This window comes from Acidisoma silvae, from assembly GCF_020618775.1.
GTDB classification, from domain to species: Bacteria; Pseudomonadota; Alphaproteobacteria; order Acetobacterales; family Acetobacteraceae; genus Acidisoma; species Acidisoma silvae.
Window position 1 is genome coordinate 111,989 of sequence record NZ_JAESVB010000006.1, and the last position, 115,343, is coordinate 227,331.

Sequence of the window (115,343 nt, forward strand, 5' to 3'; positions counted from 1 at the left end):
CCTGTCACGGTGATGGATTCGCCAAGCGCGATCAGCACGAAACCGGCGCAGCGCTCGGCCAGATGGGCGCCGTCGATATCCCAGTCCGACGTCACGGACCGGCCCAGGACCGGCACCCAGAAACCGGCCCAAGCGGAGCCGAGGTCCAGTACCAATGCCAGCAGCCAGAGGGCAAAGCGCGTTTCGCCGCCCGCGAGGCCGCCGGCGATCCACAGCACGGCGGTCGCCACCATCCAGATCGTGATGCGCAGGAAATTGCGGAAATTGCTGCGGCTGCGCCCATACAGCGCCCAGAGCATGAAGAGCGAGCGGCCTACCTGCATCACGGCATAGCTGGCCGCGAAGACCAGGCCGCGCGCGCCGAAAGCGTCCGGGATCGATGCCGCCAGAACCAGTCCGCCCAGCATCAGCGCCAGCAGCAGCAGGCGAACGGGCGGACGATCAGGGTCCAGCCAATTCGTCACCCAGCTGGTATCGATCCAGATCCACCACATGGCGCCGAAGAGCAGCAGCGTATGCAGCGCCTTGATGCCGGAAGGCTCGGGCAGAAGGCTATGCGACAGCTGGGTAACCGCGAAGACGAAGACGAGGTCGAAGAACAGTTCGATATTCGTCACCCGCTGCCCTGCCGGGTCATCCCGGTGGCGCGACAGATCCTCGCGCGAGGAAAGGAAGCGTTTGGTCAAAGCATGCAGCACAGTCCATTCTCCGGCGCGGCTGGGATCAGGCCGAGATTAGGCGCCGTCCGAGGAAAGCACACGTTTCTTGGGGGCGGCATCGGCAGCGGCCAGGCTGGCGCCTGCCACCTGGGCCACAAGCGACGCCTTCGCCTGGCGCGGGCGTGGCGTGGCGCGGACAGCAGCCGTTGCAATCACATCCAAGGCAGCGCGCCGCCGCGCCGCCTGCGCCCCCAGCGTGCCGTCGCGCAGCAATGCCGCCCGCCCTTGCAGGGCCATGGCCATGCGTAAATCCGGCCGGCGGATCAGCCCGGCCAGCGCATGATACCATTGCCCGGTATCGGCCGCGAGAAAGCCGCCGGATTCGACCCCCTCCAGGCTCAGTGGCTGCGCCAGCCGCCTGTCGGCAATGGGATGATAGGCCGCCATGTCGGACGCGACCGTGGGCAAGCCCAGCGCCGCATAATCCAGCATCTTGATGGAGGACTTGCAGCGGTTAAAGGCAGTGTCGACCAGCGGGGCGAGGCCGATGGCCCAGGGCTCGCGCCGGTGCAGATCCGTCAGCCAGCCGACGAAAGCCGGATAGGACAGCCCGGCGCGGCGCGGCACGTCCACACGCCGCACAAAGGACGGCAGGGTGCCCGGCCCGACCACGCCCACGATGTCGATCGAAATGCGGTCCCCGAATGTATCATTCAGGCGGCTGAGCGCCGGCAGGATCAGGTCTAGGTCTGACCCATGCGTCGCGGTGCCCATATAGAGGATACGCACCGGCCCGGTCTGCACGCCCGCCGCCGCTTGAGCCTGCAAGCCGGCAAGGTCCATGCCGGCGGCCTCCAGCGACCATAGGTTTTCATCCAGGCCGTTCGGCACGATGTCGATCGCCGCCGCGCCGCCCGGCACCAGGTTCTCCAGCCGCTCGCCCAGGCGCGGGGTCGAAACATGAACGCGGGCAGCGCCCGACAGCAGCACAGTGATGCCGGCGGCCAGAGGCCGCAGACGATCCGCCTCCGGATGATCGTCCGGCAGACCGACCAGATCATCGTCCAGATCATAAAGTAGCGGCGTGCCGGTAGCGCGCAGATGCGCCAGCAGCGCACGGGCCGCCTTCGGGTCCGGAACGGCGAAGCGCTGCGCCATCACGAGATCGGATTTGAGGCCGAGCGCATCCTGGGCTGAGGCGATGGTGACCTCCACCTCCCGGCCGGCAGCGGCATGGGACAAGGGCAGCAGGCCACGGATATAGGTGCAGGCGCTGAGAACGCCGATATCCAGCCGTTCCGGCACCAGGACGACGGACAGCTTGCCCGGCCGGCGCAGGTCGGTCGGTGCGCTGCTCGTCGTGGAGCGCAAGGCCGGGGCCGACAGAACGGACTGATAGCCGGTGTCGTAGAAACTTGGCGGCAGCTTGGCCGGTAGGGACTTGTCCACCCGCCGACCGCCCTGCGCCGGCGGATCGACCCGCGCCAGTGCCGACAGCGCGGCGATCACCTGCTCGGGCATCGCGTCGGGCGCGATCAGCCGCGCGCGGGGATGGTCGGCCAGGCGCGGACCGAAGGCGCCGAGATTGGAGGCAAGAATGGCGCGGCCCGACAGGATCGCCTGGGTCAGCGTATAGCTCCAGGTCTCGGGCCAGGTGGCCGGAAACCAGATCACATCCGGATCGACGCGGTCGATCAGCGCCGGCAAAGCCTCGGGCTTATAAATGCCGGTTTCGTGCAGGACGGCGCGTGCCGCATCGGGGATGCCGCGTTCAACCTTGCCGATCACGGTAATGGCCAGCCGCGCGGGTATGACGCTTTCAGCCAATGCGAGGACGTTTTGCGCGCCCTTGTGGTCCGCCAGAACCCCAATCACGGCGACGCGCAACGGACGTTCCGCGCCCGCGCGTCCCTTGGTGGAAACGGGTCTGGGGATCGGGCGCGGCGGCACCAAAGCCGGCATCGCTTCCAGGGGTGCCAATACGGCGCGGTCGGCCAGGCCATAGCGCGCGAGCCGGGCGATACTGTCCTCGGTCGCGCAGAAGACGCGGTCGGCAAGCCGGTACAGCCAGGCATGTTCCGCGCGCCAGCCGGTGATGTCATGAGCAGCGGTATCGTCCCGCGCCTGGATGCAGCGATCGCAGACGGCCGGCGCCGGCTCGCCGCAGGAGCGCGCATCCGCCACCGGCAGCAGATTGATGCGCGGGCAGATGCCGAACCAGTCATGCACCGTCACGTCGAAGGGCACGCCCAGCCCGCGCACCAGCCCGCGCAAATCCAGTTTGAGATTGACCCAGTGCTGCACATGAACGCGGGCGATGCGCAGCGGGGCCAGCAGCGAAAGCACATCCTTCAGCACCGCGTCCTGCGCCACCTTGGCGGCCAGATCCGGGTCGTCGATTTCGGTCTTGGGCAGGGGAATCAGGTAGTCCAGATGGCCTTCCCCCGCCGGCACGCCGAGCGCCACGCCGCGCCCGTCCATCGTGGCGCGGATGACGAGAACATTGGCCCGGCCGAGCGACCGCTGCGCGAGGTCGCGGATATACTGACCGATGCCACCGTCATAGGCGTGCTGCACCATCAGGATCGTCGGCAGGCCATTGGTCGCGAAAAGCTGCAACGTGGTCGCGAACCGGAAAGGCAGCGCCTCGTCCAGCCGCAGATGCAGCGCGACGCGCCGCTGATAGTCCGGCCAGCGGGCGTGCAGAAGCGCCGCATTGGTCGCCCGTTCCGGCACCAGCGTGCCGAAACTGACCTCGCCGCGATGATAGACGAAAAGATCGCAGGCCAGCAGATGGCGCCAGCCGGCGGCATTGGCGCGCATGCAATAGTCGCTCTCCTCGCCATAGCCACGGCCGAAGGTCTTGGCATCCAGCGGTCCCAGCTCGTCCAGCGCGTCCCGGCGCAGATACATGCAGAAGCCGACCGTGGTCGGCGTGAAAACGGCACGGCCGGCATTGGCGCCGGCACAGGCGGCGTCGATCGCTTCCAGGCTTTCGCCGAAGGGCAAGGGGCCGCCGGGTACCCCGGGATAGGAACAGAGCGTCGCGTTATTGGACAGCGGGGAGACGCTGGCGATTTTAGAATGGCTATAGGCTTGGCCGGCCAGGCGGCTCAGCCAGCCGGACGGCACCGCCGCATCGGCATTGAGCAGCACCACGTCGCGGCTGCCGGCTTCCTTGATGCCGCGATTGGCGGAGCCGACAAAGCCGCGATTGCGTGGATTGCGCAGCAGATGGATGAAGCCTCTGGCTGCCAGCCGATCAAGATACCGGGAGAGTTCCGGTTCGGGCGAGCAATCATCGATCACGATGATGCGGTGCAAAAGCCCCGGACGCCCAGGCCGCTTATCGCGCAGCACGCTGCGCAGGCAGTTCTGTGTTTCCGCGATGCCGCGATAGACCGGAATGACGATATCGACCGCGACATCGGCCGGCGGCTCATGGAAGGCCGCGCGGGACGGCATGGCGTCGGCCACGGAAAAAGGACGCTGGGTGGGAAGGCCCCGCGCCCGACCGAAGCGGAGATGATAGAGCAGCGGCTCGCTGCGCGCTTCCGGCACCTGATCGACATAGAAGCCGACGTCGAAATTGGGGTGTGGATCGCGCCCTTCCGCCACGCCGAAGGTCGCATAGTGATGCAGCGCCTGAATCCCGGCCTCCATCACATCCGGATTCTGCAGCAGGTACCAGGTATTGGAAAAGAAGGCGTTCGGATCGCGGCCTTCATAGACGCCCCAGCTGACGTAATGCTGAAGCGGATCGATCCCCGCCCTGGCGATATCCGGATAGCTCTCCCGATAGAAGTCGGCATCAAAGTAGCGGGCATCGATCTCCGCCAGCATCGCCTCAAACTTTTCGGTCGTCAGAGCCGCCTCCAGCCTCGAAATCGGGTCAATCTATCGCTTAGGTTGGCAACAACAACCTATGCCGGGCCAGGAATAGCCCCGAAAGGGCCGCCACTCTCACTGTCACCAAAGCTTAGCAAAGCCGATCAAGCCGGCAAACAAACGATGCGGAGTGGTTTCGCACCCGAAGTGTCCGCCTGCCCTTTAAACGTTCCCAAACATCTTGCCCCGCAAGGCTGCATTGCGCCGCAACATAGACTGCGTTTGCGCTCGATCAAAGTTTTTTGTCCGTTTCGCTGACTTCATGCCGTCACGGACAACGTGATGGAGGATCGCATGAAGCGGTTGAAGGTGGTGGGGCTTGGTGCGATCGCGGCGCTCGGCCTGTATCCGGCAGTGTCGCAGGCGCAGAGCTTGAACAATCAAACCCCGGTTTCTCTCAGCTCGCCCGGCTTCTTCGAACCCGCCGACGTGCCGCTTCATGCGGGCAGCTTTGAGGCCAGCCTCAGCGTGATCGGCGTTATCCCCGAAACATTTTCCAGCAACATCAAGCCGATCGGCGGCCAGGTGAATGCCGGCGGCGGCGTGTCCCCGGAGCTGACCGGCACCTATTTCCTGACCAATCACTGGGCGCTGCAACTGATCGCGGCCAGCACTGCGCACAGCATCTCGGCCGGCGACACGTCGCTCGGCCATGTCGATGTCGGCCGCGCCCATGTGCTGCCGCCGACCTTGACCGTGCAATATCACTTCCTGCCGAATGACCGCTTCAGCCCCTATGTCGGGCTGGGCGTCGCCGTCGCCTTCTTCTACGCGACCCAGCCGTCCGAACCGGTCATTAACAAGTTCAGCCTGGACACGACGGCAGGCCCGTCGCTCGACATCGGCTTCGACTACAATTTCTCCGGTCACTGGTTCGCGAATTTCGATGCGAAACAGATGTTCCTCAATACCACCGCGCATATCGACAGTGCCGTGGGTGAGGTTACGGCCAAGACAGCCCTCAACCCTACAGTGATCGGCGTCGGTATCGGCTACCGGTTCTGAGGGTTCGAGAGGCGGGCTGGAATAACAGGGGATTCCAGCCCGCCGCCTTTTATGCTGCCCCCCTCACCCCTTGACGGTCGCACGTGAATGGCGCCGACAAGGTTGCGGCTCTGCGCAGCGCCCTGAAAACCATGGTCGTGGGCGAAATGACGGCCGGCGCGCCGGAGGACTGAACCCCTAGCCGTCAGGCGTCGTCCTGCTCCAGCGCCGGCAGGCTGGCTTCCAGTTCCAGAAGCTCGTCCGCCTGGGCGGCGTCGATCGCTTCCAGCCCCTTCAGCTTGCGCCCGACGGCCCGCGCCCGCGTGCGCGCCGTCTCGATCGTATTCGTCATCACCGAGGCGTTCTTGGCAAGCTTGCCGAGCACCACATCCATTTTCAGCATTTCGGTCTTGGTGGCACCGAGCAGCGCGCGGATCTGATCCGCCTTCTCCTCCAGCGCCAGCGTGACATGGCCGAGCTGGACGGTGCGCAGCAGTGCCGGAAACAGGCTGGGGCCGAGGATCATGACCCGGCATTCCCGGCTCATCTCCTCCAGCAGTCCGGGCACGCGGGCGACTTCCGCATAGAGCCCGTCGGTCGCCAGATACAGCACGCCGAATTCCACCGTCACCGGCGGGTTGATGTATTTTTCGTAGATCTTGCGGCTTTCGTCGCGCAACCGCCGTTCCAGCCCGCGCCGCGCTAAGCGCTCGCCCTCGGCATCGCCAGCCTCGGCCGCCGCGATCAGACGCTCGTAATCTTCCACCGGAAATTTCGCGTCGACCGGCAGCCAGACCTTCGCGCCGCCACGCATGGGCATGGCGACCGCGAAATCCACCATGTCATCGGTATCGTCGCGCAGCTTGCGATTGGCCTCGAAACTGCCGGCGGGAAGCACGTCTTCCAGCATGGCGCGCAATTGCGCCTCGCCCCAGCCGCCGCGCGTTTTGACATTGGTGAATAGGCGCTTGATGTCGCCGATCTGCGCTGTGACCGCCTGCACATCGCCCAGCGCTTTCTGCACGGCGGTAAACTGATCAACGACGCGGGCGAAGCTCTGCTCCATCTGTTTTTCGACGGCGGCATGCAATTGCTCGTTCACCGTCGCCTGCATCTCAGCCAGCCGCTTTTCGTTGCTCTCGCGCAGTGTCGTCAATTGCAGGTCGAGCGTCGCGCCGATGCGGCGCTGCTCCTCGACCGCCGATTGGCGCATGGTGTCCATCGAGGCGCCGACCGCCGTTGTCGCCTGGGTGATCTGCTCGAAGGCCTTGGTCAGCGCGCCGGTGGTGCCGGTCTGGATGGCCGCCGTCAGGCCGCGTTCGGCGGCCGAAATCTGCCCGCGCGTGCTGTCCGCTTCGCTGCGAATGCCGGCCAGGATCTGCTCGGCTTGCAGACGCAGCTTTTCCGCCGCCTGCTCCCGCGCCGCACCGCCGCCTCGGGCCGTGACGAAAGCGATGAGGCCTAGGCCAAGGCCGATGAGGCCGAGAATGAGCGCGATGATGTCAGAGGTCATGCCAGCGTCTTAGCCGGCCAGCGCTCCTGCGTCACCACCGGAGTTCACACTATGTTCAGGCGACAACCTTCACATAAGAACCCGGCGCGTCCTCGATCACCGTGACGTTCGCCCCCGCCTCGCGCGCCGGCACGGTTTCCGGCGCCAGCTTCGCAATCCAGCGCTGCCAGTCCGGCCACCACGACCCAGCGATCTCGGTCGCGGCGTCTTCCCAGTCATCCGGGTTGTCAGGGGTCGAAGACGCCACCCAATGGCTGTATTTGCCTGATTCCGGGTGGTTGACGACGCCCGCGATATGGCCGGAGGCAGCCAGCACGAAGCGCTTCGTCCCCTTCATATAGTGCAGGCCCTGATAGGTCGATTTCCAGGGCGTGATATGGTCTTCTCTGGCCGCCAACATATAGGTTGGCACATTAACCCGCGAAAGATCGATCGGCACGCCGCAGAGGCTGACGCCGCCGGGTTCCTTCAGCTTGTTCTCCTGATACATGCGGCGGAGATAGAAACTGTGCATGGCCGCCGGCATGCGCGTGCTGTCGCCGTTCCAATACAGCAGATCGAAGGGGAACGGCTCATTGCCGAGCAGGTAATTGTTGACCACGAAAGACCAGATGAGGTCGTTGGCGCGCAGCATATTGAAGGTCTGCGACATTTCGCTGCCTTCCAGATAGCCGCGCTTGTTCATGCGCTCTTCCAGCGCCTGGATCTGCTGTTCGTCAATGAAGACGCCCAGTTCCCCGGCTTCCGAGAAATCCAGCAATGTCACCAGATAGGTGGCGGATTTGATGCGGCGATCCTTCTTCACCGCCATCCAGGCCAGGGTCGAGGCCAGCAGCGTGCCGCCCAGGCAATAGCCGATGGCGTTGATCTCGCGCTCACCCGTGATCCGCTCGATGGCGTCGAGCGCCGCGAGCACGCCCTCCGTCATGTAATTCTCAAAATCCTTGGCCGCGAGTTCTTCGTCGGGATTGACCCAGGACACCATGAAGACTGTGTGGCCCTGGGACACGGCCCAGCGCACGAAACTGTTCTTGGCGCGCAGGTCGAGAATATAGAATTTGTTGATCCAGGGCGGGATGATCAAAAGCGGCCGTTTCAGAACCGCTTCTGTTGCGGGCGCATATTGGATGAGCTGCATCAGCGGCGTCTGCCAGACGACCTTGCCCGGCGTGGTCGCGATATTCTCGCCGAGCCGAAAAGCCTCGGTATCGGTCATGCGGATGCGCAGCTTGCCGCGTCCAAGCTCCAGATCCGTCAGCAGATTGGTGAGGCCCTTGAGCAGATTCTCGCCCCCCGTCTCCACCGTGCGGCGCAGCACTTCAGGATTAGTGAGAACGAAATTGCTCGGGCTCAGCGCATCGACGAACTGGCGCGAATAGAAATCGACCTTCTGCGCGACCTTGGGCTCCAGCCCATCGACATCCTTTACGACGTCCTGCACGAAGCGCGCCGACAGCAGATAGCTCTGCTTGATGAAGTCGAAGATTTCATTGTCCTGCCAGGCACCGTCCTTGAAGCGGCGGTCGCGCGGATCGGCGGCAATGACGGGTTCGGTCTCGATGCCCATGATGCGGCGGGTCGTGTTCTGCCACAGCGCCATATAGTCGTTCCACAGGCCCATCTGCGCCTGCATCAGCCGGGCGGGATTGGCCATCAGCTTGGCCGTCATTTCCAGGAAGGCCGAGCCGATATTGAACGGGTCCGGCTGGCCCGACGGCACCTGCGGCTTTTCCGCCTCCTGGCGCTTCAGCCAGCCCAGCATGATGCGCTGGGACCGCTCGGCGATATCGGTCATGGTCCGTCGGACAAGCTCGGGATCGGGCAGGCGGATGTCCTGGCTGTCCGGTTTCTCGCTATCCGCCATGACACGATCCTTTCCGGCGTTCGCCGCTTGGGCTAGACCAGCCCTCGTCTACAGGGACCAGGGCTGTATGTTGCTAACCGATTATGAGGGTAAGGCTGGGACCAGCCGGGTTCAAGCCACAGTCTCGCTGGGGCTATCGCGCGGAAGCGCGACCCGTTCACGGCTTTACGCCTCCGTCGCCCGCTTGGGCCGCAGCGCGGCCCCCGCTGCCCTGTTGCTGCTGCTGGCGGGTTGCAGCGACGTGCCCAATTCCATCGACCCCATTTCCTGGTGGCATAATATGGAAGGCGGCGCGATCGCACAGGACCGGCCGCCGCCGCCCAATCCCCATGCGCCTTTCCCGCATCTGGCCAATGCGCCCAAGCGTCCGGCCGGCATGGGGGATGCGGAATGGGCCGACCTCAAGGCCGCGCTGGCGTCCCAGGGCGCCAATGCCCATCAATACGCGGCCGATAACCCGATCCCGACACTGCCGCAGACACCCGCAGCCGGCGCGCCGGCCAATGGTGCTGCTGGCGCTCCCAAGCCGGCCCCGGCCAAGGTTGTGGCGCCTGCGGCGCAGGCAGCCCAGGCGCCCGCAGAATCGGCGGCCGATGCCGCCGCCATCCAGCGGCTGGCCAATGCCCAAGGCCCTGCCGGCAGCACCAATACCGGCATGGCTTCGGCCAAGACCGTCGCCGCCGCCACCGCCGCGACCGAGGCTCCCGCTGCCAGCAACGCTGGCACGAGCGTGACCTTCGGTGGCCCGGATCAGCCGCAGAAGACAGCCCCCAGCCCCGGCCCGCAGGCGGTGCCGGTAAACGCCGCCGGACAGCCGGTGCAAGGCAAGGCCGTCGGCACGCATTACACCTTCTTCGATCCCGATAACGGGCTGAGCGTTCCGGGCGCCACCGCCCCCGTGGTGCAGCCGGACGAGGCCCATCCGCCCGCGCTGCCGGATAGCGTGCCGGCCCCGCCCGCCGTGGCCGGCTTCGCTATCTCGGCCGTGCCCTCCACCTATGCCGCGCCCAAGCATTTGCCACAGCCGGCCCCCTATATGGCGCCGGTCCCCTTGCCGCCCGTGCCGCCGGTGGCCGTTGCTTTCCCGCCCCGCTCCGCCATTCTTTCGGCGCCGATGAAGCGCGCGCTGCTGAAACTGGTCCAGCAGCACCAGACCGCGCGGATCGCAGTGACGGGCTATGGCGACGCCACCAGCGACACGCTGGCGGACCAATCCGCCGCCATGCCGCTGGCGCTGGAGCGCAGCCGGGCGATCACCGTGCAGCTGATCGCGGACGGCATGCCGGCACGCACGCTGGTGCCGACCGCCCAGGCGCTCGGCCAAGGCGGTCTGGCGCGATTGGTGGATTGACGATTGAACGGATTGAGCCACAGGGGGATTGGGCGTAACGCCTTTTCCCCTTCGTGCTTCACCCCCGTCCGGACCAGCTGCCATGACCGAAGAGTTCCACCGCATCCGCCGGCTTCCGCCTTACGTCTTCGCCGTCGTCAACAAGGCTAAGGCCGCCGCCCGCGCCGAAGGCGCCGATATCATCGATCTCGGCATGGGCAATCCGGACAGTCCGACGCCGCCGCATATCGTGGCCAAGCTGGTGGAAGCGGTGCAAGACCCGCGCACGCATCGCTATTCGGTCAGCCGTGGCATTACCGGCCTGCGCCGCGCGCTGGCCGGCTATTACGACCGCCGCTTCGGCGTGAAGCTGGACCCGGAGACCGAGGTCATCGCGACGCTCGGCTCGAAGGAAGGTCTGGCGAACCTCGCCGCCGCCATCACCTCGCCCGGCGACACCATCATGGTGCCGAACCCGTCCTACCCCATCCATCAGTTCGGCTTCATCATCGCGGGCGCGGGCGTGCGTTCCATTCCCGGAACGCCGGATGACGAGATGCTGCGCGCCATCGACCGCGCCGTGCGCCATTCCGTGCCGAAGCCGACGGCGCTGATTGTGAACTTTCCGTCCAACCCGACGGCAGAACTGGCCAGCCTCGATTTCTACAAGGAACTGGTGGCGCTGGCCCGCCGGCATGAGTTTTTCATCCTCTCCGACCTTGCCTATGCCGAACTCTATTTCGAGGGCGAGCCGCCGCCGTCCGTATTGCAGGTGGAAGGCGCGCGCGACGTGACGGTGGAATTCACCAGCATGTCCAAGACCTATTCCATGCCGGGCTGGCGCATGGGCTTCGCCGCCGGCAATCAGCGGCTGGTGACGGCGCTGGCGCGCATGAAATCCTATCTCGATTACGGTGCCTTCACGCCCATCCAGGTCGCGGCCACCGCCGCGCTGAACGGCCCGCAGGATTGCGTGGACGCCGCGCGGACCCTGTATCGCGAACGGCGCGACGTCGTGATCCCGGGCCTGGAGGCGGCGGGCTGGAAAGTGCCGAGCCCGCGCGGCTCCATGTTCGCCTGGGCGCCGATCCCCGAGCGCTATGCCCATATGGGCAGCCTGGATTTCTCGACCCTGCTGCTGGAAAAGGCGCGCGTCGCCGTCGCCCCCGGCATCGGCTTCGGTGAATATGGCGACGGCCATGTCCGCATCGCGCTGGTCGAGAATACGCAGCGCCTGCGGCAGGCGGTGCGCAATATCCGCACCTTCCTGGCCAGCGACGGCAACCATTCCTCAGCCTCCCCCGAGGCTCCTACTCCGCAGGTATCCGCATGAGCGACCCCCACAAACCTTTGCGCGTCGGCATAGCAGGGCTTGGCACCGTCGGTGCCGGCACGGTCACCGTCCTGCGGCAGAATGCGGCGATCATCGCCGCCCGCGCCGGCCGGCCGATTACCGTGACGGCGGTCTCGGCCCGCGACCGCACGCGCGACCGTGGCATCGCGACCGAGGGGCTGAACTGGCATGACGATCCGGTGGCGCTGGCCGCCGACCCGGATGTCGATGTCGTGGTGGAAGTCATCGGCGGCAGCGAAGGTCCGGCCGCCGAAACGGTGCGCGCCGCCATCCGCGCCGGCAAGCCGGTGGTGACCGCCAATAAGGCGCTGCTGGCCCTGCATGGCGCAGAACTCGCGGCCCTGGCCGAGACGCATGGCGTGCCGCTCGGCTTCGAAGCGGCGGTGGCCGGCGGCATTCCTGCCATCAAGGCGCTGCGCGAAGGGCTGGCGGCGAACGAGATCATCTCCGTCTCCGGCATTCTCAACGGCACCTGCAACTACATCCTGACGGTGATGCGCGAGCAGGGCCGCGACTTCGCGGAAGTCCTGGCCGACGCCCAGGCCTTCGGCTATGCCGAGGCCGACCCCGCTTTCGATATCAATGGCGTCGACGCCGCCCATAAGCTCGCCATCCTCGGCGCGCTGGCCTTCGGCCAACCGGTCGATTTTTCGGCGCTGCATGTCGAGGGTATTCGCCGCATCACCGCGCTGGATATCGCCTTCGCCCGCGAGCTCGGCTTCCGCATCAAGCTGCTGGGCATCGCCCGCCGCACCGCCGACGGCGTTTCCATGCGCGTGCATCCGGCCATGGTGCCGGAAGCCGAGGAAATCGCGCAGGTCGACGGGGTCTTCAACGCCGTGGTGGCCGAGGGCAATTTCGTCGGCCGCGTTATGCTGATGGGCCGCGGCGCCGGTGCCGGCCCCACCGCCTCGGCGGTAGTGGCCGACCTTATCGATCTGGCGCGTGGCCGCCTGACGCCTATCTGGGGCGCGGAAGGCGATGCGCTGGGCCAACTGCCGGCGCTGCCGATGTCGGCGCATCAGGGCGCCTATTACCTGCGCCTGATGGTTCGTGACCGGCCGGGCGTGATGGCGGACGTCACCGCCGTGCTGCGCGATGCCGGCGTGTCCCTGCAATCCATGCTGCAACATGGGCGCGCGCCCGGCGAATCGGTGCCGATCGTATTGGTAACGCATGAAACGACAGAGGGCGCGATGATGCAGGCGCTCGACGCCATCGCCGGTCTCGACAGTGTGTTAGAACCGCCGGCGCTGATCCGCATCGGCGCGGCCTAACGCGGCCCGGCCTAACGCGGCCCGGCCTAACGCGCGGCCGCGTTATTTCCCGAATCGGCGTGGGCCGGGCTAGGCTCGGTCCCGCGCGAGCGAGATCTTGAAGGAGCACGCCATGTCCCAACTTCCCCGGCAACATACGGATCGCAACCTGGCCTTGGAGCTGGTGCGGGTGACGGAGGCGGCGGGCATTGCCGCCGCCAAGTGGATCGGACGCGGCGATAAGAACGCGGCCGACGGCGCGGCCGTGGAAGCCATGCGCCACGCCTTCGACTCGGTCGCCATTTCCGGTACCGTCGTCATCGGCGAAGGCGAGATGGACGAAGCGCCGATGCTCTATATCGGCGAAAAGGTCGGCATGGGCGGCCCTGAGATGGACATCGCCGTCGATCCGCTGGAAGGCACGGAAATCGTCGCCAAGGGTGCCGCCAACGGCATGGCGGTGATCGCGCTGGCCGATAAGGGCCGCTTCCTGCACGCCCCCGACATCTACATGCAAAAGATCGCCGTAGGCCCCGGCCTGCCCCAGGGCGTGGTCGATCTGGACGCCCCGGCCGGCGCCAATCTGCGCAATCTGGCGCGCGCCAAGAAGGTTGATATTTCCGACCTCGTCGTCTGCATCCTGGATCGGCCGCGCCATGCCGAGATCATCGCGGAATGCCGTGAAGCCGGTGCGCGCATCATGCTGATCGAAGCCGGTGACGTCGCCGGCTGCATCGCGACCGCCTTGCCGCAGAGCGGCGTCGACATCTATCTCGGCTCCGGCGGCGCGCCCGAAGGCGTCATCGCGGCGGCCGCGCTCCGCTGCATGAACGGGCAGATGCAGTGCCGCCTGCTGTATGAGGATGACGCCCAGATCGAACGCGCCCGCACCATGGGCGTGGTCGACCCCAATCGGAAATACAGCCTGCATGAGATTGCCGGCGGCGACGTGATGTTCGCGGCCACCGGCGTCACCACCGGGCCGATGCTGCGCGGTATATTGCGCACCGAAAGCGGCGCCGTGACGCATTCCGTCGTCATGCGCAGCAAGTCCGGCACCGTCCGCTTCGTCGAAGCGCAGCACGACTTCGCCATCAAGCATTGGACCAACGCGTGATGCCGCAAGCGTCACGGGGGATGCGGCGCTGAGCGCGCTCGTCTCCGCCCCCGCCACGACCGAGGCTGAGGCCGTGCTGGGGGTGGAGGCAAGCCTGAGCGGCCGCCGCTGGCTGTGGCGCGCGGGGGCGGAAACCTTGCCCCCGCATCTCGGCCTCGGCATCGCGCAGAAACTGGACGTGCCGGAAATCGTCGGCCGCTTGCTGGCCATTCGCGGCATCGGCATCGAGGAAGCGGTTCATTACCTGACACCGACGCTCCGCGCCCTGCTGCCCAACCCATCGACTTTGATCGATATGGACCACGCGGCGGCGCGGATCGCGGAAGCAGTGACGCGCGGCGAGACGATCGGCATTTTCGGCGATTACGACGTCGACGGCGCCTGTTCCACCGCGCTGATGACCGAGTTGCTGCGCGGCATGGGCTGCATCGTCCATACCCATATTCCCGACCGCGCCAAGGAAGGCTACGGCCCGAACGTGACCGCACTGGGTGCGCTGGTCGATAAGGGTGCGACGCTTGTCATCTGCGTCGATTGCGGCACGGCGGCGCATGACGTGCTGACCTGCCTGACCGGCCGGGCGGATGCCATCGTGCTGGATCATCACAAGGCGGAAGGGCCGCCGCCCGCGATTTACGCCACCGTCAATCCGAACCGGCTGGATTGCGGGTCCGGCCAAGGCTCGCTCTGCGCCACCGGCATTGCTTTCCTGACGGCCGTCGCCCTGCTGCGCCATCTGCGCCAGAGCGCGTTTTTCGACGCCACGCATCCCGAGCCGGACCTGATGGCGCTGCTGGACCTGGTAGCGCTGGCGACCGTCTGCGACGTGATGCCGCTGACCGGGCTCAACCGCGCCTTTGTGTCTCAGGGCCTGCGCATCATGGCGCGCGGCAACCGGCCGGGCGTCGCGGCTTTGCTGGAGGTTGCCGGCACGCGCGGCGTGCCGACCACAACCTCCTGCGGTTTCGCCATCGGCCCGCGCATCAATGCCGGCGGGCGCGTCGCCGATTCCGGCCTCGGCCTGCGCCTGTTGCTGACCCAGGATCCGGAGGAAGGCCGCGAAATCGCGGAACTGCTCGACAGTATCAACCGCCAGCGCCAGCAGATTGAGCTTGGCGTCATGGAAGAGGCCTTTCGGCTGGCCGAGGCGCAGATCGCCGCCGGGCATTCCGCGCTGCTGGTGGGCGGCGAAGGCTGGCATGCCGGCGTCGTTGGCATCGTCGCCGGACGATTGAAGGAAAAATTCAACAGGCCGGCGGCCGTCATGGCCTATGCCGAGGGCCGGGCGACAGGCTCGGCCCGCTCGGTGCCCGGCATCGATATCGGTGCCGCTATCCTGGCGGCACGGCAGAACGGGCTGCTGGAACGCGGCGGCGGCCATGCCATGGCGGCCGGCTTCTCGCTGCCCATCGAGGGCGTGCCGGCCCTGCACGGCTTCCTGAACGAGCGTCTGGCGGCGGCAAGCGCGATGCCGGCGGCAGCGGCGCTCGCCATCGAAGGCGTCATGACGCCGCGCGGGGCCACGGTGCAGGTGGCGGAATATCTGACGCGGCTTGCCCCCTTCGGCCAAGGCAATGACGAGCCGCTGCTTATCATGACCCATGCGCGCGTTACCAAGGTGGACCGCATCGGCAAGGACGGCGGCACCATTCGCGCGATTCTGGAAGGCGAAGGCGGGGGCCGGCTGAAAGCGCTGCTGTTCCGCGCCAAAACCGGGCCGCTGGCCGAGGCGCTGACTGATACCGGCCGCCGGCCGCTGCATCTGGCAGGCTATCTGCGGGCGGAGGAATGGAACGGCGTGGTTTCGGCGAGCTTCATCGTGCAGGACGGTGCCTGGGCTTAATTTGCCTTCCTCTGCACGCAGAGCGGGAGAGCCTTGTCATACATCTGACCAAAAATACCTGCCACGGGGGTTGATTCCGGGACGTCCCCCGGCTACTCAGCGGCACGGCCTGATGAGGCGCCGCCAGGCACCGCATCATTGCAGAATGGTTCGTCCCGTTCGTCTAGAGGCCTAGGACACCGCCCTTTCACGGCGGTAACACGAGTTCGAATCTCGTACGGGACGCCAATTCACAATCGACAATTCAGCAGTTACGCGCCCGCCGTGAGGCCCCCATTGGGCCATTCTGGGGGGATGAAGACGCGCATCGCCGCTCAGACGGACAAGCACTCAACCCCGCGCGCAATCGAGAGGATGGCGTTTTTTGTCCGATCATCGCGCGGGTCTTTCCAGGCAGCGCGCAAGTTCGGTTTGACCGGCGCGGAAGCGACGAGATGCGCGGCTCAAACTGCCGCCACCCAAGTCTGCGCGTCATGATGGAGACAGGTCGTGCGCGCGCTTTCGCGCTTGCCAGGACGGTTTCAATCATAGCCCGACTGACGCTGCCGGACGCGGGATCGGTCAACACCGTTCTCAACTCACGTGTTTGTGTCACGATATAACCCTGTCACAGATCGGCCTATCCTTCAGCCTGCCCTAACGCTTTTAGCCGAATGCCGGATGCGCCTGACTGCCGCTATGGTTTATCGGACAATGCGAAGGTCTGTCCGATGCAGGTGACGACGACAAGAAAACATCAGTTCGCCGTTCTTGACGGTCTGCGCGGCTTCGGTGCGCTCACCGTCCTTGTCTTCCATCTTATCCAGCAGCATATCGTCGGCATCCTGCCTTTCGCCGGGCTGGCCGTTGATTTCTTCTATATGCTGAGCGGCTTCGTGATGGCTTTCGCCTACGAGCACAAGCTGCGCAGCGGCGCCATGGATTTCAAATCCTTTGCCGGGATCCGCATCCTTCGTCTGTATCCGTTGCTGTTTGTCGGGACAATGGCGGGCATTGTGCTGGGCCTGCTGGCGGCGCATGTAAAACATGACGTCACCTATACGCAGATCGCCATCAGCGGCGCGCTTGGGCTTGTTCTTCTGCCCTCCTACGTCTTTCCGCAATGGGGCACGGCTTTTCCCTTCAACATGGCGCAATGGTCCCTGACCTTCGAGATTTTCGCCAATGCCGTCTTCGCGGCCATCGCACCGAAACTGACGACGCGCGTATTGCTTGGCACCCTAGCCGTCACCGCGCTTCTGCTGATCGCCTCGGCGCTGGTGCATGGCGACATCTACGGCGGTTATGACAAGGACAATTTCATCTACGGCTTCACGCGCGTGCTGTTTCCCTTCTTCGCGGGCGTGCTGGTCTTCCGGTTTCGACGCAGTCCCCGCCACGCGCCCTGGCTGGCGGCAGGACTGATCATCGCGCTGATCGCTTTCCTCATGCTGCCGCCCTGGCATGCCGGCCTCTTCACGCTGCCTTATGTCATCCTGCTGTTCCCGGCTATCATCTTCCTGGGTGCCGCGGCGGAGGTGGGACCGCGCGTCTCGGCCTTCTTCCGTTTTCTGGGTGTGCTGTCCTATCCGCTCTATATCCTGCAAAGCCCGATTCTGCGCATCGGCGAGGAAGTGCTGAAGCGCAAGCATTTCGGCCTTGGCGGCTCGATTGCCTTCGGATTGGCGGAAGCCGCCGCCGCGCTGGTGATTTCGTATCTTGCGCTAACCTATTACGACGTGCCGCTGCGGCGCTTCATTCGTGCCCGCGCGGCGCGGCGCCGCCCGGCGCTGGCCAGCAGCAGCGTTTAAGAGGCGCTGTGCGCCTCAGGCGTGCCGCCGACCTTCCGCATAGGGCTGAGACGGCCCGCGCAGCCAGTCGAGCGCGGGCGCGTCCAGCGCCGGACGGCGGCCCGTGGCGGCACCATAGGCATCGAAAATAGGCCCGAAATCCTGCGGATGGATGGCCTGCAGGCGCCGCAGATAGGCGGCCATCACACGCGGTTCGTCATAGGGCACGTCGTGATAGAGGCATCGCGCCTCGAGACGCCCAAGGTCGCGCGGCGAGCGCTCGATCTCTTTCGGGAATAGCGCCACCAAAGGCGATGCCAATATCGGCGCCGGACGCCAGGGGACCGGGCGGAAGCCGCTATCCAGGCAAGATAGCAGGCGCGCGCACAGGTCATGCCCGAACAACCGACCGAGATGCGTGGTGCCGATGGGGCGCGCGTTCAGCTCGATCAGCGATGCCTGGCGCGTTGCCGGATCAAACATGAAGTCGAAGCTGATGAAACCCGAGCATCCCATGGCCGCGACCAATTGCCGCGACGTCTCAGCCATCTCGGCATTCTCGACGTGACGCACCATGGTGCTTGGTCCCGTCGGGGTAGGATGGTTCTTCTCGGCCAGAAAGCTGACGCCTTCCAGCACTTCGCCCTGCCAGGCGAAGACCGTGCGCATGGCCGGGACACCGGCGACATAGGATTGCAGCACCGGTGGAGCATCGATCGCGGTACTGAACCCGGCCACGTCCCACATCTTCCGCCGCAACGCGCCGCGCAGCCGCCGCCAGGACGTGGCGCCACGCACCGCCGCCATGGCGCGCCGCAATTCGTCCGGGTTGCGGGCGATCGTGACGCCATGCCCGCCACAGGTATGCTCTGCCTTCAGCACCACGGGATAGCCCCAGTCCTGCGCGCGTTGCAGCATGGCATCGGGCTCAGCCGAAATGCAGACGCGCGGCGTCCGCAGCCCGAGTTCCGACGCCAGCCGCATCAGGCCGGCCCGGGTGCAAGCGGTGGTGTAGCCGCGCGGTGAGCCCAGGGAAATTTCCAGCAAGGCGCGCAGCGGTGCCGTCACCGTCGCGGCGGTGGCGATGACGCGCAGCGACAGAGCCGCCATATCGTCCAGCGGAATGACGAGATCGGCATCCCAGTCGCGGGTCGCCGCTTCCAGCCGGTTGCGAATGAAGGGGAGCGCCAGCCACAGGCCGCGCTGAGCGGGCAGCGGAAAGCGCCGCCCCATGAAGCGCGTTTCCGCGCAATAGAAGCCCGGCGGGCAAAGCACCGCGCAATCGGCGCCCAGCGCGCCCAGCGCCGCCGGCAGCCGGTCGCTGCCGACATCATTGGTCAGAGCGACGAACAGGATGCGGGCGCGACCGGTGCGCCGCGTGGCGCTACCCATCTGCGGAAACGGAGTTTGACAGGCTCGGCCCATATTGGGCTGCCGGCTGCCGGCGGCGCTGCCCTAGAATGCCGATGGGCGCCAGATGCCGTGACAGGCGCCGGGCGGTGAATTCCGCCCCGGCGGCAAAGCGCATGACCGGGCCGAAGCTATTCGCGGCGGCAGGCCCGATGAAATACAGACCCGGCAAAGAGGTCTCGAAATTGCGCGACAATTTCGGTGCGCCGCCAACGTCACGAATGGCACCCGCCATAGCCTCATTCAAAAAGGCGTTGCGGTTGACGGCAACCTTGTAGCCGGTGGCGCAGATCACATGGTCCACCACCACGGTGGCGGAGGCGCCGGCGGCGTCGCGTGTCGTCAATTGCACGCGCCCAGCCTCTTCACGCGCGCCTGCCACCACCGTGCCGGTCATGATCGCGACATGGCCCTCGACCTCGTCGCGCACGAACCAGGCCGGTGCCGGCCCCAGATAGCGGCGCACGATTTCGCTGCGAAAGCGGTCGGGCATGTGGTGAAACACCATTGGCGCACGGGTGCAGAGCACCGATTTCCAGCCTGGGCCGAGCGAGGTCATGGGCGCGCGGATCTTGTCGCGCAGCGAGCGCTGGCCGAGCGGCGTCTGAAAGCGGACGGATGCGCGCCGCGCGATCACCGTCGCATGGGCGCCGCGTCGCCGCAACGCGGCGGCGACATCCATGGCCGAGGATCCGCCGCCAATGACGGCGACAGCGCGGCCCGCGAAGCGGCCGAAATCATGATGGGCCGAGCTGTGGCTACAGAGCCTGGCCGGCAATTGCGACGCGAAATCAGGCAATTGCGAATAGCTGCCGACACCTGCGGCAACAACGACCTGGCGCGAGGCGATATGGCCGCCATCGGCAAAGCTTGTCAGATAGCCGTCGCGCGTGCGGGTGACGGCTGTGGCCATGCGATTTTCCAGATGGGGCAGAAAGCGTTGTTGAAAGGCCGCGCCATAGCGGATGAAAACATCCTTGCTGACCGGAATTCCCGTATGGGCATAGGGAATGCCTTGCTCGGCACAATAGGCCCCGAGCGTGAAGGCTCCACTCGGCTCGAACAGCGAGGACGCGAAACCCTCGGATTTCAGATACATGCCTTCCGGCATATTGTCCGTCCAGGCGCCCATCACGGATCCGGCAATCCTGAAGCTCAGACCACGGGCTTTGAGATGGGCACCAAGGGAAAGACCGTAAGGGCCGGCACCAATGATAAGGCAATCCGTCAAATTCGATCTCCTGGATTGGCTTTTTCGATCGCGCTAGCCGTTGATCGATGCAGGACTAGTTCTACGAGCATGTGGGACAGGTTGTCTGCTCACACAAATTGCGCCCACCTCATCTTTTGTGGCTACTCCTTACATGCATTATGTAATTTTCAAAACTTCGTGATAAAATCTGAATTTGTGCGTTGCACACACAAAAGACTGGCGCCTAACGGCTGATTTCGGCGATGCCGCCGCATTGGCCTGACACAAGTTTGAGAATTGTCCCCGCGAAGCGGGGATCAAATGGCCAATGGCCATGCGGTCAGACGGCTAGCCGAAGGTGACGGATGGGGGACGAGCCTAGCCGGCGCCGATGGCATCCTTGCGCTACGCTGAGGCCGTTCTCAGATTTTCGATGACCAGGGGAACATCGCCGAAGCCGCCGTCGGTACGCGTCACGCCGCGCACCAGCAGCATCTCGTCGAAATGTGCGAGGAAGATGGTCATCAGTTCCGGGTCGAAATGCTGGCCGGACTCGCGGGCCAGCAAGGCTTTCACCTCCACCGCCGACCACGCCGTTTTATAGGCCCGTGGCGAAAGTAGCGCATCGAAGACGTCGGCGATGGCGACGATCCGGCCCGCCAGGGGTATTGCCTCCCCACGCAATCCACGCGGATAGCCGCTGCCGTCCCACTTCTCGTGATGGGTCAGCGCAATCTCGGCCGCGAAATCGAGCAGCGGCAGGCCGCTGCCGGTGAGCAGCGTATGGCCGATATCGGTATGGCTGCGCATCCTGACGCGCTCGCCCTCCGTCAGGTTATCGGCCTTCAGCAAAATGCTGTCGGGAATGCCGATCTTGCCGATGTCATGCAAAGGCGCCGCTTCCATGATCAGCTTGGAGAAAGCAGGATCAGTACCCGACAGTTCCGAGAGTCGGCTCGCAATGCGGGCCAGACGCAGGACGTGATGCCCGGTGTCATCGTCCCGGAATTCGCCGGCAGCGCACAAACGGCCAACAATTTCCCGTGTCGAGGCGGCCAGGATATCGGTCTCCCGCTGGGCTGCCACCGCCTTGCCGCGATCAGCCGCGTTGCAGACTAAAGCGAGGCCAAGAAGTGCGATTGTGACACCGGCAATGGCCAAAGTCAGCGGGCTGCGCTCAAGACTGGCGCTGCCGACCGTCTCCGCACCGTAGTGGATGACGGTCGCCGCCATGCCGGTATAGTGCATGCCGGCAATGGCGGCAGCCATGACAAGCGCCGCGACCGCCCTTTGCCAGTTGTGGCGGGTATTGCGCGACAGCCAGAAAGCAGCCGTCGCGGCACCGATGCCGATGACGACGGATAAGATGAAAAGGCCGGGCTGGTAAGACAGCGTGCCGGGCAGTTGCAGCGCCGCCATGCCGGTATAATGCATGGCGGCAACGCCAATGCCCACGGTCACGCCCGCACCCGCATATTGCAGCCGGTTCGGCAGTTTGGCCCCACGGACCAGTTCCAGGCCGACCGCACAGGCCAGCACGGCAATGGCGAAGGAAATCGTGGTCAGCACGGGATCATAATTGAGCGGAAAGGTCGCACGGACTGCCAGAATGCCGATGAAATGCATCGACCACATGCTGCCGCCGAGCGTGAGGGCGCTGCCGGCGAGCCAAAGATACACGGCGGGCGCGCTGGCCTTGTTCAGCCGCTCGGTCATGTCGAGCGCGGCATAGCTGCCGATCACGGCAACAAAGTAGGACAGCACGACGATTCCCGGATCATGGACGAAATGCGGGCCGGTCGCAGTGCTGATGCACAGTCCGAGAAACGTCAGGCTCATACGGCGATCACCAATGCCTGCAAAAATGTCGGTTGGCGACGGTGCTCAGAAGGAATGAAACAAGATCAAGCGCTGAGCGGCGATGCCAAAAACTAACATAACTTCGCCCCTGATCATCCACATTATTTGTAAATAACATATAATTACATGCAACCCGGCCGCCGATACTAGTTCTCCAGCGTCGAGCCTGACCTGATGACCTAGAGACTTGGGACCAAGCCTTCCGGCTTGAACTGCGGCCCGGGCTGCCAATCCCGGACCCGTCCGGGCCGGCTGGCGCGTCAGATGGCGACGCAACCCGCCCCTCCGTTTTTCGGTTGAGACCGCGACTGCGAATGACTTGCAATCTCGTCAACAGGCGGATATTCCAGCTTCGCATTCAACAAGCCTGAGCGGGCGGAGGCTGCGGACCACGCGATGACAGTCTGACCACATTCTCAACGACGCTTTCGGGCAACCGCCCGGCAGTGGTTATGCGGCCGGCAAGGCCAATGATCCCCTCATCCTGCGACAAGAGGCGGCGGACTTCCGCTGAACCCATGCGATGCTCGCGACTTTCGTCATCGGCCTGCGTGAAGGTCTGGAAGCAGCGCTGATCGTCGGCATCATCGCCGCCTTCCTGCGCAATAACCGCCGCAGCCTGACCGCCATGTGGGCCGGCGTCGGCCTGGCCGTAATCCTGTCGATCCTCGTCGGCGTCGGGCTGGACCTCGTCGAGCAGGCCCTGCCCCAGGCAGCGCAGGAAGGGATGGAGAGCGTCATTGGCGCCATCGCCATCTTCTTCGTCACCGGCATGATTGCCTGGATGAACAAGCATGCCCGCAGCATGAAGCGGGAGCTGGAAGCCCAGGCCGCCGAGGCTTTGAGCCAGACCAGTGCCTTCGCCCTCTCCGCCATGGCCTTCCTCGCGGTGCTGAAGGAAGGGTTCGAGACGGCTGTCTTCCTGCTCGCCACCTTCTCGGCCGCGCAATCGGCCGTCCTGGCCGCGACCGGCGCCATGCTGGGCGTGGCGCTGGCCGTCGTCATCGGCTGGGGGATTTATGTCGGTGGCGTGAAGATCAACCTGTCCCGTTTCTTCCGCATCACCGGCGCCTTCCTCATCCTGGTCGCGGCCGGGCTTGTCATCACCGCGCTCCGCACCAGCCACGAGGCCGGCTGGCTGAATGCCGGCCAGCAGATGACCGTCAACCTAGCCTGGCTGGTCGCCCCGGGGACCGTGCAATCGGCTTTGATCACCGGCGTGCTGGGCGTGCCGACCGATCCGCGACTGATCGAAGTCATCGGCTGGTTCGCCTATCTCATCCCCGTCTCACTCTACGTCTATTGGCCGCAATCCCGCCGCCCCTCGCCGCGCGGCGCCGTGCAGCTGCGCTTCACGATCGCGGTGGCCCTCCTCGTCGTCGCGACCGGCCTGGCACTGCTTTATCCGCAGGCGCGGCCCGGCCCGCTGCCGGCGGCAACGCTCGTCTCATCGGACAGCGACCAGAGCGCAATCGGCACCGCAAAGATTACGTCCGACGGACTGGCGCTGGCGCTGTCGATCAAGGGGCAGGACAGCCGCATCGCCCTGCCCGCCTCTCAGGCGCAGGCTACCAGCCATGAAGGCCTGCCGGCCCGGCGCTGGCATCTGGCGACGAACACCGCGCCCGCCCAGGCACCCAAGACCCTGACCATCGACCAGGTCTTTGCGCTGAATGGCGGCCGCGCGCCGGTCGGCCTCAATTTCCATATGCATCCCGGTCCCTATGACGCCGCGTGGAACGAGACCCGCACCACGGATGTCTGGACCACGACCGACGGTGTGCTGCTCGACGCGGCGCAGTCGGATGTCACCATCGTGCAGATTTCCGGCAGCGGACTTTTCGCCCCACGCCCACTGACCGTCAGCGGCGATGCCGCTGGCAACTGGCAGATTTCCAGCGGCTATGCGGCCGATGTCTCCGCGACCTTCGGCCGCTTGTCCGCCGATCAGCAGGAGCGCGGCTTCTGGGCGCTGATCCTGCCGGCGCTGCTCGCTTTGACCGCCCTTTTCCTTGCTTTGACCGCCAGCGCGAAAACCCGTGCGCTCAATCGCATGGCAGGCGCTGCGGGGCAGATCCCTACCGCTCATTCTTTGTCCAAAGGAAATACGCATGCCGCTGAATAGTTTCGGCCGTCCGCTGCTGCTCGCAGCCGGCTTCGGCACCGTCCTGTCCATGACGACGGCGCTCTCCGGCGTCGCACGGGCTGCGGAGGACGCGCCCGTCGTCAATGGCGTCAGCCAGGTTCATATCACGCTGGTCGGTGACAATGGCGGCGCCTGCCTGATCGACTATGATCACATCAAGGCCGGTCCGATCACCTTCACGGTGACGAACAAGACCGCGACCGCCATCACGGAAGTGGAAATCCAGAGCGACAACCGCATCCTGGGCGAGAAAGAGAATCTGGCCCCCGGCCTGCCCGCCGTCGCGCTGACGCTGACGCTGGGTGGCGGCAGCTATCAGGTCTATTGCCCCGGCGCCGGCCAGGAACTGCAGACCTTCACCGTCACCGGCAAGGCCGCCGCCGCAGCGACGGGCACGACCGCCCAGCTACTGCAGGACGGTACCATCGGCTATGCCAAATATGTCGCGGGCGTCGCCGCCTCGATGGTCGATGCCGTGACGATCCTGAAAGCCGATATCGATGCCGGCGATCTGGCCAAGGCGAAAGCCGAATACCCGCTCGCCCGCCCCTTCTATGAGCGCATCGAATCCGACGTCGACAGCTTCGTGCTGCCGGGCTTCAAGGCCACCGACAACGCCGGCAGCCTGGATTATCTGATCGACATGCGCGCCTCCGCGCTGGACCCCAAGGTCGGCTGGCACGGCTTCCACGCGATCGAGCGCGATCTGTTCCAGAACAACGCGATCACGGCCGAAACGAAGTCGCAGGCCGCTGAGCTTCTGACTCATGTCGAGATGCTGGCCAAGCTCACGCCCACGCTGACCTACAAGCCGGAAGACCTCGCCAATGGCGCGGCCGACCTGCTGGAAGAAGTGCAGACCACCAAGGTGACAGGCGAGGAAGAAGACTTCAGCCATATCGACCTGCTCGATTTCGCGGGCAATGTCGAAGGCGCCCAGCAGGCTTTCGCCTTTCTCGAACCCGGCATGATGAAGATCGACCCCGACCTGACCGCGCGCGTGCAGGCCGAGTTCGCCAAGGTGAATGCCATGCTCGATACCTATCGTGACAAGACCCAGCCGGGCGGTTACGAGCTGTATACGGCGCAGATCAAGGCCGCTGACGCAGCGAAGCTGAGCAAGGCGATCCAGGCCCTGCAGGAGCCGCTGTCGAAGATCGGTGAAAAAGTTGCAACCGCGGAAAAATAATGGCTGACACATCAACTAAAGCTTCGTCTCTGTCCCGCCGCGGTATGCTCTTTGGAGCGACCGCGGGTGCTGTGGGGGTGGCCGCGCATGCGGCTGCCTTCGCGGCCAGTCCGGCGCAGAGCGGCGACGATATGGTGGATCTGACCAAGAGCCACCCGTTCTACGGCGATGCGCAGCAGGCTGGCATCAGCACCGAGCCGCAGCGTCATTCGATGTTCATGACCTTCGACCTGACTACCGCCAAAGTCGGCGACATCCAGGTGCTTCTCGCGCTCTGGTCGGCGGCCATCGCGCAGATGATGCAGGGCGCGACGATCGGCCAGGTGGAGCCGCCGCAGGATAGCGCGGTCGGGCTCGATACCGGCGAAGCGCTGAACCTTGGCCCCGCGTCATTGACCGTGACCATCGGCCTCGGCCCCAAGATTTTCACGGATATCTACGGTCTCAGCCATCAGAGGCCGCCATTGCTGCGGGAACTGATCGCGCTGCCGAGCGATTCGCTTGTCCCGGGTCTCACGGGCGGCGATCTTTCGGTGCAGGCTTGCGCGGATGATCCGCAGGTCGCCTATCATGCCGTGCGCGATCTGGCCCGCATCGCCAAAAGCACCGGCAGCGCGCAGACGCGCTGGACCGTCATGGGTTTCGGCCGCGCCTCGGCCGGGCGTGGTCAGCAGACCCCCCGCAATCTGCTCGGTTTCAAGGACGGCACCCGCAATCTGAAAGAGGATGCCGAGTTCGAGAAATTCGTCTGGGTGAAGGACGGCCCGGCCTGGCAGCGCTACGGCTCCTATCAGGTGGTGCGCAAGATCCAGATGCATATCGAAAACTGGGACACCGATCGCGTCAGCGACCAGAACAACGTCTTCGGCCGCCACAAGGTTTCAGGCGCGCCGCTGACCGGCAAAACCGAGTTCGATACGCCCGATTTCGCGAAGACCGATGCCAGCGGCAATACGGTTATTCTGCCGACCGCCCATATCGCCTTGGCAGCGCATGAGAACAACAACGGCATCCGCATCCTGCGGCGGTCCTACAACTATACCGACGGGCTCAATCAGTTCGGGCAATTGGATGCGGGGCTTTTCTTCATGTCCTACCAGAACGACCCGGCGCATTTCGAAGCCTTGCAGACCCGTCTCGGGGCGTCGGACGCCCTGAACGAATATATCGCCCATATCGGATCGGGGATTTTCTTCGCGCCCCCCGCCCCGAAACAAGGCGAATATATCGGTCAGGCCATTTTTAGCTGATCGATCAACGATAGCTGGACTGAAAAAGGCGGCACCAGCCGCCTTTTTCATTGCTTGATCGCCATCAAGGGCCGCCGCCGGGTCCGCCACCTGGGCCGCCCGCATGACCGCCCCCCTCACCACGATTGACGCCCGCACCGCCGGACGGGCCTGGCCCATTGCCGTCGCCACTCGGCCCGGCCGCGCCGGCCGCTTTCCCCATTTCCGCCGGTGACACGCTGACCGATGTCGCGACCAGCCCCGTCGCCGCGCTCCGCACTAGCCCCAGCACGGCAGGTTCGTTCACAGACGGCAGGGCCACGCCCGGCGGCAAGGCCATATGCACGGCGAAGGGCATGGCGCCGCGCGGCGCCGCACCGACCAGCGCCTGAATGGCATAGTGATTGATGCCCGCGCCGAAAACGGAAGCCGGATTGGTCTGCAACAGATCAGGCGTCGCTTGCGTCACTTCCAGCCCGCCATCCACCAGCAGGCCAATCAGCCTAACGCGCTGACCGGAAAGCGCTGCCAGACCCGCACCCATGACCGGCAAGGTTCCGATGCGATAGCCCCGGCCCTGGCGCTGCAATTGCCCATGCAGCAGTGCTGTCCCTGTGGCTGCCGCATCGATGCGGCTTGCGAGCACGCCGCCATCCGGCTGCGGCAGGCCGCTGACGGCGACCCAGCGTCCTGGCGCTAATGCTACCGGCATCCAGGCGCCGGCCGCGATGCGGACGGTCTGGCCGGCGACGACGATTGATCCATCATCTGCCACGCTGTCAACAGGCCCGATGATTTCGTGGCGGATGGCGACCTTGGCCGTTTGCGGCCGCTGACCTGTCCAGGTCGCGATCAGCAGCGCGCGGTCACCGGCCGCAAGTGCGCTTGCCTCCGTTGCCACGCCGTCGGAGGTGACAGTCAGCGACGGCGCCAGATCAACCTCCAGCCCAGCGAGACAGACACTGCCGAAACCGGTGATGACGGCGGCAACACCGATCGGCGGCGGAACGCTGTCCGGGTCCGGTTTGTCCGGCGGCTTGGTGATCGGCCCTGTCCCGCCGATGCCGCGCTCGGCCAATTGCATCCGCCCGTCGCCACCCGGCACACGACAGGCGGTGCCGGGCATGGCGGGGCTGAGCCAATTCCTGCCCAGCTGGTCCACAGGGCCAGCCCTATCCAGCGACTGTCCGGTGCAGGCGGCCAGCAGCACGGCCATCGATGTCAAAGCCAGACCGCGCCTCATGACCCGCGCCCCTCGCCGGCATCATCCTCGGCATAAAGGTAGATGCCGAAATTAACACGCCGTGTCTGCCGCGTTTTTGGAGACTTGTCATCAAGCGAGGCAATGGCCGCAGCCTGCTGATTGATGTCCTGCAAGAGTTTCGTGGACGCCGCGCGCGCCGCCGCATCCAGGGCCGCGGCCGCCTCCGCACTCAGCCGGTCGTAATGCACGCTGAGGTCGGGAAAGGGCGCATGGCCGGCGGACAGAACATTGGCAGCCGCCGCCGCGATATGATCGTGCAGATTGCGACCAAAATAGAAGAGCTGCGCCTCCGCGCCCGGCATGGGCACGAAAGCCAGAGTGTTGAGCCGCACCTGATCGCCCAGTTCCTGCGTCACGATGCCCTGGGCCAGAAGTTCATCCAGGACCGCGCGTGGCCGCACATCCGTGGTGATGGATCGTACCAGAGCATCGAAGGACGGCCCTTCCGCCGCGCTGCGCGGCAGAAGCCAGACATCGGCCGCCTTGTCCGTGCCGGGCGGCGTGGAAAGCCAGCGGGCGATCAGCGCGCTGGTGAAGGTCACGGAACTCGGTTCCGGCAAAGGCGGCACCGGCGCACCGCCACCGGCTTCACGCAGCCGCCGGATTTCCTTGCGATGGATACCTGTGGCGAGGCTGAGCCGGCTGTCCGTGCGCGCCTTCTCCTGCTCCAGGCTCGCCGCCGCGACCTCCACGAAGAGCATGCGCAGGCGTTCGGCCAGGACCGGGAAGGTAATGCCGACGCGCAGCATCAGCCGCACCAGGGGGCGCAGCAAATGGGCGGAAGCGTTCAGGATCGCTTCAGTGGGAAGGGCATGCGGGTTCATGATCCGATACGAAGGGTAACATGCGCGGCTAATCGTGGGAACATCTCCCACACCCTTGCGTGGGAATTTTTCCCACATTATAGATTTTCTCATCTGCCCAGGCTCGGCGGCGGCCCATTCGGCCTGCCTTGCCCAAGATAGAAGATGGGATCTTGTTCATGCTGCTCGGAAGACGCGTCACTGTCGTATTGCCGGCCTATAACGCGGAGCGGACCCTGCTGCGCACCATCGCCGAGATTCCGCGCCATATCGTCGACGACATCATCCTGACCGATGACGCGAGCCAGGACCGCACCGTCGACGTGGCCAAGGCACTGTCACTGTTCACGCTCTGTCACGAGCAGAATTGCGGCTACGGCGCCAACCAGAAGACCTGCTACGCGGCGGCGCTGGCGCGCGGCGCGGATATCGTGGTCATGCTGCATCCTGACTATCAGTATTCGCCGAAACTGGTCAGCGCCATGGCATCCATGATCGCCTCCGACCATTACGATGTCGTGCTCGGCTCCCGCATGCTCGGCCGGGATGCGCTGAAAGGCGGCATGCCGCTGTACAAATACGTTGCCAACCGGGCGCTGACGCGGGCGCAGAATTTTCTCCTGGCGCAGAACCTGTCTGAATATCACACGGGCTATCGCGCCTGGAGCCGCCAGGTGCTGGAACGCCTGCCCCTGCTGCGCTGCTCGAATGATTTCGTCTTCGACAACCAGATGCTGGCCCTTTCCGTCGATGCCGGATACCGGATCGGTGAAATCTCCTGCCCGACGCGCTATTTCGGCGAAGCATCCAGCATCAATTTCCATCGCAGCGTCACCTATGGCCTGGGTGTTCTGGCAACCTCGATCGACTACCGGCTGTCGCGCATGGGCCTGCGTGGTTCCGGCCTGTTCGACAGCGATGACGATGACGGGCGTCTGGCGCCAGCACCGATCTACAACCGCGCCGTCGCAGGCCTCTCTCAAAAGGCCGCCATATGAGCAAGGCATTCGCTTTCCGCACCGTCAGTGAAGACCGGCCGCGCAGCCGCCAGCCTGCCGGCCAAGCGCCCAGCCTGCACCTGCCCGGTCAGATGTCGCAAATTTGCGTGGTCATCTTCCTCACGCTGGTAGTGCCGCTTGGCATCATCCTGGCCTTCGTGACGCCGCTCGGGGGTGTCGCTGATGAGACCGCCCATGCCTTGCGCGCGGAAAGCCTGTCGCATGGCGACATCCTGGGCTTTCGCGCCCTCATCCATCTGCCGGACGGCAGCCCGCGCATAGCGGCGGGCGTGCTTGCCGACCCCGGCATCGCGGCGGCGGCCACGGTGCGCGGCCCCGGTGACTGGGTGACGTCAGACAGGATGCGCGCGGCGCGGGCGGCGCAATGGCAGGGCCAGCGGAGCTTCGCGGAAATCACGCCCCTCGCCTTGTATATGCCGGTCTTCTACGTTCCGGCCGCCCTGACCATCGCAGGGATACGGCTGATCGACCTCAGACCGGCCGATGCCTTTCTGGCTGCCCGGCTGGTGAATTTTGCCATATTCGCCGTGATCGGCATGCTGGCCTTGACCGTGGCGCGGCGTGGCCATGCCATTCTGCTCTGCACGCTGGCCTTGCCGATGGAAGTGTCGCTCGCTGCCTCGCTCAACCAGGACGGGTTGCTGATCGCGGTGACGGTTTTGGCGGTGGCATTGCTGACGCGCCATGCCGATGAGCCGACCTCAAGCATGACCATCTCCCCGGCCTGGATTGCCGCTGCCGCCCTGCTCGGCCTCGTGGCGCTCGCCAAAATTCCCTATGCCGGGCTTCTGCTATTGCCGGTTTTTCCGCTTGCATGGAGCCGTGCCTGTAGGCTGCGGCTGATGCTGGCGGCGCTTTGCGCGGTCCCGGCGCTGGGCTGGGCGGCCTATGCCATGGCCCATATCGCGACACCCTGGCCGCCGCTGCCGCCCTATCACGCCGGTCCGCTCTGGCCCGGCGCGACCCACCCGATCTTCACCAGCCCTGATAGCGCCGCGCAAGTGAAGGTGCTGGCCGCCCGACCGTGGCGTATTGTGACGCTGACTCTGCAGTCGCTCTGGGCCAAGAAAGCCATCCTGCTGGAATTCATCGGCATCCTGGGCTTTGTCTCGGTGCGCCTGCCGAGCTCCGTCTATGCGCTGTGGGGGCTGGCGCTGCTGTCGGCGGCGATTGCTGACCGCAAAGGCAGCCAGCCGTCCGGCTTCGGGACAAGGGATCAATGCGCCCTTGCGGTCATGCTCGGGCTGATCGTCATCGCCATTTATATGTCCCAGTATCTGAGCTGGACGCCGGTCGGCTTTCCCATCGTTATCGGACCCACCGGACGGTATTTTCTGCCCCTTCTGCCGGCGACTGTCGTCCTGATCCCGCGCCTGCCGCTGCCGGCCGTGCTGGGGCGCGGCATCTTCCTGCTGCCCCTGGTGATTGCTGCCATCGTCAGTCTGATCGTCACGCCGCTTTGCGTGCTGGATGCATTTTACGCACCGTGAATACTTGACTTAGTCAAGTTGTTTATCGATAGTCGGGCCATGGAAAACGCCACCGCCCGCCTGCGCCGCTTCAATCGCTTCTTCACGCATTATGTCGGCGCGCTGGACCCCAAATTCCTCGGCACCGACATGTCTCTGGCCGAGGCGCGGCTTTTGTTCGAAATCGCGCAGCGTGACCGGCCGCTCGCGGCTGATTTGCAAACAGCTCTGAGCATGGATGGCGGTTTCGTCAGCCGGGTTCTCAGCCGGTTCGAAGCCCGGGGCTGGATCGAGCGGCTGCGCGGAGCGGAGGATGCGCGCCAGCGCCCTATCGCCCTGACTGAAGACGGGCGACAGGTCGCGGCCGAATTGGACCGCCGCCAGCAGGAGGTGGTGGAGGCCAGCCTGGACCGCCTGAATGACGGCCAGCGCGTACAACTGGTGCAGGCACTGACGACCCTGCAATCCCTGCTTGACCCCACCGCCGAACGCGGCTTCACGCTGCGCACCTTCCGCGCCGGTGATATGGGGCTGATCGCGTCCCGCCAGTCTGTCGTCTATCGCGAGGATTATGGCTGGGGGCCGGAGATCGAGGTCATCGAAGGCGAGGTCACCACCAATTTCCTGCGCAATTTCAAACCCGGCCGGGAACAATGCTGGGTGGCCGAGGTGGACGGCGTCATCGCGGGTTCCGTCTTCCTGACCGATGAGGGTGATGGGCTGTGCCGGCTGCGCCTGCTTTACGTCGAATCCTTCGCGCGGGGCTTAGGCGTCGGCCGAGCGTTGGTCTCCGCCTGCGTCAGTTTTGCCCGCGAGACCGGCTACCGGGAAATCTCGCTCTGGACCCATTCCATCCTGGAAACGGCCCGCCGCATCTATGCCGAACAGGGTTTCACGATCACCGAAACCGAAATGCATGAGCGATTCGGCATGCCCCTGATGGGCGAAACCTGGGTGCTGACCCTGCGCCCCTGAAGGATTTGATCACAAAATCCTTGCGTCCGGCAAAAAGGTGATCACAATCCGCCCCGTCGCGTCAGAGGCGGCCCATAGGACAATCGCTTAGGACGCGCTGACGATGACAGTCTCCCTCTCTGCCGATGCTCGCCTCTCCAATGCCGGGGCGCGCGATTTCGCCCTTCCGGAGGATGAGGCCAAGGCCGCCTGGGAGGCTGACCGCCAGCACCTGCTGCACCCCTGGACGAATTTCGCGAGCTTCAAGGAGCGTGGCTCCTTCCTCGTCAGCGGCGCGCGCGGCGTGCATGTCTATGACACGACGGGCCGCCAGTATCTGGACGGCATGGCCGGGCTGTGGTGCGTCAATCTGGGCTATGGGCGCGAGGATATCGTAGAAGCCATTGCCGATCAGGCGCGGCGGATGCCCTATTTCACGCCCTTCGTGGATGTCGGCTCCCTGCCCGCCGCCGATCTGGCAAAGGAAATCGCCCGCATCGCGCCCGGCGACCTCAACCACGTGTTCTTCACCTGTGGCGGCTCGACCGCCAATGACAGCGCTGTCCGCCTGATTCACTTTTATCATGCGCTGCGCGGCAAGAAGGACAAGCGCCGCCTGCTGGTGCAGATGGACAGCTACCACGGCAGCACCTACCTGACGCATTCCATGTCCGGCCGTCACACGGCGCGCAGCCCGCTGCTCAATTTCGAAACCGAGATGGTGCAGACCCTGCGGTCCCCCAATACCTATCGCCGCCCTGAGGGCATGGATGAGGCTGGCTTCCTCGACCTGCTGATCAGCGAAATGGAAGAGCGCATCCTGTCGCTCGGCGCCGATACCATCGCCGCTTTCTTCGCCGAACCGCTGATGGGCGCCGGTGGCGTCATTGTGCCGCCGCGCGGCTATCATGCCCGCGTGCAGGGCCTCTGCCGCAAATACGATATCCTGTATGTCTCCGACGAGGTCGTGACCGGCTTCGGCCGCCTTGGCCATTTCTTCGCTTCGGCCGAGCATTTCGGGCTGGAGCCCGACATCATCATCTCCGCCAAGGGCATCACCTCGGGCTATCAGCCGCTGGGCGCCGTCATCTATTCCGACCGCATGCAGGCGGTGCTGAATGCCGCGCCGGAAGAGGCCTGGTTCACCAACGGCTTCACCTATTCCGGCCATCCCGTGGTCTGCGCGGCGGCACTCGCCACCATCCGCGCCATGGAGGCCGAGGATATTTGCGGCCATGTGCGGGAGAACGGGCCGAAATTCGAGACGGCGCTGAAATCCCTGCTCGATATCGATATCGTGGGCGATGTGCGCGGCAGCCATTTCATGATGTGCGTGGAAGCGGTGGCCGACCAGAAGACCAAGGAGCTTTTCGCGCCCAAGGCCGATGTCGGCCATCGCATCGCCGATCACGCCCATGAACTGGGGCTGATCGCGCGCTCCATCGGCAATCTGATTGTTCTGTCCCCGCCGCTGATCTTTACCGAGGATCATATCGCCGAGACGGCCGCGACCTTGCGCGAGGCGATTACGCGCACGCGGGCGGATTTGAAGGCGGACGGCTTTCTGGCGTAAGGCGACAGGACCATGACGACACACATAGACAAAATCCTGTTCAACGCGCGGCTGCGGGATGCCACGGCGCCTGAGGGTATGCGCGAGGGCGACGCCATCGCCATCAGCGGCGGCGTGATCCTGGCCGTGGGCAGCGGCGAGGATATTCTCAAACTCCGCAGCAGCCGGACCGAGGTTTTCGATCTGGACGGCGCCTATCTCATGCCCGGCCTGGTGGACGGCCATGCGCACCCTGTCTCCGGCAGCGACCTGCAGGTCGGCGTCGATATGACGGGCGCGCGCACGGCGGAGGAAATGCTGGCGCGCCTGCGAGCGGAAGCGCAGCGTACCCCGCCTGGCCAATGGGTGATGGGCTATAGCCAAGACCCAATCGCCTATGCCGATATTCCCCATATCGCGGATGCGATCGAGGAGGCAGTCGGCGGCCGCCCGGCCTTGGTGCATGTCTTCGATTATCACGGTGTCGCCGTCAGCCGCACGGCTTTGGCCATGGCCGGCGTCACCGGGCCGCGCAGCTTCATCGGCGCTTCCGTCATCGTCTGCGATGCCGATGGCAAGCCGACGGGCGTGCTGCTGGAGCCGGAGGCGATTGCGCTGGTCAAATCCCTGATCCCGGTGCCGAGCTTCGCCGAACGTGCCGCATCACTGCGCGCCACGCTGAACCGCATGGCGGCCCATGGGCTGACGGGCATTCATGTCATGGACGCCAATACCCGCAGCCTGGAGCTTTATGCCGCGCTGGAAGCCGAAGCCGACCTGCCGCTGCGCCTGCATGTGGCCCCTTGGGTCAATCCCGGTGCGACGCAATCCGATATCGATGAGGTTCTGGCCCAGCAAAGCCTGCATGGCCGCCACTGGCGCGTCTGCGCGGCGAAATTCTTCATCGACGGCACGATCGACGGCGGCACCGGCTGGCTGCATGAGCCTGACCGCTTCGGCGAGGGCCTGTCCGCCCTCTGGACCGACCCCACGACCTATCACTATGCCGCCCGCTTCTTTGCCGAACGCGGCGTGCAGACCATCACCCATGCCATTGGCGACAAGGCTGTCCGCTACGTGCTGGATACGCTGAAAGAGGTGCCGGAGGATGTCCGCCGCGCCGCCCGGCATCGCGTCGAACATATCGAGACGCTGCCGGACGAGGATATCGGGCGCTTCGCGGCGGAAGGCATTGTCCCGTCCATGCAGCCGTCCCACGCCGTGCGCTATACGCGCGCGGACCATTCCGACAACTGGTCCAGCCGCCTTGGCACGGAGCGCGCCAATCGCGCCTGGCGCAGCCGGGACATCGCCGACACCGGCGCGCCGGTGGTGATGGGGTCTGACTGGCCGATCGCCCCTTTCGATCCGCGCGATATTCTGGTCTGCGCACGCTTCCGCCGTCTGGCCGAGCAGACGGAAGCCGCGGCCATCCAGCCGGCCCAGGCGCTGACGGGAGTGGAGGCGCTCGCCGGGCTGACCAGCGTCGCGGCCCATGCGGTGCATGAGGAAGCGATATCCGGCGCGCTGACGCCCGGCATGCGCGCCGATCTGACGGCAATGTCCGTCGACCCGATCACGGCGTCTGCCGATGCGCTGACATCCGCGCGCTTCATTTTCACGATGATGGATGGGCGCGTGACGCATAGCGCGCTTTAGGACGCGGCCTGCTGTCGTCAAAGCGATTCGGCTATTTACACTGCGTCATCCCCGGCACAAGGCCGGGGATGACGACTCTCTTTAGGCTTAACCAGATGATCAGGCGGGCGTCCCTATCCGCGTCAACGGGATGAGAACAAAGACTTACCGGCCAGCCGGTTCGTAGTACCAACTGACTAACCGGCTGGACAAGCCATCGCCTAAATGTCGGGATGTCCGCGCAACAAGCCCAGACCTATTAAATCCCGGCATTCAGGGATTTGGCGGGTAGCTGCTATGGACTTCACCAGGGCCTTTATTCTTCGGTCGAACGAGGACCAGCTTTACACGCATGCGGCCGAGCAGCAGCGCCTTGACCGGCGCGCCAGCCGTCTGCGGACCCTCCTGTTTCCGCTCCTCAATCTCACGCTGCTGGTGGCCGTCTATTACGGCTATCGCGTATTCGACTATCAGAGCTGGCTGAGGCTGACGGACAATGCCTGGACCCTCTGCCAGAGCCTTATCGGCAACTGATCGCGCAGGCGCGATTTAAAATCTGCCAGGCTTAGACTGAAACAACGCCATTCCCGCGAAAGCGGGAATCCTCTTACTATGGCACGGCCCGAGCCGTAGAAGATGCCCGCTTTCGCGGGCATGACGGCTTGGGAAGACGCTTTCGTACAAACCGGACAGACCCTAGCGCATGCGCGCGAGCGAGGCCTCGATCGCCATCACGACCAGGCTGATCGCGCCAACCAGCACGACATAGACGATGGCCGCGCCCGCCAAAGGCTCCAGCACCCGCAGGCTCTGGTAGCGAATGACGTCCGCCGTGCCCAGCACGTCGAAGATGGTGATGGTGGAGACCAGAACGGTCGATTTCAGCAGCAGGATAAGTTCGCTGCCGAAGGTCGGTAGCGTGATCATCAAGGCGCGCGGCAGCACGATGCGCCGGAAGGTGGTGAAGGGCGACAGGCCGAGTGCGGCCGCCGCCTCGCGCTCGCCGCGCGGCACGCCGTCCAAACCGCTGCGCAGGATGACGGCGACATAGGCGGTTTCGTTGATGATGAGCGCCACGACACCATACCAAAAGGCGTCGCGCAGATAGGGCGAGGCCCAGCTATGGCGCATCCAGCGGCCAGGGATCAGCGAGCCCAGGCCGTAATAGATGAAATAGATCTGCACCAGCATCGGCGTGCCGCGCATGAGCAGGCTATAGGCCTGGGCCGGCCAGCGGAACCAGGCGCGCCCCCCCAGGGCCAAGGCCAGCGGAATGCCGAAGACAGCGCTGCCGATAGCGGCGATGGCCGTCAGTTCCAGCGTGATGGGGATGGCCGCGATCAATTGCGGCATCACCTGCGTCAGAAAGAAATGGCCGTCGAAATTCATGCGATATGCAGTCCGCGCCGGCTGCGGATATGGAGCGCATTCAGTATCCACATGGAAACGACGCTGATCAGCAGGAAGCATAGCGCGGCCAGCGCATAGAACAGAATGTATTGCTTGGTGGCGGCGGCGGCCAGGCTGCTGACCTTCAGCACATCGGCGAAAGCGCCGACGATGCTGATGAGGGAGGAATCCTTCGTCGCATTCAGCCAGACATTGCCCAGCGCCGGCAGCGCATGGCGCAGCACCTGCGGCCCCAAAACCCGGCCCCAGCGCACCGGAAAGGACAGGCCCAGCGCCAGCGCCGCGTCACTCTGCCCACGCGGCAGCGCCAGCACGCCGGCGCGCAGAATCTCGGTCACATAGGCGCCCTGGATGAAACCGAGTGCGATGACCGCGACCAGGAAGGGACTGAAGGAAAAGTCCGACTTGACCAGTCCGACGGAAGCCGCGAGGCCCGAAAGCGCGCCCGCCAGCACATAGAAGGCAATCAGCAGCAGCAGCAGTTCCGGCAGCGCCCGCACGATGATGGTATAGAGATTGCCGAGCACCCGCAGCACCCGCCAGGGCGCAAGCTTGGCCGCCGCCCCCAGGACGCCGAAGATCAGCCCGATCAAATAGGAGCAGACGGAGATTTCCAGCGTCAGCAGAATGCCGGCCAGGAATTGACCGCCGTAACCGCCCATCATGCTGCCGAGCCCGCTCAATGACTGCGCAATATTTGGGCCAGGAAGCGCTGCAAGCGCTCGGTCTTGGGCGCCGCGAACAGCGTATCGGGCGCGCCCTGCTCCACGATCTCGCCGCCGTCCATGAAGATGACACGATCCGCCACCTGTCGCGCGAAACCCATTTCATGCGTCACGCAGAGCATGGTCATGCCTGAACCCGCGAGTTCGACCATGGTATCCAACACTTCGCGGACCATTTCCGGGTCCAGCGCCGAGGTCGGCTCATCGAACAGCATGACGCGCGGCTGCATGCAGAGCGCGCGCGCAATCGCCACACGCTGCTGCTGGCCGCCGGAAAGCTGATTCGGATATTTCCTGGCCTGTTCAGGAATCTTGACGCGGCCGAGATAATCCATGGCCAGCGCTTTCGCCTCTGCCCGCTTCATGCCGCGCACCGACATCGGCGCCAGCACGCAATTCTCCAGCACGGTCAGATGCGGAAAGAGGTTGAAGGACTGAAAGACCATGCCGACATCGCGGCGAATGCGCTTGAGCGACGTGGCATCGCGCGTCAGCGCAATGCCATCGACGGTGATATGGCCGGACTGGTAGCGCTCCAACCCGTTGATGCAGCGGATCATGGTCGATTTGCCCGAGCCCGACGGCCCGCAGATCACCACGCGCTCCCCTTGGGCCACGGTCAGCGAGATGTCGCGCAGGACGTGGTTGCTGCCGAAGCTTGTATTGACGCCTTGCAGGGTGACGGCAGCCTGCGCGCCTGCCGTCACAGTTCTGCGCCCAGGACGATGGGCGACCCATCGCGGAAGCGCGTCAGACGGAAATCCGTGGGATCCACGAAGGGCGTATCCCCCATCGCGATATCGGCAGCCAGTTTGCCCGCGCCGGGACCGATGCCGAAACCATGGCCGGAAAAGCCGGTCGCGACGACCAGTCCGGGCAGTTCATCCGCCGCGCCGATATAGGGAACGATATCGGGCGTCACATCGATATAGCCGCCCCATTCCTGCACCACCGGCACATCGCGGAAAGCGGGATAGAGCTTGCGCATCGCTTCCATCGCAATGCCGTTCAGGCGCTTGTTGGGGGCCGGGTCCAGCACGCGCACCTGCTCAAAGGGGCTTTCGCGGTCCAGCGACCACGTGCGTGGTGTTGTAAACTCAAACCGGGATAGCGCGTTGAAGCGCGGACGGATGCCGCCTATCCCCTCGCGCTTGATATTGGGCCAGAATTCTTTCAGGTAGCGGAAGGAATCCGGCACGATGGGCGTCACATGGCCGGTGCCATGGGCGATGGTATAGCCACCGTCGGCGCGCTTGCGATAGCCGATCTCCCCCATCCAGGTGCAAGGCCCGGGTCCGTTATCGACCGGCCCCGTCCGCAGGACCGAGGACAGAACCTTCAATTGCGGCAGCCGGATGCCAAGGCTGGCGCAGAACAGACCGGACCAGGCGCCGCCGGCCAGAATGACGGCGTCGCAGGCGATGCGACCGCGCTCCGTCACCACGGCGCTGACGCGCCCGCCCGTCCGTTCCAAGCCGCGCACGGCGCAATGGCCGTGAATGGTGGCGCCCTTCTCCTGCGCGGCGCGGGCAATGGCCGGGGCCGCCTTCTGGGGCTCGGCGCGGCCGTCGCTCGGCACATGCAAACCGCTGCGGAATTTCTGCGACGCACCCGGCATCAGCGCATCCATCTCGGCCCCCCGCACCAGACGCGCGCCGATCTGGAAGGGGGCGGCCATGTCCATCCAATCGGAGAAGCCGCGCTCGTCGCCCTCGTCCTCAGCGACATAGAGGACTCCGCATTCGCGGAAGCCGGTCTCGGCGCCGATCTGCCGGTCCAGCCCGCGCCACAGACGCAGGCTTTCCACGATCAGCGGCATTTCGCGCGGGTCGCGCCCCGCCTGGCGCACCCAGCCCCAGTTGCGGCTGGATTGCTCGCCCGCGATATGGCCCTTTTCGCAGAGGGCGACGGAGACGCCGCGACTGGCGAGGGTATAGGCGGCGGAAGTCCCGATGATGCCGCCGCCGATGACGACGACGCTGGCCCGGCCGGGGAGAACCTCATCATAGGTTATCGAATCAACATAAGGACCCATCACTCACCCTTCATCACCCGCTAGGCAGACGCATCAAAGACCGGAACGCGGCCGCCCGCTACGGGGCAGAGACCGCATCCGCCCGCAGGCGCCGCGACAGGTCATGGATATGACGCACACCGATGCCGCAGCAACCGCCAATGATGGAGGCGCCGGCAGCCACCCATTCATCCGCCCATTCGCCGTAGCGCGTGCCGTCCAGATCCTGGCGGACGTCCGCCAGTGTCTCGTTCGCTTTCTCATCCGCCTGCGGCTCGAAAGCATTGGCATAGACGCCTATGGGCGTCTTGGCGCCATGGGCCGCGAAGACGGCCGCTGCCACCCGCACAGCCGGCGTCATCACCTCGGGCTGGCTGCAATTGAACAGCAGCGTGTCGATGCCGGATCCGGCCGCCCAGGCGGCTGCCTCGGAGACCGGCTCCCCCGACCGCAGGCGGGGTTCCGCGCCGCGCGCCTCGGGCGCATCGTCAAGCGTGAAGGACATCCACACCGGGCGGCCGTCGCCGGAAACGGCGTCCATCACCGCGCGCGCCTCGGCGATGCTGGACAGCGTCTCGCCCAGCCACAGATCAACCCTAGGCCGCAGGCCGGTGACCAGCACCGAGAGATAGTCCTGCACGCGCGCCGGATCGAACAATTCCGGCTGGTAGGAGCCGAAGATCGGCGGCAGGGAGCCGGCGACGCGCACCGTGCGGCCGGGCTGCGCCGCCGTCACGGCATCCGCCGCCTGACGCGCCACCTGGCCGGCACAGGCCGCCAGCATCGGGCCATCCGCGCGGAAGCGGTCTTCACCGATATGGAAAGGCACCAGCGCGTAGCTATTGGTGGTGATGACATCGGCGCCGGCAGAGGCGAAATCGCGATGCACCTGCTCGACCAGCGCCGGAGTTTCCATCAATGCCAGGGCTGACCATTCGGGCTGGCGGAAAGGTGCGCCGATCCGCTGCAATTCCCGGCTCATGCCGCCGTCTAGGATAATCATGCCACTCAATCCTTGAGCGAGACGTTTCCGGGTGAACAACCGGCCCCCCTCATTCTCGAACCATCAATTTAGAAACCGATTCAGACTCTGGGCCGGATCGGCCTTGAATCATCGGACTCTCGAACGGCCGATGACGCTACAGGCGACATCCGATGCGAAATCGGCAAAATTTGATCAAATTCGCCGATAAAGGGCGATACGCGACAGCTCGGCGCCAAAATTAACCAAAAAAGCACGATTTTTTATCGGCCAATGCATCACAGATACTGCCCGCAAGCGTGTGATTGTGCTACAGACGTGGTTCATGCTTCGTCGAGACGCGGGTGCGGCCGTCTCTCACGGAAACGCCGCGACGTCGGAGACGAGATGAGCGAGCCGCTGGATTCTTTCGACTGCAAAATCCTGAATATTCTGCAGGAAGACTGCCAGTTAAAGGCCGAGCAGATTGCCGAACAGGTCAGCCTATCGACCTCCGCCGTGCAAAGGCGGATCAAACGCCTGCGGCAGGATAAAATCATTACGGCCGAAATCGCAGTGGTGGACCGCAAGGCCGCCGGCAAGCTGATGACCTTCGTGGTCGGTCTGGAGATCGAGCGGGAAAATTATACCGCCCTCGCGCGGTTTCGGGTCTGGGCCGAAAAGCAGACGGAAATCCAGCAGGCCTATTACGTGACCGGTTCGGTCGATGTCATCCTCATCATCGTCGCCGAGGATGTCGAGGCTTTCGACGCCGTTTCGGCCCGCATCATGGCCCATAACCCGCAGGTGCGGCGGATGAACACCAATGTGGTGCTGAACATCCTCAAGCTGGGCCTGACCGTGCCGGTGGAAGCCACGCGGTGAAGCCGTCACAAAAAAGGGCGCCCTGCGGCGCCCTTTCCTGCGATCCCTTAGACGGGATCAATCGTAGCGATAATAGCCATGCGGATGAGCATGATCGTGGTAGTAGTGACGATGATGGTAATGATGATGGTTGTAGTAGTAATCGGCATGGGCTGCCGAAACGCTGACCGCCGCCGCGCCGGAAAGACCAAGAACCATAAGCACCGGTCGCAAATTTCGCACGATGAATTTCATCATCTATCTCCTGCTCAGTTCTGAGAACCACGTTGAAATTTGTGTTCGTCAGTTGGAACGATAGGTGAGACCGGTTCGGCATTCCTTCAAGCCTGACATCTTTGCGAGCAACACTGCGTCACGCAATGCCTCGCTCTCGCCACAACAGCACGGCGATACCAAGGCCGAGCCTAGATGCGCGCAGTCTCACGCTCTGAGACAACCGCTGGAGCCGTGTCCGACGTCAGAATGATGACGCGGTCGCGGCCGCCACGCTTGGCCTCGTACAGCGCATCATCGGCAGCAGCCAGAAGTCGCGCGGGATCGAAGCCGGCCGAAGGCTCAGCCATGGCGACGCCCATGCTGATGGTGACGATGCCGCTCCCCTGCCCCTCATGCGGCAAACGCAGATCCCTGACCGATTGACGCAGGCTTTCGGCTAAAGCGGCAATCTCGTCCCGGCTCGGCAAGGATACCAAAGCCACGAACTCTTCCCCGCCATAGCGGAACACGCTGCCGTCCACGCCGGACAGCCCGGCCTTGAGCCCCTGGGCAATCCGGCGCAGGCAGCGATCGCCATGCAGATGGCCGTAGCGGTCATTATAGGATTTGAAGTGGTCGGCATCCATCATGATGATGCCCAGCGCCAGGCGGTGGCGCGCGGCCCCGGCGGTCGCCATCGGCAGGCGCTCTTCAAAAGCACGCCGATTTTCGATCCCCGTCACCACATCCGTCAGCGCGGCCTGACGATAGAGGCGGAGCGTCTTGTCCCGCGCCAGACCGATGAGCCCGATGGCCAGCAGCAGGGTGACGACGAGGGAGACAAGATCGGTCAGCACCAGGCCGCGCAAGGTCAGCAGATGCGCTTGAGCGGCCGGCGGCGACACAAGATTGACCATGGCCCAGACCAGATAGACGCCTGCCTGAAGTCCCAGCAGGCCGATCATATAGAGCCGCAATGCCGGTGTTGTGCGCGCGAAGGCCAAGACCTCCCGCGCGGCCAGCAGAAAGAACAGCGCCAGCACGAGATTGGCCAGAACGATGCGCGGGCCGATTGCGCCAAAAAGCGGCCATGCGGGCAAGCCGCACCATAGCAGCGGCGGCAAGGCCAGCGCCCAAGGCCAGACCCGCACTTCGCGCAGCCGTCGGCAGGCGAACCACAGGCAACAGCTCGCGGCTTCGATCAGGCCGTTCGACAGGATGAGCGATGCCGGCGCCGGCACCGAGAAGCGGAGAATGATGCCGATGCCCGCACCGAGCGTTCCGCCGAACATCCAGAGCAGTGCGGTTTCCCGGCGCGCATCCAGCCAGGCGACGGCATAGCTGACGCCGACCAGCAGGATGATAAGGAGATGGATGACGAGGATCGTGACCGGATCAAGCACCATCGGTAAGGCGTTATCCCTGCCCTGCGAAGACGCTGTATGATGCCCGGCCGCCAGTCACTGTCGTGCGGGATCGAGCCCGCACGCCGTTACCACTGAATTTGCGTGCCCAAACCGAAGAGCTGAGACTGGACATTGTTATGCGCGTCACCGGCGTCGCCGGTTGCGAAATCATAGCCGCCCTGCTGGCGCGTGCCAAAGAGATAATCGGCGAAGAGATTCACGCCCGGCACCAGGGTATAGGTGATGCCGGCGGCAACGCCGTTATTCTGCTGCTGCCCGGTCGTCAGACCGGAACTGGTGATGGTCGCGCCCGAGCCCGCATCCGTGCCGCCCGGCAGATCGCCGGTCTGGGTGAAGCGATAGAAGCTGGCGCCCAGCACGATCGGACCGAGCGCGTATTGCGCGCCAGCCATCCAACCGATGGCCTTGGTGCCGCCGTCGGGTTCCAGCTGGAAGGTGAAGCCGTCGGCCATATTGAAGGCGCCGGTCACGGCATTGCCGCCGACGGTGAGGCCGCCATAGGTCAGCGTTGCGCCACCGGTGAAGATGCTCATGTCCTTGTAGCCGGTGACGCCTTGCGGGTCGCCGGTATTCGCCACCTGCCCGGCCGTCGTGTAGTCCAGCCCGACCTGCAATCCGACCGGCCCGAAGGCCTGGGTATATTGGCCGCCGATATCGAGCATATTGCGCGGCATGCCGCCCGAAATCGGCGTCGCCGAGGTGGTGACGGCCGGGGCATAGTTCGACGCCGTCTGGTTCGGCGTGAATCCGGCCGAGAACTGGAATCCTGCCAGCGCGGGCGACAGATAGACGATCTTGTCGGAGGCCTGATCATAGGCCGCGCCGCTGTCCGGGAAGGGATAGACCGGATTGGCGCCGACCGGGATCATGCCCTCGATATCGCCATTCCAGCCACCGTCATTGAAGCCTTCGAAGAAGCCGGTCTCGGTCAGGACGGAGGGACCGTTCTGCTGACCGAAGCTGATCTGGCCCAGTTGCGGCAGGCCGAGATAGCCATAGGCCTGGAAGACATACAGCGTCTCACCGCCGGCGGAGGCGCTGCTATTGGTGCGGATTTCAGCCGAACTGCCGTAGTGCAGCCCATTGGCCGCAACGCCCTGGAAATTGGGATAGAGACGCAGATAGCCGAGGAAGCTGCTGGTCGAGGTCTTGGTGCCGCCGATATTGTCGAGCGAGGATCCTTCAACGCCAGCGTACCAGTTCACGCGGCCATTGAGATGGACCGCAGACTGGCCGGGCGCGAGGTTGGTGTCGGGCGTCGCCTGCGCCATGGCCGGAAGCGCATAGCCCAGCCCGGACAGCATGATGACGGTAGCGGCGCTACCAAGCCAAAAGCCACGCATAACCTCTCCTTTTCCGCCACCGACAGTGTCTTACGTCCCGGCAGAACGAGTCGCGCCATGACAATTCAGGGTAGGCTTAACCGGGTTAAATCCCAGTGCATGGGGGAGCACAATGGGAACCTCTGCTCAGGACACCGGCTTGGAACGCAGAGCTCATACAGGGTGCCAAGGCAGCCTAAAGCAGCCCGGCCGCGATATTGACGGTCAGCGCCAAAATCACCGTATTGAAGGTGAAGCCGACGAAACCGTGCAGGGTCGCCAGCCGCCGGATTTTGCGGGCAGTGATGTCGACGTCGGAGACCTGGAAGGTCATGCCGAGCACCATCGCGAAATACAGAAAGTCGAAATAGTCCGGCTCCGGCTCATGCGGAAAATCCAGCCCGCCGTCCATCTGCTCGCTGCCGTCCGAATAGGCGTAGAATTCGTGCGCGTAGCGCAGCGCGAAGATGAGTTGCATGGTCAGCCAGGACAGCACCAGGGTCAGGATGACCAGAGCCAGATGGAAGGCCTTGGTCTCCCCCTTCAGGCTGCTGATATTCTTGAATTCGATCACCACGACCAGGACGCTGGCGACGATCGCGGCGAGCGAGATGGCGAAAACCGTCCATTCTCCCGCCTCCTGTGCCTTGGCGCGCGCCGGCATGTCGACCGGCGCTGTGCGGACCATGGTGACACCCCACCCGATCAGCAGGACCAGGGCGCCGACGTCCCAGCTCAGCACCACATGCCCCAGGCCGCCGGCCTCGGCCTTCAAGGCGGCACGCGGCAGCAGAAGGGCGGCCAGCAGGCCCGCCAGCACGGCCGCGCCCAGCTGAAGGCGGCTGGTCAGAAAAGGAGGCAGTCGCTGCATGTCATTCCCGCCGCTTGGCCATAGTTTCTGGTCATAAGTGCCATCGCCCGGCCGCCACACAAGGTGTGCTTGCACGCGACGCCGCAGTCTGCGAGTGCAATTGCATAAACGATCCGGGAGAAAACAATGTCGCCGTCACAAGACGCCACAGCCATCGACACCCTAGGCTGGACCCAGCGGCCCACCCATCGGCGCTGGCTGCAAGCGCAGGCCGATGCGCTTCTGCGGCAATTCCAGTTCGTCTCCACCGATCCGGCCGGCGGGTTCTTCGACCTCGATATCGCCGGGCAGCCGCGACGGGAGACCCAAATTCGGGAACTGGTGACGACGACGCGCGTCACCCACTGTTTCGCGGTCGCGCATATGCAGGGCTGGCCGGGTGCCGCTGCCCTGGTGCGGCATGGCCTTGCCGCTTTGTGGGATCTGCACCGCGACACCACCCATGGCGGCTATCGCTGGCAGGCCGGTCCGGGCGCGGATCAGAGCAAGCAGGCCTATGGCCATGCCTTCGTCCTGCTGGCGGCGAGCACTGCGAAAATGGCAGGTTTTGCCGAAGCCGAGCCGATCCTGGCCGACGTCACCCGTGTGCTGAACGAGCGCTTTTGGGAAAGCGCGCATGGCGCCACGGCGGAGGAATTCGCGGTCGACTGGTCGCCGATCAGCACCTATCGCGGCCAAAACGCCAATATGCATCTAACGGAAGCGCTGATGGCCGCCTTCGAGGCGACCGGCGAACGCGACTATCTGACCAAGGCCGAGAGCATTGCCGACCTCGTCATCAACCGGCTGGCGCGCGCCCATGCCTGGCATGTGATCGAGCATTTCAACAGTGCCTGGCGGCCTGATTTCAACTATCGCGGGTCGGACATGTTCCGGCCCCAGGGCACGACACCGGGCCATGCCCTGGAATGGTCACGGCTGATCGCGCAGCTGCATATCCTGGGCGGCGGTCATAAAAGCTGGATGCCGGAGGCGGCGGCCGGCCTGTTCCGGCAGGCGGTGACGGACGGCTGGGACAAGGAAACCGGCGGTTTCTACTACACGCTGGACTATGCGAGCGCGCCGCTGATCAGGGACCGGCTATGGTGGCCCTGCTGCGAGGGCGTGGCTGCGGCCGCCTTCCTGGGCCAGATCACCGGAGACGCATTCTACGAGGCTTGGTATCGCCAGATCTGGGACTGGTCAGCGCAACGCCTGGCGGATCCGGTGCATGGCGGCTGGCACCCCGAGCTGGATGACAACCTGACCCCGCGTCCGCGCTTCTTCACCGGCAAGCCCGATATCTATCATCTTCTGCAAAGCTTTTTGATTCCGCTTTATCCTGCCGAGGGAAGTCTGGGTGAGATGGCCCGCCGCCTGGGCTGACATCCAGCGGCGCGGACAGGGAGCGATCATCACACCCTCTGTCCGCGCCGCGCCGGTCACGCAAACGATGATCACTCAACATTTTTGCCATCGCAACGGCGCGATGGTGATGTGTTTTCTCTCTCCCCGACTTAGCCGCGAAGAACGCCTGACAGATTGACGGCTTGCTCCTCAGGCGCAATCCAGCAAGCAGAGCCGAATGCCGTTCAACTCATGACTTTCCCGACGGCATCACACATCAGCACAAATAGGGATAGGCCATACGCGCATTTGCACTAAGTTTGACACCAAAGGGCATTGTGCAAAATGATGATCCATGCAGCCGGCGCAGAAATACTTCCCGACGCTAAGGCAATCCGGGCAAGGCTCGCGGAAAGTTGCCATGATCTTTTATTGAAATCGCTTGCATTACAGCCTGCAACGCGACAGTAGAGGAGCGCCGCGAAACTCAACCGGCCGTCGCTTCCTTACTCTCAGCAGTCATAACGGCCGGACAATAATGAGTGTTCTCCTCGTCGAAGATGAATGGCTTATCCGGACTATCATGTCCGAGGAACTGGTCGAGGCCGGCTTCGAGGTTAAATCCTTTGAGACGGGTGACGACGCGATGTCAGAACTGTCGAGCGATGTGCCGGCTTTCGATGTCCTGGTGACGGACATCCATATGCCAGGCCAAACCGACGGCATCGCGCTGGCCAAATCCGTGCGCGCCCGCTACCCGGATGTGCCGATCATCTACACGACAGGGCGGCCGGACGCGCTGTCCCGCGCGCATCTGCCGGGCGGCAATGTGGTGACTTTGGTAAAACCCTATAAGCCCAGCCGACTGATCGAAGCCATTCGCCACGTCCTCAATTGACGATGGCGTGGCGCTTGCCGTCAGAGCGCCGCGAGCAAGGCCTGTGATGTGGCAACCCAGCCGAAGATGCCGCCCTGGGCCTTGATCATGGCCAAGGCCGCCTCGTGGAATTCCGGAAAATACGAGCCGGTACAATCCGACAGAACCAAACAGTCGAAACCGCGATCATTAGCCTCGCGCACGGTTGTGTGAACGCAGACTTCCGTCGTGACGCCCGCGACGATCAGTCTGTCTATGCCGCGCCCACGCAGAATCGCCTCCAGATCGGTCGCGAAAAAGGCGCCCTTGCCGGGCTTGTCGATGACCGGCTCGCCGGCGATCGGTGCCAGTTCCGCGATGATGCCGTGACCCGGCTCACCGCGCACCAGGATGCGTCCCATGGGTCCGGCATCGCCGATCTTGGTTTGAAAATTACCGCGGCGATGCTTGGCGGGGGAGAGGTCGGACAGGTCCGGCCGGTGACCTTCGCGGGTATGAACCACAACCATGCCGGCCGCGCGGGCCGCCGCGAGCACGGAAGCCGTAGGCGCGATCGTGGTTCGCAGAAGCCCGACATCATTGCCCAGGGCATCCCCAAAGCCGCCGGTTTCCAAAAAATCGCGCTGCATATCGATGATGACAAGGGCGGTCCTGGCCGGCACCATGGCAAAATCATAAGGCTCGGCGGCGACCGAGACTGTCATGGGCTTAGGTTCGGGTGCGGTGCTCACAGGGCGCCTTCTACCTTGTCGACAAGATGAAACTAGCGATGCCCCTGGGGCGATGCAATCCTGAAGTCAGCGGAAGGCGGGGCTCGGCGTCCCGAGCCGCCCCCGAATACTGGAACGGCGCGGTAAATTATTACGATATCAAAAACATATGAAGCGCCACATGATATGGCAATGGAAGACATCAGAATGCTTCGCGATAGAGCGCCAAAGCATCCACTTCCGTCACCGTAACCGGATTATTGACGAGGAGGCGAGACTGCTTCATCGCGTCGGATGCCAGCAGGGCCAGGGAATTGTCTGTGACGCCGACATCGCGCAGCCTGCGGGGCGCGCCGCTGTCATTCATCAGCCGCTCCATCTCGGCGACGAAATCCTGGCTGCGTTCGGCGATGTCGCGCCCAGGGGCTGAGCCCAGAACAATGTCGGCAAGCTCGGCATAAAGCGGCGCCGCCGCTGCCATATTGAAGCGCAGCACCGGCCCCAGCATCAGCGCGTTCGATAGGCCATGCGGGACATGGTAATGCCCGCCCAGCGGATAGGCGAGCGCATGCACGGCCGCGACCGGCGCATTGGAAAAGGCCTGCCCGGCCAGGGTCGCGCCCAGCAGCATCGCCTCCCGCGCCGCGCGGTCCGCACCATTCCGGCAGGCGGCGATCAGATTGCCGCTCAGAAGCCGCAGCGCCTCGCGCGCCAGCGCATCCGACAGCGGATTCTTTTTGATCCTGCTGGTATAAGCCTCGATCGCATGGACCATGGCGTCGATCCCCGTCGCCGCCGTATGCAGCACGGGCAGCCCGACGGTCAGTTCCGCATCGAGAAGCGCCAGATCGGCATAGAGCTGCGGAGCGACGACGCCCATCTTGGTCGTCTCACCCGTGGTGATGATGGAGATATTGGTGACTTCGGACCCCGTGCCGGCCGTGGTCGGGATCAGCACCAGCGGCAGGCGGCTGCCCGTCACCTTGCCGATGCCGTAGATCTCGGCCAGCGGCTGATCGCTCGCCACCAGAACGGCGCAGAGCTTGGCGATGTCGAGGGAAGAGCCGCCGCCGAATCCGACGACAAGTTGAACACCGGCCGCCCTTGCCTGTTCGGCGCAGGCCAGCACGATGGCGTCCGGCGGGTCCGCCACCACGTCATCGAAGACCGTGACGGTAAAACCGGCTTCCGTCAGGCTTGCCAGGGCCGGTTCGGCCAGGCCCGCCCGGCGCACACCCTTATCGGTCACGACCATAACGCGCCGCGCGGCAAAGCGCGCCGCCAGCAGCGCACCCAGACGCCGCGCGCCCGACCATTCCACCAGGATGGCCGGGACGGTGCGAAATTCAAAAGAGTCGATCATCGCCGCCGCCTCGCCGATCCTGGATATCCTATCCTGTCCTGTCCTGCTGACGGATCACCCGCCAGCCGGAGGCCAGGCCTGTCAGTCCACCAGGTCGGCATAGAGGGCGGTGCTGAGATAGCGCTCGCCATAGGACGGGATGATGGTGACGATCAGCTTGCCCGCATTTTCGGGCCGCTTGGCGATTTCGATCGCCGCCCAGAGGGCCGCGCCGGAGGAGATGCCAACCAGCAGGCCTTCCTCGCGTGCCGCACGGCGCGCCATGTCGAAAGCGTCCTGCGCGGTGACGCGGACGATTTCATCATAGGAGGCGGTGTCGAGCACGTCCGGCACGAAGCCGGCGCCGATGCCCTGCAAGGGATGCGGGCCCTTCTTGCCGCCCGACAGGATGGGAGAGGCATCGGGCTCGACCGCAATCGCCTTGAAGGACGGCTTCCGCGCTTTCAAAACTTCGGACGTGCCGGTGATGGTGCCGCCGGTGCCGATGCCGGCGACCAGGAAATCAACCTCGCCGTCGGTGTCGCGCCAGATTTCCTCAGCCGTCGTATTGCGATGCACTTCCGGGTTCGCCGGGTTCTTGAACTGCTGCGGCATGAAATATTCAGGCCCGGAGGAGGCGATCTGCTCGGCGCGGGCGATGGCGCCGCCCATGCCGTCCGGACCCGGCGTCAGCACGATTTCGGCGCCATAGGCGCGGAGCAGCATGCGGCGTTCCTTGCTCATGGTCTCAGGCATGGTCAGGATGCAGCGATAGCCGCGTGCGGCGCAGACCATGGCCAGCGCGATGCCGGTATTGCCCGATGTCGGCTCGACGATGATGGAACTGGGGCCGATCAGCCCGGCCTTCTCGGCCGCCTCGATCATGGCGACGCCGATACGGTCTTTCACGCTATGGCCGGGGTTGAAATATTCCAGCTTGGCGACCACGCGGCCGGGCGCATCGCCCACCAGGCGCCGGATGGAGACCAGCGGCGTATTGCCGACCAGCGCGGTGACGTCATTGGCGATCTTCATGAAACTCTTCTCCGGGTAATCTCTGATAGGAGCTTACACGCCTGCGTTACTTCCCAAAACCGAGATGATTTTTCTCTTTTTGGCGGAAGCTGCGTCAGGCGCTTTCTCTCAAATGGCCCAGTCGAAGGAATCATACGCCAGGCTGGCCAGAACCTCATCAACACCGCCGAGCGAGGGGCCGGCGGAATTCATGCGCACCAGCTTCGCCGGCACGCCGGCGACGACGCCATTGGGCGGCACCGCGCGCAGCACGACGGAACCGGCGGCGATGCGCGAATTCTCACCGATTTCGATATTGCCCAGCACCTTGGCGCCGGCGCCGATCATGACGCCGCGCCGCACCTTGGGGTGACGGTCACCCGCCTGCTTGCCGGTGCCACCCAGGGTGACGCCCTGCAACAAAGACACGTCATCCTCGATCACCGCCGTCTCGCCCACCACAAGCCCGGTCGCGTGATCCAGAAAGATGCCTTTGCCCATGCGAACGGCGGGATGGATATCGGTCTGGAAGACTTCGGACGCGCGGCTTTGCAGGTAAAGCGCGAAATCGCGCTCGCCATTATTCCACAGGTAATGCGTCACGCGCTGCGCCTGGATGGCGTGGAAGCCCTTGAAATAGAGGAAGGGCTCGATGAAACGCTCGCAGGCCGGGTCACGATCGTAGACCGCCGCGATATCGGCCTTGAAAGCGGCGCTGATCGAAGGGTCGGCCGAAAGCGCGCGATGGAAGGCCTGCACGATCAACGGCAGGGAAATGACGTCGTTCTTCAGGCGGGAGGAGACGCGATGGCAGATCGCCGCCTCGAAGGACGGCTGGTTGATGATCGATTCCAGAAACAGCGTCGCCAGCGCCGGTGCCTTTTCATAGGCGACCTCCGCCTCGCGCCGCAGGCGCTCCCAGATCAGGTCGGTCGGATGATCGGCCGCGGTGCGGGGCACCACAGCCAGACCATTGCTTTTGGAACCACTCAAGGCGGTTTCTCCTGCGTCTTCGTCCTTGGGGCCAGTCGGCCAGGTTCGCTCATTTATACGGTAATCGAAGCGAGAACCATGTGAGGCCAGCGCATGCCGCCTCTTCGGCGCTGGTAGGTGCCCCGTCCCCTTCCATATTTATGTCAGGCCCTTACTCGACGGGTCCATCGCAGCCTTTAAGGTAGGGTCATGAAATTGATCAGCTGGAATCTGCTGCACCGGGAAGGCGCGGCCGTGGGCGAAGTCGCCCATCTTATCGAGACGGAGCAACCGGATGCCGTGCTGATGCAGGAGGTGACGGCGGAATTCGACGCCCTGCCGCGCCTGGTCGGCGGCAGCTACAGCCGCACCCCCCTGCCCGGCCGCCGTCATGGGCTGGCGATCTGGACGCGAAAGGCGACCTCAAGCCCACCCAATATCGTGACGCTGCCGGCCGGCGCCGTCGTGCGCCGTATCGCGCTCATCGCCGATCTGGGCCCCTTCAGCGTCGGCAATGTCCATCTGTCGCATTCGCAACTGCTCAACCGGAAGCAGTTGCGCCATGTGGCCGAGCACTTGCCCGCCCATGCCGCCGTGCTGGGCGACTATAATCTGGTCGGGCCGCCGCTGCTGCCGGGCTTTCAGGATGTGGGCCCGCGCGCGCCGACCCATCGGATGAGCGATATCCTGCCGCTGCGGCTGGACCGTTGCGTCATCCGCGGGTTGATCTGTCAGGAAACGGCGGTGCTGGACCGCGCCGGGTCAGACCACCACCCGATCATGGTGCGACTGACCCGTGCCGCCGATCCGCAACCCAGGGCGCGCGGCGCGCGCCCCTTTATCGCAAAAGCGGTGTTACTGGCGCGCCAGAACGCGGGGCGATTCCGGCGCCCATGACGCCCAGACCGGCATGCCGAGCGCGTAATGCCCGGCATGGTCGGAGGGCAGATCGGCCCAGATTTCGCCGGCATCGCCGTCATGCAGGCCAAGCTTGATGCGCGTCAGCGAGCCGAAGAAGGTCACTTCCTGCACGGTCGCGGGAACCGCGCCGGCCGGGGCGGCGACGTCGCGCTGGTTCAGCGTGACATGCTCGGGCCGCAGGAACAGTTCCACCGCGCTGCCGGCCGGATGCTGGCTGGCCGCATAGGCTAACAGATAGGCGTCACCCACCCGCACGCCGGCGCCATCCGTGGTGCCGGCCAGCACGCCGCCGGCACCGATGAAGCGCGCGACGAACCCGTCCGCCGGGGTGCGGTAGATTTCGGTCGGCGAGGCCATCTGCAGCACATGGCCTTCGCTCATCACCGCGACACGGTCGGAGATGGAGAGCGCCTCTTCCTGGTCATGCGTCACGAAGACGGTGGTGATGCCCGTCTCCTGCTGGATGCGGCGGATTTCGGAGCGGAGCTGCGCACGAACCTTCGCGTCCAGCGCCGAGAGCGGTTCGTCGAGCAGAAGAATATCCGGCTTCACGGCCAGCGCGCGGGCCAGGGCCACGCGCTGCTGCTGGCCGCCCGACATCTGATGCGGGAATTTATGGATATGGGCGCCCAAGCCCACCATGCCGAGCAGACGCTCGGCTTCGGAAAGCTGCGACTTGGTATCGCCCAGCCCGCGCACGCGCGGCCCGAAGCGCACGTTCTGCAAGGCCGTCATATTCGGGAAAAGACTATAGGCCTGGAAGACCATGCCCATGCGCCGCTTGTTCGGCGGCAGATGGGTCACGTCCTGCCCATTGAGCATGACCTGGCCATGATCGGGGGTTTCGAACCCAGCCAGGATGCGCAGCAGGGTTGTCTTGCCGCAGCCCGACGGCCCGAGCAGACAGACCAGCTCGCCCTGGGCCAGCTCCATGTCGATCTGCTTGAGCACGGTGCGGACACCGTAGGTTTTGCGGATGCCGGAAAGCGAGACGCCCGACATTGCGATATGCGCGGTGCTGTCCATCAATGCGCCCCTCCGACTGTCGCCGCGCCACGGCGGCTGGTTATTAAGACGCCAAGCATGAAGACCCAGGTCAGCAGGAAGGCAAACAGCGAGAGCGCGGCGGCCTCGGTGATCGCATTCTGACCGGTATCGTTGATGAAGACTGCGAAGTTATGGAAGAGCAGCACGCTGGCAAAGGTGAATTCACCGATGACGGTGGTCATGATCAGCAGCACGGCGCCGACCAGCGCGGAGCGCAGATTGGGCAGGATGACGAGGAAGATGATCTGTCCCCAGCCGCCGCCAAGCGACTGTCCCGCTTCCGTCAGCGTCCGCACGTCCAGCGTGCCGAGCCCGACTTCCAGAGACCGGAAGGTGTAAGGCAGGCACAGGAAGAAATAGGGAATGACGAGATAATTCGGCGTGCTGATGAGCCAGGCCGGGCCGGTATAGACCGTGGTCAGACCGGCGATGAGTGCCACGGCCGGAATGACGAAAGGCAGGTTCGAGATGAATTCGAACAGGGGCTTCAGCTTCGGTGCCTTGAGATGGACGAAGATCATCGCCGGCACCAGCAGCACGAAGGTGAGGATCATCGTCTCCACACCCAGGCGCAGCGACAGGAACAGGCTGGCCCAGAAGCCGGGGGCTTCGAACATCAGGACATAGGCGGACCAGCCGTATTTGCTGCCGCCTTCCCAGAAGCTGAAGATGCCGGTCATGACCAGCGGCGTGATGAAGAATATCGCGCCAAGCGCAATGATGATCCAATTGCCTGTGCTCAGCGTGCGGCGCGCGCCATAGGCTTTGCGCGCGCTGGGCTTGGGCAGAGGGGCTTCGACTTCGGAAGCGGTCACGCTCATGATCTGTCCCCTTCCTATCGGCGCCAGCGCGCCGCGTAGCGCGACACGAACGAATAGATGACGAGCACGACGGCCATGACGAGGATCATGCCGGTGGAGAGCGCGGCACCCACCTGCGGATCGGACATCACATTGCCCGACAGCACATTGCTGATATCGATGGTGACGAGCGCGATATTGCCGTCCGTCAGCGCATAGGGCGTCGCATAGGCCGAAAAGGCGCTGCCAAACAACAGCAGGAAGCCACCGAGCAGCGAAGGCGTGAGGATCGGCAGGCCGACGAGGCGCCAATATTGCCAGCTGGTGGCCCCCAGGCCGTCAGAGGCCTCGCGCCATTGCGCGCGCAACCCTTGGATCGCCGGGGTGATGATGATCAGCATCAGCGGGATCTGGAAATAGGCGAAGGTGATGGTCATGCCGGTCAGCGAATAGAGCGAGAAGCCCATGCCGTAGATATTGATGCCGAGATGCTTCAGGAAAATGGTGACGAAGCCCAGGCTGCCCAGCGTGCTGATAAAGGCGAAGGCCAGCGGCACGCCGGCGAAATTGGCGGCGACGGCCGAGAAACTGGTGACGATGGTGCGCAGGATCGACGGCGCACCGGGTTGCAGGCTGGCATAGGCCAGCAGAAAGCCGCCGATCAGGCCGGTGATGGCCGAGGCAACGCCGAGGATGAGGGAATTCTCAAAGGCGATGCGGTACTGATAGTCCCACAGGCCGAAGAAATAGGAGAGCGTGAAGCCCTTCTCGCCGATGAAGGTCTGCACGATCAGCACGACTGTCGGCGCGACCAGGAAGGCCAGCGTGAACAGCAGGAAGAGGCCGACGAAAATCCACGGAATGGCGCGCCCGAGCATGGCGCCCAGGCCGCCGGTTCCCGCGGATGCGGCAATCCGGGGGGCGCTTGGCCCCCCGAAAGACGCGGGTTGAGGTGCGATCGTATTGCCTGTCTGGCTCACTGAAGCCCCCAATCCTTTCGTCGTCCGATTTCAGAAGACGGCTTAGATGTGAACCAGCTGCGGCCAGAGCGTCGCCAGCACCTTCTGGGCCTTGGCAACCTGGTCCTGGGTCGCGAACGTGATGTTCGCATAAGGCGCCGCCGGCGGCAGCTTGGCCGAGAGGCTGGCCGAGATCAGGTTGCGCTTGGCGAGGTCAGCGTAGCGCGCCGGATGGGCATAGCCCGCCAGGAACAGCAGCTGGCCTTCGTCGGAATAGAGCCATTCCTGCCACAGCTTGGCGGCATTCGGGTGGGCGGCGTCAGCCGGGATCGCCTGGCAATAGAAGCTGCCATAGGGCTGGCTGCCTTCCGGCACGACCACTTCGATGGCGGCTTTGCCGACGGCGGCATCGCGATAGCCGAGCGACAGGTAGTCCCAGTTGATGACGATCGGTGCCTGACCGCTGACGAGCAGTGCCGGACCGGTGGCAGCCGCCGGGTTGAGGTTGCCGAGCTTCGCGAGTTCGGCGAAATACTTCACGCCCGGCGCGATGTCATCGAGCGAACCGCCATTGCCGAGAGCGGCCGCGAAGACGGCCGCGAAAGCGGCACCGGCGCCCAGCGGGCTGCCGTTGAGCGCGATCATGCCCTTGTATTCCGGCTTCTTCAGATCGGCCCAGCTGCGGGGCGCATTCTTCGCGACATTGGTATTGGTCGCGATGGAAACGACACCGAAATAGTCAGCAACCCAAAGACCGTTCGGGTCTTTCATGCCGTCCGGGATGCTGTCCCAGGTGGCGACCTTGTAGGGAGCAAAAAGGTTCTGCTTGACGCCGATGGCGGCGAAGGACGGGCCGATGTCGAGCGCATCCGGGGCGCGATCCTGGCCCTTCAGGGTGCGAACGGCCTGCAGTTCCTGGGCGGAGGAGCCGTCCGGATTGGCGTCGTCGATGGCGATGCCGTATTTCGCGGTGAACTGGTCCATGATGGCGCCGTAATTGGCCCAGTCACGCGGCAGGGTGATGACGTTGAGCTTGCCTTCCTTCTTGGCGGCAGCAATCAGGGCATCCATCTCGCTGGCGGCAAGAGCCGGGCGCAGACCAGGCACGGAGGCAAGCGCAGCACCGGCGGCGGCGGCAAAGCCAAGCTTCGCGTAGTCGCGGCGGCCGAAAAGCGGCTTTTCGATCGACATTAAAGGCTCCTGATACAAATCTGTGAAGAGAGCGATGCAAAAACCAGACGAGGCAAGCACGAGCTCTGACGAGAAACGACAGAGGAGGAGATCCATCCACCCGACGAGTGAGGCCGATACAGCCGGAAGACAGGGCGAACAATGCCAGTTTTATGACAGTTACCAGACAAGCATCTGGTCCGTGACTCATTCTAAGCGATCAGGCTGTGCCGATTGAATACAGCCGCCGCAAGAATGGGCCGAATGCGACAACCGGGTAGATCAATCTACTCTTTACGCTTTGAAAAACAATATTTTTTCCGAACGAATTCAATAGCGATTCGATACCTCGGAGCGATGTTCCTATTTTGTTCTTGACTTGCCGGACAGCAGGCGCGACCCTTCGGCTCAAGAAGGAGGACCCGATGCCTCAGATCGAAAAGACAGCGACGGCTGCCCCGCATCACCGGGCAACCGGCCCCGCGCGTCTGCGCCTGACCCGCAACCGGGCGGGCGATGCCGCGTCCGCTCCGGCGACACCGACCCTCGCCCGCTCCGGGCGCGGCGCCACCACCAATCCCGGCGTGCGCTTCGAGACGCAGCAGGCCGTGGCCGTGGATGACGGCTGGGGATCGCTCGACGCCTGTTTCGGTGACCTGCCACCGCTGGAAACGACGCTGATCCGGGACAGTTCGCGCACCGCCATCGCCCGCAACAGCAGCCCCGATTTGGGATTTGACCGGTCAATCAACCCCTATCGCGGCTGTGAGCATGGCTGCATCTATTGCTTCGCCCGGCCCAGCCACGCCTATCTGGGCTATTCACCCGGTCTCGATTTCGAAACGAAACTGCTGTTCAAGCCGGAGATCGCGAGCCTGCTGGCGAAGGAACTGTGCCGGCCGTCCTATGAGGCGAAGCCCATCACGCTCGGCGCCAATACCGACCCGTATCAGCCGATCGAGCGGCGGCTGCAACTGACGCGGCAGGTGCTGGAGGTGCTGCGCGATTTCGGCCACCCGGTCAGCATCGTCACCAAATCCGCGCTGGTGCTGCGCGACCTCGACATCCTGCGCGACATGGCGGCGCGCGGACTGGCGCATGTCTATCTGTCCATTACCACGCTGGACCCGGCTCTGGCACGCGTGATGGAGCCCCGCGCCTCGGCGCCGCATCTGCGGCTGCGGGCGGTGGCCGCATTGAAACAGGCCGGCGTGCCGGTGGGCGTTCTGTCGGCGCCGATGATCCCCGGCCTGAACGATGTCGAGCTGGAAGCGATCATCGCGGCCTCGGCCGAAGCGGGCGCCAGCCGGGCCGGCTATGTCATGCTGCGCCTGCCGCTGGAATTGCGGGAGATGTTCGAGGCCTGGCTGCACCAGCATGTACCGGCCCGCGCCGCGCATGTGCTGAGCCTGGTGCGGCAGGTGCGCGGCGGCGCGCTGTATGACGCGCGTTTCGGCCAGCGCTTTACCGGCACCGGCGCCTATGCCGATCTGATCGCCCAGCGCTTTCAGATGGCAAGCCGCCGCCACGGCCTGAACGGCGGCATGGCGAAGCTGGACGTGTCGCAGTTCCACGTGCCGGAGCGGTTTCGCGCGACGCCTGCGTCGGCCAAGCCAGAAAAGCAGATGTCGCTGTTCTGACCGGACAGGACTAGATTGCCGCTGCGGTTTTTCGACATCTCAGGGAGACGTGCCTTGACCGAGAAGACGATCAAAATACCCGGCCCCGACCATCCGATCAGCGTCGAGGCCAATCCGAAACGCATCGTCGTCACGCTTGGCGGCAAAGTCATCGCGGATAGCAAATCCGCCCTGACCCTGCGTGAAGCGAATTATCCGGCGGTGCAGTATATTCCGCGCGCCGATGTGGCGATGGACCTGCTGCAACGCTCGGCGACCGCAAGCTATTGCCCCTATAAGGGCGAGGCGTCCTATTTCAGCATCAAGGCCGGCGAAACGGCATCCGCCGGCGCGATCTGGACCTATGAAGCGCCCTACCCGTCCGTCGCCGGGATTAAGGATCACCTCGCCTTCTATCCCAGCCGCGTCGACGCCATCACCGAACAGGCGGACTGACGGCCGGAGTTCAGGCAGCGGCGCTTCCGTCCAACGGCGCGGGCGGCACAACGACCTCCACGCGACCGGTCGCGACGCCATAGACCAGACCCGCGACCCAGGCGCCGGTCTTCTTCGGATTGCGTTTAAGGGCAGCGACATCCATGGCGACCGAGGCATAAGGGTCAGTGATCGCCATCTCCGCGAGGCCCGCGACTGTCGTGCCCAAATGCTTGGCCAGCAGATCCGGCGCCTGGGCCATGCAATGGCGAATGCCGCAATCGGTGTGATGCAGCACGACGAAGGTCCATTCGGGCCCCATATCGCCGTCCATCGCGCGCACGACCGCGCGCAGCAGCGCCATGGTCTGCAATGTTCCCGGATCGGTGCGGCCGCCGACATTGCGGATGATGGCGGCCTCCCCCGGCGTCAGGTTGAAAATGTCGAAAGGATCGACGCGCGGATCGGCGCAGGTAAGGATGGTCGTCTTGCGTGACGGCATCATCCTCAATCCGGCGACAAAGCCCTCGGCCACGTAATCATCGTTACGGCAAGTCAATCCGCTTATGATGTCAGACGTCACGCGCGCCTCCTGATTCTGATAAGACATGCTATCGATTGTCGCATCGCCAGTATCGACATAACGGAATACAATCTGTCTGGACCGCATGTTCATGAAGCCCAATTCAGATTGGTGGACTGGATTGATGCTTTACTGACCTGATTGATAAGAACGGCATTTATTATTTCTCTGATAGCAAGCTTTACCCTCGCACCAAATGTCATATACCCCTCGTTTCGGGTCACAAAGGTATCGCCATGCTCACGGTCGGCTTTGTCGTCTCCCCCGGCTTTCCGATCATGAGCCTGGCCGCGCTCTCGGTCTTCGAATTCGCCAATGTCAGCACGGGGCGGGATTGCTATGACATCCATATCCTGTCCGAAACAGGCGGTCCCATTCGCACCGCCATGGGCACAAGCCTGGAAACGGCAGCATGGGGCGAGCGGCATTTCGACACGCTGATCATCGGCGGCAATACGGCCGTGCACCCGACCTCCGCTGGCCTGCAAAGCTTCATCACGGCGGCCGCCCGCACCTCCCGCCGTCTTTCCTCCATCTGTACCGGCGTCTTCGCCTTGGCCGATACCGGCGTGCTGGGACAGCGGCGTGTGACCACGCACTGGCTGTTTACCGAAGACTTCGCAAACCGCTTCCCCGATCTGCGCCTAGACAGGGATCGCATCTTCATCGTCGACGGCCCGATCTGGACAGCGGCCGGCAATAGCGCCGGCATCGACCTGACGCTGGCCATGCTCGAGATGGATTACGGCGCGGCGCTTGCGCATGACGTCGCGCGGATCATGGTCGTCGACCATCTGCGTCCCGGTGCCGGGTCCCAGCATTCGGCCATGCTGGCCATGAAACCCCGATCGGACCGCATCCAGGCGGCACTGGCCCATGCGCGGCAGAATTTGCAGGCGGTCCTGTCGGTGGAGGTGCTGGCCCAGGTCGCGGGGCTCAGCCCCCGACAGTTCAGCCGCGCCTTTCAGGCGGAAACCGGCACCTCACCCGCCAAGGCGATCGAGACCCTGCGCATCGAGGCCGCGCAATTGATGATCGCGCAAAGCTGCCACCCTATCGAAATCATTGCGGCAGAAAGCGGTTTCGGAGACCAGGAGCGGATGCGCCGCGCCTTCCTCCGCGGTCTCGGGCGGCCGCCGCAGGCAGTCCGCGCCCAGGCGAAAGCGCGGAGCGCACGGGGCTAGACGGCGCCCTGAATGATGGCAACGCCCAAGTCGCGGAAAGGGGCCAGCCGAGCGGGCGCGGCATTGCCTCCGCATGATATTGCACGTTTTGTCGCGCAATCACCGCTGGCTGGAGACTGACATGAGCATTGCCGACCGCGTTCAGGTGCATGAGGTGCAGACACTTTCAGCCGATTGGTATGTGCTGAAAAAGACCCGTTTCAGCTTCCGCCGCAGCGACGGCGCCTGGCAGGAGCAATGGCGGGAGACCTATGATCGCGGCAATGGCGCGACCATCCTGCTCTATAATCGCGACCGGCGGACGGTCATCCTCACCCGCCAGTTCCGCTATCCGGCCTTCGTCAACGGCCATGACGATCTGATGATCGAAACGCCCGCCGGTCTGCTGGATGCGGCCGAGCCCGAGGCCCGCATCCGCGCCGAGGTGGAGGAGGAAACCGGCTTCCGTGTCGGCACCGTCGAGCCGATTTTCGATGCCTTCATGAGCCCCGGCTCGGTGACCGAAAAGCTGCATTTCTTCGTCGCGCCCTATGAACCGCAGGACAAGGTCGGCGCCGGCGGCGGCAATATCGAGGAAGGCGAGGATATCGGCCTGCTGGAGATGGATATCGATGCGGCGCTCGTCGCCATCCGTAGCGGCATGATCTGCGACGCCAAGACCATCATGCTGCTGCAATACGCGGCGCTTCACATCTTCCGCTGAAGGGTCTCTTTCCAGAAAGCCGCGCCTATCTCATTGTCGTCGTGAGATGAGGCAGCAGATGGCGCGCGTGACGAAAAGCAAGACGAAACAGGCACCGGTCCTGCTGTGGTTCCGGCGCGATCTGCGGCTGACCGACCAGGATGCCGTGGCGGCGGCGGCGGAATCCGGCGCGCCGGTTATCCCTGTCTTCATCCTCGATGACAGCGACCGCAAACCGCAGCGCGCCATCGGCGGGGCCGCCCGCTGGTGGCTGCATCACAGCCTGGAAAGCCTGGCCGGCAGCCTGGACAAGCTGGGCAGCCCGCTGATCCTGCGCCGAGGCGACGCGGTCGAGACCATCCTGGCGCTGGTGCAGGAAACCGGGGCTGAGGCCATCCATACCGGTTTCATGCCCGACCCCGGTGATCGCGCGACGGATAAGGCCATTGCCGAAGCCCTGGAACGGCAGGATTGCCGTCTGCATCGCCATCGCACCGCGCTGCTGCACGATCCGCACAAGATCAAAACCCAGACGGGCAATCCGTTCCGCGTCTTCACGCCCTTTTCCAAGGCTTTCGAGGCGCAGGTGCATGTGCGTCCGCCCGCTCCCGCGCCGAAACATCTCATCCCCAGCACCCAGACGAAATCGGACAAGCTCGCGGATTGGGAACTGCTGCCGACCATCCCCTGGGACAAGGGCATGGCCGAGGAATGGACGCCCGGTGAGGCGGGCGCTGGGGTGCGGCTGGCCGATTTCGTGGCCGATGCCGTGAACGATTACGAAAAGGGCCGCGATATTCCGGGCGATGCCGGCACGTCCCGCCTATCGCCGCATCTGCATTGGGGCGAGATTTCGCCCTGGCAGGTTTGGGAAGTGGTGGGCGAGGCCAAGGGCCATGGCGGTGTCGCGACCTACCGGCGCGAATTGATCTGGCGGGAATTCGCGGCCCATCTGCTGTGGCATTTTCCGCAAATCACCGACCAGCCTTTACGCCCGGAATTTGCCGAATTTCCCTGGCGGGAGGACCATGCCGGCGAGACGGCCTGGCAGCGCGGCCAGACCGGCATTCCCATCGTCGATGCCGGCATGCGGGAACTGTGGGCGCTGGGCTGGATGCATAACCGCGTCCGCATGATCGTCGCCTCGCTATTGGTGAAGCACCTCCTCATTCCCTGGAAGGACGGAGAAAACTGGTTCTGGGATACGCTGGTCGATGCCGACCTCGCCGCCAATTGCGTGAACTGGCAATGGGTCGCGGGCTGCGGGGCGGATGCCGCGCCCTTTTTCCGCATCTTCAATCCCGTGTTGCAAGGCAAGAAGTTCGACCCCAGCGGCCGCTATGTGCGGGACTGGGTGCCGGAACTGGCGAAACTGCCCGACGCCTATATCCATGAACCCTGGACGGCGCCGGAGGCCGTGCTGCGCGCCGCCGGGGTGAGGTTGGGCGTAACCTACCCGATGCCGGTGGTGGACTTGGCCGCTGGCCGCGCAAGGGCGCTGGCTGCGCTGAAACAGGCGACAGGACGCGGCAGCTGATGGACCCTGCCGCCGCCGCCCCGCCCGTCTCGCCGCTTGAATGGGCCATGCTGGCCATCGGCCTGGTACTGGCGCTGCTGGTTCTGGTGCTGCGGCGAGGACCGGCACCGTCACGCCGCCGGCGCTGGCTGACAACCGCCTTGCTGACGCTGAGCTGCCTGCTGACCACCGTCGGGCTTGGCGCGATCCTGACCAGCCATAGCCTTGCCCTGGCCGAACTGACCAACCAGACCTGGTTCATCCTGCCAATGATCGCTTTGGCGATCCTGGCCTTCATCGCGAAACAGACCGTGGGCATCTTCTACGGCGTGGTGGAGATCATCGTCGCACTGCTGATGTTCTGGTTTTCGGTGCGCGCCCATAATGACAGCCTGCTGGTCAAGGGGCTGACACTCTCCTCCGGCGTTTACGTTTTTGTGCGCGGGATGGAGACCGTGCGGAACGGGTTGCGGCGCCGCTGAGACGGCTTGCAACTTCGCCCTGCCGACCTATCTCCTGGTCATAACAAGCTTGGGGACAACTGCCATGGGCCGCAGCACTTTCTCTTCCTCCGCCCGCGACACCGCGGGCCGCATTCAGGACGCCGTCGGCGATTTCGCGGATGACGCGCAGGACGAAGCCCGCCGCCGTTACCGCAGCGCGCGTGGGCAGGCCGAGGGCTATGTCGAGGAAGCCACCGACCGTATCCGCGAACAGCCGCTGGTCGCCGGCCTTGCCATTCTCGCCATCGGCTATCTGCTCGGCCGCCTTCGCATTCTGTAAATCTTGATGCGCGAGGCTCGCTGGCCGAGACTGCCGGCATGAGCATCGACACGACATCCGAGCAAGCCCGGAGGCCAGCCTCCGGGCTTTTGCTTGCCCGCCTGGCGCTGGAATTCGCCGCCATCTTCATCGGCGGCCCCCTGGCCATCCTGGCCATTCATCGCGGCGGCATTCTGTTTCTGGTGCTGTGGCTGGGCGCGCTGATCGCCTGGGCCGGCACGCGCGGCCGTCCGGCCTTGCCCAAACCTGCCCTGCGGCGTGAGATCAGAGGCATTCTGATCCGCTTCGCCGTGCTGGCGCCGGCGATCACGCTGGTGACCTGGGCCGCCTTCCCGCATCTGTTCCTCAGCCTGCCGCGCCAGCGCCCGTTATTCTGGGCGCTGATCATGGTGCTGTATCCGCTGCTGTCGGTCTGGCCGCAGGAAATGCTGTATCGCAGCCTGCTGTTTCACCGCTATCGCGCGCTGTTTCGCAGCGATGTCGCGCTGATCGTGGCGAGCGCCATCGCCTTCGGCTTCGCGCATATTATCTTCTTGAACTGGATCGCCATCGCCATGACGGCGGCCGGCGGATTGCTGTTCGCGCGGGACTATGCGCGGCACCGGTCATTGCCGCTGACCTGCCTGGAACATAGTCTTTACGGTTGCCTGATCTTCACCGTGGGCCTGGGCCGGTTTTTCTATACGGGCGCGGCCTGGCATCATTAACTTGCACAAGCAACCGCATCGTCATGGAAGAGTTTAAATCTCCTCCACCGCCGAAATGCCCGGCATCACCTTCAAAGCCGCCGCCAGACGTGGTGACACATTGAAGCGGCCCGGCAGCCGGATTTCCGCCTCGCGCGCCGCATCCAGGCGGGGATGCAGAATAACCTCGCCGCGCCCGGTGCCTTCCTGCATCAGCAGGGCACGAATATGGTCGACCGCCGAGGTTTCCGACAGCCAGACGCGCATGCCGACGCCCGCGCCCGCCGCCGCCTTTTCCAGCGATGTCACGTCCTGGGCCGTGATGCGCAGCGCGTCACCGTCCATCCGCAGGTCGACCGTCACCAGCAGCGCCATGCCTTCGCGCAGGAATTCCTGAGAGCGCGACAGCACTTCCGAGAACATCGTCACCTCGAAACTGCCGCCGCCGTCGGACAGGCGCAGCCAGGCCATGCGTCCACCGGTCTTGGTCGGCCGCACCTTGGGTGACCCGACAACAATACCCGCGACCTTGACGCGGCCGACGCCGCTTTCGGCCGCCGTCTGCAAGCGCGCGCTGATCGTGACGCCCAGGCGCTTCAGCGTCGATCCGAAACTATCCAGCGGATGACTGGTGAGATGAAAGCCGATCGCCTCGGCCTCGAATCCCAGCCTATCCAGCATCGGCCAGTCCAGCAGATCCGGCAGGCGCAGCGGCTCGGGCTTGGCATCCGCGCCACCGAAAAGGCCGATCTGCCCGCTGCCGCGATCCTCGGCGGTGGCCTGCGCGCGCTTGAGCAGGATTTCCGCCCCCGCGAACAACCGCGCGCGATTATTGTCGATATGGTCGAAGGCCCCAGCCTTGATGAGATTTTCCAGCTGCATCTTGTTGAGCAGCTTGGGGTCCACACGTTCGGAAAACTCGGCCAGACTGTCGAAGGCCTTTTTGCCGCGCGCGGCCGTTACCGCCTCCATCGCTGCCTGGCCCACGCGCTTGACGGCGGCCAAAGCGTAACGGATGGCCAGCTTGCCGTCCGGCAGACGCTCCACCGTAAAATCGGCACCCGACTTATTGATATCGGGCGGCAGAATGGTGATGCCCATGCGGTTCGCTTCCTGCCGGAAGGCCGCCAGCTTGTCGGTATTGCTGATGGCAAGACTCATACAGGCGGCGATAAAGGGCACCGGATGGTTGGCCTTCATCCAGGCCGTCTGATAGGCGACCAGGGCGTAAGCGGCGGCGTGAGATTTGTTGAAGCCGTAATCGGCGAATTTCGCCATAAGGTCGAAAATCTCGCCGGCTTTGGCATCGTCGATACCCTGCGCCAGCGCGCCGGTGGTGAAAATCTCGCGCTGCTTTTCCATCTCCGCGCGGATCTTCTTGCCCATGGCGCGGCGCAGCAGGTCGGCGCCGCCCAGGCTGTAGCCGCCCAGCTTCTGAGCGATCTGCATGACCTGTTCCTGATAGACCATGATGCCATAGGTCTCAGACAGGACGTCATGAATGTCCGGGTGCGGCGGTTCCCAGGCCTCGCCATGCTTGCGCTGGCAATAGGCCGGGATATTGGCCATCGGCCCCGGGCGATACAGCGCCACCGCCGCGATCAGATCCTCGAAGCGGTCAGGACGCATTTGGCGCAACACGTCGCGCATGCCCTGGCTTTCAAACTGGAAGACGCCGCCCGCGTCACCCCGCGCCAGCATCTCGTAGGTCGGCGCGTCATCCAGCGGCAGCGCGTCGATATCGACCTCGATATCCAGCCCCTTCAGGAAGGTGATGGCGCGACGAATGATGGTCAGCGTCGTCAGGCCCAGGAAGTCGAACTTCACCAGGCCGGCCTGTTCGACATGCTTCATGGAATATTGCGTGACCAGGAAGTCCGAACGCGGATCCTTGTAGAGCGGCACAAGCTCCGTCAGCGGACGGTCACCGATGACGACGCCGGCGGCATGGGTCGAGGCGTGACGATACAAGCCTTCCAGCTGTAGCGCGATTTCCAGCAGCCGGCGCACGCTTTCATCCTCGTCGCGCATCTGCTGCAACTTGGGCTCGCCGTCCACCGCCTCTTTCAGCGTCACGGGCTTGGCCGGATTGTTCGGGATCAGCTCAGCGACGCGGTTGACCTGGCCGAAGGGCAGGCCCAACACGCGGCCGACGTCGCGCACCGCCGCGCGGGCCTGCAATTTACCATAGGTGATGATCTGCGCGACACGGTCCGACCCGTATTCGCCGCGCACATAGGAAATCACCTCATCGCGGCGATCCTGGCAGAAGTCGATGTCGAAGTCAGGCATCGAGACGCGTTCAGGATTGAGGAAGCGTTCAAACAGCAGGCTGAAGCGCAAAGGATCGAGCGCGGTAATGGACAGGGCGAAAGCGACCAGCGAACCGGCGCCCGACCCACGGCCCGGCCCCACCGGAATGTCCCGCGCCTTGGCCCATTGAATGAAGTCGGCGACGATCATGAAATAGCCGGGGAAGCCCATGCGCGCGATGACGCCAAGCTCAAAGTCCAGCCGTTCCTTGTAGATGTTGGCCTTGTCGTCATCCATCTTTTCGCGCGCGATATACTGGTCGAGGCCGGTATGGGCCATGGCGCGCACCGTCTCCTCCTCCGTCATGCCTTCCTGCACCTTGGGGCAGACGGGCAGCAGCGGCTTGCGGCTCTCAGCCATGACAGCGCAACGCCGTGCTATGGCCAGCGTATTGTCGCAGGCTTCCGGCAGATCCGCGAAGAGTTCGCGCATCACGGCGGCGGGCTTGAACCAATGTTCCGGCGTGACATGGCGACGGTCGGCTTCCGACAGCACGCGGCCTTCGGCGATGCAAAGCAGCGCGTCATGGGCCTGATGCATGCTGGCATTGGCGAAGTAGCAGTCATTGGCGGCGACGATGGGCAGGCCGATTTCATCCGCCAGCGCCAGAATGCCGGGCTCGATGGCTTTTTCGATGGAAAGCCCGTGGCGGTGCAGTTCCACCGCCATGCGGTCCGGAAAGAGTTCCGCAAATTGCGCCAGCAGGCGCGCGGCCTCGGCCCGCTGGCCTTCCGCCAGCAGGCGGTTGATCGGCCCAAAGGTGCCACCCGTGAGCAGGAACAGGCCTTCCGACAATTCCGCCAGCCGCTCGAAACTCACCTGCGGCTTCAGCCCGGTCTCGGTTTCCAGATAGGTGACGGAACTCAGGCGCTGAAGATTGGCGAATCCCGCCTCGGTCTGGGCCAGGACGACGATCGGGTCGGGCGGCAGACGCGGCAGGTCTGCCCGCGCCAGGCCGATCTGGCAGCCCATGATGGGCTGCAAGCCCTTGCCGGTGGCGTATTGGGCGAATTCCAGAGCGCCGAACATATTGCTGCTGTCCGTCAGCGCCAGCGCCGGCATGCCGTCGCCGGCGGCCAGGGCGATCAGCTTATCGACCTTGATCGCCCCCTCGCTGAGCGAATAGGCGGAATGGGCGTGCAGATGGACGAAGCTTTTGGCGGTCATGGGCCGACCCTAATCCATCGGCCCCGAGTCGGGCAGCGATGTCTGCGCAGGGCTCCGCACGTCAAAAAAAGCTGGAAAACTTCGCGGCGTTTTTCCGAATAAGACCCGACCGCAACCGCCAACCGCCACTTTGTCGAGGGACAGATGAGCGCCAATCTGACCGGGATGCCACCCGCCGCCAGTGCCGACCTAGCCCCGCCTGCCCCACCAGCAGCCGCCCCGCTGCCGCCGATCGCCGTGGGTGCCAGCGCCAATTCGGCGGCGCAGATGATCGTCAGCACCACCGTCACCGAAGTTTCGCCACCCGGCTATACGCAGACGGTGACGACCCAGGCCGATGGCGTGACGACGACGGTGATCACCAACACGGCCGGCGCCGTGGTCAGCACCGCCACCGCGCGCACAGCAGCCGTTGGCACGGATTCAGGCGTCTCTGCCGCCGATGGCGCGATCAGCGTCTGGGCGTGACAAGCCGGCCAAGGTTTACCGCAGATATCGCAGGCAATCAGGCAGCATCGGACTGCGGTTTGGAGCCCTCTTTCGGCAGATAGGGCTCGACCTTGATATCGGCTTCTCGCGTGCGCGCCTGGGCGATATCGAAGCTGTTCTGCATGCGCATCAAGGTTTCCATCGATACTCCGAAGGCTTTCTCCACGCGGATCGCCATGTCCGGGGAGAGCGACGCACGTTCATTTAGAAACGCCGACAGTGCTGCCCTGGTTATGCCCAGCACTTCGGCGGCGCGTGTCACGGTCAAGCATAGGGGTTCGATGATCTCGGTTTTGACGAACCCTCCGGGATGGGCCGGGTTCTTCAGGCGGATGCCACGCGGCTGCGCCATTTGCTCCATCTCCTAGTGGTAGTCCTCATAATCAAGGTCGATGATCTCAATCTCAGCCTGATCAACGACGAAGGTCAGCCGCCAGTTTTTTGTTACGAATAGGCTCCAGGTGCCTTTGCGACCGCCAGCCAACTGATGGGCTTTCCAACTCGGAACGCTGCGCAACTCGGTCTCAGCCTCCATGTCCTGGAGAAAGGAGACGATCTTGCGCAGCTTAGGAATGACCGCCGCTTGCAGGCCGGAGGGATCATCCTCCTCGATGAAGCGGCGCAATCCTTTATGGATTACGTTCCGAATTTTCACGCGCAATCATAGCGCCAATTGGCGACGCCTGTAAAGCGACGCTATACAGGCACTCATGCGCCAGACCGCTACGGCAGATCGATCAGCCTGCCGCCTTCCAGCGTCACGCGGCGGTCCATGCGGGCCGCCAGATCGGGGTTATGGGTCGCGATCAGCGCCGCCACGCGCTGGCCGCGCACGGCGCTCAACAACTCGTTAAAGACGATATCGGCGGTCTTGGTGTCCAGATTGCCGGTCGGCTCGTCGGCCAGCAGCACGCCCGGCTTGTTGGCGAGCGCACGGGCAATGGCGACGCGCTGCTGCTCGCCGCCCGACAGCTTGCCCGGCAGATGCTTCACCCGATGGCCGAGGCCGAAAGCCGCCAGCAGATCCTGGCCGCGCGCCTCGGCGGCGCGCCGGGACACACCCGCGATCATCTGCGGCAGCACGATGTTTTCCAGCGCCGTGAATTCCGCCAGCAGATGATGGAACTGATAGACGAAGCCGACGCGGTCGCGGCGGATGGCCGTGCGCGCATTGTCGGGCAGCGCGCCCGCATCGCGCCCGTCCATCATGACGCGGCCGCCGTCCGGCCTGTCCAGCAGCCCGGCCAGATGCAGCAGGGTCGATTTGCCGGAGCCGGAAGGTGCGACGAGGGCGACAATCTCCCCCGCCCGCAGCGTCAAATCGATGGCGGTCAGCACATCCAGGCTGCCGGCATCCGTCCGGTAGCTGCGCCGCACCGCTTCCATGACCAGCGGCGTATCGCTTCCCGTATTACTCATGACGCAGCGCCTCCACCGGATCGGTTCGCGCCGCGCGCCAGGACGGATAGAGGGTCGCGAGCAGAGACAGCACCAGCGCCATCACCAGCACGGTCGTCACTTCGCTCCAATCCAGCACCGCCGGCAGCTGTTCCAGAAAATAGACGGTCGGATCGAACAAGGTCGTGCCCGTGATATGTTCCAGCGCCTGGCGGATGCGCTCGATATTGGCGCAGAAGACGACGCCAAGGACGAAGCCGATCAGCGTGCCGGTGACGCCGATGGAGGCACCGGCCATCAGGAAGATGCGCATGATGGCGCCCCGGCTGGCGCCCAGCGTGCGCAGCACCGCGATATCCCGCGTCTTGTCCTTCACCATCATGATCATGGACGAGATGACGTTGAAGGCGGCGACCACGATGATGAGCGTCAGGATCAGGAACATGACGTTCCGCTCCACCGTCACGGCCGCGAAGAAACTGTCATTGGACTGCTGCCAGTCCACGACCGAAATCGGCTTGCCCGGCAGGGCCGCGCGAATGGCCCGGTTCACCCCGCCGACGGCGTCATGGTCCTTGACCGTCACCTCGATCTGGGTGGCCTTGCCCGGAGCGTCGAAGAAGGTCTGCGCCGCGTCGATGGGCATGAAAACGAAAGTACTGTCGTATTCCTGCATGCCGACATTGAAGATGCCGACCACCTTATAGGCGCGGATGCGCGGAATGGTGCCGATGGCCGTCGCATTGCCCTGCGGGCTGACGAAGGTGATGTCGCTGCCGACGGTCAGGCCCAGAGACTGGGCCAGACCCGAGCCGATGATGACGGCATTGTCGCCGGCCATGGCGTCGATGGACCCGGCCAGCATATGGTTGGACACCGAGGTCTGCGCTTCCAGATCCGTCCGGCTGATGCCGCGCACGACACCGCCGGTGGCCCCGCCATGCGCGCCGGTCAGCAGGATTTCCCCCTGATACACCGACGCCGCGTTGGTGACCCCCGGAATGCCGCTAATGGCCCGCGCGGTCGCGTCATAATCCGTGATCTGCGTGCCGCCCGCGCCATAGACGCCGAGATCGCCGTTCAGGCCCAGAATGCGCGACAGCAAATCCTGCCGGAAACCGTTCATCACGCTCATGACGATGATCAGCGTGGCCACGCCCAGCGCGATGCCGATCAGCGAAAAGATGGCGATGACGGAGACGAATCTCTCGCCCTTCCGGGCGCGCAGATAGCGCCCGGCGACGGCACGTTCGAAAGAACCGAACATCAGCTGGCGTTCAGGCCGATTTTGGCGAGAGCGGCGTCGAGGCTGAGTTCTTCACGCTCCCCGGTCGCCCGGCGCTTCAGCTCCACCAGACCATTGGCGGCGCCACGCGGCCCGATGATGATCTGCCAGGGATGGCCCATGAGATCGGCATCGGCGAATTTCACGCCCGCGCGCTCGCTGCGGTCGTCATAGAGGGCGACCTTCCGCAGCTTGCCGTAGAGGTCTTCGCACAAAGCGTCGGTGGTCGGGTCGCCCTGCTTCAGGTTGAGGATGGCCGCCTTGAAGGGCGCCACGCTATCCGGCCAGATGATGCCGGCCTCGTCATGGCTCGCTTCGATCAGGGCGCCGGCCATGCGGCTGACGCCGATGCCGTAGCTGCCCATTTCGGGGAAGAGCTTCTGACCGTCCGGGCCGGTAACGGCGAAGTTCATCGCCTTGGAATACTTGGTGCCGAAATAGAAGATATGGCCGATCTCGATGCCACGGCCTTCACGCTTGCGGCTGTCGTCGATTTTGCCCCAGACGTCGAGGTCATGCTTTTCCTCGGTGGCCGCATAATTGTCGGTCATGATGCCGAAGAAACGACCCAGGTCATCCGGCTTGGCGCTATCGAAATTGGCCGCGCCGTAATCGACATCCTCGAAGGCCGCGTCATAGAAGACCTGGCTTTCGCCGGTCGGCGCGAGAATGATGAATTCATGGCTGAGGTCGCCGCCGATGGGGCCGGTATCGGCGACCATGGGAATGGCCTTCACGCCCAGGCGCTGGAAGGTGCGCATATAGGCCAGCATCATGCGGCGATAGGTGACAAACGCGCCCTCATAGTCGATGTCGAAACTATAGGCGTCCTTCATGTAGAATTCGCGGCCGCGCATGACGCCGAAGCGCGGACGCACCTCGTCGCGGAACTTCCACTGAATCTGATAGGCGACCTGGGGCAGTTCCTTGTAGCTCTTGACCGACTGGCGATAGAGATCGGTGATCATCTCCTCGTTCGTCGGGCCGTAAAGCATGTCGCGCTCATGCCGGTCCTTGATGCGCAGCATTTCCTTGCCGTAATCCTCGTACCGGCCGCTTTCCTGCCACAGCGTGGCGGGCTGGATGGTCGGCATCAGCACTTCCTGGGCGCCTGCCGCATCCTGCTCCTCGCGGACGATATCCGCGATATTGTTGAGCAGCCGCAGACCGGCCGGCAGCCAGGCATAGATGCCGGCTGAGGTCTGACGCACGAGGCCGGCCCGCAGCATGAGGCGGTGCGAGGCGATCTGCGCCTCGGAAGGCACTTCCTTGATGGTCGGGATCAGGCTTTGGGACAGGCGCATCGGCGTTGCATTCTTTCTCGGCTTGAGCTGGGCGGACCCTAGCGGTCCAGGCGCTGGCCCGCCAGATGGCGCAGCGCAGGCCGCTCTATAGAAAGCGCCGTGATCCAGGCAAGAGCGAGATTGGCCAGGAACACGATCACCAGCCACAGATAGGGGTGTCGCGCCGGATCGCTATGGGTTGCCTGCCAGAAGCGGGTGAAGACGACCTCGACCGGCGCATAGGCCATGTAGAAAGGATAGGTGAGCGCGCCGAGGCGGATCAGCCCCGGCAGCCGCGCAAGGACGTGCCGCTGGCCGGCGGCCAGCGCCCAGAGCAGACACCAGAGCGCATAAACGACTGCCGCATCGCCGAGGGTTGTGGATCGGCGCAGCCAGAGGCCAGCAGCCAGAAGAAGAAGCCCGCCGATGGCGATCATCACAGGCTTGTGCCATGGCCGCCGGTCCAGACGCAGCAGCCGCGCCAGCAGAATGCCGCCGATGAATTCCGGCAAAAAGCGCGGCAGCGCGCCCTGATAGCTGAGATTGAGCCCGCTTCGCGACAGGCCGCTGACCAGAAGCAGCAGCGCGGCCGAGACGACGAGGCCCCAGCCGGTCCCGCGCCACCCCAAGCGGCCGACGCCAATGGCCAGCGCAGGAAAAAGCAGATAGCCAGCCCATTCCGTGCTGATGGACCAAGAGGGGTAGTTCCAGGCCCAGCCCTGGCTGAACCCGAATCCGTTGAGCAGAAACACTTGCAGCAGGAATTCCCGGCCGCTGGCGCGCGACGCCTCATGCGGCGGCACCCCCGCGAGGCGCGCGAAGAGAAAAAGCACGCCAAGCAGCAGAAGCATGGCGAGCGCCGTCGGATAGAGCCGGATGAAGCGGCGCCACCAGAAACGTGCCGCGGCTGAAACCGTACGGGCAGGCTGCGGATAGCGGTGGGCAAGAACGAGACCGGACAGGATGAAGAATCCATCAACGCCCAGATAGCCGCGTCCGATCAGATTATCCTGACCGGCAAAGAGAAGATGCAGATTGGCGTGATAGGCGAAAACCCACAGCGCCAGCAGACCGCGCATGGCCGTGAGGTCCGGCAGATCGGCCTTCGGATCATCCCATGCGGCCAAGGAGCCCCTCATTGCGCTACAAGACATTTCGCCATTTCAGAAATTCCTGAAAAGTCGAGATGCGGTCTTCATTTTTTTGAAAATATCGCGTGACAGCGCGCGCTTGCATAGCTAAAGAAAAGGCCCGCGCGCTAAAGCGCTGCGGGCCAAGTTTAGGGAGGAAACGCCAGTCACACGGCAGAACGAGGATCAACCTCATCCGTGACTGGATAATGAAATCCGAGCACCGCTACGTCCAATAAAAACGGCTCGATAAATCGACGAAAATCGCTCGCTCAGACAATTTTCGCCTCAAAAATAGTCAAAATCAAAAAAATGTTCGGTTTCTAGGCAATAATGCCAGCCGCGACTGCCCAATTGCTGGTCTTCCCGGCACTACCTCCCCAATTTTTAGAATGCCCCGAATCACATCGGGCGGGAGCTTGGCGCTCCCGCCCGATTTTTTGCGTGCCTTCGATCCCTCAGTTTGAGACTGAAGCAAGTCCTATCACTGTCATCCCCGCGCTTGGCCAGCGGCGCTTAGCCAGCGGCGCTTAGCCAGCGGCGCTTGGCCCGGGGATCAACGCGGTGTAGCGCTCAAAGGCCTGGATGCCCGGCACGGCGGCCGGGCATGACGAGGACAGGCGTTTCTGACCTAATGCGAAACGCCCGGCGGACAGAGTGGAAGCTCAGCGCTTCCACCAACCCCGGCGCTTCTCGGCGACCGGCGTCTCTGATCCGATGACGACCGGCTTGATGACCGGAGCGGCCGGTTCAGCTTCGGCGGCAACCAGTTCAGGCTCCGCTGCCACCGGTTCGGCGATGGCCGGTTCAGCCACGACATCCACGGCAGCCACCTTGGCGCGGCTGGTGCGACGACGCGCCGGCTTGGCCGGTGCCACTTCGGCGGCCGGTTCAGCCGCTGCCTCGACCACAGCCGCTGCCGCTTCGACCGGCACCTCGGCCTCGACCGCCGCCACCTTCGGTTTGCGAGCACGGGACGCGCGCGGCTTCTTCGCCGGCGCTTCGGTGGGCGCGACGTCGACCGCGACGACCTCGGCGACAGGCGCCTCGACCCGGACGAGTTCCACCGGCGCCTCGTCGGTCTTCTCCATGGGCGCGCTCAGCAGGCTTTCCGCCAAAGCGACCGTGGACACAGGGTCACCCGCGACCGGCGCATCGACCACCGCGACGTCCAAAGCCTCCTGGATTTTGGCGGGTTTGGCCGCGACCGGCCGCGCCGGCTCCATGTCGGGCTCGACCACCGCGAACAGCGCCTCGATCGAGTCATAGGTGAAGGGATCGGCCGGGGTCGGGCCGCGATAGCCGGCCGGCGCCGGAGCCGACGGCGTTTCCGCCTGCCCAGCGGGGCGACGGTCGCGTCCACGACCACCACGGCGACCGCGACGGCTGCGCCGTGCCTCCCCATCCTCGCCCGCCGACAGCGGCGGCGTCATGTCAGGGCTTGGCTCGGCCGGCGGCACGATTTCAGGCGCATCCTCACCCGGCGGCGGCAGTTCCGGCGCCTGGCCCGGCTCATAGGGGCCCGGCGTAGGCACAGGGATCGGGAACGGCGGCACGGCGGGTTCCTGCGGCGCGGGACCGGGCTCGGGAGCGGTTGCGACCGCGTCATCCTCGCCGTCGAAATCCTCACCGTCATCGCCTTCGGCGTCAGCCTGACCGTTCTCGGCCTGAACGCCATTTTCCCCATTCTCGCGACGGCCACGGCGGCGACGGCGGCGACGGCGACGGCGTTCACCGCTATCATCGCCACGCGCTTCCTCGGTCACGGCAGAAACCGCCGTGCCGGCACCGGCCACAGCATCAGCGGCCGGAGCATCGGCGACCAGCGCCGCGTTGCGCACGGCGCCGCGATCCTCGTCATCCGCATTATCGTCCCGCGCCGCATAATCCATGGCGATGGGCGAGGAGCCGTTGGCGACCGGCGCTTCCGACGCCACATAGGGCCGCACCTTCTCGATCCGCACCTGCGGCGGCACCAGCTTATCGTCAGCCGCCAGCATAACCTGAATGCCATGCGTGCGCTCGATCGCCATCAGGCGGTCGCGCTTCTGGTTGAGGATATACATGGCGACCGTGCCGGCGACATGGACCAGAATCTCGGCCGAACGACGCCGCGCCGCCTCGTCCTCAATGGCGCGCAGCACATGAATGGCCGCGCTTTCGACGCTGCGGACGGTCCCGGTGCCCATGCAATGCGGGCAGGTGATGAAGGCGGTTTCGGCCAGCGACGGGCGCAGGCGCTGACGGCTCATCTCCAGCAGGCCGAAATGGCTGATGGACCCGACCTGGATGCGCGCACGGTCGTTCTTCAGCGCGTTTTTCAGACGCGCCTCGACCATGGCGTTATGCTTGCGGCTCTCCATGTCAATGAAATCGATGACGATGAGACCGGCAAGGTCACGCAGGCGCAGCTGGCGGGCGGCTTCGTCGGCGGCCTCCAGATTGGTGCGAAGCGCCGTTTCCTCGATATTACGCTCACGCGTCGACCGACCGGAATTGACGTCGATCGCGACCAGCGCCTCGGCCTGGTTGATGACCAGATAGCCGCCGGATTTGAGCTGAACCGTGGGGTTCATCATCGCGTCCAGCTGCATTTCCACCTGGTTCTTGTGGAAGAGCGAGGTGTCATGACCGCGCCACAGCTGCACCTTGGCGGCATGCTGCGGGGTCAACATGCGCATGAAGTCACGCGCGGCCTTCCAGCCGGCCTCGCCGTCGACCAGCACTTCCTCGATATCGCGGGTATAGCCGTCGCGGATGGCGCGTTTGATGAGGCTTGCTTCCTCATAGACCAGCGCCGGGGCAACCGATTTCAGGGTCAGCTCGCGGATATCGTCCCACAGGCGCAACAGATATTCACAGTCGCGGCGGATTTCCGGCTTCGGCCGGTTGGCGCCGGCGGTGCGGACGATCAGCCCCATGCCGGCCGGCATGTCCACTTCCTTGATAACTTCGCGCAGGCGCTTGCGGTCGGCGACCGACGTGATCTTGCGGGACACGCCACCGCCGCGCGGCGAGTTGGGCATCAGTACGCAATAGCGGCCGGCCAGCGACAGATAGGTGGTCAGTGCCGCGCCCTTGGTGCCGCGCTCTTCCTTGACCACCTGGATCAGCAGGATCTGGCGGCGATGGATGACTTCCTGAATCTTGTAGTTGCGGACGAAACGCGGCGGGGACCGGCGTTCGCCGTTCTCTTCCGTCGAGTCATTGCCGCCGCCACCCAGCGTCTCAGGGCGTTCGAGTTCGGACTCACCCTCGCCGCTGCCGTCTTCGGCGCTGTCCTCGGACGAAAGCTCGGCCGGCGGGAGAATCTCGCCTTCCAGCGCATCCTCGTCGGAGGCTGCATCGGCCGGGGGCAGATCGCCGATCACGATCTCACGCACCACGGACGCAGCCTGGGCGCGCGGCGCGGATTCGGATTCGTCCGGCTCGCTGTCACGGGCGGCGTCCAGAGCCGGCGCCTCAGCGGCGTCCGTCACCGGACGGCCGGTCGCGGCTGCCTCCTCGGCTGCCTCTTCGGCGTCTTCCGCCTCGGCTTCGGCGCGAGCGGCGGCGACTTCCGCCTCTAGCAGCCGCTGCCGGTCGGCGACGGGAATCTGGTAATAGTCGGGGTGGATTTCGCTGAAGGCCAGGAAGCCGTGGCGGTTGCCGCCATATTCGACAAAGGCCGCCTGCAGGCTCGGTTCAACCCGAATGACCTTGGCGAGGTAGATATTGCCTTTGACCTGCTTCTTGGTGGAGGTCTCGACGTCGAAATCTTCTAGACGGGTACCGTCAAGAACAACGACACGGGTTTCCTCCGGATGTGTCGCGTCGATAAGCATGCGCTTTGTCATGGGGAACTTGGCTCCGGCGCGCGCCGCTTGGGCACGCGGCCGCCTTGGGGCGGCGGATTTGAAGTGGGGGACGTGACGGGCCTGCAATCGACATGAGGGATGACCGGGCTCTCGCCAGCGAAGCATGCGCTGTGGGGAGGAAAGCGGTCATGAAGGTCGAACAGATCCCAATCAAACTCAGGGGCTGCGACGGCTCTGGGCCACGCAGCCGGTAAAAACGGTCAGACATCCGCCGTCCGTCCCCTCCGCCCCCGTCGATGCTCCGGGCGGCATCTGGCCGCGGCGGCTTTCGGGGAATGGTCGAGCAGACGACCAGACGAGTGGATTGCGGTGGAGCTTCAAAAAGGGGGCGCAAAGCGATGAGCCCAGCCTGCTTCGAATCTCGGCTTTAAAGATGGCCTAAAGACTGTGCACATGCAAGGGCGCGCCCCGCCCGGCGCAGGAAGAAGGCTAACGATTTAGTCATTTCACTAAATTCCGTTGCCTTTCAACGAGAAACGCTGTTATTCGCAGATCCGACATGAAGTTGAGACCCGCCGCTCCAAGGTTCCTTTCGTGACCGATACACCCGAAGACGCCAATCCCCGCATGACGGAACGGAGGCTGCTGCTCAGCCTCGGTGTCGGCGCGACTGTCCTGATCCCAAGCTGGTTGCAACCCGCCATCGCCTGGGCTGCCGCCAAACATCAATTGCACAAATTGCATGAAGCGCCGAAGCCGCTTCTCAAGACCGCGCCATTGATCATGCTGGACCCTGGCCATGGCGGTAAGGATCCCGGCGCCATCGGCGTCGCCGGCACCTATGAAAAGCATATCGCGCTGGCCTCCGCCCATGCGCTGAAGCTGCGGCTGGAAGCCACCGGTCGCTACCGCGTCGCCATGACCCGCGCGAGCGATCATTTCATTCCGCTGGAAGATCGCGTTTCCATCGCCCAGGACAAGGGCGCCGACCTTTTTGTCTCTATGCATGCCGATTCGATCCCGGACCCGTCGGTGCGTGGCGCCAGCGTCTATACGCTGTCGAGCGACGCGTCCGACCGGCAGACGGCTGGCCTCGCACAGCGCGAAAACAGTTCCGACCGTTTCGCCGGTCCCAATTTCAAAGGCGTTTCCCCGGCCGTCGCGCGTATTCTGGCCAGCCTCGTCGGCCGTGAGACGCGGGTCGGCTCGGCCCAGTTGCAGCAGGATATGGTGCAAAACCTGGGCGACGAAATTAACCTTCTGCCCCGGCCGGCCCGCCACGCCGCCTTTGTTGTGCTGAAATCCGCCGAGATCCCGAGCGTGCTGGTGGAAATGGGATTCATGTCCAATTACAAGGACGAAACCGCGCTTCGCCAGCAGGCCCATCGCGACCGCATTACGCTGGCCATGAAGAACGCGGTCGATGCCTGGTATGTCGCGCGCCAATCGGCACGTATGGCCGGCTAACAAATCTCTCACTAGCTAAAGCCGACGACGAGCCCTATTTCCGCCAGGATGCGCGGTCAGAAGGCGCGCGACAGGATAACTGAGGATAGCTGCCAATGCCCGGGCCCCTGACAGCCGGCGACCGTATGGTGCGCCCGACCGGCACGCGTGGCGGCGGCGGAAACGGCAATGGCGGCGATGGCCAGCCGCCGCGCGGACCGCAAGACGATCCGCCGCGCCCAGGTCGCGGCCAGAAACCCGCCAAAAAAGACAAGCGCCGTGCCGCCCGCCGGGGTGGCGCCGGCTTCGTCGCTGCGCGCGCCGTCACGGGCCTGTTCGGCCTTGCCGCCATCGCGGTCGTCGCCGGCGGTGTCGGCGGCTATGTGATGTTCCGCCACTATACCGCCGACCTGCCCAGCATCGACGGGCTGCGCAGCTACCAGCCGCCGGTCATGAGCCGCGTCTATTCCAGCAATATGCAGCTGATCTCGGAACTGGCGACCGAGCGGCGCATCTATACGCCCTTCGAGGATATTCCGCCGCTGGTGGCCCAGGCCTTCATCTCGGCCGAGGATCAGAATTTCTGGCATGAGCCGGGCATCGACCCGCTGGCCATCGTCCGCGCCGGCATTACCGATATCGGCCAGCTCGGCTCGGGCCGCCGACCGATCGGCGCGTCCACCATCACCCAGCAGGTGGCCAAGAACATCCTGTTGCAGAACAACATCAACTTCGCGCGCAAGATCCAGGAAGCCGTGCTCGCGGTCCGCATCGACCATGCGATGAGCAAGCAGCGCGTGCTGGAGATCTATCTCAACGAAATCTTTCTGGGTGAACAGGCCTATGGCGTGGCCGCCGCCGCCGCCGCCTATTTCGACAAGCCGCTGGACAAGCTGACCATCGCGCAGGACGCGATGCTGGGCTCGCTGCCCAAGGCACCGACCAATTACGACCCTTACCGCAATCCGCAAGCCGCCCTCGCCCGCCGCAATTGGGTGATCGACCGCATGGCGGATGACGGTGCCATCACCCGCGATCAGGCGACGCAGGCCAAGGCCGAACCGCTGCTGACGCGGGCCAGTCCGCGCCCCGCGACCGTGCCTGGCGCCGGCTATTTCGCCGATGCCGTGCGCCAGCAGCTTGTGCAGCTGTTTGGGCAGACGCGGGCGACCGACGGCGGTCTGGTGGTCTATACCAGCCTGGACCCCGCTTTGCAGGCGACAGCCGACGCCTCGCTCCGGCGCGGTCTGATCGAATACGACCGCAACCATGACGGCTGGCGCGGCCCCGTCACCCATATCGACCTGTCAGCCGGCGACTGGCAGACGGCCCTGCGCAAGATCCAGGCACCGGCGGGTATCCTGCCCGAATGGCGCCTTGCGGTGGTGCAGAGCACGACAGCGACGACCGCAGCCGTCAGCTGGCTGACCCCCAGCACGCGGCGTGACCCGATCGGCCCGGCGCAGCAGGGCACGCTTTCGCTGTCCACGCTCCGTTGGGCCCGCAAGGCCGGCAATTTCGGCGCCCATCTGGGCCCGAGCCCCCGCCGCATGGCCGATGTGGTCCAGCCGGGCGACGTGGTCATGATCGAGCCTGATGCGAGCGGAAAAGGCGATGCCGTCACGCTGCGCCAGATCCCCCAGGTGCAAGGCGCGCTGGTGACCATGGACCCGGTGACAGGGCGCGTGCTCGCCATGTCCGGCGGCTGGAGCTATGGGCTGAGCCAGTTCAACCGCGTCACGCAGGCCGAACGTCAGCCAGGCTCGAGCTTCAAGCCCCTCGTCTATCTGACCGCGATGGAACAGAATATTCCGCCCGACGCGACCGTTCTGGACGCCCCCTTCGTCATCAACATGCCGGACGGCACGCAATATCGGCCAGGCAATTACGAGGCGAGTTTCCTCGGTCCCATCCCGCTGCATCAGGCCCTGGAAGAATCGATCAACCTCGCGACCCTGCATCTGACGGCGCGGATCGGCCTGCCAGCCGTGGCCCAGACCGCGCAGGATTTCGGCGTCGTCGATAAGATGCCGCTGATCTATCCGGCTGTCCTCGGCGCGATCGACACGACCATGCTGCGACTGGCCGGAGCCTATGCCGGCTTCAGCCAGCTCGGGCGGCAGGTCACGCCTTCCTTCATCGACCGGGTGGAGGATGCGCAGGGCAATGTCATCTACCGCGCGCCGGAAGTGACCTGCGGCAATTGCGCCAATCCAGACCCCGGCCAGCCGCCACACCTGGTCTATACGGCGAAACAGCTGTCCGATCCGCAAAGCACATCCCAGCTGGTGACCATGATGCAGGGCGTGATGACGCGCGGCACCGGCCGCGTTGCCGATCAGGGTCTGCAAGCCTGGACCCCGGCCGGCAAGACCGGCACCACGGAAGACTTCCAGGATGCCTGGTTCACCGGCTTTACGCCCACACGCGTGACCTCGGTCTGGGTCGGTTTCGACAATCCGCAATCGCTTGGCGATAACGAGCAGGGCGCGACCGTTGCCGGCCCGATCTGGAATCGCGTGATGACGGCGGCGCTGGCCGACCAGCCGAAAATGCCCTTCCCGGTGCCGCCAGGCATCGAGATGCGCAATACCGGCGGCATCATGGAGGCGTTCAAGACCGGCGAGGCCAGCGGCGGCGACGTCGATGTGCCAGGCACGACGGCAGCGCCGGGCGATACCGGCGCCCAGGCCGGCGGCGGGATCGGCGGCGACGGCAATGCCTCCACCCCCGGCACGCCAGGAACGCCGGGCTCCACCGCAGGCAATAAGATCGACAACTCGGTGGGCGGGCTGTATTAGCCGCCGCCATGTCCGCCGAAACCGAAGCTCTAGCCGAACAAATCCGGCAATCCGTCACGCTGCTGCGCCGGCATCTTGATTGGGATGTCGCGACAATCCGCCTTGAGGAGCTCAATCAGCGCGCCGAGGATCCAGCGCTGTGGACCGACGCCACCGCGGCGCAGGCGCTGATGCGCGAGCGCACCCGGCTGGCGACTGGTATCGATGCTGTTCGCCGACTGGAGACCGAGGTCGAGGACACGCTCGGCCTGGTTGAAATGGCGGAAGCCGAGAGCGACACCGAAATGGTCCGCGACGCCCTGACGACCCTCAAGGGTCTGGCCGAGGAAGCCAAGCTGCGCGAGATCGAAAGCCTGCTGTCGGGCGAAGCTGACAGCAATAATGCCTTCGTCGAAATCAATGCCGGCGCCGGCGGCACCGAGGCCCAGGACTGGGCCGAGATGATGCAGCGCATGTATACGCGCTGGGCCGAAAAGCACGGCTACAAGATCGAGATCATGGAGACGTCGGAAGGCGAGCAGGCCGGCATCAAATCCGCGACCCTGCTGGTCAGCGGCCCCAGCGCCTATGGCTGGCTGAAGACGGAGGCCGGCGTGCATCGCCTGGTGCGCATCAGCCCCTTCGATTCGGCGGCGCGTCGCCAGACCAGCTTCGCGAGCGTCTATGTCTATCCCGAGGTCGATGACACGATCGAAATCGAAATCAACCCGGCGGATCTCAAGGTCGATACCTTCCGCGCCTCGGGCGCCGGCGGCCAGCACGTCAATAAGACCGAATCCGCCATCCGCATCACCCATGTGCCGTCCGGCATCATCGTCGCCTGCCAGACCGACCGCAGCCAGCATCGTAACCGTGCGACCGCCATGGGCATGCTGAAGGCGCGTTTGTATGAGATGGAGCTGAAAAAGCAGGAGGACGCGGCGAACGAAGCTGCGGCCTCCAAGACCGATATCGGATGGGGCCATCAGATCCGGTCCTATGTTCTGGCGCCCTATCAGCTGGTCAAAGACTTGCGCACGAATATAGAAACTGGCAATCCCGCCGCCGTTCTGGATGGTGACCTGGACCCGTTCATGGCCGCGGCGCTCGCCTCCCGCGTCGGCGCGACCCGCAGCGAAGCGAGCGCCGCGGCGCGATAACTGCCATAAGGACGGCCGTCACCGATCGCGTGTGAAGGGCCGCCCGCCATGACGCTGCAATCTCCCTGGATATCCCTGATAGCCCTCGCCCTGATGGTGCTGGCGGTGGCCGGCGGCGCGGCGACCCGGCACCGCTGGCCCGAGCATCACGCCAATCGCGAAACGATCGAGCTATTGCAGACGACGGTGATGCTACTGGCGACCTTCGCCGCCATCGTGCTCGGCCTGCTCATCAACTCCGCCAAATCCGATTTCGACGGCATCGAGAACGATACCCGCAGCTTCGCGTCCTCGCTCGTGCAGCTCGATTACGGGCTTGAAGAACTCGGGCCGACCGCCGCACCGATCCGCCAGGATCTGGCCCGCTATACGGCGGCGGCCATCGCGGAAGTGTGGCGCGAGGAGTCCCCGCCGCCGGGCGACTATTACCCCCATCTGCTGCCGACCCATACGCCGGGCGTCGGTGCCAATACGCCGGTCCTGGGCCAGATGCTGGAACAGGTCAGCGGCGAGTTGGACGCCTTCACGCCGCCGTCACCGAATCTTGCGCGACGGCAGTTATCGGTGCAGCGGCTGATGAACACGGCCATCGCGGAACGCTGGAAGATCGTCAGCGCGTCGATGGGAACGCTGTCGACGCCCTTCTTCGCGATGCTCGTCTTCTGGATGCTGGTGATTTACCTATGTTTCGGGTTCAGCGCGCCGCTGAACCATATCAATGCGATGGCCCTGTTTCTGAGTGCGCTGGCGCTGACCTCGGCGCTGTTCGTGATCATCGATCTCTACACGCCCTTCTCAGGACTCTTCGCCATCAGCAGCGATCCGATGCGCAGCGCATTGGACGAGATGCTGCGCCAACCCGGCGGCGTGCCGCCTGCCCTGACGCCGCAGGCCTGCGCGCAATTCGCGCGGGCCTGCGGCAACTAGGGTCTGTCAGGTTTTAGCTGAAGCGTTTTCCCAACCGTCATGCCCGCGAAAGCGGGCATCTTCTGCACCCTGTCGTCGTGCCAAAGGGAGAGGATTCCCGCCTTCGCGGGAATGACGTCGTTTCCGTGAAACCCCAAGACATTCTGAAGCTGACGCCCTGGGCGTGTCAGCTGCCCTCGTGCTTGCCTTCGCCATGCGGCAGCAGATGTTTGTCCACCTCCATCCGCAGCTCGTCGATAGCCGCGAAGGACGCAGGGTCAATCGCTTCGATCGCTGTCAGAACGCTCTGGCAGGCGTCGCGCAGGGCATGCAGGAAGCCATGCCCCGTCTCATCGGCCGCGCCCGTCTCGCCCGACGACGGGGCAAGCGTCGCTTCCAGGTGATCGGCGGCTTCGTTATGGCCTTGCGTGCGAAGTTGTTCCGCCAGCAGGCGGGCGCGGGTAGCAGGGGTTTGCTGGTCGTCGCTCATGGCCTCATCGTCCGATCTTTGAAGCCCTGGTTTGTCCCCTTGCCCGCGCCCGGTCAAGCGGCGGTCAATCGGCCGCTGCGGCCGTTGTCGGCGCGGATGACGGCGGCGTATGGGTGCGGCGGATCGCCTCTTCCACGCCCGCCGCCCAGGAGGGATCGGCCTGGCGGAAATGCTCCAGCTGCCGGTCGATGATCGGGCGCGGCACGCCCTGCATGGCGGCGGCGATATTGCTGAAGAAGCGCTGCTTCTGCGCCGCGTCGAACATCCGATAGAGATTGCCGGGCTGGGTATAGTCGTCATTGCCGTCGCGATGGTTATAGCGGTCGGCATTGCCATCGATGCGCAGCGGCGGCTCCTTCGCGCGCGCGTCCTCCACCGGCCCGCCAAAGGAATTCGGCTCGTAATAGGCGTCCGTACCCTTCGGCGCGTCGAAGCGCATGGACCCGTCGGCGTGGTAGGTATGCACCGCCGTCTTCGGCTTGTTCACCGGCAGCGCCTCGTAATGCGTACCGACGCGATAGCGATGCGCGTCCGCATAGGAGAAGATGCGGCTTTGCAGCACCTTGTCCGGTGAGAAGCCGATGCCGCGCACGATATTGGACGGCGAGAAGGATGCCTGCTCAATCTCGGCGAAATAGTGATCGGGATTGCGGTTGAGTTCGAAGACGCCGACATCGATCAGCGGATAGTCGCCATGCGGCCAGACCTTGGTCAGGTCGAAGGGATTATATGGTGTCTTGTCCGCATCGGCTTCGGGCATGATCTGCACCTTGAAGTCCCATTGCGGGAATTCGCCGCGCTCGATGGCGTCGTACAGGTCACGCTGCGAGCTTTCGCGGTCATTGGCGATGACCTGATTGGCTTCCTCGTTCGTCCAATGCCGATGGCCCTGGCGGGTCTTGAAGTGAAACTTCACCCAGTAGCGCTCGCCGGCATCGTTCCAGAAGCTGTAGGTGTGGCTGCCATAGCCGTTGATATGGCGATAGTCGGTCGGCAGGCCGCGATCGCTCATCAGGATCGCCACCTGATGCAGGCTTTCCGGGCTCAATGACCAGTAATCCCACATTGCGGTCGGCGAGCGCATATTGGTGCGCGGATGCCGCTTCTGGGTATGGATGAAGTCTGGGAATTTCACCGGGTCGCGGATGAAGAAGACCGGCGTGTTATTGCCGACGACATCCCAGTTGCCGGCATCGGTGTAGAATTTCAGCGCATAGCCGCGCACGTCGCGCTCGGCATCCGCCGCACCCCGCTCACCGGCGACGGTCGAGAAGCGCAGCAGCATCTCGGTCTTCTTGCCGATCTCAGCAAAGATCGACGCATTGGTGTATTTGGTGATGTCATGCGTCACCGTGAAGGTGCCGAAGGCACCGGACCCTTTTGCATGGACCACACGCTCGGGGATGCGCTCACGGTTCTGATGCGCCAGCTTTTCCAGCAGCAGATAATCTTGCAGCAGCAGCGGACCGCGCGGCCCAGCGGTCACGCTGTTCTGATTGTCGGGCACCGGCGTGCCGGCGGTACTGGTGAGGGTCGGGCGGGTCAGATGGTCGGCCATGGGAACCTCTTGGCGTGTTAGCTTGCGTGACAACCGGTCTACGCCCCCGGAGAGCGATCGGTAAAATTCATTCTTTCAACGAGTTCGATAGATAAAATCTATCATTGCGAGCCGACGGCCCACGCGGCGGCACGATCACGGGGGACCGCCTCTGTTCGTACAACAAATTGGGGGCATGTGATGCCCGGGGGCTTCCCACCTCGACGGCACACACCAAATGCGCTACCGCTGACCGATCGGTCAGCGATAGGCTCTCCGACTGCCAAGCGGCTGAACCTTTGGCATCACCAGGATAAACGGCGGCTTATGGCGCATCCCAACGCAGTCGGCTTCGGCCTTCTTCCCATGCCGGCGAGCGATGGCCCGCCCATCCTGGGCCAATTTGAGACCCCATTCGGAGGCTCCGTCCTCTGCCAGCAGGGAGTGCAGAGTTAACGTGAGCGGCAGTTCTGATCAGTCCGGCGCCCCCGCCGGCCATACCATCGTCAATAGCGGCGGCAGCCAGGTTATCCCGGCCAGCGGCTATGCCGGCAACACCACCGTCAATGCTGGCGGCACGCAGATCGTCTCCGGCGGTGGCCAGGCGGAGCAAAAACCCGAGCAGAAGCCCGAGGCGCAGAAACCCGCTGCCCCGCCGCCCAAGCGCCGCAAAATCCTGCCGCGCGTGATCTTCCTCCTGGTCATCATCGTCGTCGCCATCGCGGCCGTGTTTTACTGGTGGTCGAACCGTAACCTGATCGACACGGATGACGCTTTCACGGACGGCCGCGCCATTACCATCGCGCCACGCGTCTCCGGACAGGTCGTCAAACTTTTCGTGAACGACAATGAGCTTCTGAAAAAAGGCCAGCCGATCATTCAGCTCGATCCGCGTGACTTCCAGGCGGCGGTCGACAAGGCCGAAGGCCAGTTGGAGCAGGATCAGGGCCAGTTGAACGCGGCGCAGATTGCCTATGACAAGGCAAAGGTGACCTATCCGGCGGACCTGCTGCAAGCGCAGGGCAATCTGGAAGTGGCGCAAGCCAATCTGCTCAATGCGCAGCGCGATTACCGCCGCCAGCATGCCGTTTCGGCGGCGGCGACGACGCAACAGCAGGTCGATCAGGCGACAGCCGGTCTCGGCCAGGGCGAAGGCCAGCTCAAGCAGGCGCAGGGCCAGTTGCAGACGGCGCAGTTAGTACAGGAGAATATCGATACCGCCGCCGCCCAGGTGAAGCAGTTGCAGGGCCTTGTGCATAACGCCCAGGCGTCGCTGGATCAGGCCAAGCTCAACCTCTCCTACACAACCGTCCGCGCGCCGCAGGACGGCTGGGTGACGCAGCGCAATGTCGAGGCCGGCTATTACCTGTCGGCCGGCCAGTCGATCATGAGCCTTGTCGTGCCTGAAGTCTGGATCACCGCCAATTTCAAGGAAACCCAGTTGGCGCGCATGCTGCCGGGACAGGCGGTCGATATCGTCGTCGATGCCTATCCGGGCCTGCATCTGACGGGCCATGTCGATAGCGTGCAGATGGGCTCGGGCAGTCGCTTCAGCGCATTCCCGGCTGAAAACGCGACCGGCAATTTCGTGAAGATCGTGCAGCGCGTGCCGGTAAAGATCATCATCGATCACGGGCTTAACCCGAAAATTCCGCTGCCTCTGGGCCTGTCGGTCGAACCCAGCGTCGATGTCACGAAAACGGTGACTGACGGCAATGCGCCGGGCGTCGAAAACGAAGTTCCGCCCAATCAATGAGCGGAACCGCCGCCCATCAGGCTGAGGACGCCGCCTGGCGTCCGAAGTCCAATCCTTGGCTGATCGCGGTCGTCGTGACGCTCGCGGCCTTCATGGAGATTCTCGACACCACCATCGTCAATGTGTCGCTGCCGCATATCGCGGGCTCGGTTTCGGCGAGTTATGACGACGCGACCTGGACGCTGACCTCCTATCTGGTGGCGAACGGCATCGTTCTGCCCATTTCAGGCTTCATCGGCCGGGTCATCGGCCGCAAACGCTATTTCCTGATCTGCATCGCCGGTTTCGTGGTCTGTTCCTTCCTGTGCGGCACGGCGACGTCGCTGGGCCAAATGGTGGTCTTCCGCCTGATGCAGGGCTTTTTCGGCGGCGGATTGCAGCCGAATCAGCAGGCGATCATTCTGGATACCTTCGAGCCCAAGAAGCGCGGCGCGGCCTTCGGCGTCGTTGCCATCGCCGTGATTTTCGCCCCGGCCATCGGCCCAACCCTGGGCGGCATCCTGACCGACAGCTATTCCTGGCGCTGGATCTTCTGGATCAATATTCCCGTCGGCATGTTCGCCTTCTTCGCCGTCATGACCATGGTGGAAGACCCGCCATGGGTGAAGCGCGACAAGGCGCGGGTCGGCGATACCGACTGGATCGGCCTGACGCTGATCGCCCTCGGTATCGGCTGTCTCCAGGTCATGATGGATCGCGGCGAGGACGAGGACTGGTTCAGTTCCGGCTTCATCGTGATGATGGCGGCTTTCGCGGCCGTCGGCATCATCGGCGCCATCGTCTGGCTGACGACGACGGACAAGCCCATCGTGCGGCTCAGCGTCTTCAAGGATCGTAATTTCGCGATCGGCACGGTGATGATCACCGGCGTCGGCGCTGTGCTGTATTCCGGTGCCGTTCTGGTGCCGCAGCTGGCCCAGCAGCAATTAGGCTATACCGCGACCTGGGCAGGATTGATCCTGTCGCCGGGCGCGGTCGCCATCGTCGTGCTCATTCCGCTCGTCGGCAAGTTCCTGCTGCCCAATGTGCAGACGCGGCTGCTCATAGCTTTCGGATTCCTGCTGATCGGCCTGTCCTATTTCTATTCCAGCCTGATCGTGGTGCCGACCATCAACTTCGGGAATCTCGTTGTCGCGCGCATCTTCCAGGTGCTTGGCCTCGCCTTCCTGTTCGTGCCCGTCAGCACCATTTCCTATACAACCTTACCGCGATCCTTGAATAATGACGCCAGTTCGCTTTTCGTCATGCTGCGCAATATCGCGGGCTCTATCGGTATTTCGCTCGCGACGGCCGGCGTGACCGAACGCACTCAGACGCATATGGCCTATCTGCAACATTATATGACGCCGCTTTGGGCGCCTTATGCCCAGCTTCAGCAGCAGTTACGCGGTGCGATGACCAGCCTCGGCTATGTCTCCGGCCAGATATCGCAGCTGCTGCCGGCACAGATCAATGAGATGTTCATCAAGCAGGCCTCGATGCTCGCCTATCGCGATCTCTTCGTCTATTGCGGCGTCGCAGCATTTTGCGTCATTCCGCTCGCTTTCCTGTTTTCGCCGAGCAAGGGCGGTGGCCGTGGCGGCGGCGGGCATTAACCCGCCGCGACCAAAACGGGCGCGTCAGGCCAGGGTCACGTCCAACAGATCGGCGCGCGACTTGGCGAGCGGACGCGCCAGCGTATCGGCATAGGCGGCGCGGATCTGGGTAATGACGGGCCGCTTGAGATTGGCGAGATGGGTCGCCTTATCCGTCCAGCGCTCGATCTGCACGAGACCGTCCGGGTTTGATACGCTTTTGTAAAGGTCGAAGGAAACATTGCCCGGCGCCTGCCGGAAGGTCGGCAAAAGCGGCGTCACGCGCTCGATCAAGGTGTCGCGCATGCCGGGCTTGACCAGAATATTCACCAGCACAGTCGCGGTCGCACCGGCCTGGTCCGGCACCGCCCAGACGGCGCCCGTGCCGGCGGTGGCGGGTTGCAGAAATTCATGGCCGATCGGGCCGCTGAGATCGGTCTTGGCCGCCGCGTGCATGGCGAGCAGCGCCGGTCGCTTCATATGGACGGAATAGGCCGCCGCATCCTGCCACTGCTCCAAAACGATGAGCGTGTCGGGGCTGCCGATCTTCTGAAAGATATTGAAACCGATATTGCCCGGTGCCGACCGCGCATCGACGGCATTGGCCCGCAGGGCGGCCAGGAAATGCGTCATGGCCTGCGGCTTCACTTGCAGGGTCGCCATGTTTTCGAAAATGCCGCCCTGCGACAGGGATTGCGCGAAGGCTTTTCCGCCGACAGCGGCGGCCGCTCCGGCCATGGCTGCGACTTGCAGCAGAGAACGTCGGGATAAAGCGAGGGAGGACATGGCAATTCCTGTCAATGACGGGCGCCCGAGTGGCGGGCGCGCTGCCACCGTGATCGCCCCCGCAAACTTACCGACCGCAGGCCTCACCATTAACAAAGGTCAATCTTATCAAAACCATAAATCCCAGATCGGCCCTTTTTTCCACCCTTTGCCCGATGATGCAGTGTCCATCAGGTTGTTTGCGCAATAAGCCGGCGGCGGTTCTCGGCCACGGGACAAGTGACAGACAGCTGAGGGGTCGCAGATAAATCTGTGACGCTCCTCTTTCGAAGATCGCCCGCATGCTGTTTATGCTGGACCGGCAATGACCCAGACACCCGCCGCCATGCCGCCCCTTCACGATAGCAGCCGCCCGCAGCGCGTCGCCCTGGGCGCGCTCGCGCTGGGCCTGCTGCTGCTCGGCCTCTATACGCTGCGGGAGTTTCTGTCCGCCCTCGCCTGGGCAGCCATTTTCGCGATCGCGCTGTGGCCGCTCTATGCCAAGCTAATCCGCCGCTTCGGCACCGGACGGCATAACATTCTGCTGCCGGCCGCCTTTACCTTCGCCGTGGCGCTGGTCTTCATCGCGCCTATCGGCCTGGTCGGCATCCAGCTGGCCCATCAGGCCGATAGCGCCACCGATTGGCTGCATGACGTACAGCAGAACGGCATTACCGAACCTGCCTTTATCCAGAAACTGCCTTTCGGCCAGGACGAGGTCGATAGCTGGTGGCAGGAGAATCTGGGCGACCCGGGCGGCGCACGAAAACTGGTGCAACGCACGGCCGGCGGCCGCGTCGCCCATTTCAGCCGCACGCTGGGCGAAGCGCTGGTCCATCGGGTCACCGCCTTCGTCTTCACGCTGCTGACGCTGTTTTTCCTGTTCAAGAACGGCACAACCTTAACCCGGCAGGCTCGGCGCGCGGCGATCAAGGCATTTGGCCCGGGCGGCGAGCGGATCGGCCAGCAGATCATCGCCTCCATCCACGGCACGGTGAACGGTCTGGTGCTGGTGGGCCTGGGGGAAGGTCTGCTGCTCGGCGTCGTCTATGCCATTGCCGGCGTGCCGCAGGCGACAGTCTTCGGCCTGCTGACGGCCATCGCCGCCATGGTGCCTTTCGCCGCGCCGGTCATATTCCTGATCGTGGCCCTGCTGCTGCTGGCCCAGGGAGCGATCGTCTGGGCCGCCGTCGTCGTTGGCTGCGGCTTTCTGGTCACCTTCATCGCGGACCATTTCATCCGCCCGGTGCTGATCGGCGGCACCACCAAACTCCCCTTCCTTTGGGTGCTGCTGGGCATTCTGGGCGGCGTTGAGGTCTGGGGACTAATCGGCCTGTTCTTCGGCCCCGCCATCATGGCGGCGCTGATCCTGCTGTGGCGGGAATGGGTGGGCGAAGGGCCGGTCTAAGCCCCTCGCCCAGCATCTTTATCACCCCAGCGCGGGGTGGCGCTTGTGCCAATCGGTCGCCTGCTGAAAGGCTTCTGCCGCCTGCAGCAGCACGGGCTCGGCGCAATGGCCGGCCACGAACTGGAAGGCGACCGGCAGCCCGGCCTCGGTAAAGCCGCCCGGCAGCGTGATCGTCGGATGACCCGTCATGTCGAAGGGGCAGGTAAAGCCGAGCAGGCTGTTCATCAGCGACGCATCGGTGCCAAGCGACCCCATTTTGGCAAGCGTCGGCGCGGCGAAGCCCATGGCCGGAATCAGCAGCACATCCAGATCGGCCATCAGCGCATTCACCCGGCCGCGCAGATCCTCGCGGTTGAGCACGATGCGCTGATAGTCCAGACCCGAAATGCTGCGCCCGAGATCGATCAGACCGGACAGCGCCGGACCGTATTCGGCCTTGCGCGCCGGATAGGTGTCGCGATGGCAATAGGCCGTTTCCGCGCCGCAGAGCGGAAACCAATCCTGCACCGCCTGGGAGATATCGGGGAACACGACCTCGACCACCTCGGCGCCGAGGGATTTCATCACCGCCAGCGCGGCCTCGGCCACCGCCTTTGTCTTGGCATCGGCGGTTTCCGCGATCCAGGCGGCGGGATAGCCGATACGCAAGCCTTCAGCGCCGCCGTCCAGCGCCGCCATGTAATCCGGCACCGGCGCCTGCAAGGCGGTTGGGTCATTGGCATCAGCCCCGGCGATGGCCGCCAGCATGGCCGCCGCATCGCGCGCGCTGCGCGTCATGGGCCCGACATGATCGAGCGTCGCCGCCAGTTCGAAAACGCCGTAGCGGCTGACCCGGCCCCAGGTCGGCTTCAGGCCGGTCAGCCCATTGGCGGCGGAGGGAAAGCGGATCGACCCGCCGGTATCGGACCCGAGCGAGCCGTAGCACAGCCCGGCGGCGGTGGCAGAGCCCGAGCCGCTGGAAGACGCGCCCGGCCAATAATCCGCATTCCACGGGTTCTTGGGCGGCGTGATGGCGGGGTGATGATCGGCATAAGCGCTTTCCGTGAGCTGCAACTTGCCCAGAATAACGGCACCGGCCTCCTGTAGGCGCGTCACCACCGTCGCGTCCTCATCCGGCTTGAAATCGGCATAGATGGTCATGCCGGCGGCGGTCGGCACGCCTTTCATCCAGCACAAGTCCTTCACCGCGATGGGCGCGCCATGCAGCGGCCCGCGAATTGTGCCGGCTGCGATCTCGGCATCCGCCCGCGCGGCCTGGGCCAGCGCAATTTCAGACGTAACAAGGGCAAAAGCGCCCAGCTTGCCGTCCAGCGCGGCGATCCGTTCCAGCATCGCTTCCGTCACCGCGACGGAGGTGATGTCGCCGGATTGGATACGTTTCGCGACGTCCGTCAGATCGAGATAGGCAAGATCACCCTGCGCCATTGTCCGCCTCTTTCCTGATTATTCCGATCCTGCCTTGCAGGAGCCGGGCCAAGCTTGACGTCTTTGCTAAAATCGATCCGGCCTGAAGGCCTTTGGGTCCGTCACAGGTTCGCGACCTGTCATCATCGCCGCCAGCATGCGGCCGGTTGTGGGACCAAGGGTGAGGCCCTGATGGCCATGGCCGAAGCCGAACCAAAGCCCCGTCTGGCGTGGCGCCGGCCCGATAATGGGCAGCATGTCGGGCGTGCAGGGCCGGGCGCCCACCCAGGCTTCTGGATCGATGCGCTGCCCCAGGCCGGGCATTAATTGATGAGCCAAAGGCTCGACCTTCGCCAATTGCACCGGCGTCGGCGGGGCATCCTTATCCGCGAATTCCGCGCCGGTCGTCAGCCGGATGCCCTGGTTCATCGGCGCCAGCATATAGCCACCCGCGACATCGAAAACGGGATGATTGAGAACGGCATTGCCCTCGGGCCGGTAATGCATGTGATAGCCGCGCTTGACGAACAGCGGCGGGTCATAGCCCAGCGGCTTGGTGACGACGGGCGACCAGGCACCAAGGGCCACCACCGCCTCGGCCGCGCTGATTTTTGTGCCTTCACCCGTCACAGACCAGCCGGCGCCGCCGCGGGTCAATGTGCGCGCATCGCCATAGGCAAAGCGACCGCCGAGTTTTTCGAAAAGGGCCAGATAGGCGCGCGTCAGGGCCAGCGGATCCAGCACTGCCACCGGGTCGGTCCATTGCACGCCACCGGCTAGGCCCGCGCGCAGATGCGGCTCGGCCGCCGCCAGCGCCGCGCCATCCAGCGCACGGAAGCCGACGCCATAGTCGCGCTGCGATTCCTCGGCGATTTTCAGATTTTCGGCCAGAGACGCGGGGGTTTCGCAGCCCATGGTCCAGCCGCCGTCACGCAGCAGGCTTTCCGCACCGGCTTCCGCCACCAATGCGCGATGATCGTCGACGCAATGCGCGATCAACCGCGCATAGTCGCGGGCGATGGCGCGGTAGCGGGCCGGTTCGGAATGATACCAATAGAGCGCGAAGGGCCGCAGCAGGCGCGGCAGCATGCTCGCGTGATAATAGCCCTCGGTCTTGCGGTTCAGCGCATAGCCGAGCAATTCGCGCCAATCGCGCGGAAAGGCATGCGGAAAAACCGCTTCCCGCTGGATGAGGCCGGCATTGCCGAAGGACGTGCCCTCCCCCGCCGGCCGGCGGTCGAACAGGACGGTCTGGCGGCCCAGGCGTTGCAGATGCAGCGCGATGGAGACGCCGACGATGCCAGCGCCCAGCACAATGACATCCGCGTCCTTGTCCGTCGAACCCGCTGCCATTGCCCAATGCCCCGCCTGATCAGCGTCAAGCGTGGCATGGGGCCGAGGCCAGGATCAACCCTCGCCGTTCTCCGCGAACCAGGGGGCGAGCCGGGCATAAAGGTCGCGAAACTGCGTGTAGCCTTTGGCATAGACTGCGGCATTGGCCGGATTGGGCGTGATGACCTCGCCATAGCTGACGAGGCGGCTGGCGCCGGACCAGTCCTCCGTCGCGCCCGCGCCGATGGCCGCGACCCAGGCGGAACCCAGGCAGGAGCCAGGATGGCCGTCCAACCGCTGCACCGGCATCTGGATGATATCGGCCACGATCTGCATCCAGACCCGGCTGCGCGACCCGCCGTCCGAGACCAGCAGGCGCCTCACCGGGTAACCGAGTTCGCGGAAAACCTCGAGGTGATGGAGGAAGGCATAGCCGACGCCTTCCAGTGCCGCGCGCCACAGATGCGCGACGGTATGGTTGAGGCTGAGGCCCGAAATGGTGCCGCGCGCCAGCGGATCCTGCACCGGGCTTTTCTCACCGAGCACATAGGGCAGCAGGAAAACGCCGTCGCTGCCGGGCGCGATCTCCGCCGCCAGACTGTCCAGATAGGCGTGCGGATTGTCCTGCCCCGCCACCGCACCGGAGGCGAAGCCCGCCACGATCCAGTTGAGCATGGAACCCGTCGCCGCCATGCAGCCATTGGGCATGAAACGGTCAGGGATAACGTGGCGATCCAGGAAGATGCGCCGGTCGGGAATGGCGCTATCCACCGCAATCAGCACATCACCCGCGCCGCCGAATTTTAGCAGCACGTCGCCGCTGTTAATGACCCCGGCCGCATAGGCCGAGGCGACGTGATCGGCCGTGCCGGCCACTACGGGCAGGCCCATAGGCAGGCCGGTTTCCGCCGCGGCCTGGGCCGAGACATGGCCGATGACGGCCTGGCTTTCGGCAATGGGCGGCAGCATGCCGGGCGCGATACCGCCGAGTGCGACCAGATCATCCGCGATACGGCCATCCGCCAGATCGACGAAGCCGGCTTCCAGCGCCCAGTTATGTTCCAGGCGCTTTTCGCCGGTCAGTTTCCAGTTGATGAAGTCATAGGAGCCGAACAGCGTCGCGATCCGCGCGAAAGCCTCCGGCTCATGCTTTTCCAGCCAGCGCAGCTTGGTGGCGACGATCTGCTGCGTGACGCCATTGCCGGTGCGGCGCAGAAAGGATGCGTTGTCCACGCCCGCCATCAGCGCATCGACTTCCGCCGTGGCGCGGCCATCGCTTTGCTGGATGCTGCGGCGGATAACCTCGCCTTTCGCATCCAGCATCACCATGGCCGGCACCATGCCCGCGACACCGATGCCGACGAGCGACCCAGCCAGCGCCGGCTCTGCCGCCAGCAGATCGCCGATGATGGCGCAGGTATTGCGCCACCACTGATCCGGATCTTCCTCGGCCCAGCCGGCATGGAGCGAAACCAGCTCCACAGGGCGGGAGGTGACGGAGACGATCCGCCCCGGCAGATCGATCAGAATGCCGATCGTCGAGGTGGTACCGATATCGATGCCGATGACAGCAGGCATGGCGTGTTTGCCTTAGCGGAGCGTTTCGACCTTGGCCATGAAGGCCTTGACGCGCGCCGGGTCGACCTCGTTCCAGGTATGGCCATCGCGCTTGAAATGCGTGCCGATGACGCAGCCGTCCGCCACGCTCAGCACATCATCGATATTGCCGAGATTGACGCCGGTATTGGCGAAAACCGGAACATCGTTGATAGCGTCCGCCACGGCGCTGAGTTCGGACTGATCGGTCGCCTGCCCGGTGATGGGACCGGAGACGAGGATGGCATCGGCCAGCGCGGAGAAGACCGCGCTTTTGGCGCGCAGCGGCAGCGGGCGCGTGTCGAGCGAGGCCGCGAATTCGGCATTGATATTGAACAGCAGCTTGAGGTCGCGAACGTCCAGATTGCGGCGTGCCTTCAGCGCTTCGTCGCAGGCCGGAACCCAAAGGCCCATGTCGGACGCATAGACGCCGGTGAAGATTTCGCGCACGAATTTGGCACCCGTCGCGGCGGCCAGACCGACGCTCGCCACCGGATCCCACAGATAGTTGACGCCGAAGGGCACGCGGATCTTGTGCTTCAGGGTGGAGATAACCGCGCTCATGGCGGCCACCGAGCTTGTCGGCGCCTTCAAGGAGTAAGGGCGGTCATTTTCATTGCCGAACATCACGGCATCGACGCCGCCCGCTTGCAGATGTTCCAGATCGGCGGCCGCACCCTCGATCAGCTTCGCCATGCCGCCCTTTTCGTCATAGAGCGGCGTGCCGGGCAGAGCCCCGATATGAACCATGCCGATGACGGCTTTCTTCTTGCCGTCAAAGAAATCGAACATGGGTTTTTCTCCTCAAATCTTATGGTGATGGCTGCGCCTGAGATGGCAGCCGCAACAATGCTACGCGGCCTCGGCTTCCGATGAGGCCACGATAATTTCAACGCCCGCCGCGCGTGCGGCAGCGTCGATATCCGGCGGCAGCGATGTATCCGTCACGATGCGATGGATCTTGTCGAAGCCGCAGACACGCACGAAAGAGCGCTGGCCGAACTTGCTGCTATCGCAGAGCGCGGTGACGCTTCTGGTCTGCTGCATGAAGATGTTTTTGACCTCGGCATCATCATGCGAATAGTCATAGACGCCGCCTTCATCGATGCCGCAGATGCCCAGAAAGAACTGATCCAGCCAATGACTGGACAATTGTTGCTGGGTAATGCCGCCGCAGAGCGAGCCTTCGCGCGGACGCAGCCGGCCGCCCAGCATGATCACTTCGGGCAAAATCGGCTGCGGCATGGCCAGCACCGTCTGCAAACTATTGGTGACGATCTTGATATCGTCATGCCCGGCCAATTCCGCCGCCAGATAGGCAGCCGTCGATCCGGTATCGATGCCGATGGCCTGCCGCGCGTGAACAAGGCTGGCGGCGGCAGCGGCGATGCGCCGCTTCGGTTCGGCATTGATCTGCGCGCGCGCGGCATAGGACGGTTCTGTCTGAATGACGGCCGCCTGTATCGGCACCGCACCGCCATGGGACCGCTGCACGACCCCGTCCCGCTCCAGCGCTTCCAGATCGCGCCGGACCGTCATGTCGGAAATGCCGATTTCCCTTGCCACATCGGCGACCGAGACGAAGCCGCGTTCCGCGATCAGCCTTTGCAGCGCCGCGCGCCGCGCACCCGCAGGTGCCGCTGGCACCGCGAGGTCTGATGCGTCAGGAGCCGGCTGCTCCAGGCTGGTTTTTCTCGTCATGCCCAAACTCTAGCCACCTGTTTGCACTCGCACAAGGCAAACAAACAAAATCCAACAAAATTTTGTTTGAAACTGTTTGACTGCCCTCACGGTGGTGTTATGGTTTCGTCACATACCGGGCTTGAGGATGGCATAGACTATGACAACGATCGTCAGTGACCTTGCGGGGAAAACCGCCCTAATCACCGGCGGCGCTACGGGAATCGGACGCGCCATCGCCACCAGCCTTGCCGCCCATGGCATGCGGATTGCTATTGCCGATATTGATCTGGCTGCGGCACAGTCTGCGGCTGAAACGATTGCGGCGAATGCCGTGGCGATTCAGATGGATGTGACGAAGCGGGAGAGTGTGGATGCGGGTTTCGAGGCAGCCGTCGCCGCTCTGGGCCAGATCGACCGCGTCGTCGCCAATGCCGGCGTCTCCAATATGAAACCTGCGCTGGACCTGACCGACGCCGATTGGAACTTCAACCTCGACGTGAACGCGCGCGGCGTTTTCTTGACCAATCAAGCGGCCTGCAAGCATTTTCTGGCCGCCGGCATCAAGGGGGCCATCTGCAACACCGCCTCCCTCGCCGCCAAGGTCGGCGCGCCGCTGCTCGCGCATTATTCGGCCAGCAAATTCGCGGTCGTCGGCTGGACCCAGGGACTGGCGCGCGAAATGGCCAAGCACGGCATTCGCGTCAATGCCGTCTGCCCCGGCTTTGTGCGCACCGGCATGCAGTCGCGCGAAATCGTCTGGGAAGCCGAATTGCGCGGCATGACCCCGCAAGCGGTTTTTGACGAATATGTATCACTGACGCCGCTCGGCCGCATCGAGGAGCCGGAAGACGTCGCCAAGGTCGTGACCTTCCTGCTGTCCGACGGCGCCGGCTTCATGACCGGCCAGGCCGTGAACGTCACCGGCGGCGTCTATATGACGTAACACCCTTTTCCTAAACCGGCGGGCCTAGGCCTGCCCGGACCTTGTCTGCAACCTGTTGATCTCTGGAGAACATCATGGCGACGCGACATTGGCTTCTGGCCCTTGCGGCCGGTATTGGACTGGGGACCGCGCTCAGCGCGCCGCCTCGCGCATTTGCGGCGGATGACGGCGGCACGCTGACCATCTCGGACGCGCAGTTTCTGTGGACCTGCGGTTTCAGCCCCTATAACTCGTCCTCGAACTTCCTCGCGGTCGGGCCAGTGTATGAGACGCTCGCCTTCGTCAATACCTTGCAGAGTGCCAAGGTGACGCCCTGGTTGGCCACCGATTACACATGGAGCGCCGACAACAAGGTTCTGACTTTCACGATCCGCAAGGGCGTGAAATGGACGGACGGCACGGACCTGACGCCTGCCGACGTCACCTTCACATTCAACATGCTGAAGAAATTTCCGGCGCTCGATCTCAACACGATCTGGTCGCAGCTCAGCAGCGTGACGCAGAGCGGTGATGACAAGGTCGTCTTCACCTTCAAGAGCCCGGCCGTTCCCTATTTCTACTATGTCGCCGATCAGGTCGGCATTGTCCCCGAGCACATCTGGGGCAAGGTCAAGGACCCGACCACCTACCAGGACGCCAGTCCCGTCGGCACCGGCCCCTATACGATCAGCCGCTGTACGCCGCAGGATATCAGCTACACGCGCAATGCCAATTACTGGCAGCCCGGCCTGCCCAAGATCGCGCATATCGAATATCCGGCCTTCACCACCAACCCGCCGGCCAACCAGGCTTTGTCCACCGGACAGGCGCAGTGGGGCAGCCAGTTCATTCCGAATGTCAAAACGGAATATATGGCGAAGGACAAAGAGAATCACTACTGGTATCCGCCGACCGTCAATGTCGCGATGTTCATCAACCAGACCAATCCGATCCTGAAGGACGTCACCGTCCGCAAGGCGCTGGTCTATGCCTTGGACAAGAAGCGCATCGCCATGATCGGCGAATATGGCTATGAGCCCGCCGCCAATCAGGCCGGCATCGTGACGCCGACCTTCGAAAGCTGGCTGGACAAGAAGCAGCTGGCCGACGCCGGCTACAGCTACGACCCCAAGAAGGCGATCGCGCTGCTGGAACAGGCCGGCTACAAGCGCGGGTCCGATGGCATGTTCACCACGGCTGACGGCAAGCCGCTTGAATTCACCATCATCAACCAGAGCGCCTATACTGATTGGGTGGCAGCCCTTCAGGTTGCGGCCAATCAGTTGAAACAAGTCGGCATCAAGCTGAACGTTTCCAACCTCGCCGGCACCGATTATTTCGCGAAGCTCGCCAACGGCCAGTTCGATCTCGCCTATGCCTATGAGTCCGGCGGACCGACGCCCTATTACGAGTTCCGCCAGTGGCTGTATGGACCGGCATCGGCCGCCATCGGCCAGGCCGCGACCACCAACTGGGAGCGCTATTCCAACAAGGATACCGATGCGCTGATCGACAGCTACGCCAATTCGACCGATGCGGCGAAGCAGCACGATATCCTGGTTCAGTTGCAGAAGGTGATGCTGGATGACGTGCCGCTGATCCCCATCACCGAACAGGTCGATTGGGATCAGTATTCCACGAAGCAGTTCGTGGGCTGGCCGACCCCGGAAGATCCGTATGCACAGCCGATGGCGGGCTATACCTTCCCGGATTGGGCCGTTGTCATGCTGCATCTGCACGAAAAGTAAGAGCCTGGCCTATCGCCGGTGCCGCCTTGCGCGGCACCGGCCCCCTTCCGGCAGTGCCGCCGGACCAGCAGGTTGACCGGGCATCATCCTGCCCCGCTTCACGAGACAAGATGTAGATGCGCTATATTCTGCGACGGCTTGGCTTTTTCATCGTGACGCTCTGGGCGGCGATGACGGTCAATTTCTTTTTGCCGCGGCTGATGCCCGGCGACCCCGCCATGGCCATGATCGCGCGCTTTCACGGCCGTTTGAGCGGGCAATCGCTGCATGCCATGGAAGCCGCCTTTGGCGTCAATACCAATCAAAGCCTGATCGCGCAGTATTTCGCCTATCTCGGCGACAGCCTCACCGGCCAGTTCGGCCGGTCGCTGACCTTCTTCCCCGACACCGTCAGCCATGTCGTCTTCATGGCCTTGCCCTGGACGCTGGGCCTGGTCGGCGTCACCACCGTCATCGCCTTCATCCTCGGCACGCTGATCGGCATGATCGGCGCCTGGACGCGCGGCGGCTGGTTCGACAGCGTGCTGCCGCCGCTCTTCATCATCCTCTCGGCCTTCCCCTATTTCTGGATCGGCCTTGTCGCCATCCTCATCTTTTCGATTTCGCTCGGCTGGCTGCCGACCGGCTTCGGCTATACCAATGGCGAGGCCGTCACCTTCACCCTGCCCTTCATCTGGGATGTGGTTCGTCACGCCTTTCTGCCGGCAGGGACGATCGTCATCACCTCCATCGGCGGCTGGATCCTGACCATGCGCAACAATATGATCATGGTGCTGAACGAGGATTACGTGCGCATGGCTCGCGCCAAGGGCCTATCCGCCTCGCGGATCATGTTCGACTATGCCGGGCGCAACGCCATCCTGCCCAATCTCAGCGGTTTCGGCATGTCGCTCGGCTTCGTCGTCAGCGGCGCCATCCTGGTGGAATATGTCTTCTCCTATCCCGGCGTCGGCTACATGATGCTACAGGCGGTGCTGAACGAAGACTTTCCGCTCATGCAGACGCTGTTCCTGTTTATTACCCTCGCCGTGCTGATCGCCATTCTGGTGGTGGACGGGGTGACGGTATTGCTTGATCCGCGCACGCGGAGGTCGTCATGAGCGCCGTCCTGCCGGAACGCCCGGCCAAACGCCGCCCCGCGATTGTGCGCGGCCTCTCCACCCTCGGCCAAGCCATTCTGTCGAACCGCAAGGCCACGGTCGGCGCGGTTCTGCTGATCATCTGCATCGTCATGGCGGCCGTGCCGAACCTGATCGCGCCCGGTGATCCGAATGCGGAAAACTTCATGCCCGGTCAGGGGCCTTCCGCCGATAACTGGCTGGGCACCACCTCCTACGGGCAGGATATTTTCGCGCAATTCGTCTGGGGTGCCCGGGATTCGCTGATCATCGCCGTGGTCGCGGGCCTGCTGTCGACCGTGCTATCGGCCATCATTGGCGTCGCCGCCGGCTATCTGGGCGGCATGGCGGATGGGCTGCTGTCGATGATGACGGATGTTTTTCTGGTCATCCCCGCCTTTCCGCTCGTCATCGTGCTGGCCGCCTATTCCAAGTCCGGCGGCAATGGCATGATCATCGCCGTGCTGGTGCTGACCGGCTGGTCCTACGGCGCGCGACAGTTGCGCGCGCAGGTTCTGTCCCTGCGGCATCGGGAATTCCTGACCGCCGCGCGCCTGCGGGGTGAGCGCAGCTGGCGCATCATCACCCATGAAATCCTGCCGAATATGATTTCGCTGCTCGTCGCCAATTTCCTTGGCGCGTCCGTCTACGCCATCCTGACCGCCGCCGGGCTGCAATTCATCGGCCTCGGCAATATCAATGCGAATAGCTGGGGCACGATGCTGTACTGGGCGCAGAATAACGAAGCCTTGCAGGCGGGCATTCCGCTTTGGGCGATCGTGCCCGGCCTCGGCATCGCAACTTTGGGCGGCGCCTTTGCTTTGCTCAACTATGCTTTCGACGAAATCAGCAATCCGGTGCTGAAACCTGCACGCCGCAAGAAGCGCAGCAAACGGGGAGCGCCGTCATGAGCGACACGATCCTCGACGTGCGTGACATCGTCGTTGAATATACGACGTCACGCGAACCGGCCCGCGCGGTCGATCATGTCAGCTTCACGCTGGACCGTGGCGAGTTCCTGGGCATCGTCGGCGAATCCGGCTGCGGCAAATCCACCATGCTGTTCGCCATCGCGCAGTTGCTGACGCCCCCGGCGCAGCTTGTCTCGGGCGAGGTGATCTTCAAAGGCCGCAATATGGTGGGCCTGCGCGGCGGCGAATTGCGCAGCATCCGCTGGCGCGATTATTCGGTCGTCATGCAAAGTGCGATGAACGCGCTCAACCCGGTGAAGACGGTCGGCGCGCAGTTCGAGGACACGATGCGCGCCCATGGCCAGGGCAAGACCGCCGGCATCCGCGCCCGCTCACGCGAAGTCATGGCGCTCGTCGGCATCGACGCCATCCATCTCAAAAGCTATCCGCATCAATTGTCCGGCGGCATGCGCCAGCGTGTCATGATCGCCATGGCGCTGCTGCTCTCCCCCGATCTGGTGGTGATGGATGAGCCGACATCGGCGCTCGATGTCGTGGCCCAGCGGTCGCTGATGGTGCAGATCAAGGATTTGCAGAAGAAGCTCGGTTTCGCCGTCATCTTCGTCACCCACGACATGTCGCTGGTCGGGCATTTCTCGGACCGGCTGGCGGTGATGTATGCTGGCAAGATCGTGGAGATCGGGCCGACGCGGCCGCTCTTCGCCGCTCCGCAGCACCCCTATACGCGCGGCCTGCTGGAAAGCTTTCCCTCCGTCTACGGACCTAAAGTGCAGTTGAAGGGCATTCCGGGATCGCCGCCGGACCTGACGGACCTGCCCAGCGGCTGCCGCTTTCGCCCCCGCTGCGGCCAGGTGATGCCGCGCTGCGCCGAGATTGAGCCCGACCTTTACCCCAGCGGCGATACGCGCTCCCGCTGCCTCCTGTTCGAAGAAAGGGCGTGAAGGTCATGGATAGGAATGATCACGCACCGCTGCTGCAAACGGTTGGACTGACCCGGCATTTTCGCATCGGCGGCCTGTTCAGCAGCGCCAAGCTGCATGCGGTCGATGACCTCAGCCTCACCATCCGGCCGCGCGAAATCGTCGCCGTTGTGGGCGAAAGCGGTAGCGGCAAAAGCACCATCGCCCGCCTGCTGGCCAAGGTTTACGAGCCGACGGACGGCGATATCCTGTTCCGTGGGCGGTCCCTGCATGAGGTGAAGTCCCGGCGCGACCTGCTTGCCTATCGCGGCGAAGTGCCGATGGTGCTGCAAGACCCCTTCGCCTCCCTCAACCCGGTCCATACCATCGGCTATACGCTGGACCGTGGCCTGGCCTTGCATCAGCCGAAGCTGACGGCGGCCGAGCGCGAAGTTGAAGCCATCCGCGCCTTAGAAGCGGTGGGCCTGTCCCCCGCGCGGCAGGTTCTGGCCAAATATCCGCATGAAATGAGCGGCGGGCAGCGCCAGCGCATCGGCTTTGCCCAGGCTCTGTCTTACAAGCCGAAGCTGGTTCTGGCCGATGAGCCGGTTTCGATGCTGGACGTCTCCATCCGCATCGGCGTCCTCAACCTCATGGCGAAGCTCTGCGCGGAGGAAGGCATTTCCTTCCTCTACATCACGCATGACATCGCCAGCGCCCGCTATGTCGCGCATCGCATCGTCGTCATGTATGCCGGCCGCGTGGCCGAGACCGGACCGGCGGAACAGGTGCTGCATCACCCGGTCCATCCCTATACGCGCCTGCTGCTGTCGGCGGTGCCGGACCCGAAGGCGCCGATCACCATCACCGCCGCCGATACCGGGGAGCCGCCGCGCGTGGTCAACCCCGGCCCCGGCTGCCGTTTCCGCCAGCGCTGCCCGCTGGCGATCGACATCTGCGCCCGCGTGACGCCGGACCTGGCGGACACCGTGCCGGGCCATGCGGCCGCGTGCCATGTGACGGCGCCGCAGGCGGGGCTGGCGGCTTAGGAAGGGCATTCCGGCCGGAATGAGGGTAAGCGGTCATTTGACATTTTGGGCCTCAACCCCAAAAGCCCATCCACGATATCAGGTATTGTGAATCCAGCCAGTGTTTGCTTAGGTTAATGGTGTCATTTCGAACAGGAGGGGGAGCGGTGCTACAACATTGCTTCCATAGCCGAACCCGTGGACCTGTTTTTGCCCCGCACTTGATTTCGCGGGGCTGATCGAGGAACGCATCGTCGTCTCATCGTCAGCCTTTTCGGCATGATTTTTCGTGCCATTCTGATGTGATGAGACGTACATGTCCCTGATCGCAATAAAAGACCTTTCGCTCACTCGTAACGCATCCCTTTTCGTCGGACTCAGCTTTTCCATCGCCAGGGGCGACCGTCTTGGCCTAGTTGCGGCAAACGGACGCGGCAAATCCTCGCTCCTTCGCATCATGGCCGGAGAAGATGAGGCCACGACAGGAACGGTTACCGGCTCGCGGGGGCTTGCCGTCGCCTTCGCACCGCAGAACCCGCCCCAACACCTCCTGCCCTTAAGTTTTTATGATGCCGTCCGCGATGCTCTCGCCACTGACGACGCTGAAGCGGAGAGCTGGCGGATCGACATCCTGCTCGACGATCTTGCGGTTGACGAAAACATAAGACGACGCGCCGTTCGTAACCTGTCCGGGGGCTGGCAGCGCACCATGCTTCTCGCAAGAGCGGCCGTGGTGGAGCCTGATCTGCTCTTGCTGGACGAGCCAACGAACCATCTCGACATCGGCCGCATCGGCATATTGGAACGGTTTCTCGCGGCATTGCCTCGCGACTGCGCCATGGTCGCGGCAAGTCATGACCGTGCCTTTCTCGATGACGTGACGAATCGCACCCTGTTCCTGCGCCCTGAGGAAAGCACGGATTTCGCCCTGCCTTATTCCAATGCCCTTCAGGCGCTGGAAGAATACGACGCAGCCCGCGACCGACAATTCGAGAATGACATGCGGAAAGTCAGGGCATTGCGGCAGCAGGCGGCGAAGCTCAAAAACATCGGCATCAATTCCGGCTCCGACCTGCTGGTCGTGAAAACCAAGCAGCTTTCCGAGCGAGCCGACAAGCTGGAGGAACGGTCGCGCCCCGGGCATCAAGAGCGCTCAGCCGGAACGATCAAGCTGAGCAATAGCGGCACTCATGCCAAGGCGCTGGTGACAATCGACGATGCGACGATCACGACGCCAGACGGGCGACTGTTATTCCGTACAGGGCGGTTATGGATCGAGAAAGGAGATCGTGTGGCTTTGCTTGGCGCCAATGGTGCGGGCAAGACGCAACTGGTCAAAAGATTGCAGGCAGCCTTTGTAACGCAAGATCCGAATATCCGAGGAGCGGCGAGCCTCAGAATCGGCTATTCCGATCAAGCGCTGTCTCAACTCGATGCGTTTTCGACACCTTGGATGGCAGTCAAGCAGTCAAGCGGCCTGACCGACCCACAAGCACGGTCCCAACTCGCCGGGGCTGGGATCAGCATTGATGCCCAGACTGCGCCCGTCACTCGTCTATCGGGCGGGCAAAAAGCGCGGCTTGCGATGCTGATCCTGCGGCTGGTGCAGCCGAATTTCTACCTTCTGGACGAGCCAACCAATCACCTCGATATCGAAGGCCAGGACTTGCTAGAAGGCGAGTTAGTCGAACAAGGCGCTGCCTGCCTTTTAATCAGCCACGACCGCGCCTTCGTTCGCGCCGTGGCAACACGGGTCTGGGCAATTTCAGATCGAAAACTCGTCGAAGTCGATGACCCTGACTTGATTTTTGATCTGTTGATGACCGGCTAATCCAACAATGGACGTGAAGGTGGCAAGTGTCGGGACGCGCTACCCCGACACCCACCCGAAACATTTTGGTTCGATACAGATTTCCGCTGACTGGCCAGCCTGGGCCGGGTAAAAGCAGTTCCGCCATAGACACGAGAACCGCCATGTCTCTCCGCCAAAAGCTTCTTGCTGCATCCGGCGCGCTGATGCTCGCCTTCGGCAGCGTCACACTGCCCCCCGCCCATGCCGCCGCACCGCCGCCGCTCGTCGTCGGCAAAAGCGTGACCATTGTCGGCGTCGTGGAATCGGTCGACCCGGCCACGCGGCAGATCCTGCTCAGCGGGCCGGACGGCCAGTTGAAGACCGTGACGGCCACCCCGGACATGCGCAATTTCGCTCAGATCCGCGCCGGTGACCGGCTCTACCTGACCTTCAGCAAGGTGATCGCCGTGGCCTTGGTACAGCACGGCCAGCCTCTGGCGCAGCCGGCCGGGTTGGTCGCCGCGCATCGGGCCGCCCTCGGCCATATGCCGGGCAGCACCGGCCTGGCCGCCATCCGTGAGGAGGTCCGGGTCGAAGCCATCGACCGCCGCCAGAATCTCGTCACGGTCACCGACGCCGCCGGCCTGACGCAGACGGTGGAAGTGCATAACCCGGCTTTGGCGCATTTCGCGGACAAGCTGAAGAAGGGCGACACGGTGCAGATCGACGTCATTCAAAGCGTGTCGATCAAACTGCGGCCCGATCCGGCCGGCTGAGCGCCGACGCCGCACGTTTCTGTCGAAGACCAGAAGCAAAACCCGGCAGTGGGGTCAGGCACCCCACTGCCACGTGATTGACGCGCTCACCGCCCCGCCATAAACGCAGGCGGCACGCTTCAAAGATTGACCGATGCCTGAGCCTTCAAAAGCATTCGCGAACACAGACGCGCCATCGGCGTCGATCTATCAAAATCAATGTCTGCGGCTCCTGGCTTTTTCTTACGTCACCAGCGCCCTGTTTCTGATCTATTACGTCGTGATCGCGCAGGCATTTCCGCAGCCGCTTCATGCGGTCTGCGCCTGGGACTGCGACTGGTATATGGGCATCGCGAAAGCGGGCTATAGCAGCAGTCCCTTAGGCACAATTCCTGTGGGACAGCAGGAAAATTGGGCCTTTTTTCCTGCCTTTCCGGAACTCACGCGGCTTATCCATCTGGCAACAGGTGCAGGCTATACGGCCGCGGCGCTGGCCCTCAACAATGTCCTGTTTCCGGCAATGCTGGCGATTACGGGCCTCTATGGCAGCAAATTCCACCGCATCAATCCGCATCTTACCATTCTTGTCGCCGCCAGCCTGCCGACCAGCCTGTACTACCACGTGCCATATTCGGAGACCTGCTACGGCATCCTGCTGATGCTTGTGCTGCTGCTGCGCCGCTCCGGCCGGCTGTATGCCGCATCGCTATGCGCGGCCCTGTTCACGGCAAGCCGGCCAACGGCCGCGCCGATCCTCGCGATCATCGGCCTTTATCAATGGGAGGCGGAGATCGCCCATGACCGGTCACGCTCTGCCGTCATCAAGTCAACGTGCGATCTCATCCTTTTCGGCGCGATCGGTGCGATAGGCCTGATGCTTTTCATGCTCTATCTGCATTTCAAAACCGGCGACGCTTTGGCATTCGCGCATGTTCAAAGCGCCTGGCACCGGACATGGCGCAATCCGCTGTACAATATCATCGGCGGCATGCTGGTGCCTGACCTGACGGTGCAGGCTTTTCTGCCCGGTCATCTGCCAAGCCTGCGCTATATGGCGATCACCACCCTGCTTGGTATCGCGCTCAGTCTTTATGGCTTCTGCGCCAATCTTCGCCGTGAGGCCGCCATTTTGCTGGTCACGATCGCGATTGCGACCGGTTCGGCATTGTTTGCAATGCCACGGCTGATTTTTGCCAGTCCGGTCGCGGCACTGCTCATCGCATCCTGTCTGGAGCGCCTGCCGGCGGAATACCGGACGTCCCTGCTTTGCCTCAGCGCCATGATCCAGGCCGCCGCTGTCATGCTGTGGTATCAGCAGGCGAATTTCCTGATGTGAGCCTTCCCGGCAGCGGGCGCCTCACCCGGTCAGCAATTGCCCTTGCGCCGATGCCGCCAGCAGCACGCGGTCGCTGTCGTCTTTGAGGGATACGCCGCTGATGCCGCGTGTCATGGCCTGATCGGTCAACCACAGGATCCGGCGGGCTGCTTCCGCCAGCACCATGCCCTCGGGCCGGATATTGGAGATGCAGTTGCGGTCGGCATCCGTGCGGCCCAGCCTGGGTGCGACCGTGATATAGGCGCCGAGACTGTCGGGGGAGGACAGGCCCGGCCGCTCCCCGATCAGCACCAGAACCAGCCGCGCGCCGAGCAGCGCGCCGACCTCATCGCCCAGCGCCACGCGCCCGCGCGGCGCGATGCAAATGGGCCCGACCGTCAGGCCCGCTTGCCGAAAGCCCGGCACCAGCAGCGCCAGCAGATTGGCCGCATGGCTGGCCGTGGCAAAAGCGGACAAGCCACCCGCGACCAGAACCGCAATCTCCTCGCCCTGCTCGCGCGCCTGCAAGGCCGTGACGGAAGCATCGCTCAACCGCCGGCCGAAATCCGGCCGCGTCAGGTAGGTCTGCTGGTCGGGCGCCCGGCTTTCCACCCGCAGCACCGGCAGGCCAAGCGGGCTGAGAGACGCCGCCAATGCCGCAAGGTCCAGTTCGGTATGCACGGCGTCCCGCGCCAGCGCATGGGCGGCGCGAAAGGCCAGATGGTCCGGTGTCGCGATGCCCGGCCCGCTGCGGCCGAGGCCGATGCGGGCGGCCGTGAATTTCCGCAAAGTCTCAAAACGGTCGATGGACATGATCAGGCCGCCGTCAGCAGGGTCTGGAAGCGTTCCGGCATATCCAGCGGCCGCACGCGCCCGGCCGCATCCGTCAGGCCGACGCGATCCAGCCAGGACGCGAATTCCGGCGCGGGCTTCAGCCCCAGCATCTGCCGCAAAGCCAGCACGTCATGGAAGGAGGTGCTCTGATAGCCCAGCATCACATCATCCGCACCGGGAATGCCCATGATGAAGGTAAGGCCGGCAGCGGAAAGCGAAGTCATCAGCAAATCCATGTCGTCCTGATCGGCCTCGGCATGGTTGGTATAGCAAACATCGCAGCCCATCGGCACGCCGAGCAGCTTGGCGCAGAAATGATCCTCGAGCCCGGCGCGAATGATTTCCTTGCCGTTATAAAGATATTCCGGACCGATGAAGCCGACAACGGTATTGACCAGAAGCGGCGAGAAGCGGCGTGCCACCGCATAGGCCCGCGCCTCGATCGTCTGCTGGTCGCAGCCGTGATGGGCGTCGGCCGACAAGGCACTGCCCTGCCCGGTTTCGAAATACATGACATTGTCGCCGACCGTGCCGCGCTTGAGCGCCAGCGCCGCCTCGTGCGCTTCTTGCAGCGTGGCTAGGCTGAAGCCGAAGCTGGTATTGGTCGCTTCCGTCCCGGCGATGGACTGGAAGACGAGATCGACGGGCGTGCCGCCGGCCATGAGGTCTATCGCCGTCGTCACATGCGTCAGCACGCAGCTTTGCGTCGGCACTTCCAGCCGCTGGCGCAGATCGTCCAGCATGGACAGCAGGTCATGCACGCGCTGCGGACTATCGGAGGCCGGGTTGATGCCGATGACCGCGTCGCCGCAGCCCAGCAGCAGGCCGTCGACGATGCTGGCCAGGATGCCCTTGGGGTCATCGGTCGGGTGATTGGGCTGGAGGCGGGAGGCGAGCCGACCCGGCAGGCCGATGGTATCGCGGAAGGCCGTCGTGACATGGCATTTGGCGGCGATGAGGATGAGATCCTGCGCGCGGCAGATTTTGGAGACCGCCGCCGCCATTTCCGGCGTCAGCCCCGGCGCGATGGCGGCCAGGACGGCGCTATCGGCCTCGTCCGACAGCAGCCAGTCCCGCAGGCCGCCCACGGTCAGATGCGCGATACGGGCGAATGCCGACAGGTCATGCGTATCGACGATGAGCCGCGTCACCTCGTCCGTCTCATAGGGAACGATGGCCTCGGACAGGAAGGTTTTGAGCGGCAGATCGGCCAGCGCCATCTGGGCGGCCACACGCTCCGCCATGGTGGTGGCCGCGACGCCAGCCAGCACGTCGCCCGACCGGTGCGGCGTGGCGCGGGCCAGCAGCGTCTTGAGGTCAGGAAACGAAAAGCGGGTACCGCCTATGGAATGAGCATACATGCGGACAACTCCTCACCTCGGGCCAGCCCCGCCGGACTGTAACAGTCTCACGCCGAAGCTTAAGCATAAATCGGACCGCTGAAAGCGCGTGTTGCAAAACTCAGGCGCGGCGGGCGTTACCGCGCGCCGCGGACCGTGCTATGCGAGTCTCGTTCCTCTCTCGAAGGCCTGCGTCGGACAGAATGGTCAGCCTGCGGCGTACGCCGAAACTCTCTTCCGCCGGGGATTCGCCGCGCGCGGTCCGGGCGCGCCTGGACCGGATACCGATGGTGCCACGCCGCAGGCGGGAGCGGCCGCGCAATGTGCTGACCTGGTCGGCCGGCCTCTCCCTGGCGCTGCATGTGACCGCGCTGGCGCTGATGATCATCACCTTCCCGAACAAGACGCCGCCGGAGCCGCCGCCGACCAATGCGGTGGATGTGGTCTTTCAGCCGGGCGAGAAGACGAGTTCGGCGCCCCCGCGCCATGCCGCGCCGGAACCCACGCGCCCGGCTGCCCCCAAGGGACAGCGTAGCCCCCGGCCCGAACACACCGTTCAGGCCTCGCCGCCGCCCGCACCAGCGCCACAGCCCGAGCCACCCAAACCGGTGCCACCTGCACCGCAACCGCCGCCGCCTCAGCCGGTTCCGGCTCTCAAACCTGTGCCGCCGACACCGCGGCCAGCGCCCGCACTGCCCAAACCGCCCGCGCCGCAACCGGCCGCGCCAAAGCCGCCGCCGGCGCTGCCCAAGATCAACCTGCCACCGCCACCGCCCCCCGCGCCGGCAGAGCCGAAAACGCCGACGCCTGTCCCGGCGCCCGTGCCGCTGCCTTCGGTGCTGACCGACAATCAGCCAGCAGAAGTGAATCTTTCACTGCCGCCGATGCCCGAATTGCAGCCGATGAACCTGCCGCCGCCACCGCCCATGCCACCACCGCCGCCGGCCCGCCCGGCACAGCAGCGGACGGCGCAGGCACGCCGATCCGGTCACGGCCGCAGCTCGACCTTCAGCCAAGGCGTGATAATGAACGGCATGTCCTTCAACGGCGGCGGCGGCAATGGCGGCCAGACGCAGGGCATGAACCTGAACCTGCCGTCCTCGATGCAGGCCAATTCCGGCAGCGACCTGGCCGTGAAGGGCGACCCCGGCACCAATTGGCTGTCCGAGCTTGAGCAATGGGTGAACCAGCGCGCGACCTATCCCGAAATGGCCGGGGAAATGGGGCAGCAGGGCGATGTGACCGTGCGCTTCACCGTCGACCGCGCCGGTCACGTCATCAAGCTCGAGATGGTAACGCCAACCGGCTTCGCCTTGCTCGACCAGGAATGGCTCGGGCTGTTCCGCAATGCCGATCTGCCACCGCTAACCCCGGATGCGAAATCCAACACGGTGACGGTGACGGCCACGATGCATTACCAGATCCTGCATTGAGGCCGGTCTGACGCCGCTCTTGCTCCGCTGCGGAAACAACCGGCAGAGTAGCCGCCTTCGAACGGAGCAAGGCGAAATGCGGTTTCACACCCGGCTGGCAGTCGCGGCCCTCAGCGCATTGGTTCTTTGCACAAGCGCCGCGCAGGCCGCCACGCCGATCCCCGTCAAGGTGATGATCGTCTCTCTTTTCGGTCCCGAAGGGGGCGTCTGGCAGAAAAACCTGCCGCTGACCGAGAGCATTCCGGTGCCGGGCCTCAGCCCCGACTATCCCGCGATCCATTGCAGCACGAGCGGCATCTGCCTGCTGACGACGGGGATGGGAGAGGTCAATGCCGCCGCCTCCGTCTCTGCCCTGGTCTATTCCCGGCAATTCGATTTGCGGAAAACCTATTGGCTGGTCGCCGGCATTGCCGGAATCAATCCCCGCTACGGCACGCTGGGCTCCGCCGCCTGGGCGCACTATCTTGTTTCCTGGGGCCTGCAATGGGAGCTGGACTCCCGCGAAGCCCCGAAATCCTGGCCGACGGGCTATACGGGCATCAATACCACCGGGCCGGACCAAAAGCCGCCGCTGGACTACAAGACTGAGGTTTTTACACTCAACGCGGCTTTGCTCGACCGCGCCTATGCGCTGTCCAAGACCGTGCAGCTGGCCGATGCCCCCGAGGCGCAGAAGGCCCGGCGCCCTTACCCCGGCCCAGGCGGCCAGCCGCCGACCGTCCTGCAATGCGACACCCTATCCGGCGATACCTGGTGGAGCGGCACGCTTTTGGGTGAGCGCGCGGAGGCCTGGACCAAGCTGCTGACGGACGGCAAGGGCAAGTACTGCACCACTCAGCAGGAGGATAACGCAACCTACGACGTGCTGGAGCGCGCGACATCGGCAGGACTGGCCGATGACAGCCGCATTGCCGTGCTGCGCACGGGGTCCGATTTCGACCGCCCGCCGCCGGGCGGCAATGATGCCGATAATCTGCTGAACTACCAGCAACAGGGTGCCTTTATGATTGCGCTCGAAAACCTTTATCGCAGCGGCAATCCTCTGGTGCAGGCTATCGTCACGCATTGGCCTGCGTGGGAAAACGGCGTGCCGCAAAACTGACCCCGGCTTGATGAACCGGAAACAGTCAATTCCGCGTCTGCTTTGCTTGGCAGAATGGAAATGCCACCGAAGTCGAGATCGTCGACTATCATGGATAGAGGACATCACTGGTGATCAAGCGTGAAGACCTCCATGGTCTTGATCTTAACGACATCGCATCCGGCGCGCCGCTTCCGCCGCTAACCCCGGGAGACGTGCTGCTGGAGGAGTTTATGCGTCCCACCGGATTGTCCGCCCGCATGCTGGCCGCCGAGCTGGGCATCCCCGGAAACCGCATTTCGGCGATCCTCAACGGATCGCGCCGGATCACGGCCGAGACAGCCTTATTGCTCGCGCAGCGCTTCGGCACGTCCGCCGAACTATGGATGAATTTGCAATCGGCCCATGATCTGGCTGAAGCCCGTGCGAAAATGGCGATTGCTGCCTGACCGGACAGGCAGACCGCTACCCCGCGCTGAGGATGCGCAATCCCGCGATGCCGGCGACGATCAGCCCCATGCAGCAGAGCCGCGCCACGCCAGCCGGTTCACCGAAGAGCAGGATTCCCAGAATGGCCGTGCCGACCGTGCCGATGCCGGTCCAGACGCCATAGGCCAGACCGACGGGGAGTGTTTTTAACGACAGGCTGAGGAGTGACATGCTGGCGATGACGAGCACAACCGTCAGGACGCTCGGCACCAGTTTAGTGAAACCCTCTGAATATTTCATGGCAATCGCCCAGGCGATTTCCAGGCATCCGGCAACGACGAGAAACAGCCAGTTCATAACATTTCACTCCCGCAAAGCGAGCCCGGCCTGAGACGCGCTGGTTCTTTTTGAGCGGCAGAACCATTTAGACAAGTACGCACCTCAAAGTACCTATAGGCGGATTGCCATGCCCATCGAGCCTGCCGCCTCACTTCGCCCCGCCAGCGTTTTCGACGCGGCTTGCCCGGCCCGCGATGCGCTGGAATTGATCGCCTCGAAATGGGCTATCCTGGTGCTGACGGCGCTTGAGGATGGTACCGCGCGCAATGGCGCGCTGCTGCGCAAGATCGGCGGCCTGTCGCAAAAAATGCTGACCCAGACGCTGAAAGATCTGGAATGCAATGGGCTTGTGACCCGCTGCGACCATGACGCCAATCCACCGCATGTCGATTATTCGCTGACCGAACTCGGCCTATCCCTCACCCGGATGCTGGTGCTGCTCGATCATTGGGCGGAGGAGAATTTTCCGGCACTGGCAGCCGCTCGCGCGCTCTATGCAGAGCGGGTGGCGCGCAACGACTGAGAAACGGGATAGCTGCCGTCAGCCTTTGGCGACGGCCGGCTGAACGCTGATCGTGGCGGTGGGCGCGCCATAGACGTCGCGGGCGCGCTTGAGGAAGGCATAGACCATGCGGCGCACGGCTTCCGCGAAGACGGTGCCGATGGCCATTTGCAGGACTCGGCTGCGGAATTCGAAATCGACAAAGAAATCGATCAGGCAGCCCTGCGGGTCGGGCTTGAAGATCCAGCGGTTGTTCAAATACTTGAACGGCCCGTTTTCGTAATGGACCATGATGGTATGCGAGGGGTCGAGCGTCACCCGGCTGGTGAAGCTTTCGCGGAAGGGACCGAAGCCGATCGTCAGATCCGCGACCAGCTGCGTTTCGGTGCGGCTGCGAATGCGCGCGCCCACGCACCAGGGCAGGAATTGCGGATATTTGCCGACATCCGCCACAAGATCGAACATCTGCTGCGGCGTGTAGGGAACGCGTTTTTGCTCGGCGTAGCGGGGCATCAGTCTGCCGCAACCTTCTTGGCCAGCTGCGCCGCACGGGCGGCGGCAAGCTGCGCGAAATCCGCATCCGCGTGATAGGAACTGCGGGTCAGCGGCGTGGCGGAGACCATCAGGAACCCTTTGGCCCGCGCCAGCGACGCATAATCGGCGAATTCATCCGGCGTCACGAAGGACGCGACGGAGGCGTGTTTCGGCGTCGGCTGCAAATATTGGCCGAGGGTGATGAAATCGACATCGGCGATGCGCAGATCGTCCATCACCTGCCCGACCTCGGGCCTGGCCTCACCCAATCCCACCATCATGCCGGATTTGGTGAAGATCGACGGATTGAGCATCTTCACATGGTCCAGCAGGCGCAGCGACTGGTAGTAGCGCGCGCCGGGACGGATGGTGGGATAGAGCCGGGGCACCGTCTCCAGATTGTGGTTAAAGACGTCGGGTGCCGCTTCGGCCATGATCTCAACCGATCCCGGCTTGCGCAGAAAGTCCGGCGTCAGCACTTCGATCGTCGTCTCAGGCGCGGCGCGGCGGATGGCACCGATCACGGCCGCGAAGTGTCTGGCCCCGCCATCGGCGAGGTCATCCCGGTCCACCGATGTGATCACGACATGGCGCAGGCCGAGCTTGGCGACGGCATCGGCCACACGGTTCGGCTCATCGGCGTCCAGCGCGTCCGGCATGCCGGTGCGAACATTGCAGAAGGCGCAGGCGCGCGTGCAGGTATCGCCCATGATCATCATGGTGGCGTGTTTCTGCGACCAGCATTCGCCGATATTCGGACAGGCCGCTTCCTCGCAGACCGTGACCAGCTTGTGGTCGCGCATCAAGGCCCGTGTCTCATGATAGACCGGATGCTGCGGCGCACGGACCTTGATCCAGTCGGGCTTGCTGCGCGCGACCGGATTGTCGGGCCGATGGGCCTTTTCAGGATGACGATGGTCGATGACGAGCCGCGTGGCCATGGATCCTATCCTCGCCGAGAGCCGCCTTTGGGCGCAACGCCCAAGGGAACAGCTCTGACGGCCTAGAAGTGTATGGCCCGGCCGTAAGCGTCAAGCACTGCCTCATGCATGCTTTCGCTGACGGTCGGATGCGGGAAGACCGTCTCCATCAGCTCGGCCTCGGTCGTCTCCAACGTGCGGCCGATGACATAGCCCTGGATCATTTCCGTGACTTCGGCACCGACCATATGCGCGCCCAGCAGCTCGCCGGTCTTGGCGTCGAAGACGGTCTTCACCATGCCTTCGGGCTCGCCCATGGCAATGGCCTTGCCGTTGCCGATGAAGGGGAAACGGCCGACCTTGACCTCATGGCCGGCGGCCTTTGCTTTCGCTTCCGTGAGACCGACGGAGGCGACCTGCGGACGGCAATAGGTGCAGCCCGGAATATTGCCGGCATTGAGCGGATGCGGATGCTTGCCGGCGATCAGCTCGGCGACGATGACACCCTCATGGCTCGCCTTATGCGCAAGCCAGGGCGGCCCGGCGACATCCCCGATGGCATAGAGCCCGTCCACGCCGGTGCGGCCGAAACCGTCCACCACGATATGCGTGCGATCCACCTTTACGCCGGCCTCTTCCAGACCAAGGTTTTCGACATTGCCGACGATGCCGACCGCCGAGATGACGCGATCGACCGTAATGTCCTGCGGCTTGCCGGCGACCTCGATAGTGACGGTGACATTATCCGCCCCCTTCTTCACGCCCTTCACGGCAATCCCGGTCTGGATGACCATGCCCTGCTTTTCCAGGGACTTGCGGGCGAAGGCGCTGATTTCCTCGTCCTCCACCGGCAGGATGCGGTCCATGACTTCGACCACCGTCACCTTCGCCCCCATATTGAGGTAGAAGCTGGCGAATTCGATGCCGATGGCGCCCGAGCCGATCACCAGCAGGGATTTCGGCATCATGGTCGGCACCATGGCGT

At 64.1% G+C, this 115,343-nt stretch carries 98 protein-coding genes and 1 tRNA gene (2 of these 99 running past the window's edge); 50 read left to right on the forward strand and 49 right to left on the reverse strand.

What is annotated here, in order from left to right:
- A protein-coding gene (locus ASILVAE211_RS14790; protein WP_227322106.1) for a low temperature requirement protein A crosses the window boundary here: on the reverse strand, positions 1–698 show its 5' portion. Its footprint begins 502 nt before the window's first position; the window shows 698 of its 1,200 coding nt (coding positions 1–698); it begins with the start codon at positions 696–698; its stop codon lies beyond the left edge, outside the window.
- A gap of 36 nt (positions 699–734) precedes the next feature.
- Positions 735–4,502 carry a glycosyltransferase gene (locus ASILVAE211_RS14795; protein WP_227322107.1) on the reverse strand — a complete coding sequence of 1,256 codons (3,768 nt, stop codon included), beginning with the start codon at positions 4,500–4,502 and terminating at the stop codon, positions 735–737.
- Between the two features lie 339 nt (positions 4,503–4,841).
- On the opposite strand from ASILVAE211_RS14795, the gene ASILVAE211_RS14800 reads away from it, so the two are divergent.
- Positions 4,842–5,552, forward strand: coding sequence for an OmpW/AlkL family protein (locus ASILVAE211_RS14800; protein ID WP_227322108.1), 711 nt, complete (start codon positions 4,842–4,844; stop codon positions 5,550–5,552).
- 184 nt (positions 5,553–5,736) lie between these two features.
- Here the strand turns inward: ASILVAE211_RS14800 and ASILVAE211_RS14805 are convergent, their stop codons facing one another.
- The gene (locus ASILVAE211_RS14805) at positions 5,737–7,044 is read right to left on the reverse strand and encodes a DNA recombination protein RmuC (protein ID WP_227322109.1); all 1,308 of its coding nucleotides are present in this window, start codon (positions 7,042–7,044) and stop codon (positions 5,737–5,739) included.
- Positions 7,045–7,099: 55 nt separating this feature from the next.
- On the reverse strand, positions 7,100–8,908 hold the full coding sequence (locus ASILVAE211_RS14810) for a PHA/PHB synthase family protein (RefSeq protein WP_227322110.1): 1,809 nt from the start codon (positions 8,906–8,908) through the stop codon (positions 7,100–7,102).
- A gap of 67 nt (positions 8,909–8,975) precedes the next feature.
- Between ASILVAE211_RS14810 and ASILVAE211_RS14815 the strand changes: the two genes are divergently transcribed.
- The 7 genes from ASILVAE211_RS14815 (at position 8,976) to ASILVAE211_RS14845 (ending at position 17,598) form a co-directional block, all read left to right on the forward strand.
- The gene (locus ASILVAE211_RS14815; protein WP_227322111.1) at positions 8,976–10,259 is read left to right on the forward strand and encodes a hypothetical protein; all 1,284 of its coding nucleotides are present in this window, start codon (positions 8,976–8,978) and stop codon (positions 10,257–10,259) included.
- An 82-nt stretch (positions 10,260–10,341) separates the two neighbouring features.
- A complete protein-coding gene (locus ASILVAE211_RS14820) occupies positions 10,342–11,571 on the forward strand; it encodes an LL-diaminopimelate aminotransferase (protein ID WP_227322112.1) in 1,230 nt (409 codons plus the stop codon).
- Positions 11,568–12,869 (forward strand): homoserine dehydrogenase, encoded by a 1,302-nt coding sequence (locus ASILVAE211_RS14825; protein ID WP_227322113.1) that lies wholly within the window; start codon positions 11,568–11,570, stop codon positions 12,867–12,869. Before ASILVAE211_RS14820 ends, ASILVAE211_RS14825 begins: the two co-directional genes overlap by 4 nt.
- A gap of 112 nt (positions 12,870–12,981) precedes the next feature.
- Complete coding sequence (gene glpX / locus ASILVAE211_RS14830; RefSeq protein ID WP_227322114.1) at positions 12,982–13,965, forward strand: class II fructose-bisphosphatase; 984 nt, start codon at positions 12,982–12,984, stop codon at positions 13,963–13,965.
- Positions 13,966–14,038: 73 nt separating this feature from the next.
- A complete protein-coding gene (gene recJ, locus ASILVAE211_RS14835; RefSeq protein ID WP_227322115.1) occupies positions 14,039–15,808 on the forward strand; it encodes a single-stranded-DNA-specific exonuclease RecJ in 1,770 nt (589 codons plus the stop codon).
- Between the two features lie 152 nt (positions 15,809–15,960).
- Positions 15,961–16,036 (forward strand) — tRNA-Glu (locus ASILVAE211_RS14840).
- A 482-nt stretch (positions 16,037–16,518) separates the two neighbouring features.
- Positions 16,519–17,598, forward strand: coding sequence for an acyltransferase family protein (locus ASILVAE211_RS14845; protein ID WP_227322116.1), 1,080 nt, complete (start codon positions 16,519–16,521; stop codon positions 17,596–17,598).
- 15 nt (positions 17,599–17,613) lie between these two features.
- Here the strand turns inward: ASILVAE211_RS14845 and ASILVAE211_RS14850 are convergent, their stop codons facing one another.
- From ASILVAE211_RS14850 to ASILVAE211_RS14860, 3 genes are all read right to left on the reverse strand, one after another.
- Positions 17,614–18,969: an ATP-binding protein gene (locus tag ASILVAE211_RS14850; RefSeq protein WP_227322117.1), complete on the reverse strand. Its 1,356-nt coding sequence runs from the start codon at positions 18,967–18,969 to the stop codon at positions 17,614–17,616.
- A complete protein-coding gene (locus tag ASILVAE211_RS14855) occupies positions 18,962–20,218 on the reverse strand; it encodes an NAD(P)-binding domain-containing protein (protein ID WP_227322118.1) in 1,257 nt (418 codons plus the stop codon). The genes ASILVAE211_RS14850 and ASILVAE211_RS14855 overlap by 8 nt, the downstream gene beginning before the upstream one ends.
- Positions 20,219–20,584: 366 nt before the next feature.
- Positions 20,585–22,018: an MHYT domain-containing protein gene (locus tag ASILVAE211_RS14860; protein WP_227322119.1), complete on the reverse strand. Its 1,434-nt coding sequence runs from the start codon at positions 22,016–22,018 to the stop codon at positions 20,585–20,587.
- Positions 22,019–22,562: 544 nt separating this feature from the next.
- On the opposite strand from ASILVAE211_RS14860, the gene efeU reads away from it, so the two are divergent.
- From efeU to ASILVAE211_RS14875, 3 genes are all read left to right on the forward strand, one after another.
- On the forward strand, positions 22,563–24,164 hold the full coding sequence (gene efeU / locus ASILVAE211_RS14865) for an iron uptake transporter permease EfeU (protein ID WP_227322120.1): 1,602 nt from the start codon (positions 22,563–22,565) through the stop codon (positions 24,162–24,164).
- Positions 24,151–25,374 (forward strand): iron uptake system protein EfeO, encoded by a 1,224-nt coding sequence (gene efeO, locus ASILVAE211_RS14870; RefSeq protein WP_227322121.1) that lies wholly within the window; start codon positions 24,151–24,153, stop codon positions 25,372–25,374. Before efeU ends, efeO begins: the two co-directional genes overlap by 14 nt.
- A gap of 77 nt (positions 25,375–25,451) precedes the next feature.
- Positions 25,452–26,624 carry a Dyp-type peroxidase gene (locus tag ASILVAE211_RS14875; protein ID WP_227322122.1) on the forward strand — a complete coding sequence of 391 codons (1,173 nt, stop codon included), beginning with the start codon at positions 25,452–25,454 and terminating at the stop codon, positions 26,622–26,624.
- A gap of 64 nt (positions 26,625–26,688) precedes the next feature.
- Here the strand turns inward: ASILVAE211_RS14875 and ASILVAE211_RS14880 are convergent, their stop codons facing one another.
- The gene (locus tag ASILVAE211_RS14880) at positions 26,689–27,846 is read right to left on the reverse strand and encodes a DUF5666 domain-containing protein (RefSeq protein ID WP_227322123.1); all 1,158 of its coding nucleotides are present in this window, start codon (positions 27,844–27,846) and stop codon (positions 26,689–26,691) included.
- Positions 27,843–28,691, reverse strand: coding sequence for a DUF6502 family protein (locus ASILVAE211_RS14885; RefSeq protein ID WP_227322124.1), 849 nt, complete (start codon positions 28,689–28,691; stop codon positions 27,843–27,845). The genes ASILVAE211_RS14880 and ASILVAE211_RS14885 overlap by 4 nt, the downstream gene beginning before the upstream one ends.
- 158 nt (positions 28,692–28,849) lie before the next feature.
- On the opposite strand from ASILVAE211_RS14885, the gene ASILVAE211_RS14890 reads away from it, so the two are divergent.
- From ASILVAE211_RS14890 to ASILVAE211_RS14915, 6 genes are all read left to right on the forward strand, one after another.
- Entirely contained in the window at positions 28,850–29,668 is an 819-nt protein-coding gene (locus ASILVAE211_RS14890; protein ID WP_227322125.1) for a glycosyltransferase family 2 protein, read from the forward strand.
- Positions 29,665–31,179, forward strand: a complete 1,515-nt coding sequence (locus ASILVAE211_RS14895; RefSeq protein WP_227322126.1) for a DUF2142 domain-containing protein — start codon at positions 29,665–29,667, stop codon at positions 31,177–31,179. Before ASILVAE211_RS14890 ends, ASILVAE211_RS14895 begins: the two co-directional genes overlap by 4 nt.
- Positions 31,180–31,218: 39 nt before the next feature.
- Positions 31,219–32,133, forward strand: coding sequence for a bifunctional helix-turn-helix transcriptional regulator/GNAT family N-acetyltransferase (locus ASILVAE211_RS14900; protein ID WP_227322127.1), 915 nt, complete (start codon positions 31,219–31,221; stop codon positions 32,131–32,133).
- Between the two features lie 103 nt (positions 32,134–32,236).
- Positions 32,237–33,685 (forward strand): aminotransferase, encoded by a 1,449-nt coding sequence (locus ASILVAE211_RS14905; protein ID WP_227322128.1) that lies wholly within the window; start codon positions 32,237–32,239, stop codon positions 33,683–33,685.
- A 12-nt stretch (positions 33,686–33,697) separates the two neighbouring features.
- On the forward strand, positions 33,698–35,323 hold the full coding sequence (locus ASILVAE211_RS14910) for an amidohydrolase (RefSeq protein WP_227322129.1): 1,626 nt from the start codon (positions 33,698–33,700) through the stop codon (positions 35,321–35,323).
- 276 nt (positions 35,324–35,599) lie between these two features.
- Positions 35,600–35,836, forward strand: a complete 237-nt coding sequence (locus ASILVAE211_RS14915) for a hypothetical protein (RefSeq protein ID WP_227322130.1) — start codon at positions 35,600–35,602, stop codon at positions 35,834–35,836.
- Positions 35,837–35,998: 162 nt separating this feature from the next.
- On the opposite strand, the gene ASILVAE211_RS14920 is transcribed toward ASILVAE211_RS14915, so the two are convergent.
- The 5 genes from ASILVAE211_RS14920 to ASILVAE211_RS14940 are packed head-to-tail and all read right to left on the reverse strand — an operon-like array spanning position 35,999 to position 40,454.
- Positions 35,999–36,691 (reverse strand): ABC transporter permease, encoded by a 693-nt coding sequence (locus ASILVAE211_RS14920; protein WP_227322131.1) that lies wholly within the window; start codon positions 36,689–36,691, stop codon positions 35,999–36,001.
- Positions 36,688–37,377, reverse strand: coding sequence for an ABC transporter permease subunit (locus ASILVAE211_RS14925; protein ID WP_227322132.1), 690 nt, complete (start codon positions 37,375–37,377; stop codon positions 36,688–36,690). The genes ASILVAE211_RS14920 and ASILVAE211_RS14925 overlap by 4 nt, the downstream gene beginning before the upstream one ends.
- Positions 37,378–37,391: 14 nt before the next feature.
- Positions 37,392–38,144, reverse strand: coding sequence for an amino acid ABC transporter ATP-binding protein (locus ASILVAE211_RS14930; RefSeq protein WP_227322133.1), 753 nt, complete (start codon positions 38,142–38,144; stop codon positions 37,392–37,394).
- The gene (locus ASILVAE211_RS14935) at positions 38,141–39,472 is read right to left on the reverse strand and encodes an NAD(P)/FAD-dependent oxidoreductase (RefSeq protein ID WP_227322134.1); all 1,332 of its coding nucleotides are present in this window, start codon (positions 39,470–39,472) and stop codon (positions 38,141–38,143) included. The genes ASILVAE211_RS14930 and ASILVAE211_RS14935 overlap by 4 nt, the downstream gene beginning before the upstream one ends.
- A 58-nt stretch (positions 39,473–39,530) precedes the next feature.
- The gene (locus tag ASILVAE211_RS14940; RefSeq protein WP_227322135.1) at positions 39,531–40,454 is read right to left on the reverse strand and encodes a homocysteine S-methyltransferase family protein; all 924 of its coding nucleotides are present in this window, start codon (positions 40,452–40,454) and stop codon (positions 39,531–39,533) included.
- Positions 40,455–40,820: 366 nt separating this feature from the next.
- On the opposite strand from ASILVAE211_RS14940, the gene ASILVAE211_RS14945 reads away from it, so the two are divergent.
- Positions 40,821–41,297: an Lrp/AsnC family transcriptional regulator gene (locus ASILVAE211_RS14945; RefSeq protein WP_227322136.1), complete on the forward strand. Its 477-nt coding sequence runs from the start codon at positions 40,821–40,823 to the stop codon at positions 41,295–41,297.
- Between the two features lie 57 nt (positions 41,298–41,354).
- Here the strand turns inward: ASILVAE211_RS14945 and ASILVAE211_RS14950 are convergent, their stop codons facing one another.
- The 4 genes from ASILVAE211_RS14950 to ASILVAE211_RS14965 all read right to left on the reverse strand — a co-directional run bounded on the left by ASILVAE211_RS14950 (position 41,355) and on the right by ASILVAE211_RS14965 (position 45,112).
- Entirely contained in the window at positions 41,355–41,534 is a 180-nt protein-coding gene (locus tag ASILVAE211_RS14950; protein WP_227322137.1) for a hypothetical protein, read from the reverse strand.
- A 167-nt stretch (positions 41,535–41,701) separates the two neighbouring features.
- Complete coding sequence (locus ASILVAE211_RS14955; RefSeq protein ID WP_227322138.1) at positions 41,702–42,898, reverse strand: GGDEF domain-containing protein; 1,197 nt, start codon at positions 42,896–42,898, stop codon at positions 41,702–41,704.
- Between the two features lie 86 nt (positions 42,899–42,984).
- Positions 42,985–44,262 (reverse strand): porin, encoded by a 1,278-nt coding sequence (locus ASILVAE211_RS14960; protein WP_227322139.1) that lies wholly within the window; start codon positions 44,260–44,262, stop codon positions 42,985–42,987.
- A 175-nt stretch (positions 44,263–44,437) separates the two neighbouring features.
- Positions 44,438–45,112 carry a DUF1345 domain-containing protein gene (locus tag ASILVAE211_RS14965; RefSeq protein WP_227322140.1) on the reverse strand — a complete coding sequence of 225 codons (675 nt, stop codon included), beginning with the start codon at positions 45,110–45,112 and terminating at the stop codon, positions 44,438–44,440.
- 126 nt (positions 45,113–45,238) lie between these two features.
- Here ASILVAE211_RS14965 and ASILVAE211_RS14970 point away from each other — a divergent pair, with 126 nt between their 5' ends.
- On the forward strand, positions 45,239–46,477 hold the full coding sequence (locus ASILVAE211_RS14970; RefSeq protein WP_227322141.1) for an AGE family epimerase/isomerase: 1,239 nt from the start codon (positions 45,239–45,241) through the stop codon (positions 46,475–46,477).
- Positions 46,478–46,976: 499 nt separating this feature from the next.
- Entirely contained in the window at positions 46,977–47,336 is a 360-nt protein-coding gene (locus tag ASILVAE211_RS14975; RefSeq protein WP_227322142.1) for a response regulator, read from the forward strand.
- Positions 47,337–47,356: 20 nt separating this feature from the next.
- On the opposite strand, the gene ASILVAE211_RS14980 is transcribed toward ASILVAE211_RS14975, so the two are convergent.
- From ASILVAE211_RS14980 to cysE, 4 genes are all read right to left on the reverse strand, one after another.
- Entirely contained in the window at positions 47,357–48,046 is a 690-nt protein-coding gene (locus tag ASILVAE211_RS14980) for a cysteine hydrolase family protein (protein ID WP_319799576.1), read from the reverse strand.
- A gap of 181 nt (positions 48,047–48,227) precedes the next feature.
- The gene (locus tag ASILVAE211_RS14985) at positions 48,228–49,388 is read right to left on the reverse strand and encodes an iron-containing alcohol dehydrogenase (RefSeq protein ID WP_227322143.1); all 1,161 of its coding nucleotides are present in this window, start codon (positions 49,386–49,388) and stop codon (positions 48,228–48,230) included.
- Between the two features lie 81 nt (positions 49,389–49,469).
- A complete protein-coding gene (cysK, locus tag ASILVAE211_RS14990) occupies positions 49,470–50,402 on the reverse strand; it encodes a cysteine synthase A (protein WP_227322144.1) in 933 nt (310 codons plus the stop codon).
- A 108-nt stretch (positions 50,403–50,510) separates the two neighbouring features.
- Positions 50,511–51,374 carry a serine O-acetyltransferase gene (cysE, locus tag ASILVAE211_RS14995; protein ID WP_227322145.1) on the reverse strand — a complete coding sequence of 288 codons (864 nt, stop codon included), beginning with the start codon at positions 51,372–51,374 and terminating at the stop codon, positions 50,511–50,513.
- A 189-nt stretch (positions 51,375–51,563) separates the two neighbouring features.
- Here cysE and ASILVAE211_RS15000 point away from each other — a divergent pair, with 189 nt between their 5' ends.
- On the forward strand, positions 51,564–52,250 hold the full coding sequence (locus tag ASILVAE211_RS15000; RefSeq protein WP_227322146.1) for an endonuclease/exonuclease/phosphatase family protein: 687 nt from the start codon (positions 51,564–51,566) through the stop codon (positions 52,248–52,250).
- Here ASILVAE211_RS15000 and ASILVAE211_RS15005 read toward each other — a convergent pair.
- From ASILVAE211_RS15005 to ASILVAE211_RS15020, 4 genes are read right to left on the reverse strand one after another with little or no spacing between them, the layout of a single operon-like run.
- Complete coding sequence (locus ASILVAE211_RS15005; protein WP_227322234.1) at positions 52,209–53,300, reverse strand: ABC transporter ATP-binding protein; 1,092 nt, start codon at positions 53,298–53,300, stop codon at positions 52,209–52,211. The two genes, ASILVAE211_RS15000 and ASILVAE211_RS15005, sit on opposite strands and share 42 nt — an antisense overlap.
- Complete coding sequence (locus ASILVAE211_RS15010) at positions 53,300–54,142, reverse strand: ABC transporter permease (protein WP_227322147.1); 843 nt, start codon at positions 54,140–54,142, stop codon at positions 53,300–53,302. Before ASILVAE211_RS15010 ends, ASILVAE211_RS15005 begins: the two co-directional genes overlap by 1 nt.
- Before the next feature lie 14 nt (positions 54,143–54,156).
- The gene (locus ASILVAE211_RS15015; RefSeq protein ID WP_227322148.1) at positions 54,157–55,101 is read right to left on the reverse strand and encodes an ABC transporter permease; all 945 of its coding nucleotides are present in this window, start codon (positions 55,099–55,101) and stop codon (positions 54,157–54,159) included.
- A gap of 42 nt (positions 55,102–55,143) precedes the next feature.
- The gene (locus ASILVAE211_RS15020) at positions 55,144–56,271 is read right to left on the reverse strand and encodes an extracellular solute-binding protein (RefSeq protein WP_227322149.1); all 1,128 of its coding nucleotides are present in this window, start codon (positions 56,269–56,271) and stop codon (positions 55,144–55,146) included.
- Positions 56,272–56,675: 404 nt separating this feature from the next.
- Between ASILVAE211_RS15020 and ASILVAE211_RS15025 the strand changes: the two genes are divergently transcribed.
- The gene (locus ASILVAE211_RS15025; RefSeq protein ID WP_227322150.1) at positions 56,676–57,890 is read left to right on the forward strand and encodes a PA0069 family radical SAM protein; all 1,215 of its coding nucleotides are present in this window, start codon (positions 56,676–56,678) and stop codon (positions 57,888–57,890) included.
- A gap of 54 nt (positions 57,891–57,944) precedes the next feature.
- On the forward strand, positions 57,945–58,325 hold the full coding sequence (locus ASILVAE211_RS15030; protein WP_227322151.1) for a DUF427 domain-containing protein: 381 nt from the start codon (positions 57,945–57,947) through the stop codon (positions 58,323–58,325).
- Positions 58,326–58,335: 10 nt separating this feature from the next.
- Here ASILVAE211_RS15030 and ASILVAE211_RS15035 read toward each other — a convergent pair whose 3' ends face one another.
- Positions 58,336–58,887 (reverse strand): carbonic anhydrase, encoded by a 552-nt coding sequence (locus tag ASILVAE211_RS15035; protein WP_227322152.1) that lies wholly within the window; start codon positions 58,885–58,887, stop codon positions 58,336–58,338.
- A gap of 236 nt (positions 58,888–59,123) precedes the next feature.
- Between ASILVAE211_RS15035 and ASILVAE211_RS15040 the strand changes: the two genes are divergently transcribed.
- The 6 genes from ASILVAE211_RS15040 to ASILVAE211_RS15065 all read left to right on the forward strand — a co-directional run bounded on the left by ASILVAE211_RS15040 (position 59,124) and on the right by ASILVAE211_RS15065 (position 63,759).
- Positions 59,124–60,071, forward strand: coding sequence for a GlxA family transcriptional regulator (locus ASILVAE211_RS15040; protein WP_227322153.1), 948 nt, complete (start codon positions 59,124–59,126; stop codon positions 60,069–60,071).
- Positions 60,072–60,192: 121 nt separating this feature from the next.
- Entirely contained in the window at positions 60,193–60,774 is a 582-nt protein-coding gene (locus tag ASILVAE211_RS15045; RefSeq protein WP_227322154.1) for an NUDIX domain-containing protein, read from the forward strand.
- Between the two features lie 58 nt (positions 60,775–60,832).
- Positions 60,833–62,290, forward strand: a complete 1,458-nt coding sequence (locus tag ASILVAE211_RS15050; RefSeq protein ID WP_227322155.1) for a cryptochrome/photolyase family protein — start codon at positions 60,833–60,835, stop codon at positions 62,288–62,290.
- Positions 62,290–62,751, forward strand: a complete 462-nt coding sequence (locus ASILVAE211_RS15055) for a hypothetical protein (protein WP_227322156.1) — start codon at positions 62,290–62,292, stop codon at positions 62,749–62,751. Before ASILVAE211_RS15050 ends, ASILVAE211_RS15055 begins: the two co-directional genes overlap by 1 nt.
- Positions 62,752–62,815: 64 nt before the next feature.
- Positions 62,816–63,052 (forward strand): CsbD family protein, encoded by a 237-nt coding sequence (locus ASILVAE211_RS15060; RefSeq protein ID WP_227322157.1) that lies wholly within the window; start codon positions 62,816–62,818, stop codon positions 63,050–63,052.
- A 38-nt stretch (positions 63,053–63,090) separates the two neighbouring features.
- A complete protein-coding gene (locus ASILVAE211_RS15065) occupies positions 63,091–63,759 on the forward strand; it encodes a CPBP family intramembrane glutamic endopeptidase (protein ID WP_227322158.1) in 669 nt (222 codons plus the stop codon).
- 33 nt (positions 63,760–63,792) lie between these two features.
- Here ASILVAE211_RS15065 and dnaE read toward each other — a convergent pair whose 3' ends face one another.
- Positions 63,793–67,218: a DNA polymerase III subunit alpha gene (gene dnaE, locus ASILVAE211_RS15070; protein WP_227322159.1), complete on the reverse strand. Its 3,426-nt coding sequence runs from the start codon at positions 67,216–67,218 to the stop codon at positions 63,793–63,795.
- Positions 67,219–67,362: 144 nt separating this feature from the next.
- On the opposite strand from dnaE, the gene ASILVAE211_RS15075 reads away from it, so the two are divergent.
- Positions 67,363–67,686 (forward strand): hypothetical protein, encoded by a 324-nt coding sequence (locus ASILVAE211_RS15075; RefSeq protein ID WP_227322160.1) that lies wholly within the window; start codon positions 67,363–67,365, stop codon positions 67,684–67,686.
- A gap of 37 nt (positions 67,687–67,723) precedes the next feature.
- On the opposite strand, the gene ASILVAE211_RS15080 is transcribed toward ASILVAE211_RS15075, so the two are convergent.
- The 7 genes from ASILVAE211_RS15080 to ASILVAE211_RS15110 all read right to left on the reverse strand — a co-directional run bounded on the left by ASILVAE211_RS15080 (position 67,724) and on the right by ASILVAE211_RS15110 (position 76,639).
- The gene (locus ASILVAE211_RS15080) at positions 67,724–68,059 is read right to left on the reverse strand and encodes a HigA family addiction module antitoxin (RefSeq protein ID WP_227322161.1); all 336 of its coding nucleotides are present in this window, start codon (positions 68,057–68,059) and stop codon (positions 67,724–67,726) included.
- Positions 68,060–68,071: 12 nt separating this feature from the next.
- Positions 68,072–68,362 (reverse strand): type II toxin-antitoxin system RelE/ParE family toxin, encoded by a 291-nt coding sequence (locus tag ASILVAE211_RS15085; RefSeq protein ID WP_227322235.1) that lies wholly within the window; start codon positions 68,360–68,362, stop codon positions 68,072–68,074.
- Positions 68,363–68,430: 68 nt separating this feature from the next.
- Positions 68,431–69,126 carry an ABC transporter ATP-binding protein gene (locus ASILVAE211_RS15090; RefSeq protein ID WP_227322162.1) on the reverse strand — a complete coding sequence of 232 codons (696 nt, stop codon included), beginning with the start codon at positions 69,124–69,126 and terminating at the stop codon, positions 68,431–68,433.
- A complete protein-coding gene (locus ASILVAE211_RS15095; protein WP_227322163.1) occupies positions 69,119–70,372 on the reverse strand; it encodes a lipoprotein-releasing ABC transporter permease subunit in 1,254 nt (417 codons plus the stop codon). The genes ASILVAE211_RS15090 and ASILVAE211_RS15095 overlap by 8 nt, the downstream gene beginning before the upstream one ends.
- The gene (gene proS, locus ASILVAE211_RS15100) at positions 70,372–71,694 is read right to left on the reverse strand and encodes a proline--tRNA ligase (protein ID WP_227322164.1); all 1,323 of its coding nucleotides are present in this window, start codon (positions 71,692–71,694) and stop codon (positions 70,372–70,374) included. The genes ASILVAE211_RS15095 and proS overlap by 1 nt, the downstream gene beginning before the upstream one ends.
- 38 nt (positions 71,695–71,732) lie before the next feature.
- Complete coding sequence (locus ASILVAE211_RS15105; RefSeq protein ID WP_227322165.1) at positions 71,733–72,800, reverse strand: acyltransferase family protein; 1,068 nt, start codon at positions 72,798–72,800, stop codon at positions 71,733–71,735.
- 668 nt (positions 72,801–73,468) lie between these two features.
- Positions 73,469–76,639, reverse strand: a complete 3,171-nt coding sequence (locus tag ASILVAE211_RS15110) for an Rne/Rng family ribonuclease (RefSeq protein ID WP_227322166.1) — start codon at positions 76,637–76,639, stop codon at positions 73,469–73,471.
- 588 nt (positions 76,640–77,227) lie between these two features.
- Between ASILVAE211_RS15110 and ASILVAE211_RS15115 the strand changes: the two genes are divergently transcribed.
- The 4 genes from ASILVAE211_RS15115 to ASILVAE211_RS15130 all read left to right on the forward strand — a co-directional run bounded on the left by ASILVAE211_RS15115 (position 77,228) and on the right by ASILVAE211_RS15130 (position 82,913).
- A complete protein-coding gene (locus ASILVAE211_RS15115) occupies positions 77,228–78,067 on the forward strand; it encodes an N-acetylmuramoyl-L-alanine amidase family protein (RefSeq protein WP_264478902.1) in 840 nt (279 codons plus the stop codon).
- Positions 78,068–78,162: 95 nt separating this feature from the next.
- Entirely contained in the window at positions 78,163–80,847 is a 2,685-nt protein-coding gene (locus ASILVAE211_RS15120) for a penicillin-binding protein 1A (protein WP_227322168.1), read from the forward strand.
- A gap of 8 nt (positions 80,848–80,855) precedes the next feature.
- Complete coding sequence (gene prfB / locus ASILVAE211_RS15125; protein WP_227322169.1) at positions 80,856–81,986, forward strand: peptide chain release factor 2; 1,131 nt, start codon at positions 80,856–80,858, stop codon at positions 81,984–81,986.
- 48 nt (positions 81,987–82,034) lie between these two features.
- The gene (locus tag ASILVAE211_RS15130) at positions 82,035–82,913 is read left to right on the forward strand and encodes a bestrophin-like domain (RefSeq protein WP_227322170.1); all 879 of its coding nucleotides are present in this window, start codon (positions 82,035–82,037) and stop codon (positions 82,911–82,913) included.
- A gap of 166 nt (positions 82,914–83,079) precedes the next feature.
- Here ASILVAE211_RS15130 and ASILVAE211_RS15135 read toward each other — a convergent pair whose 3' ends face one another.
- Together ASILVAE211_RS15135 and ASILVAE211_RS15140 are read right to left on the reverse strand one after the other, a co-directional pair.
- The gene (locus tag ASILVAE211_RS15135; protein WP_227322171.1) at positions 83,080–83,382 is read right to left on the reverse strand and encodes a hypothetical protein; all 303 of its coding nucleotides are present in this window, start codon (positions 83,380–83,382) and stop codon (positions 83,080–83,082) included.
- Between the two features lie 64 nt (positions 83,383–83,446).
- The gene (locus ASILVAE211_RS15140) at positions 83,447–84,940 is read right to left on the reverse strand and encodes a catalase (protein WP_227322172.1); all 1,494 of its coding nucleotides are present in this window, start codon (positions 84,938–84,940) and stop codon (positions 83,447–83,449) included.
- A gap of 436 nt (positions 84,941–85,376) precedes the next feature.
- On the opposite strand from ASILVAE211_RS15140, the gene ASILVAE211_RS15145 reads away from it, so the two are divergent.
- Positions 85,377–86,675 (forward strand): efflux RND transporter periplasmic adaptor subunit, encoded by a 1,299-nt coding sequence (locus ASILVAE211_RS15145; protein WP_227322173.1) that lies wholly within the window; start codon positions 85,377–85,379, stop codon positions 86,673–86,675.
- Entirely contained in the window at positions 86,672–88,270 is a 1,599-nt protein-coding gene (locus ASILVAE211_RS15150; protein ID WP_227322174.1) for a DHA2 family efflux MFS transporter permease subunit, read from the forward strand. The genes ASILVAE211_RS15145 and ASILVAE211_RS15150 overlap by 4 nt, the downstream gene beginning before the upstream one ends.
- 24 nt (positions 88,271–88,294) lie before the next feature.
- On the opposite strand, the gene ASILVAE211_RS15155 is transcribed toward ASILVAE211_RS15150, so the two are convergent.
- Positions 88,295–89,035 (reverse strand): putative quinol monooxygenase, encoded by a 741-nt coding sequence (locus ASILVAE211_RS15155; RefSeq protein ID WP_227322175.1) that lies wholly within the window; start codon positions 89,033–89,035, stop codon positions 88,295–88,297.
- Between the two features lie 304 nt (positions 89,036–89,339).
- Here ASILVAE211_RS15155 and ASILVAE211_RS15160 point away from each other — a divergent pair, with 304 nt between their 5' ends.
- A complete protein-coding gene (locus ASILVAE211_RS15160; RefSeq protein ID WP_227322176.1) occupies positions 89,340–90,422 on the forward strand; it encodes an AI-2E family transporter in 1,083 nt (360 codons plus the stop codon).
- 21 nt (positions 90,423–90,443) lie between these two features.
- Here the strand turns inward: ASILVAE211_RS15160 and ASILVAE211_RS15165 are convergent, their stop codons facing one another.
- The 5 genes from ASILVAE211_RS15165 to ASILVAE211_RS15185 all read right to left on the reverse strand — a co-directional run bounded on the left by ASILVAE211_RS15165 (position 90,444) and on the right by ASILVAE211_RS15185 (position 96,455).
- A complete protein-coding gene (locus ASILVAE211_RS15165) occupies positions 90,444–91,847 on the reverse strand; it encodes an amidase (RefSeq protein ID WP_227322177.1) in 1,404 nt (467 codons plus the stop codon).
- Positions 91,848–91,913: 66 nt separating this feature from the next.
- The gene (locus tag ASILVAE211_RS15170; RefSeq protein WP_227322178.1) at positions 91,914–93,179 is read right to left on the reverse strand and encodes an NAD(P)/FAD-dependent oxidoreductase; all 1,266 of its coding nucleotides are present in this window, start codon (positions 93,177–93,179) and stop codon (positions 91,914–91,916) included.
- A gap of 54 nt (positions 93,180–93,233) precedes the next feature.
- Positions 93,234–94,736, reverse strand: a complete 1,503-nt coding sequence (locus ASILVAE211_RS15175; protein ID WP_227322179.1) for an FGGY-family carbohydrate kinase — start codon at positions 94,734–94,736, stop codon at positions 93,234–93,236.
- 12 nt (positions 94,737–94,748) lie between these two features.
- Entirely contained in the window at positions 94,749–95,546 is a 798-nt protein-coding gene (locus ASILVAE211_RS15180) for a BtpA/SgcQ family protein (RefSeq protein WP_227322180.1), read from the reverse strand.
- Between the two features lie 60 nt (positions 95,547–95,606).
- On the reverse strand, positions 95,607–96,455 hold the full coding sequence (locus ASILVAE211_RS15185; protein ID WP_227322181.1) for a DeoR/GlpR family DNA-binding transcription regulator: 849 nt from the start codon (positions 96,453–96,455) through the stop codon (positions 95,607–95,609).
- 139 nt (positions 96,456–96,594) lie between these two features.
- Between ASILVAE211_RS15185 and ASILVAE211_RS15190 the strand changes: the two genes are divergently transcribed.
- The 9 genes from ASILVAE211_RS15190 (at position 96,595) to ASILVAE211_RS15230 (ending at position 106,967) form a co-directional block, all read left to right on the forward strand.
- A complete protein-coding gene (locus ASILVAE211_RS15190) occupies positions 96,595–97,380 on the forward strand; it encodes an SDR family NAD(P)-dependent oxidoreductase (protein ID WP_227322182.1) in 786 nt (261 codons plus the stop codon).
- 74 nt (positions 97,381–97,454) lie between these two features.
- The gene (locus tag ASILVAE211_RS15195; RefSeq protein ID WP_227322183.1) at positions 97,455–99,107 is read left to right on the forward strand and encodes an ABC transporter substrate-binding protein; all 1,653 of its coding nucleotides are present in this window, start codon (positions 97,455–97,457) and stop codon (positions 99,105–99,107) included.
- A 116-nt stretch (positions 99,108–99,223) separates the two neighbouring features.
- On the forward strand, positions 99,224–100,207 hold the full coding sequence (locus ASILVAE211_RS15200; RefSeq protein WP_227322184.1) for an ABC transporter permease: 984 nt from the start codon (positions 99,224–99,226) through the stop codon (positions 100,205–100,207).
- Entirely contained in the window at positions 100,204–101,136 is a 933-nt protein-coding gene (locus tag ASILVAE211_RS15205) for an ABC transporter permease (protein ID WP_227322185.1), read from the forward strand. Before ASILVAE211_RS15200 ends, ASILVAE211_RS15205 begins: the two co-directional genes overlap by 4 nt.
- The gene (locus ASILVAE211_RS15210) at positions 101,133–102,098 is read left to right on the forward strand and encodes an ABC transporter ATP-binding protein (protein ID WP_227322186.1); all 966 of its coding nucleotides are present in this window, start codon (positions 101,133–101,135) and stop codon (positions 102,096–102,098) included. Before ASILVAE211_RS15205 ends, ASILVAE211_RS15210 begins: the two co-directional genes overlap by 4 nt.
- A gap of 5 nt (positions 102,099–102,103) precedes the next feature.
- Positions 102,104–103,105: an ABC transporter ATP-binding protein gene (locus ASILVAE211_RS15215; protein ID WP_227322187.1), complete on the forward strand. Its 1,002-nt coding sequence runs from the start codon at positions 102,104–102,106 to the stop codon at positions 103,103–103,105.
- Positions 103,106–103,400: 295 nt separating this feature from the next.
- The gene (locus ASILVAE211_RS15220; RefSeq protein WP_227322188.1) at positions 103,401–104,915 is read left to right on the forward strand and encodes an ABC-F family ATP-binding cassette domain-containing protein; all 1,515 of its coding nucleotides are present in this window, start codon (positions 103,401–103,403) and stop codon (positions 104,913–104,915) included.
- 143 nt (positions 104,916–105,058) lie between these two features.
- Positions 105,059–105,652, forward strand: coding sequence for a hypothetical protein (locus tag ASILVAE211_RS15225; RefSeq protein WP_227322189.1), 594 nt, complete (start codon positions 105,059–105,061; stop codon positions 105,650–105,652).
- A 133-nt stretch (positions 105,653–105,785) separates the two neighbouring features.
- On the forward strand, positions 105,786–106,967 hold the full coding sequence (locus ASILVAE211_RS15230) for a hypothetical protein (RefSeq protein WP_227322190.1): 1,182 nt from the start codon (positions 105,786–105,788) through the stop codon (positions 106,965–106,967).
- A gap of 21 nt (positions 106,968–106,988) precedes the next feature.
- Here the strand turns inward: ASILVAE211_RS15230 and eutC are convergent, their stop codons facing one another.
- Together eutC and ASILVAE211_RS15240 are read right to left on the reverse strand one after the other, a co-directional pair.
- Entirely contained in the window at positions 106,989–107,759 is a 771-nt protein-coding gene (gene eutC, locus ASILVAE211_RS15235) for an ethanolamine ammonia-lyase subunit EutC (protein ID WP_227322191.1), read from the reverse strand.
- Positions 107,760–107,761: 2 nt separating this feature from the next.
- Positions 107,762–109,141, reverse strand: coding sequence for an ethanolamine ammonia-lyase subunit EutB (locus tag ASILVAE211_RS15240; RefSeq protein ID WP_227322192.1), 1,380 nt, complete (start codon positions 109,139–109,141; stop codon positions 107,762–107,764).
- Between the two features lie 182 nt (positions 109,142–109,323).
- Here ASILVAE211_RS15240 and ASILVAE211_RS15245 point away from each other — a divergent pair, with 182 nt between their 5' ends.
- The 3 genes from ASILVAE211_RS15245 to ASILVAE211_RS15255 all read left to right on the forward strand — a co-directional run bounded on the left by ASILVAE211_RS15245 (position 109,324) and on the right by ASILVAE211_RS15255 (position 112,083).
- On the forward strand, positions 109,324–110,553 hold the full coding sequence (locus ASILVAE211_RS15245) for an energy transducer TonB (RefSeq protein WP_227322193.1): 1,230 nt from the start codon (positions 109,324–109,326) through the stop codon (positions 110,551–110,553).
- Positions 110,554–110,629: 76 nt separating this feature from the next.
- Entirely contained in the window at positions 110,630–111,655 is a 1,026-nt protein-coding gene (locus tag ASILVAE211_RS15250; RefSeq protein WP_227322194.1) for a purine-nucleoside phosphorylase, read from the forward strand.
- Positions 111,656–111,765: 110 nt separating this feature from the next.
- Positions 111,766–112,083, forward strand: a complete 318-nt coding sequence (locus tag ASILVAE211_RS15255) for a HigA family addiction module antitoxin (protein ID WP_227322195.1) — start codon at positions 111,766–111,768, stop codon at positions 112,081–112,083.
- A 16-nt stretch (positions 112,084–112,099) separates the two neighbouring features.
- Here ASILVAE211_RS15255 and sugE read toward each other — a convergent pair whose 3' ends face one another.
- Positions 112,100–112,420, reverse strand: coding sequence for a quaternary ammonium compound efflux SMR transporter SugE (gene sugE, locus ASILVAE211_RS15260; protein WP_227322196.1), 321 nt, complete (start codon positions 112,418–112,420; stop codon positions 112,100–112,102).
- A 109-nt stretch (positions 112,421–112,529) separates the two neighbouring features.
- Here sugE and ASILVAE211_RS15265 point away from each other — a divergent pair, with 109 nt between their 5' ends.
- On the forward strand, positions 112,530–112,925 hold the full coding sequence (locus tag ASILVAE211_RS15265) for a winged helix-turn-helix transcriptional regulator (RefSeq protein WP_227322197.1): 396 nt from the start codon (positions 112,530–112,532) through the stop codon (positions 112,923–112,925).
- 18 nt (positions 112,926–112,943) lie between these two features.
- Here the strand turns inward: ASILVAE211_RS15265 and ASILVAE211_RS15270 are convergent, their stop codons facing one another.
- The 3 genes from ASILVAE211_RS15270 to lpdA all read right to left on the reverse strand — a co-directional run.
- On the reverse strand, positions 112,944–113,417 hold the full coding sequence (locus tag ASILVAE211_RS15270; protein WP_227322198.1) for a type II toxin-antitoxin system RatA family toxin: 474 nt from the start codon (positions 113,415–113,417) through the stop codon (positions 112,944–112,946).
- Entirely contained in the window at positions 113,417–114,379 is a 963-nt protein-coding gene (lipA, locus tag ASILVAE211_RS15275; RefSeq protein WP_227322199.1) for a lipoyl synthase, read from the reverse strand. Before lipA ends, ASILVAE211_RS15270 begins: the two co-directional genes overlap by 1 nt.
- 62 nt (positions 114,380–114,441) lie before the next feature.
- Positions 114,442–115,343, reverse strand: partial view of a dihydrolipoyl dehydrogenase gene (lpdA, locus tag ASILVAE211_RS15280; RefSeq protein WP_227322200.1) — the 3' portion only. 496 nt of this gene lie beyond the right edge of the window; the window shows 902 of its 1,398 coding nt (coding positions 497–1,398); its start codon lies beyond the right edge, outside the window — the gene reads right to left on this strand; the stop codon is at positions 114,442–114,444.

Coding starts and splice junctions, on each gene's coding strand:
- ASILVAE211_RS14860 (WP_227322119.1), bottom strand. CDS start 22,018: ATGAGCCTGACGTTTCTCGGACTGTGCATCAGCACTGCGACCGGCCCG.
- ASILVAE211_RS14960 (WP_227322139.1), bottom strand. CDS start 44,262: ATGCGTGGCTTTTGGCTTGGTAGCGCCGCTACCGTCATCATGCTGTCC.
- ASILVAE211_RS15180 (WP_227322180.1), bottom strand. CDS start 95,546: ATGTTCGATTTCTTTGACGGCAAGAAGAAAGCCGTCATCGGCATGGTT.
- ASILVAE211_RS14920 (WP_227322131.1), bottom strand. CDS start 36,691: ATGAATTTCGACGGCCATTTCTTTCTGACGCAGGTGATGCCGCAATTG.
- ASILVAE211_RS15055 (WP_227322156.1), top strand. CDS start 62,290: ATGGACCCTGCCGCCGCCGCCCCGCCCGTCTCGCCGCTTGAATGGGCC.
- ASILVAE211_RS15225 (WP_227322189.1), top strand. CDS start 105,059: ATGTCTCTCCGCCAAAAGCTTCTTGCTGCATCCGGCGCGCTGATGCTC.
- ASILVAE211_RS14880 (WP_227322123.1), bottom strand. CDS start 27,846: ATGAGGCGCGGTCTGGCTTTGACATCGATGGCCGTGCTGCTGGCCGCC.
- ASILVAE211_RS14890 (WP_227322125.1), top strand. CDS start 28,850: ATGCTGCTCGGAAGACGCGTCACTGTCGTATTGCCGGCCTATAACGCG.
- ASILVAE211_RS14795 (WP_227322107.1), bottom strand. CDS start 4,502: ATGCTGGCGGAGATCGATGCCCGCTACTTTGATGCCGACTTCTATCGG.
- proS (WP_227322164.1), bottom strand. CDS start 71,694: ATGCGCCTGTCCCAAAGCCTGATCCCGACCATCAAGGAAGTGCCTTCC.
- ASILVAE211_RS15175 (WP_227322179.1), bottom strand. CDS start 94,736: ATGCCTGCTGTCATCGGCATCGATATCGGTACCACCTCGACGATCGGC.
- ASILVAE211_RS14845 (WP_227322116.1), top strand. CDS start 16,519: ATGCAGGTGACGACGACAAGAAAACATCAGTTCGCCGTTCTTGACGGT.
- ASILVAE211_RS15190 (WP_227322182.1), top strand. CDS start 96,595: ATGACAACGATCGTCAGTGACCTTGCGGGGAAAACCGCCCTAATCACC.
- ASILVAE211_RS15050 (WP_227322155.1), top strand. CDS start 60,833: ATGGCGCGCGTGACGAAAAGCAAGACGAAACAGGCACCGGTCCTGCTG.
- ASILVAE211_RS15000 (WP_227322146.1), top strand. CDS start 51,564: ATGAAATTGATCAGCTGGAATCTGCTGCACCGGGAAGGCGCGGCCGTG.
- ASILVAE211_RS14905 (WP_227322128.1), top strand. CDS start 32,237: ATGACAGTCTCCCTCTCTGCCGATGCTCGCCTCTCCAATGCCGGGGCG.
- ASILVAE211_RS15080 (WP_227322161.1), bottom strand. CDS start 68,059: ATGGCGCAGCCGCGTGGCATCCGCCTGAAGAACCCGGCCCATCCCGGA.
- eutC (WP_227322191.1), bottom strand. CDS start 107,759: ATGTCCATCGACCGTTTTGAGACTTTGCGGAAATTCACGGCCGCCCGC.
- efeU (WP_227322120.1), top strand. CDS start 22,563: ATGCTCGCGACTTTCGTCATCGGCCTGCGTGAAGGTCTGGAAGCAGCG.
- ASILVAE211_RS15185 (WP_227322181.1), bottom strand. CDS start 96,455: ATGACGAGAAAAACCAGCCTGGAGCAGCCGGCTCCTGACGCATCAGAC.
- ASILVAE211_RS14900 (WP_227322127.1), top strand. CDS start 31,219: ATGGAAAACGCCACCGCCCGCCTGCGCCGCTTCAATCGCTTCTTCACG.
- ASILVAE211_RS14800 (WP_227322108.1), top strand. CDS start 4,842: ATGAAGCGGTTGAAGGTGGTGGGGCTTGGTGCGATCGCGGCGCTCGGC.
- ASILVAE211_RS15210 (WP_227322186.1), top strand. CDS start 101,133: ATGAGCGACACGATCCTCGACGTGCGTGACATCGTCGTTGAATATACG.
- ASILVAE211_RS15265 (WP_227322197.1), top strand. CDS start 112,530: ATGCCCATCGAGCCTGCCGCCTCACTTCGCCCCGCCAGCGTTTTCGAC.
- ASILVAE211_RS14935 (WP_227322134.1), bottom strand. CDS start 39,472: ATGGGTCCTTATGTTGATTCGATAACCTATGATGAGGTTCTCCCCGGC.
- ASILVAE211_RS15245 (WP_227322193.1), top strand. CDS start 109,324: ATGGTCAGCCTGCGGCGTACGCCGAAACTCTCTTCCGCCGGGGATTCG.
- glpX (WP_227322114.1), top strand. CDS start 12,982: ATGTCCCAACTTCCCCGGCAACATACGGATCGCAACCTGGCCTTGGAG.
- ASILVAE211_RS14950 (WP_227322137.1), bottom strand. CDS start 41,534: ATGATGAAATTCATCGTGCGAAATTTGCGACCGGTGCTTATGGTTCTT.
- ASILVAE211_RS15165 (WP_227322177.1), bottom strand. CDS start 91,847: ATGGCGCAGGGTGATCTTGCCTATCTCGATCTGACGGACGTCGCGAAA.
- ASILVAE211_RS14955 (WP_227322138.1), bottom strand. CDS start 42,898: ATGGTGCTTGATCCGGTCACGATCCTCGTCATCCATCTCCTTATCATC.
- ASILVAE211_RS14815 (WP_227322111.1), top strand. CDS start 8,976: ATGTTGCTAACCGATTATGAGGGTAAGGCTGGGACCAGCCGGGTTCAA.
- ASILVAE211_RS15240 (WP_227322192.1), bottom strand. CDS start 109,141: ATGTATGCTCATTCCATAGGCGGTACCCGCTTTTCGTTTCCTGACCTC.
- ASILVAE211_RS15130 (WP_227322170.1), top strand. CDS start 82,035: ATGACGCTGCAATCTCCCTGGATATCCCTGATAGCCCTCGCCCTGATG.
- ASILVAE211_RS14945 (WP_227322136.1), top strand. CDS start 40,821: ATGAGCGAGCCGCTGGATTCTTTCGACTGCAAAATCCTGAATATTCTG.
- ASILVAE211_RS15220 (WP_227322188.1), top strand. CDS start 103,401: ATGTCCCTGATCGCAATAAAAGACCTTTCGCTCACTCGTAACGCATCC.
- dnaE (WP_227322159.1), bottom strand. CDS start 67,218: ATGACCGCCAAAAGCTTCGTCCATCTGCACGCCCATTCCGCCTATTCG.
- ASILVAE211_RS15155 (WP_227322175.1), bottom strand. CDS start 89,035: ATGTCCTCCCTCGCTTTATCCCGACGTTCTCTGCTGCAAGTCGCAGCC.
- ASILVAE211_RS15065 (WP_227322158.1), top strand. CDS start 63,091: ATGAGCATCGACACGACATCCGAGCAAGCCCGGAGGCCAGCCTCCGGG.
- ASILVAE211_RS15135 (WP_227322171.1), bottom strand. CDS start 83,382: ATGAGCGACGACCAGCAAACCCCTGCTACCCGCGCCCGCCTGCTGGCG.
- ASILVAE211_RS15020 (WP_227322149.1), bottom strand. CDS start 56,271: ATGTCGATCGAAAAGCCGCTTTTCGGCCGCCGCGACTACGCGAAGCTT.
- ASILVAE211_RS14925 (WP_227322132.1), bottom strand. CDS start 37,377: ATGATGGGCGGTTACGGCGGTCAATTCCTGGCCGGCATTCTGCTGACG.
- ASILVAE211_RS15160 (WP_227322176.1), top strand. CDS start 89,340: ATGACCCAGACACCCGCCGCCATGCCGCCCCTTCACGATAGCAGCCGC.
- prfB (WP_227322169.1), top strand. CDS start 80,856: ATGTCCGCCGAAACCGAAGCTCTAGCCGAACAAATCCGGCAATCCGTC.
- ASILVAE211_RS14975 (WP_227322142.1), top strand. CDS start 46,977: ATGAGTGTTCTCCTCGTCGAAGATGAATGGCTTATCCGGACTATCATG.
- ASILVAE211_RS15200 (WP_227322184.1), top strand. CDS start 99,224: ATGCGCTATATTCTGCGACGGCTTGGCTTTTTCATCGTGACGCTCTGG.
- ASILVAE211_RS15170 (WP_227322178.1), bottom strand. CDS start 93,179: ATGGCAGCGGGTTCGACGGACAAGGACGCGGATGTCATTGTGCTGGGC.
- ASILVAE211_RS15025 (WP_227322150.1), top strand. CDS start 56,676: ATGCCTCAGATCGAAAAGACAGCGACGGCTGCCCCGCATCACCGGGCA.
- ASILVAE211_RS15120 (WP_227322168.1), top strand. CDS start 78,163: ATGCCCGGGCCCCTGACAGCCGGCGACCGTATGGTGCGCCCGACCGGC.
- ASILVAE211_RS15205 (WP_227322185.1), top strand. CDS start 100,204: ATGAGCGCCGTCCTGCCGGAACGCCCGGCCAAACGCCGCCCCGCGATT.
- ASILVAE211_RS15095 (WP_227322163.1), bottom strand. CDS start 70,372: ATGTTCGGTTCTTTCGAACGTGCCGTCGCCGGGCGCTATCTGCGCGCC.
- ASILVAE211_RS14850 (WP_227322117.1), bottom strand. CDS start 18,969: ATGGGTAGCGCCACGCGGCGCACCGGTCGCGCCCGCATCCTGTTCGTC.
- ASILVAE211_RS15270 (WP_227322198.1), bottom strand. CDS start 113,417: ATGCCCCGCTACGCCGAGCAAAAACGCGTTCCCTACACGCCGCAGCAG.
- ASILVAE211_RS15090 (WP_227322162.1), bottom strand. CDS start 69,126: ATGAGTAATACGGGAAGCGATACGCCGCTGGTCATGGAAGCGGTGCGG.
- ASILVAE211_RS14805 (WP_227322109.1), bottom strand. CDS start 7,044: ATGACCTCTGACATCATCGCGCTCATTCTCGGCCTCATCGGCCTTGGC.
- ASILVAE211_RS15195 (WP_227322183.1), top strand. CDS start 97,455: ATGGCGACGCGACATTGGCTTCTGGCCCTTGCGGCCGGTATTGGACTG.
- ASILVAE211_RS15075 (WP_227322160.1), top strand. CDS start 67,363: ATGAGCGCCAATCTGACCGGGATGCCACCCGCCGCCAGTGCCGACCTA.
- ASILVAE211_RS15140 (WP_227322172.1), bottom strand. CDS start 84,940: ATGGCCGACCATCTGACCCGCCCGACCCTCACCAGTACCGCCGGCACG.
- ASILVAE211_RS15005 (WP_227322234.1), bottom strand. CDS start 53,300: ATGGACAGCACCGCGCATATCGCAATGTCGGGCGTCTCGCTTTCCGGC.
- ASILVAE211_RS15110 (WP_227322166.1), bottom strand. CDS start 76,639: ATGACAAAGCGCATGCTTATCGACGCGACACATCCGGAGGAAACCCGT.
- ASILVAE211_RS15060 (WP_227322157.1), top strand. CDS start 62,816: ATGGGCCGCAGCACTTTCTCTTCCTCCGCCCGCGACACCGCGGGCCGC.
- efeO (WP_227322121.1), top strand. CDS start 24,151: ATGCCGCTGAATAGTTTCGGCCGTCCGCTGCTGCTCGCAGCCGGCTTC.
- ASILVAE211_RS14970 (WP_227322141.1), top strand. CDS start 45,239: ATGTCGCCGTCACAAGACGCCACAGCCATCGACACCCTAGGCTGGACC.
- ASILVAE211_RS14910 (WP_227322129.1), top strand. CDS start 33,698: ATGACGACACACATAGACAAAATCCTGTTCAACGCGCGGCTGCGGGAT.
- ASILVAE211_RS14825 (WP_227322113.1), top strand. CDS start 11,568: ATGAGCGACCCCCACAAACCTTTGCGCGTCGGCATAGCAGGGCTTGGC.
- ASILVAE211_RS15150 (WP_227322174.1), top strand. CDS start 86,672: ATGAGCGGAACCGCCGCCCATCAGGCTGAGGACGCCGCCTGGCGTCCG.
- ASILVAE211_RS14985 (WP_227322143.1), bottom strand. CDS start 49,388: ATGATCGACTCTTTTGAATTTCGCACCGTCCCGGCCATCCTGGTGGAA.
- ASILVAE211_RS14810 (WP_227322110.1), bottom strand. CDS start 8,908: ATGGCGGATAGCGAGAAACCGGACAGCCAGGACATCCGCCTGCCCGAT.
- ASILVAE211_RS15250 (WP_227322194.1), top strand. CDS start 110,630: ATGCGGTTTCACACCCGGCTGGCAGTCGCGGCCCTCAGCGCATTGGTT.
- ASILVAE211_RS14940 (WP_227322135.1), bottom strand. CDS start 40,454: ATGATTATCCTAGACGGCGGCATGAGCCGGGAATTGCAGCGGATCGGC.
- cysK (WP_227322144.1), bottom strand. CDS start 50,402: ATGAAGATCGCCAATGACGTCACCGCGCTGGTCGGCAATACGCCGCTG.
- ASILVAE211_RS15115 (WP_264478902.1), top strand. CDS start 77,228: ATGACGGAACGGAGGCTGCTGCTCAGCCTCGGTGTCGGCGCGACTGTC.
- ASILVAE211_RS15215 (WP_227322187.1), top strand. CDS start 102,104: ATGGATAGGAATGATCACGCACCGCTGCTGCAAACGGTTGGACTGACC.
- ASILVAE211_RS14820 (WP_227322112.1), top strand. CDS start 10,342: ATGACCGAAGAGTTCCACCGCATCCGCCGGCTTCCGCCTTACGTCTTC.
- lipA (WP_227322199.1), bottom strand. CDS start 114,379: ATGGCCACGCGGCTCGTCATCGACCATCGTCATCCTGAAAAGGCCCAT.
- ASILVAE211_RS14915 (WP_227322130.1), top strand. CDS start 35,600: ATGGACTTCACCAGGGCCTTTATTCTTCGGTCGAACGAGGACCAGCTT.
- ASILVAE211_RS14965 (WP_227322140.1), bottom strand. CDS start 45,112: ATGCAGCGACTGCCTCCTTTTCTGACCAGCCGCCTTCAGCTGGGCGCG.
- ASILVAE211_RS15230 (WP_227322190.1), top strand. CDS start 105,786: ATGCCTGAGCCTTCAAAAGCATTCGCGAACACAGACGCGCCATCGGCG.
- ASILVAE211_RS15010 (WP_227322147.1), bottom strand. CDS start 54,142: ATGAGCGTGACCGCTTCCGAAGTCGAAGCCCCTCTGCCCAAGCCCAGC.
- sugE (WP_227322196.1), bottom strand. CDS start 112,420: ATGAACTGGCTGTTTCTCGTCGTTGCCGGATGCCTGGAAATCGCCTGG.
- ASILVAE211_RS15040 (WP_227322153.1), top strand. CDS start 59,124: ATGCTCACGGTCGGCTTTGTCGTCTCCCCCGGCTTTCCGATCATGAGC.
- ASILVAE211_RS15045 (WP_227322154.1), top strand. CDS start 60,193: ATGAGCATTGCCGACCGCGTTCAGGTGCATGAGGTGCAGACACTTTCA.
- ASILVAE211_RS14885 (WP_227322124.1), bottom strand. CDS start 28,691: ATGAACCCGCATGCCCTTCCCACTGAAGCGATCCTGAACGCTTCCGCC.
- ASILVAE211_RS14895 (WP_227322126.1), top strand. CDS start 29,665: ATGAGCAAGGCATTCGCTTTCCGCACCGTCAGTGAAGACCGGCCGCGC.